The organism is Psychroflexus curvus, assembly GCF_020164585.1.
Taxonomy (GTDB): domain Bacteria; phylum Bacteroidota; class Bacteroidia; order Flavobacteriales; family Flavobacteriaceae; genus Psychroflexus; species Psychroflexus curvus.
On sequence record NZ_JAIQZF010000006.1, the window covers coordinates 1 to 115,343 of the forward strand.

Genomic DNA, 115,343 nt, shown 5'->3' on the forward strand with positions numbered 1-115,343 from the left:
CCATTCCGAACAGAGCAGTTAAGCCCGTTAGCGCCGATGGTACTACATACCGTGGAAGAGTAGGTCGCCGCCTTCTTTATAGAAAAACCCTGACTTTTTAGTCAGGGTTTTTTTTGTTTAAAAAAATCCCCTTGGCTTAGTAAATGAGCCAAGATGACTCTCATATAAACGATCATCAGCGTGGAAGAGCTTGCCCGAACACCAGCCTGTTTCAATTCCGGCAGGTCACCTTCAGTTGCGGGCGGGTAGGTCGCCGCCTTCTTTATAGAAAAACCCTGACTTTTTAGTCGGTTTTTTTGTTTGATAAAAGCCCTTTGCTTAGTTAATGACCTAGCACGGCCTCCATTTTGAATTCAACAAAAAAAATCTGCAAAAACTCAATTATGCAGATCCTTTTTTTATTGTTACATCTCTAATCTGTTATTAATCCTGCTCTCTTGAGCAAAGCTCTGGGGTCTGGTTCTTTACCTCTGAACTTTTTATAAAGCTTCATAGGTTCTATAGTTCCTCCTTTTTGAAGAATATTTTCTTTGTATTTCAAAGCTGTAGATTTATCAAATATGCCTTTTTCCTTGAACAGTTCAAAAGCATCTGCATCCAATACTTCAGCCCATTTGTAGGAGTAGTACCCAGAACTATAGCCGCCTTGGAAGATGTGACCAAATGCTGTACTCATGCAATTTTCATTAACTTCTGGTAGCAGTTCTGTCGATTTAAAAGCTTTACTTTCATGTGCTTTAACATCATCAATGCTTTCAGTGTTTTTTATAGCATGCCAGGCCATATCTAGTTTTCCGAAACTCACCTGTCTTGTGGTCTGCAAACCTTCCATAAAATTTGAAGACTTCTTAATTTTTGTAATGAAATCCTGAGGGATAACCTCATTTGTTTCATAGTGTTTTGCAAAAAGCTCTAAAGCTTCTTTTTCATAGCACCAGTTTTCCATGAGCTGACTTGGTAGTTCTACAAAATCCCAATAAACTGACGCTCCTGAAAGCGATGGATAGGTAGTTTTTGCGTTCATGGCATGGAGTGCATGTCCAAACTCATGAAAAAGCGTGGTGACTTCATTAAAAGTCAAAAGTGAAGGTTTCTTTTTAGTAGGTTTTGAAAAATTACAAACAATGGAGACCTGAGGTCTTTCTTCTAGACCATCATGATTAAATTGATCTTTATAGGTTGTCATCCAGGCGCCGTCTCTTTTACCAGCTCTGGGATGAAAATCTGCATAGAGAGTTGCTAAATATTTATCATCTTCAAAAACTTTGTAAGTGATTACATCCTTATGATAGACATCAATAGTTTCATCTTTCTTAAAGCTTAAATTGAATAGCTTAGAGGTAATCTCAAACATTCCATCAATTACCTGATTAAGTTCAAAATAAGGCTTTAACGTCTCTTCATCTAAATCAAATGTTTTCTGTTTAAGCTTTTCAGTATAATAAGCTTTATCCCATTTTTGAAAGTCTCTGATACCATCACATTCTAAAGCAAAGGTTTTAAGCTCCTCAATCTCTTTCTCTGCTGCTGGAAGTGCTTTTTCTAAGATATCATCAAGAAAAATTTCCACGTTGTCTATGCTTTTAGCCATTCGTTCCTGAAGAACAAAGTCAGCATGAGATTCAAAACCTAAGAGTTGGGCTCTTTCCAATCTCAGTTTAACGATGTCTAAGACATTTTCTTCATTATTGAATTCGTTATCCTTAAAAGCCTTAGATCCAAACCCCAAAAACATTTGTTTTCTTAAACCTCTATTTTTTCCAAATTTCATCACAGGAATGAAGGTTGGGAAGTCTAAAGTTAAGATATAGCCCTCTTTACCCTTTTCTTTTGCCAGTTCTTTGGCAGATTCTTTTACCGTATCTGGTATGCCTTCTAATTCACTTTCATCAGAAATATGTAGTTGAAAATTATTCGTTTCAGCTAAAACATTTTCTCCAAATTTTAAAGACGTAAGTGATAACAACTTGTCAATTTCTCTTAATCGAGCTTGTTTTTCTTTATCTAAATTAGCCCCATTCCTGGTGAAGTTTTTATAAATCTTCTCAAGAAGCATAAGTTGCTCTTCAGAATAATCATGGGTAGATTTGTTGTCAAAAACATGTTTGATCTTTTCGAATAAATCAGTATTCAAAAGCAAATCATTATTGAACTCACTTAATAAAGGTGAAATTTCCTGAGCTAATTTTTGAATTTCAGGATTGGTTTCAGCTGAATTTAAATTAAAAAAGATACTAGCTATTCTTCCTAATTGGTTTCCCGAAAACTCTAAGGTTTCGATAGTATTTTTATAAGTAGGTGAATCAGAATTAAGGACTATGGATTCTATTTCTGTTCTAGCCTCTTTTAAACTTTTTTCAAAAGCTGGTTTAAAATGATCTGTTTTTAGTTTTGAAAATGGAGGGTGATCAAATTTTTGTAATAATGGATTTATTTCTGACATAAATTATTTTGATTTAGCTTTTTTCTTCTTTATTGAAGTAAACGAGGTAATAAAACATCTGGCGATCTTCATCCCATCCTTTCTCAATAAACTTCTCGGCACTGTCACCACTCACAAAGTCCATTTTGATTTGAACATTGGTGTCAAGGTTGATAACACTCTTAATTTTCTTTCGAGCAGCAGTCACAGCACTATTTGAAATCGGAAATTCAGAAAGGTCTTCAACTTTATATTTAGGCGCTTTTTCTGTTTTATAATTTTGAAACTCTGGTTCTAAAGCTGGATTTTCAAGGACATCACTTAAGAAATTCTGTTCGTTGAAATTATCATTGGATGCAAAGTGATTCATCGCTTTGTTCATAAAAAGCACTTCCTGTTGTTTGTCTTCAGCAGGTAGGACAACGTCTTTTGCAAAATTCTCACAGAATTTTAAATATTTCTTGGTGTAGAAGTTTTCATCTTCAAAAAAGTCAACTTGAAGAAATTGTTCAAGCCAATATTTTGTATCGTACTTATTGGAATCGACCGAAAGTATTTTATAACCGTTTTCTTTTTCAGTATTGAAAATGAGAGCCCCTTTATCCAATTTATTCAAATAAACTCCCTGTTGAAGAATGAGGTCAAGGTTATTTTGCTTTTCTTCAAACTGAAGAAAATCATGCTTTAATTCAGATTTAAAAATTCCGACTGCAGACACTTTTTCGTTGTCGATGAGCATGTTTTCAAAATAAACCACATAGACTTCACCACCTTTAATGTGCTGATGTTTTGATTCTTCAAAAAGCAGTCTGGTGATTTTTTTTGAAATAGAATGGCTTTCTGATGGATTATTGAAAATATCTGTCGCCAGATTATAAAGCTGGTGAAATTCCAAATCATTCTCATGCACAAAATGATAGTAATTTTCCTCTTTATCTCTAAAGGATTTTAGAAAATATTCTTTGATAAGTGGTTTCAATTCGTCGGACAGGTCGTGAGGTTCTTCAGAAATAAATAAAGATTCATTTCGGCTTTTGTTTCCTACCCGATGAATGGACATGCTCTCAATTTGAGCACTGAATAAGTTGATCATAAAAAAAGTATGTGTTTAACTATTAGTATTGATGGAATTCAATTAATTCCAATTCTCATCAAAATCGAAATCATCTAAGTTTTCAAAGGTTATGTCATCATCACCATTTCCTTCATCATCATCAAGGTCATCCAATTTTTCAGCTTCGAATTTCTTATCAGGTGGAGATTCCGGTAACTGACCTTGTGCAAACATGAGGTTTGGGTAATCCAATCCGTCTTCAGGTTCAGCAATGTCAGCCAATTCTACGTAAAACGTCCATAAATTAAAGAAGTCATAGACATATATCATTTTGGTCTTATCTCTGGAAAACACAGTATCTAGTGAAGTTTCATTCATCATATTCACGCGGTCATCTTCATCACCCATATTGAAGAGCAGATATTCTTCTCCCTGATTCCATTCTTCATCACTTTTATAAAATGAAGCCATTTCGGTTCCATCAAATCCAAAAGCCTGAGCGATTGAGTTGTGAAGGTCTTCCAGGGTTGCATCGTCCCTTATTTCGATATCTCGTATAACATCGTCCAGGGTGTCTAAAACGACTCTATATTTATAAATCATAAATTTTGTTTTTTTGAAATTAATTTTGCTTCAAAACTTTGCATTAAAATATAAAATTGAATTCCAAATAACAAAGCTGCAAAAACTAAATGCAAAGGTTGAGAAAGAAATGGAAAATCCAAGTAATACATGGCAATTCCGCTCAGAATTTCAACTCCTACCAACAACATCATCCAGTTGGTGAGCTTAAAACCTAGATTTCTAGATCTATTCAGCCACCAGATTCCAGCATTTACAAGAAGCACAATAATTGAGAATGAGCGATGCGCATAAAAAACCAATGTCGGGTTTTCCAGCCATGCGCTTTTATTGGCATAACCTACCATATCAACTTGTTCATCTACAAACTGCCTCACCTGAGTACCCATAGCTACCTGAATTAGGCTCAGTATAACCGCAAACACAAGAAGGTTTCTGAAGGTGAATGTACTTCTCAAGGAAGAGTCTTCGTTTGAAGATAATTTTAAGAGATAAATAAGAAGTGCTACCAGTAAGAGAGCAACAAGCATATGAATGGTAATTCTCACAGGAGATAAAACTGAGTAAACAACTGTCGCTCCTAGCCAAGCCTGAAAAAGAAGTAGGACTAAGCATAAAATTGAGAATAGCGTCAATTTTTTATTTTTCTTCCATTGCCCAAAGGAACTTATCGTCATAATAAGTATAGCAATTCCAGATATAGCACCCAAAAGTCTGTTGATATATTCTATCCACGTATGAGCAGCATTAAACTCAGCATAATCGTGCTTTTCATAAGTATTCCAATGCCTTTGCTCAAAGTTTTCTGAAGATGTAAAAGCTTCTTTAGCTACTTTTAGGGACTCACCCACAATGATGACCTGACCTTTGAAATAGTCATGCTCAGGTTCCCATTCCAACTGATTTTCTTCTGTTGGTGGTATATAGTATCCAAAACATTTTGGCCAGTCCGGACAGCCCATTCCACTTCCTGTCATTCTTACTACAGCTCCTGCGATGATGACCAGATAGATAATTATGATAGAAGCCTTTATCGATTTTCTAAACACTATTTATTTTTTTTGTAAAGGTAATTTTTATGTAGCAGTTGACCCATCATTTCCCACTTTTACAAGTCTATTTTGGGAGGTTTTTGAGAAAAATTAAGCCTGTTGCTTAAATCCATAGGCCTCACCCTCTTTCAGCATAAATTTAAAAGCGGCGTCATATTCATTGGGGATGACCCCATCTAAAATAGCTTCTTTAATTTTAGCTTTGATTTCACCAACAGCCTGACAAGGTTCGATATTGAAAGTATTCATAATTTCAATACCAGAAACAGGGGGTTGGAAATTCCGTACCTGATCACGCTCCTCCACTTCTTTAATTCTATCCCTTACGAGTTTGAAATTGTTGTGATATTTCTTGTAGCGTTTAGGGTTTTTGGTGGTGATATCCGCTTCACAAAGCGTCATCAAGTCTTCCAGATGTTCGCCTGCATCGTGGACAAGTCTTCTCACTGCTGAATCAGTCACGTCTTCATCTACGATAGCTATAGGTCTGGAACTCAATAAAACAAGCTTTTGAACAAATTTCATCTTATCATTCAATGGCATTTTGAGTCTTTTGAAAATCTGATAGACCATTTTGGAACCTTTAAATTCATGGCCATGAAAGGTCCAGCCGATTTTCTTATGAAAACGTTTTGTTGGAGCTTTGCCTATATCATGGAGTAAAGCAGCCCATCGCAACCAAACGTCATTTGTTTCATTGGAAATATTGTCTACCACCTCCAGGGTATGCCAGAAATTATCTTTGTGCTTTTGTCCCTCGATTTCATCTATACCTTCAAGATTTGTAAGTTCGGGTAGAATTCGCTGGAGTAATTCAGTATCATGGAGCAATTTTAGTCCAACAGAAGGTTTTTCAGATTCTAAGACTTTATGCAATTCAGTAACGATACGTTCTTTACTAACGATATCTATCCTTGAGGCATTTTCCAGAATGGCCTCAAGGGATTTTGGTTCAATCACAAAATTGAGCTGAGAAGAAAACCTAATGGCTCTAAGCATCCTTAAAGGATCATCAGAGAAAGTAATTTCAGGATCTAAAGGGGTTTTGATGAGCTGAGTTTTTAAATCTTGCAAGCCCTCAAATGGATCTAAAAGTTTACCAAAATGAGCTTTGTTCAATTGCAGTGCAAGGGCATTGATGGTAAAATCTCTGCGGTTCTGGTCATCTTCCAGAGTTCCATGTTCCACTTCAGGATTTCTGCTGTCTTCAGAATAAGATTCTTTTCTGGCACCAACAAATTCAACTTCAAGATCGAAAATCTTCAGCATGGCAGTGCCATAAGTTTTAAAAACTTTTACTGGAGGTTTTCCAGGCAATTTTTCCGAAACCTTTTTAGCCAGTTCTATTCCGTCGCCAACAGCGACGACGTCTATGTCTTTGGCATTGCCGCGTTTTAAAAAGAAATCCCTCACGAAACCACCTATAACGTAGGCATCTAAGTTTAGTTCGTCGGCAGCTTCAGAAAGGAAATTAAATATCTTATGTTGTAAAGCTTCTTGGTAATATAGTTCTGACATTTTATTTGCGGATCACTTCAACCTTTCCATCAAGATCTAATTTGATAATTGTAGAAGGTTTTTTGTTTTTATTGGATTGGTGCAAATTTACGACATAGTCTACGCCTTTTAAAATCTCATCCGAAATTTCAAAGAAGTTGGCAGGTGTTTTTTGTCCACTAATGTTAGCAGATGTGGAAACAATAGGCTTTTTATATTTCTTGACAAGCTCTTTGGCGAAAATGTCGTTGACTACTCTAATGGCCAAAGTGTCATCATCGGCAATGAGGTTGGTTGCTACACGTATGGGGTTTTGATATATAATGGTTGTGGGCTTGTCAGCATATTTAAGAATGTCATAAGCCACTTCAGGAATTTCTTCTACATATTGATTCAGCATTTTAAAGTCAGAAACCAGACATATCAATGACTTGTCGTTGGACCTTTGTTTCAACTTGTAGATTTTGTCTATGGCATCTGCATTGGTGGCATCGCAGCCAATTCCCCAAACCGTATCGGTAGGGTAGAGGATAACCCCACCTCTTTTAAGGGCTTGTATGCAGTCTTGTATGGTTTCTTTTTGATCTTTCATAGTTTTTGATCCTTGATTTAAATTATTTTTCTACAACTGTGGCGTACTGAACATAAAAAATATCTGGAGCTGTGAATAAAAGAAAAAGATTATAAATATAAGGTTTTAAAGATTTTGTTTTATTGATTCCTTTATGTGTGATGATTTTGAAACCTAAATTTTCATACATTCTTTTAATACTTTTTTTGGTAAAAAACCTTAGGTGTGTGTGATCCATTACTCCGCTTTCTTCATATTTCCATTCTTTATTAAGGATGAACATTTTTAACACATTATGGTATCTTATATTCGGTAAAGAACTTATGATTTGGCCGTTTTTCGTTAATTTTTTTTTCATTTTATCTAAAACCATGTAAGGGTCAATTAAATGTTCCATGACATCATTAAAATAAATCACGTCAAAATAATCATTTGGTAAATCATCGATGAATTTTTCACATTCCCCAATGAAGACTTTATCCAAAACTTTTTCTGCTTGTTCACCGTGAGATCTCATATATTCTATTCCCCAGGTCTCTGTATGATACATATCTTTGATTTGTTTCACAAAAGTTCCTTGTCCACAACCTACATCTAAAACAGTCTTTGCATTTTTTGGAAAAAATTCCAACATTTCAGGTCTTTGATTGATATAATATTTCCCTTTTTTATTTTGATAATCCATAAATTCAGTTCAAATTAATTATGAGTTAGTAAGCTTTTTAAGTTCATCAATTTTTTAGAGATTAACCTTTATGAAAATCTGAAGGATTATAGGCCTCAATCAGTTTTTGTAGAACTATTTAAAGAGATAGGGCGAAGTAACTGTTTTATGAGATAAAAATACTTTGGTTTCACAATAACTTTCAATAAATATGAGTTTAATATATAAAAATGGATTAAAAAATAATATAAGTTCCCATAGTGTTTTTTGATTACGTATAATAAAGAGCGCTTCAATTCAGCTTTTATTTTGATTGATTTTGGAGTACTAGCTCCGTGGAAATGAATACATTCTGCTTTTGGTTCACAAACTGCACTTAAATTCATTTTTTCCAGACGTTTACATAAATCTGTTTCTTCATGGTACAGGAAAATATTGGTATCAAAGCCCCCGCTTTTTTTAAAATTCTCATAAGTCAACATCATAAAACTCCCCGATACAAAATCCCCTTTTGTAGGTTTTTCGAGTTTTAAGTTTCTATTTATGAACTCTTTTGGTCTCAAGTATTTATAAATTTTTCTTCCACAGATTACCTTGAGAGGGGAAGTGTAAAAATCTAAAGTAGGTAAAATTTCACCATCACTTGTATATGTTGTTGGTGCACAAACACCTATTTCATGATTCTGTTTTAAGCTATTTGAAAGAATACTCAAACAATCATTTTTAAATAGAATATCATTATTCACAAAGGCTAAATACGATCCCTTGGCCTTTTCAAAACCAAACATATTTCCTCCACCAAAACCACTGTTTTCAGAATTTTGGTATAAGTGTAATTTATCATGATTTAATGACACGCAATAATTTTTAAGAATTTCAAAGTCCTTGGTTTCAGACTTATTATCTACAACTATAATTTCAAAAGCGATGTCTTTACCTGTCTTTTTAAAAATACTATCAATGCATTGAATGGTGTAATTAGATGAATTGAAGTTAATTATAATTACCGAAATTTCTATCATATTCATTTTTATAAAAATTGATCTACACCTTTTTCTGCATAAACCAATTTTTCCTTAGTGGTTTGTTTTTCAATTTCTAGATTGATTTCAATATGAGATTTAGATTGCTCCTTGTGATAAATGTGGTAAGCAATTCCTGCGAATTTCAATCGCTTTCCCTTTATGCCAATATTGTGAAGACGTTGTATCATTTCAGAATCATCAATTCCCCAGCCTACAAGGTTTTCATTAAATCCATTTACTTGAATAAAATCTGCTTTCCAGAACGACATATTACATCCTCTCAATTTTCTTGATCGTTCTTCAATAGGTTTTATAAGCTTTGTAAGAATTGGAAGCCTTAAAGTTCTTCCTCTTTTTTGAATTCCTTCCGAAAAGAAACCAAATTTTAATTTCTGATTTTGAAACAATTTTTTTGAAAATTCTTTTTTTATATTGACTCTAGAACCATAAAGATAAAAGCCTTTCTGTGAAAACTGAAGATGGTCCACAACAAAATATTTATTCATAATAATGTCACCATCTATTTCTATTATATATTCGTATTTTGCTTTGGCGATAGCCTTGTTCATGATTCTGGGCTTTCTGTTACCTTTATCTTTATGTTTTACATGAATAAGGGGGACAGGGAAGTTTTTTTGATACTTTTGGATAAGTTGCTCGGTCTCTAAAGTAGAACCATCATCCGCAATAATAACTTCATCTGGCAAGTGAGATTGGTTTTTCACGCTTTTAAGTAACAACTCTAAAGCTTCAGGCCAATTATAGGTTGGTGTAACAAGACTACACTTAGGTAACACTTTCATTGAATTTATAAGTTTGGTATAATATTTAAAAAAATGAGTTTAAGCTCACTAAAAGCCATTTTTGGTTTTAAATTTGAAATTTAAATAATATCGATGAATTCTAACTATAATCCAGGATATATTCAGCACAAAGAAGCTCTTTTGGAGCTGATTAATTCTTTTGATTCTATTGGAACTGTTTTTGGAGATGGAGATAGAAACCTTATAAAAACGGTTGAACTCGAAGGATTACATCTCAATATCAAATCCTTTAAAGAGCCTAACTATATCAATCAAATTGTTTATCAATATTTTAGAAAATCAAAAGCCAGGCGCTCTTTTGAATACGCTTCTATCTTAAAAGAAAAAGAAATTGGAACGCCAGATCCCATTGCTTTTTTTGAATTTAAAAAAGGTATCGGATTCGGTAAATCTTTTTATATCAGTGAACATCAACTGCCAGACTTAACTTTTAGAGAATTGGTTCAAGACTCTAGTTTTCCAAATCATGAGCAAATTTTAAGAGCTTTTACAAGATTTACGTTTCAACTTCATGAAAAAGGAGTTGAATTTCAAGACCACTCGCCAGGCAACACTTTGATTTTTATAAGAAAAGAAGAAATTTATTTTTCCTTAGTTGATTTGAATAGGATGAAATTTAAACCCTTAGATTTTAGAGAACGAATGTATAATTTCAGAAGACTTACTCCCAAAAAGGAGATGGTAGACATTATGAGCGATGAGTATTCAAAACATATTCAAAAACCAAAAAAGGAGGTGTTTGAATTGATGTGGGAATTCACATTAGAATTTCAGAGAAAATTCCACAGAAAACAAAAGAGAAAGAAATTATTAAAATCTCTTTTCTGAATTTTTATGCATTTCATCTAAGAAAGGATATCGTTTATAAACACTTAAAGCATTAAGGTAGCAGATGGTTAATCCTTTTCTCCCGTCCAGGAACCCTAATCTTAGGATATAAGCATTCACAAATTTATAAACTGGTTTTATGATGTAGTGATAAGTATTAGGCTTCACTCCTTTATTATGCAATTCCTTTGCTTTTAACCTTGCATAGTTTATCATTTTCTTCCTGTAAGATTCGAAGTTAGAGTATGAATGGTGAATTAGTTTATTCTTAAAGGTAGAAACTGTACCCTCCACCCTTAAGATTTCATGGACTAAGCGTTCTTCGGTATACCTTGCCTTGTTTTTTTTAAAAAGTCGAATGTTTTTATCAGTTTGCCATCCGCTGAAATGCAAAGGTTTATCTTCAAACATAAATTTTCTATAGAAGAAATACGCATCAGCAGTTTCTTCCTGCTTAACAGTATCAAGTATTTCTTTTTTTAGGGATAAAGTAACTCTTTCATCTGCATCCAGGAAAAGAATCCATTCATGATTTGCTTTGCTTAAAGCAAGATTTCTTTGCTTGGTGAAATCTTCAAAATGATGCTGAAAGACTTTTACATGCGGATATGTTTTTGCTATGGAAACAGTTTCATCTTCAGAATAGGAATCCACAACAATAATTTCATCGGCAAAACTCAGGTTATCGATAACATGTCCAATGTTCTTTGCTTCATTGAGAGTTATAATGAGTGCCGAAATCTTAGGCATGATGGATTGGGTTGTTAGAGTAGATTGATGATTATAAAGCTAAACTAGTGTACAAGTTTAAATATAATAAATAGATAATTGATTTGTGAAGTTTCAAAATAAATTAGTTTTGTAATAGAACATATTCATATGAGAGCATCTGTTATTATAAGTACTTACAACTCGCCACTATGGTTAGAAAAAGTGCTTTGGGGATACAGCATTCAGACGGTATCAGATTTTGAAGTTATCATAGCAGATGATGGGTCTACACAGGATACCAAGAAGATGATAGAGGCCATTTCAGAGAAAACTCAGCTTTCCATCACGCATGTCTGGCATAAAGATGAAGGTTTCCAAAAAACAATGATTTTGAATAAGGCTATTTTAGCTTCTAAAACAGATTATTGCATCTTTACTGATGGAGATTGTATTCCACGCATGGATTTTGTAAAAACCCATTTGTCTCACAGGTCTTCAGGGTACTTTCTTTCCGGTGGTTATTTTAAATTACCAATTTCAATTTCAAAAAAAATCAGTAAAAACGATATTTTGAATCAAGATTGTTTTGATTTGAAATGGTTGAAAAAAAATGGTTTGGGGAGTTCCATCAAAAACTTAAAACTGGCAAAAAATGATTTGATTCCATTTGCTTTTAATATGCTTACTCCAACCAAGCCAAGTTGGAATGGTCATAATTCTTCAACCTGGAAAAAAGATATAATAAGTGCCAATGGCTTCAATAATGATATGAAATATGGAGGTGAAGACCGTGAATTTGGAGAAAGGTTAATCAATGCAGGAATGAAGGCTAGGCAAATAAGGTTTTATGCTATCTGTGTTCACTTAGAGCATAAAAGGGGCTATGTAAACAAAGACGTTTTAGATAAAAATAAGGATATCAGGCTTAAAACAAAAATTGAAAAACAAACTAAGACTCCAAATGGAATTCAAGAAGTTTAAGCTATTATTTGAGTTATGAATGGAGTCAGTTTTTTTAAAACAAAATCAGTTTTGAATTCTGTATACAAGAGTTTGCTTTTAGCTCTCAAGTCCTTATAAGAATTATTTTTATAGTACTCAGGCTTTACTTCTTCCAGATGTATAGAGGTATGTTTTTTATCATCTTCAAAACTTCCCCAGGCTTTTTTGTCTATCCATGGAGAGTATATTGTAAAAGTGGGTGTCCCAAGCGCCTTCGCCATATTAACAGCACCCCCTTCATTGCCAATCAAAGCATCACAGTGATAAGTAAGAGCCATAAATTCTCTTAATAAAGTGGGAGTTAATTCCAGGTAAATTTTATTTTGAGTAGATTTTTCACAAAAATGATATAGCTCTAAGGCTTCTTCTTTTTGATGTGGTGCAAAGTTAAAAATAAGTTGACCTTTTGCAACTTCAACAATATGATCTAACACTTCAGCCATATAGTTAGAAGGGTAACTTTTACTGGAATTACTGCCTAAAACTCCAATCATAAAAATGGGTTTTAGAAAATCTATCCCCAGATGATTTAATTTGGCCTTAGCTTCCGCTATTTCGACCTCAGTTAGATAAATTTTTGGGGAATCTTTTAGAGGCGTTTTTAAATTAAGTGGCTTTAGTAGTTTTAAGCGGTCTTCTATAGCTAGTCCTGCATTTGTGGTTGATCTTATTTTATTTTTAAATACATCTGAATAAATAAAACGGCTATAAGTCTTCTCCCAACTGATTTTGGTTTTAGCCCCAGAAAATAAAGTAATCAGGTTGCTTTCCAGTTTTCCGTAGGCATCAATAACCATATCATATTTAGCTTTTTTAATACGCTTTAAAAAATGATAAAATTTGAGTTTACTTGATCTATAAGTGTCTTCAAAAACAACAATTTCGTCTATGTAAGGATTGTTTTCAATGACAGGGATTGTAAACCTATTGACTAAATAATGAATTTCAGCCTTTGGGTAATTTAGTTTTAAGTTTTCACAAATAAGACTGGAGACGAGAACGTCTCCAATCATTTTTTGCTGAATGACCAGTATTTTCATTTAAACTTTTAATAACAGATGAATCTAAACCGCTACATTATAAGTCCTTAAAGCATCATTCAAAGATGTCTTTTTATTGGTACTTTCTTTGCGTTTCCCAATAATCAGTGCACATGGCACATTGTATTCTCCAGCTGGAAATTTCTTGGTATAACTACCAGGTATCACGACAGATCTGGAAGGAACAACACCTTTCATTTCTACAGGTTCAGGGCCAGTTACATCTATAATTTTGGTTGAAGCAGTTAAGACGACATTAGCCCCAAGCACAGCTTCCTTTTCTATGCGTATGCCTTCCACTACAATACTTCTAGAGCCTAGGAATGCATTGTCTTCTATGATTACAGGAGCCGCTTGAAGAGGTTCTAAAACACCACCAATGCCAACGCCACCAGATAAGTGTACATTTTTACCAATTTGAGCACAGCTTCCCACCGTTGCCCAGGTATCTACCATCGTGCCTTCATCTACATAAGCACCGATGTTGACGTAACTTGGCATCAGAATGACACCGCTGGATATATAGGCTCCGTGTCTGGCAACAGCATTGGGTACCACACGAATTCCTTTTTCTTTGTAGCCTGTTTTAAGAGGCATTTTATCATGATACTCAAAAATACCAGCTTCCAAAGTTTCCATCTTTTGAATAGGGAAATAAAGTACAACGCCTTTCTTTACCCATTCATTCACCTGCCAGCCTTCCCTGGTTGGTTCTGCACACCGCAATTCACCGCTGTCTAATTTTGCAATCACAGTACGTATAGCATCAATAGTTTCTTGTTCCTGAAGTAAGTCACGGTTATCCCAGGCTTTCAGTATTTTTTGTTTTAAATCTTCCATATCTAAGTTTTTTTGCGAAGATAAGGTTTATCGTTAAATCCAAAATACGCAAGAGTACCTTATATTTGCTGCTAAAATAAGTTGATGAAGACTAAAGTTTTAGCCTTGGATTTTGGAATGAAGCGAACTGGATTGGCCATTTCTGATGAAATGAAGATGATTGCGTCGGGGCTAAAAACTGTAGATTCCAGAATTTTGATGGAAGAACTTAAAATCCTTATACCGGCCGAGTCTGTTGATACACTTGTCGTTGGTGAACCCAAATTCACGGATGGGAAACCCATGCAGCTAGAGCGAAATATTTTATTTTTTATTGAAGACGTTCAGAAGATATTTCCAAGTTTGAAGATTGTAAGAATGGATGAGCGATTCACATCGAAGATGGCTTTTCAAACCATGATAGACTCAGGGCTTAAAAAGAAAAAAAGACAAAACAAAGGTCTTGTTGATGAAATTAGCGCTACGATTTTACTTCAGAATTATTTACATTAAGTCTATTGCTTTAAAGTTTCCGAATGTCAAATTCAATATAAATAAAACCCCTATTTTTGCAAATCTAATTAAACAAGGGTTCATACCCTCTCACTTAAATTTGAGATTATGACATTACCAATTATAGCTTATGGTTCTCCAGTTTTGAAAAAGAAAGCTAAAGAAATCCCCAAAGATTATCCTAAACTGGATGAACTCATAGACAATATGTTTGAAACTATGTATAACGCCAGTGGAGTAGGGCTTGCAGCTCCTCAAATTGGATTATCTATTCGACTTTTTGTTGTGGATGCCAAACCCTTTTCTGAAGATGCTTCTCTAACCGAGGAGGAAATCAAAGAGCTAGAGTCGTTTAAACGTGTGTTTATCAATCCTGAAATTATTGAAGAAAATGGAATTGAGTGGGATTTTAGTGAAGGCTGCCTGAGTATTCCGGATGTTCACGAAGATATCTTTAGAAAACCTGAAATTAAAATCCAGTATTTAGACGAAAACTTTGAGTCACAAACAGAGGTGTTATCTGGACTTTCAGCAAGGGTTGTCCAGCATGAATATGATCACATAGAAGGAGTTTTGTTTACAGATAGAATTTCCAACTTAAAGAAAAGATTAATAAAAAGTAAATTGAGCAATATCACCAAAGGCAAAATAGATGTGGGTTATAAAATGAAATATCCATTGGCAAAAAAGAATCGCTAAAGTTATTACAGAACATAAACAAATTGCATATTTGCCAGCCAAAAAAATAAGAAATGAAATTAGACAAAGTATTATCTATATCAGGGAAGCCAGGGCTTTACGAACTTAAAGCTCAAACTAGGGGCGGCTTTCTTGCCGAATCCTTTAGTGACGGTAAAAAGATACCTGTGAGCATGAGGAATAACGTAAGTATTCTTAGTGAAATAGCCATCTATACGTATACTGAAGAAATTCCTCTCAGAGAGGTCTTTCAAAAAATATTTGAAAAAGAAGAGGGTAAGCCTTCCATAGACCACAAGTCTTCCAAGAATGAACTGACAGATTATTTCAGCGAAATTCTTCCTGAATATGATGAGGACAGAGTTTACCCCTCTGATATTAAAAAAGTTATCCAGTGGTATAACCTTCTGATTTCAAAAAATGTAACTGATTTTTCAGATCCTAAAGATGAGGAAGATTCAGCTAAGGATAAAAAAGAAAGCTAATTACCGAAATACTTTAAACCCTCTAAATTTTCTTTTAGAGGGTTTTTTGATTGGTATAACCCTTACCTTTAAAATTAAAACGATGAACACTAGACAAAAACAGCTGGATGCTTTTGAAAGGCTATTAGACATCATGGACGATTTAAGAGAAAAATGTCCGTGGGATCGCAAGCAGACTATGGAATCTTTGAGAAACCTCACCGTTGAAGAAGTTTATGAATTGGGCGATGCCATCTTAGAAAACGATTCAGAAGAAATAAAAAAAGAGCTTGGAGATGTGTTGTTGCACATCGTTTTTTATTCTAAAATAGGTAGCGAAACCAATGATTTTGATATTGCTGATGTCATTAACTCACTCTGTAAAAAACTTATAGACAGGCATCCACATATTTATGGAGATGTGGAAGCAAACGATGAAAAGCAAGTCAAAGAAAACTGGGAAAAACTTAAACTGAAAGAAGGAAATACAAGCGTTCTGCAAGGTGTGCCCAAATCTTTACCGGCACTTATAAAAGCTAGTAGAATTCAGGATAAGGTAGCTGGAGTAGGCTTTGACTGGGAAGAGCCAGCTCAAGTTTTTGAGAAGGTGAAAGAAGAGTTAGCAGAGCTACAAGAAGAGGTAAATCAAAATCAGCAGGATAAAATTGAAGATGAATTTGGAGATGTATTGTTTTCGATGATCAATTATGCTCGATTTTTAAAAGTTGATCCTGAAACCGCCTTAGAACGAACCAATAAGAAGTTTATTTTCAGATTTCAGTATCTCGAGCAAAAGGCTAAAGAACTCAATTTAGACTTGTCAGAAATGTCTCTGACTGAAATGGATAAATTCTGGAACGAAGCCAAAACCTTAAAAATTTGATAAAAATCAATCGGCAGAGTTAAACTCTCAGTAAATAATACTGATATTTTTTTGACACCTATATAAATTCCATATTATTGTCATTTGCAACTTAAAAATAAAAACCATGAAAAAAGTAATTTCAACAGCAGGCATTTTCTTATTTACCCTCTTTGCCGCTACAGCACAAACTGACGATTCTAAGATAACTGATGCAGAACTTGAGAAATTTGCACAAGCTTATCAGAGTGTACAGCAATTGAATCAATCCGTTCAACAGGAAATGGTTATGGCTATCGAAAAAGAAGGCATGACCCCTCAGCGCTTTAATGAAATTTATGAAGCAGAAATGAACCCTGAAGTAGAAGTGGATGCTACAGAGGAAGAACTTGAGCAAAAAAGTGCAGTGATGGTTGTTATCCAGGAAATCCAGACAAGTTCTAAAGAGAAAATGGAAAACAAGATTAAGGAGAATGGACTTACCATGCCACAATTCCAAAGTATTGCTACTCAACTACAACAAAGTCCAGAATTACAACAAAAGCTTCAGGCTATTATGATGAAGCAACAAACTGGCAAGAATCCAATGAATGAGAATTAAGGAAGTATTCAAATTATTTAAAAAAGCTGCCTAAAAAGGCAGCTTTTTTAGTTTAAAATAAGCCGTTTTACTAGCGTAGCACCGTATTGCTCTACTCTTACAAAATAAGTTCCATCAGGAAGATGACCAAGGTTTTCCAAATACTTTTTTTGATGCGTTCTTCTCGTCAAAAGCTTTTTACCAGAGACACTATAAATTTCTATGGTTTTAAGTCCGGTCTTATTGAAGTCTATATGGATTTTGGAATTTTTCAGAGGATTTGGATATAAGACAACCTCTAGATTGTTTTTAAAAGAATAATTTGATAAGAGTTGTTCACCTGTTATTAAGAAATTATCTACCGTCCATCTCGTTGCACTTTCACCATCAGTAGTATCGTATCTAAAAGCGATATATACATCCCCGGCAATTTCTGAAATGTCAATTTCATTTGCTTCGTAAACGAATAACGAACTGCTGGATTGAGGGTGCAGAGGAATATCGACATTTGGAACTTCCTGCCATTGAAAATTTGATGGCTGGCCCTGACCGTCATACGTTGAAGAGTACAAGAGTTCTAGTTTGGTATTCCCATAGCTTGCCGAAGTCCAGAAACTCAATTTCTCCACCTCATATTTTTCAAAGTTTATTTGGTCTGATGTAATCAACCAGTCCAAACTTGGAACTTGTTGTCCACTCTGGAAAGCATTCATTTGGTAGGCCTGAGAGTTATTTTCGCCAAAATCAGTGCATTCCCATGTGATGTTACTCACCTCACTTACGCTTCTAAAATCAGTCTGATTTGTGTTGCAGTTTTCGAAATCCTCAAATACTAAAAGATTAGATTCAGCCAGAGTTGTCACTTCTAAATTTTCGCTAGGATCAGAGATATTCCCACTTCTATCAACAGCGTAAATTCTAAAGTTATACAAGGTTTCAGGTGAAAGTCCTGTGACCACATGACTTGTATTTGTTGATAACACCTGTTCAATATTTTTATTGTCTTGTTCAATGATATACTCATCAACACCAATATTATCCTGAGAAGGTTCCCAGCTGAGTTTTACACTGGAATCTGTAATGGCGCTTGCTTGTAAATTAAGTGGTTTTGTAGGAGATTCGTCATCTGAAGAATTCTCCCAGATTTCAGTAGCATATTCAGGATGATCTATCAGAGGATTTCTGTTCCCCTGAAATTGGAACCCATTATTATTTCTATCAATTTCTCTTTGACTCACCGGGTCATTGTTGTGCCATGATAACAAGAGATCGATATACCAGCCTACGAAAAAATCTTGCGGATTACCCGCCAAAACCTCGTTGGTTCTCCAATTACTATTGAATTCATCTTCATAGCGAATAGCAAAATAAAGAACAGACCTGGCAATGTCTCCTTTAAATTCATCAATTGGTTCAAAAACGGTTCCTGAGTACCCAGGAAATGTATTTGGTCCACGTTTGGACCCATTGCTTGACGTATAGTCTGGATCGCTTACTTCACCAAAAGGATAACTTCCACGAGCGCCATTAACATAACCGTCTGAGGGTACCACATGAAAATAATCGTTTTTCATGGGAGAATCACTGTTAAACGTAGATTGAGGGACTAAATGTTCACGGTTATAACATTCTCCTTCACCGCTGAAACTACTACCGCATTGATCTTGGAAATGATCGTAATTATAAGCATCATCAGCGGCAACCCTTTCAGAATACATGTCTAAAACAGTTCCATCTTCCTCAAAATAATTATCGGTATCGCCACTGTTTTGTGAATTGTAAGCCTCGTATAAAGCCCCATAACCCTGATCCTGATGAAAAGACTGACCATTGTTGTCGTCTTCATCATCAATAATCGTTTTTAAAGCTGTTTTGAGCTCGTACCCATTAAGTCCTTCAGCGCTGCTATAATAGCCTGACGGAGTCTGTGCAAAGCTGATACTGCTAACCAAAAAAAGCAGTGACAGGATGTGATGTTTCATTTTAAATAGAGTTTGATTTAACTAGATTTTTGAAGGACAGCATAATAAAAACCATCAAAGCCTGACTTGTGAGCCAGAATCTTTTCATCTTGACTAAGCTTAAATGAGTTTCCTGCTTCAGAATTTAAAAATTCCTGAATTTGCATTTGATTTTCAGAAGGTAAAATAGAACAGGTAGCATAAACCAGAATTCCACCAGCTTTCACCATTTTGCTATAGTCCTGAAGTAAGCCCTGTTGTTTTTCTCTAATTTCAACTAAAAATTCTGGAGTCAATTTCCATTTGGCATCTGGATTTCGACGCAACACTCCCAGCCCTGTACACGGGGCATCTATAAGAACGCGATCTGCAGAATCATGTAGTTTTTTGATGACTTTAGTAGAATCTATAACGCGTGTCTCTAAGTTGTGAGCACCAGCTCTTTTAGCTCTTCGTTTTAATTCTTTCAACTTGTTGGCATAGATGTCCATAGCGATAATCTGCCCTTTGTTTTCCATCAGTGCTGCAATGTGAAGAGACTTCCCTCCAGCACCAGCACAGGCGTCAACCACTCGCATTCCTGGTTCAAGTTTGAGTGCATGCGCTACTTTTTGAGAAGATCCATCCTGAACTTCAAAATAACCTTTTTTGAAGGCATCGGTCTTGAAAACATCTGCTCGCTCATAAAGTTCCAAAGCTTCCGGATAGCCATTCACCAACTTAGTGGGAATAAATTCCTCATCCAAAATAAGTTGAAGCTTCTTAGGTGTGGTTTTTAAGGTATTGGTTCTTAGAATGACTTTTGCCTGCTCATTTAAAGCTTTAATTTCTTCTTCCCAAAGCTTACCCAGTTCTTTTCGACCTAGTTCATCAAGCCAGTCTGGTATAGATTCAGCATATTTTGTGATATTAGATAACTCATCAAATCTGCCTTTAATTCGGCGGGTGGGTGTGTCTTCAAATTGTTTCCAGTCTGGAATCTCAATTCCCTTTAAAGTTGCCCATACTGTAAATAAGCGAAATAAATTTGGCCTGGAATAAGGAGGATTGACGTCGGCAATTTCAGAATACAGTCTTTTCCACCTCACGATGTCATAGGTTGTTTCTGCTATAAAGCCTCTGTCTCTGGATCCCCAGCGTTTATCGCGTTTTAAAGTGTTTGATATTTCCTTATCGGCGTATTTACCTTCGTTAAAAATAAGGTGTAAAGTGTCTATGACGGCGAAAACTAAATTTCTATGTAAGCGCATGATTTTGATTTAATCTGCAAAAATAGATATTTACTCTTTAGAAGACTTATCAGATTGGTATTGTTTCAAAAGTTTTTTATGAAAATCATATTCAGCTTTTTTAAGCATCATGATTTGTTTTGGCGAAATGACTTCTTTCAAGTTATTTACAAAATCTTCTCTGTATTCCACCCGGGTTCTTTTGTAAGCCAAGTAATCATTCAGAAGTTGATTTGACTCTTCCTGACTCAAATTCTTAATATTATTTAGTCCAGATTTTATATCTGACCATTCTGTTGACCTGAGTTTTTCATATTTATTGTTGTGTTTGGTGTAAACAGGCCAAAATCGCTTGGCTTCACTTGCAGTCAGGTTAAGTTCTTCAGTAAAGAAAGCAATTTTTAACTGTTCAATTTTATCACTTTCAGTGTCCTGAGCATTTCCGTTAAAACCGAAAATCAAAGTGAATACAATAAGAAGTATACTTTTTTTAATCATTGTTAAAGTCTTGATCCTCAATAGTATCATTGAGGTATTCTAAAATATCTTTATCTTTTAACGAAATAATATTTTGATCAACTATATCTATTACAGATGTATTGTCGTAATCAATAAATTCTTCAGGCGTTTCCAGGTGATCGTCCAAATACCTTTCTATCATATCGTTGTCCAAATCAGAAAACTGAATATTTCCATCTGAACTTATAGAGTCAATATAAAGGGCACCAATAACAGCACATGCCACTATCGAGGCTGCTGCCATCCATTTTGTCCACTCTTTTAGTGGTATTACTTTAATTGTTTTTTCTTCTGAAGGTGTTTCAAGTTTGAAATCTCTAAAATAATCTTTTGGTGTTTGAAAGCCGGATTTTTCTGAATATGAATTTGATTTTAATTTGGTCAATACAGAATTTTCCAAAGTGTTGAAGTAAGCTTCAGGGACTTTGAATCCAGGTTTTTTTCCGTGTATGTTTCTCTTTTGTGCCATTGTTTTTTAGACTCTATTTCTATGTGAAGGTTTAATCTTCTTTCAAAAACTTTTCTACTTTCTTTCTGGCGTGATGGTAGTTAGATTTCAAAGCACCGACACTAGAATTCAATATTTCAGACATTTCTTCATAGGGGACTTCTTCGAAGTAACGCATATTAAAAACTATCTTTTGTTGTTGTGGTAAAGTTTCAATGGCTTTTTGCAATTGAAGCTGAATTTCATCCCCCTCAAAATAAACATCACTTTCTAATGAATCTATGAGATAATCATTTAATTCCTGATCTGAAAGTTTCATTTTCTTCGCTTTCTTATTCAAAAATGTGATCGATTCATTTGTAGCAATTCTGTACATCCAGCTAAAAAGTTTACTGTCTCTTTTGAAAGATTTGATATTTCTAAAGACTTTTATAAAGGTGTTTTGCAAAACATCATCAGCATCTTCATGTAATTTTACAATGGTTCTTATATGCCAATAGAGTCTTACTTTATGTTCAGTTATAAGAGCTTGAAAGGCTTCATCGGTTTTGATGCCTTTTTGCAAATTTTCAATGATCTCTTCTTCTTTCAATGCTTTTTTATTCGAAGGATTGCATATTGACAAGCTTTTTGTATACACCGTCGCTAGTCATCAATTCATCATGTTTCCCTTGTTCTACAATTTCACCCTGGTGTAAAACAAGAATAGTATCCGCATTTTTTATTGTGGATAGTCGATGAGCGATGACAATTGACGTCCTGTTCTGCATCATATTTTCCAAAGCTTTTTGGACGAGTTGTTCGCTTTCTGTATCCAATGCCGATGTAGCTTCGTCCAGAATCATAATCGGTGGATTTTTTAAAACTGCACGCGCTATAGAAATCCGTTGCTTTTGGCCGCCACTCAATTTGCCTCCGCTATCTCCAATGTTGGTATCTATACCTTTTGGGAAGGCCTTAACAAAATCATAAGCATTAGCAATTTTAAGAGCGCTGAACAATTCCTCTTCACTAGCATTTGGTTTTCCAATTTTCAGATTTTCTTTGATACTGTCGTTGAATAATATAGAATCCTGTGTTACAAGCCCCATCAGATTCCTTAATGAGGTCTGCGTCATGTTTTTGATGTTGACGCCGTCTATTTTAATCTCTCCTTCATCGATGTCATAAAACCGAGTCACTAAGTTGGCGATAGTCGATTTTCCACTCCCGGACTGCCCGACTAAAGCTATAGTTTTTCCTTTACTCAGGCTGGCATTGAAGTTCTTAAGAACATATTCTTTTTCATATTTAAAGGAAACGTTTTCTAAAGTTAATTCTGAACTAAATTCTTCTTTGGTCATTGCGTTTCTTTCATCCTTAATGCTGTTGTCAGTTTCAAGAATTTCTAAAACGCGTTCCGCAGCAGCATTCCCTTTTTTTACATTGTAAGAAGCTTTAGAAATTCCTTTTGCTGGCGTTAAGATATTATAAGCTAAACCCATATAAGCTATAAATGTACTCCCGTCCAAAGTTCCATCAATCAAAACCATTCTACCACCGTACCATAATAAAACTGCAATCACACTGATTCCTAAAAACTCACTGGCAGGAGAGGCTAGGTTTTGACGATTTAATAATTTGTTTGAAAAATCAAAAAAGTTTTGAGTAGAGTCTTTAAATCTTTTGTAGAAAATAGATTCAGCATTAAAACCCTTTATGATTTTTAAACCTCCTAGTGTTTCTTCCAAAATCGATAAAAACTGACCTTGCTCTTCCTGGACTCGATCTGATTTTCTCTTTAGTGATTTTCCTATCAGAGAGATAATAAAGCCTGAAATAGGAATAAAAATGAAGACGAAAATGGTCAATTCCCAACTGATGACAAGCATGGCGCCAATGGTGAATAAGATGGTAAGTGGTTCTCTTACAATTAATTCTAATATGGATAAAAACGAGTGCTGTATTTCTAAAACATCACTGGTGATTCTGGCAATGGTATCGCCTTTTCGCTTTTCAGAATAATGAGAAAGCGGTAATTCTATGGTTTTTTTATAAAGCGCATTTCTTAAATCCTTTAAAACACCATTTCTTAAAAACGTGATGAAATACATCGCTATATAATTGGAGATGTTTTTTAGAAAAAATAAGATAATAACCAAGCTGATGACCAAAACCAAGGCTATAGATGCATCATCCTGAGCAATTTCGTTGACCTGAAAGGACAGGTAATCTTTAAAGTAATCTTTTGCTTTTCCAATTCCTTCGTAGACAGGTGCTTTAGTCACCCTCTCTGCGTCTTTGCCTTTAAAAAGCACATCCAGCATAGGGATTAGCGCTATAAAGGATAAGGCACTGAATAAGGCATAGAAAATATTGGCGATAATATTGAGTATCGCATATTTTTTATAAGGTTTCGCAAAGCGAAGAATTTTTTTAAAATATGTCATAAAGTCGTTTACTCTGTAAGACCTAAATCAGATTTGATAGCATTGATTTTTGAATCTAATTCCTTGTCAACAGTTTCAAATTCTGAAACATCTTTCAGCGTTGAATTTACACTGATATAAAATTTAATTTTAGGTTCAGTTCCACTGGGTCTTGCAGCGACTTTAGTACCGTTTTCTGTATAATAAATAAGAACATTAGATTTTGGAATATCTATCTCGAGAGATTCATGAGATTGCATGTTTTTAGCAACAGAGGTTAAGTAATCTTCGATTAAAACTACCTGCTCACCAGCAATTTCTTTCAATGGATGCTCTCTTAAATCTTTCATTTTTTGTTTGATTTCTTCAGCACCCTCAATCCCGCGTTTTACCAGCGAAACTAAATTTTCTTTAAAAAACCCATGCTCTTTGTAAATTCTGATGAGCTGCTCATAAACTGAGATTCCCTGAGATTTCAAATCTGCAGCCATTTCACAGACCAATAAAATTGCTGTATTGGCATCTTTGTCTCTTACGAAATCACCTACCATATACCCAAAGCTTTCTTCGCCGCCACCAATATAATCAAGGTTTGGATGATCTTTAATTAATTTTGCAATCCATTTAAAGCCTGTTAGACTTTCCATGTATTTCACCCCATAAGCTTCGGTAAGTACTTTCATAAGTGGAGTAGACACAATTGTAGAGGCTACAAAATGAGAATCTTTCAAATTTCCACTTTGTTTCATATTGGTCAGTAAATACCAGGTCATCAGCACCATGGTCTGATTGCCATTGAGTAAAGTCAGGTCACCCCGCTTATCTCTTACTGCAATGCCAAGTCTGTCTCCATCTGGATCTGTACCTATAGCAAGGTCGCTTTGTTGTTTGTTGGCAAGCTCAATAGCCATTTTAAGAGCTGCAGGCTCTTCCGGGTTAGGTGATTTCACCGTTGAGAAATCTGGGTCTGGCTCAGACTGGGCTTCTACCAACTGAAGATTTTTATACCCTGCTTTTTCCAAAAGTTGGGGAACTGTAGTAATTGAAGTTCCGTGTAAAGCCGTAAACGTGATATTCAGGTTTTTTTTGACTTCAGCAGAAAGATTGAAATCTACATTTTCAACAGCTTTTTCTAAATAGGTGTTTTCAACTGACTCATCAAGTACCTCGATTAATTCTGAATTACTATCAAAATTAATATCGGTAAATTTCAAGGCATTTATTTCTGATATAATTTCTTTGTCTTGTGGCGGAACCAACTGTCCTCCATCTTTCCAATAGACTTTATACCCGTTATATTCCGGGGGATTATGACTTGCTGTCAACATGATTCCACATTGGCAATCCAGGTGTCGAACAGAGTAGGATAGAAGAGGAGTAGGTCTTAATTCTGGAAAAATATAGACCTGAATTCCGTTGGCAGAAAACACATCAGCAACATGATGAGCAAATGCTTTGCTGTTTCGCCTGCAGTCATAAGCAATGACGACTTTAAGTTTCTCATCAGGGAAGACAGACTTCATATAATTAGAAATCCCCTGGGTGTTTTTACCAAGAGTATATTTGTTTATTCTGTTAGTACCTACTCCCATGATTCCCCGCATACCGCCTGTTCCAAAATCTAGATTTTGGAAAAAACTCTCTTCCAAAAGTTTTTGGTCAGTATCCATAAGATGCTTCACATCTTTTATGGTATCTCTATCAAATGTATCTGTAAGCCAGTTTTTTGCTTTATCTAAAAAGTTACTCATAATCTGTTGATTTATATTTTTTCTGAAATTAAATACCGTTTTTGTTGATGTTTAGTTTTTAATAATAATTCACCCAAGAACCCTGCTAAAAACATTTGAACACCAATAATCATTGCCGACAAAGCTATATAAAACCATGGGTTATCTACAACTAAGATATTGGGTAATCCATTCCAAAGTTTATAAAGTTTGGAAGCCCCAATCCAAATGGCCGAAAGGAATCCTACAAAAAACATCAAAACACCTATGGCTCCAAAAAAATGCATAGGTCGTTTTCCGAATTTTGAAAAAAACCACAAAGTTACTAAATCAAGGAATCCATTGATAAACCGCTCTGCACCAAATTTGGTTTTGCCATATTTCCGAGCTTGATGTTTGACTACCTTTTCGCTGATTTTAGTAAATCCAGCTTGTTTAGCGAGGACAGGGATGTAGCGATGCATTTCCCCATTTACATCTATAGTTTTTACGACTTCAAGTTTATAAGCTTTAAGTCCGCAATTAAAATCATGAAGTTTTAAACCAGAGGTCCAACGCGCTGCTTTGTTGAAAAGTTTTGAAGGTAGGTTTTTAAAAATAACAGAATCGTATCGTTTCTTTTTCCAGCCAGAAATGAGATCGTAATCTTCTTTTATGATTAAGTTATACAACTCGGGAATTTCTTCAGGGTTATCCTGAAGGTCAGCATCCATTGTAATGACAACGTCTCCCTGTGCTTCTATGAAACCTGCATGCAGCGCTTGAGATTTTCCGTAATTGGTCTTGAAATTTATTCCTTTAACGGCATCTGAATCAGAAGAAAGTGTTTTTATAATTTCCCAGGAATCATCGGAGCTTCCATCGTTGATAAAGATTATTTCGTAACTAAAACCATGTTGTTGCATTACGCCTTTAATCCAAAGATGAAGCTCTTTCAGGGATTCAGATTCATTGAGAAGTGGAATTACAATTGACAAGTCCATATACTATCAATTATTTCTTTTTATCAATCCTACGATGAGCCCTATTAAGAATGTTTTGAAAATAATAGAAAGAAGTCCTAATGTAGCTAATACAAACGGAGAGGCAAATACGCTAGACAAACCTTTGGTCATTTCTGCATCTCCTTCGCTCATTTGCTGTCGCTGAATCTCTTTTTCCATTTCAGCTTTCATACTAGACTTTATTTCTGCAATATATTCTGGTTGGATAAATTCATAATGAATATAAGTATAGGCAGCATAGAGTAACCCACCAATAACTCCAATGGCTAAGCCAAGCTTGATAGAAGTTGTAAGGTCTAACAATCCATTATTGTCTATTTTATAAAGATGAATGGCATACCATACTATGGCTACATTTATTATAAAATTCATTATGGAAATGCCGGCATTAGTCTGATAGCTGAATGCATAAAGCAAAACTAGAATCAGTATTGAATAAGCACCAAAAATGACTCCGAAATTGGTAGCATAAGGTTTAACTGGAAGATCTTCTTGTTGCATGTTGCTGTTTTGTAATTCGCAAATATAAGCAATAGCCTATATTCTGACATCTCTAACTCTTTCTCTTATTTTACTTTTGACTCAAAATTGCTTTGGAAAGAATTTCTTTTAAGTTTTCAGTAATTTTGACTGGTAAATCCTCTTCAAAATTTTCTCCATGCAGTTCTGCTGTAAAGGATACATCTTGGAAATGAACCAAAATCTCTTCATCATTATTTTCTTCAACAAGAACTTTTAGAGGGAGATCGATAGAAAAATTTGGATTTTGTTGCATCAGTTGTGTCCCAGCTTTTGGGTTCCCAAATATAAACAGATGCAGTGGCTTCAATTCACTTCCAATTTCTTCTGCATCTTTTGAAAAGTTTTTAGATTCAAAAAGAGATAAATCGCCATTGTTTTCAATCATTTCATCGATAGAGTCTACTGTTTCTTTAAAGTTTTTCGAACTCTTTAAAGTTACTATTCCAGTATTATCCAATGAATCTATAGCAGAGGTTTGTGTATAAGCTGCTTTAGAACTTTGTTTTAAAAAAGTTTCAGAAAGAGCACCAATACTTCTTAAAGCAGCACTTTTAGGTAAGTTATAGCGTTTCAGGAAGTAATCTTCACTTCTTGCTACAACAAATTTTTTACCATCAACATCGTAAAAACCTATTCTAATGGGGAATTCTAAAGCCATCAGTGGGTTTTCGTTAATCAAAGGAACGCTATACCTTGGGCTATCTACGAAAAATACCTGATTAAAATTCAGCTTCAAATCAATGTTTTTAGCATTTTGAGTGTGATTTATTTCCGTGGTAATTTCTAAAGTCCTGTCGGTGTTGACATAGGATTTAAAATTTTCTGTTGCCTCTTGTAAGTCCTCTGTTATAGTAAAGATTAATCCAGGTGAAATTTGTTCATCAATTTTGGATATGTCCTTTTTTTCTGAATTGTTTTTACAGGAAATAATCAGACCTAAAAGTAGTATTGGAAGTATGATTTTGAATTTGTTGTTCATTGCTTTGATTTTAAGCAAATCTACCAAAATAGAAACTATTCATCTTCGATTTGAATAATAATATAAAGCATAAGCTTCTAAAATCTTTTATATTTACAAACAAACTTTATAAAACATGAAACATTTGCTCAAAGCTAAAGTAAATGAGGTGCATGAGTTTGAATTTGAACAGGGTCAAATTCAAAACTTAGACATTCAGAAAACCTCTTCAGGAGCACATCATTTACTTGTTAACGATAAGTCTGTGACTTCAGAACTAGTCGCTTCCGATTTTTTGAATAGAACTTACACGGTAAAAATCAATTCTAATTTGTATCAAGTTCAGATTTCAAATAAACTTGATGTGCTTATTAAGGATATGGGCCTTTCTTTATCTGCCAACCAGGTCATCAATGAAATAAAGGCTCCGATGCCAGGGATGATTTTGGATGTCTCTGTCGAAGCGGGTCAGGAAGTGAAAGAAGGCGATAGCTTGTTGGTTTTGGAAGCTATGAAAATGGAAAATACCATAATGGCTCCAAGAGATGCAGTTATCAAATCTATAACTGTTGAAAAGGGGAAAACTGTAAGTAAGAATGAGGTTTTAATCGAAATGGAATAAATTGATCATAATGAAAAAAATATTAGTTGCAAACCGAGGGGAGATAGCCCTGAGAGTGATGAAAACCATTAAACAAATGGGAATCAAAACCGTCGCTATTTTTTCTGAAGCCGATAGGAATGCACCTCACGTCAGATTTGCTGATGAAGCGATTTGCGTAGGGCCACCACCTTCCAATCAATCCTATTTATTGGGAGATAAAATTATAGAAATTGCTAAGTCTCACGATGTAGATGGAATTCATCCTGGTTATGGATTCTTAAGCGAAAATGCTGATTTTGCAGAAAAAGTAGAAAAAAATGGTTTAACATTCATTGGACCAAAATCTCATGCGATTCGAATTATGGGAGATAAGCTTTCTGCTAAAGAAACTGTGAAAACCTATAATATTCCTATGGTTCCTGGAATAGATGAAGCTATTACAGATACAGATAAAGCTAAAAAAATCGCTAAAGAAATAGGTTACCCTATACTTATTAAAGCTTCTGCTGGTGGTGGTGGTAAAGGAATGCGTGTAGTTGAAGAAGAGAGCAAACTCGAGGAACAAATGAAACGTGCCATAAGTGAAGCAGAATCTGCTTTTGGAAATGGTGCGGTTTTTATTGAAAAATATGTGGGGTCACCTAGACACATTGAAATTCAGGTTTTGGCAGATACGCACGGAAACGTTTTACATTTGTTTGAGCGTGAATGTTCAGTCCAAAGAAGGCATCAAAAAGTTGTGGAAGAGGCACCATCAACGATCTTAACACCAGAATTGAGAGAAAAAATGGGACAGGCTGCTATCGATGTGGCTAAATCCTGTGATTATGTAGGTGCGGGTACAGTTGAATTCTTGATGGATGAAAAAAAGAACTTCTACTTTTTGGAAATGAATACCCGTCTCCAGGTGGAACACCCTGTCACTGAATTGATTTCAGGAGTAGATTTAGTTGAGCAGCAAATCCGGATTGCAAGGGGAGAGGTTTTGCAACTAGTGCAAAAAGATTTGAAGATTAAAGGTCATGCCTTAGAACTAAGGGTATATGCTGAAGATCCTACAGATGATTTTTTACCGAGTGTAGGAACCTTGGAGCGTTACAGAAAACCAAGTGGCGAAGGAATACGTGTGGACGACGGGTTTGAAGAAGGTATGGAAATTCCAATCTACTACGATCCGATGTTGTCAAAATTGGTCACTTACGGAGCCAATCGTGAAGCAGCTATTCAGCTTATGCTGGAAGCTATAAAACTGTATGAAGTGAAAGGTGTGGCAACGACTTTACCATTTGGAAAATTTGTATTCAATCATGAAGCCTTCCGTTCTGGAAATTTTGACACACATTTTGTCAAAAACTTTTATACGCCAGAAATTCTTGAAGAAGAGGTAAAGGAGGAAGCTTATTTAGCCGCGTTGATGGCTATGAAACAGTATCAGGCAGATCAAAAACAAATACGTTTACCAGAGGTAACATCAGAAACTAAAACCAATGAGTAAAAACATAAAAATACTACAAGACAAACTCGATGAGGCTAAACTTGGCGGAGGCCAAAAACGAATTGATAAACAACACGAAAAGAAAAAACTTACGGCAAGAGAACGAGTCGACTACCTGCTGGATGAGGGTTCCTTCGAAGAAATAGGGGCACTCGTTACTCACAGAACAACTGATTTTGGGATGCAGGACCAGATTTTTTACGGTGATGGCGTCGTAACTGGTTACGGTACTGTAAATAATAAATTGGTATACGTCTACGCTCAGGATTTTACGGTATTTGGTGGGGCTTTATCAGAAACCCATGCGGAGAAAATATGTAAACTGATGGATCACGCTCTTAAGGTAGGTGCGCCTATCATTGGACTTAACGATTCAGGAGGAGCTAGAATTCAGGAAGGTGTAAGATCACTTGGAGGCTATGCTGATATTTTTTACAGGAATGTTCAAGCTTCAGGAGTGATTCCACAAATTTCTGCCATCATGGGACCTTGTGCAGGTGGTGCAGTATATTCACCAGCAATGACCGATTTTACTTTTATGGTAGAAAACACAAGTTATATGTTTGTGACTGGGCCTAATGTCGTGAAAACAGTAACCAATGAGGAAGTCACTTCTGAAGAACTTGGTGGAGCAAGTACACATTCTACTAAATCTGGTGTAACACATTTCACCTCTGTTAATGATGTAGAGTGTTTGGAGCATATCAAAGTTCTACTCAGCTATATCCCACAAAATAATACGGAAACCGCAGAGCACTATACAGTGAACTTAGAAGATGAAGTTCGAGAGAATTTGGATTCTTTGATTCCGGATAGTCCAAACAAACCTTATGATATGCATGAGGTTATCAAAGGGATTATCGACGAAGATTCCTTTTTTGAAGTGCATAAAAATTACGCGGATAATATTCTTGTTGGTTTTTCCAGAATAGGCGGGAGAAGTGTTGGAGTAGTTGCCAATCAGCCTATGAGTCTGGCGGGCGTTCTTGATGTGGATGCTTCCAAAAAAGCAGCCAGGTTTGTGAGGTTCTGCGACGCCTTTAATATTCCCTTGCTTGTTTTGGTGGATGTTCCAGGATTTTTGCCAGGGACAGATCAAGAATGGAATGGTATTATCTTACATGGTGCTAAACTGCTTTATGCCTTGAGTGAAGCGACTGTTCCAAGAGTCACGGTTATTACCCGGAAAGCTTATGGTGGCGCTTATGATGTAATGAATTCTAAACACATTGGAGCTGACCTTAACTTTGCCTGGCCTACTGCTGAAATCGCAGTGATGGGTGCTAAGGGAGCTTCAGAGATTATTTTCAGAAAGGAAATTCAGGAAGCTGAAGATTCTGAGTTGAAATTGTCTGAAAAAGAAGCTGAATATGCTGAAGCCTTTGCCAACCCCTTTAAAGCAGCCCAGAGAGGCTTTATCGATGAGGTGATTATGCCTAGAGAAACTCGTAGAAAATTAATTAAGGCTTTTGCCATGCTTGAAAAGAAAGACGTTCAGCGTCCAAAACGAAAACATGGAAATATTCCGTTATAGATAGTGCTTGAGTTTGTGAGTTAATGAGTTGAAAATACAAGTAGAAACAGTCTGTTTCTACTTGTATTTTCATTTTGAAATAAGTAAATTTTTAAAGCTTGAGCGAACCTGCCTTAGTCGGTAGACAGGCACCGATTGTATGTAATTCTAGGTACGAGCGAGACGCTCGCACCAGCTATGGAGAGCATGCCTTAGTCGGTAGACAGGCGTCCCGCTCGTGCATTTTTCAAGCAAAGAATTACATGCGCTGTGGTACTGAAATCCCAAGGACTTTAAAACTTTTCTTGATGACTTCACCAACGAGTCTGGCGAGTTCTACTCTGAATTCGATTTGCTGAGGTTCGTCTGCTCCCAAAATGGAGACGTTTTGATAAAATGAATTAAATTCTTTGACCAAGTCATAAACAAAATTGGCAACAAGTGCTGGGCTATACTGTTCAGCTGCTTGTTGAATGATATCTGGAAACTGATTCAAAATTTTGATTAATGCCTTCTCTTTGACGTCGAATTGATAATTGGACAAGACTAAAGATGCCGAATCCTGCTCAGCTTTTCTCAATATGGATTGAATTCTTGCGTAAGTATATTGAATGAAAGGCCCCGTGTTTCCCTGGAAGTCTACAGATTCTTCGGGGTCAAATAAGATGCGTTTTTTGGGATCAACTTTTAAGATGTAATACTTCAAAGCTCCCAAACCTATCATAGTGTATAATTCGTTTCTTTCTTCTTCGTCGTAGCCTTCGAGCTTGCCGAGTTCCTGTGAAATGGTTTTGGCTGTAGAAATCATTTCTTCTATCAAATCATCTGCATCTACCACATTGCCTTCTCGACTTTTCATTTTCCCGCTTGGTAAATCGACCATTCCATAACTCAAATGAAAGAGATGATCTGCCCACTCAAAGCCTAACTTTTTCAAAATCAGAAACAAAACTTTGAAATGGTAATCCTGTTCGTTTCCAACGGTAAACACCATCTCGTCGATGTCGTAATCAGCAACCCTCTGGATAGCGGTTCCAATATCCTGCGTCATATAAACAGCTGTACCGTCTGATCTCAATACGATTTTTTCGTCCAAGCCTTCCTTAGATAAGTCTATCCAAACGCTGCCATCTTCTTTTTTGAAGAAAACGCCACTCTCAAGACCAGCTTTGATGTGGTCCTTGCCAAGAAGATAAGTTTCACTTTCGTAATAATTTTTATCGAAATCCACTCCCAGGTTATCATAAGTGATGTCGAAACCATCGTAAACCCATTGGTTCATGGTTTTCCAAAGCTCGACTACTTCCGCATCTCCGGCTTCCCACTTTTTAAGCATGTTCTGAGCTTCAACAAAAATAGGTGCTTCTTTTTTGGCTTCTTCTTCAGTTTTGTCTTTTTGAGTAAGTTCTTTGATTTCAGCTTTATAAGCTTTATCAAATTCAACGTAATATTTGCCAACCAGATGATCGCCTTTTACACCCGATGTTTTAGGCGTTTCTCCGTCTCCGAATTTTTGCCAGGCCACCATACTTTTACAAATGTGAATGCCCCGGTCGTTGATGATTTGGGTTTTATATACCTGTTTACCTGCAGCTTTCTGAATTTCAGCAACAGAGAATCCTAATAAATTATTTCTGACATGACCAAGATGTAGTGGTTTGTTGGTGTTTGGCGAAGAATATTCTACCATCACCTTTTGGCTTTCAGGGCTCACCTTTTTAAAACCAAAATCTTTGTCTCTACTCATCGTTTGAATCAAACCCGAAAAGTAAGATTCTGCCAGCGACAAATTCAGAAACCCTTTTACAACATTGAATTTCGAAACTTCGTCTGCTGATTTTGAAAGGTATTCGCCAATTTGTTCACCTAACTGGACCGGGTTGGTTTTAATGTATTTTAAAAGTGGAAAAACGACAAGAGTGATATCGCCTTCAAATTCCTTTCTAGTGAGTTGAAATTCAAAGGAGTCGGCATCAACTTGATGAGTTTCTTGTAGAAATTTTGTTATGTGTTTAGAAAGTTTTGTTTCTAGGGTCATTGTAATAGTGTTTCAGTTGCAAAGATAATCTAAAAATTAGAGGGTATTCCCAGATGAGAGAATGGAATTAAGTATATTTCCAAGAAAAACATGCTTTTAAATGTATCTTATAATCGTCCAAAAATAAAAGAGCAAGTCAACGATGAGGTAGGTAAGCCTTTTACTTTGATGGATAGAATTAAAATGGGCGGCATTGGTTCTGGAAAGTTAAACATACATTCGTCAAGTATTCAGATCTATAATCTTCTCATTTTAGACAATAATTTGAATGTTTGTGGTGTGGAGATGAGGCCCAAAGGAATTATTGTGACGTTTCGGTCATTGCTGGAGACTTATGCTTTGGTTATCCCTTACTATAAACTCAAGCTTTATAAAGGACAAGCTAAAGTATACTCGATTTATATGGATAATTATTTTGTTAAAGTGGAAGCCAAAGAGAAACGAAATCACGAATTTTTGAAGAAAATTTTAAAATATAAATCGGATAATTTTTCCAACGGTTTTGAAAATTATTAACTCATGAAAATACTTTTAACAGGCGCCAATGGATATATAGGAATGCGGGTTTTACCACTGCTTTTGGATGAAGGGCACGATGTGGTTTGCGCCGTTAGGAGTGCTGATCGGCTTTCTGTCGACAAAGAAATAAAAGAACAAATTGAAATTATAGAAGTGGATTTGTTGGATGAAGTTAAACCTAACCTTTTCCCAAAAGATATAGACGCCGCTTACTATCTCGTACATTCTATGACGAGTTCGAATTCAAATTTCTCTAAAAAAGAGCAAACGACCGCAGAGAACTTCAACGCTTACATGAAAGGCACCAATGTAAAGCAGGTTATATTTTTAAGTGGAATTGTAAATGAAGATAACCTTTCTGAACACCTGGAGTCAAGGAAAAACGTAGAAAGTATTTTATATAATGGAGGCTATAATCTTACCGTGATTAGGGCAGGAATTATTGTCGGTTCTGGAAGTGCTTCTTTTGAAATTATCAGGGATTTATGCGAAAAGCTTCCTGTCATGATTACTCCCAAATGGGTAAATACGAAATGCCAGCCCATTGGAATTCGGGATGTTTTAAAATTTCTCACTGGTGTTTTAGGGAAACCTGAAACCTATAACGATTCATTTGATATTGGAGGTCCAAATGTGATATCCTATAAAGGCATGATGAAAGGCTATGCCAAAGTGAGAGGCTTAAATCTTACCATTATCAATGTTCCTATAATGACTCCAAAACTTTCCTCTTACTGGTTGTATTTTGTGACGTCAACCTCCTATAAGTTGGCTGCGAACCTGGTCGATAGCATGCGGGTGAATGTAATTGCAAAGGACCATAGATTGCAGGATATTCTGGCGATTGAACCTCATACTTATGAAGAAGCTATTGAAATGGCTTTTGTGAAAATTGAACAGAACCAGGTGATTTCCAGTTGGAAGGATTCAAAGGTGAGTAGCCGTTATTCTCAAAAGGACCTAAATAAATACATTAAAGTACCTAAATATGGTTGTTTACATGACAATCAATCCATGAAAGCTGACGATCCTGAAAAAGCTTTGAATAAAATATGGGCTATTGGTGGAAAAAACGGATGGTATTATGCCGATACATTGTGGAAAATAAGAGGTTATATAGATAAGCTTTCTGGTGGTGTTGGTTTGAGAAGAGGAAGGACCAGTCTGGATAAAATCAATAGTGGTGATTCTTTAGATTTTTGGCGTGTACTTATGGCAGATAAGGAAGAACGAAGATTATTGTTATTTGCAGAAATGAGAATTCCAGGAGAGGCTTGGTTAGAATTTTATATTGATGATGATGGAGTTGTCCATCAAAATGCAACGTTTAGACCCAAAGGTTTGAAAGGTAGATTATACTGGTATTCAATGCTGCCTTTTCACTACTTCATCTTCAATGGAATGTTGACACAAATCTGTAAAGCCTGACTTACCTGAAGCTCAAAATCTCATTACTTGTTGATATAGTAAAGACACCAAAACCTTGAGAATTTAGTCGGATAGTTTTTTCTGAAGCTGTATTTTTAAGTGTAATATTATTGAACACCACAGTAATATTGAAACGTCTTGAAACTATGTTATCCCTAAAATAATCTACCGTTAACGATTCTGAAATTGTAGCATCCAAATAATTTGGAATCCCATCTTGATTACTATCATCATCTCTAGGGTTTAAATCTGTTTGAATTGGGGGAGTGCCATTATCCAGAGCATTAAGATCTTCATAGCGAGTGATAACACCATCGCCATCGTCGTCTGGATCTAAATAGTTTGGAATCCCATCTCCATCAGTGTCCAGGTTCTTATCCGATGCGCTTTGTCCACCTATTTCAGTCAGAGTTGGAATATTATCATTGTCGTCATCAATATCCAGGAAATTTGGAATCCCGTCGCCATCTGTATCCAGATTGAAAACAGTTCCTGTGAAATCTCCGTTTTCATTTACCTGTCTTTCTTCCAAATCAATTATTCCATCGCCATCGGTATCTACGTTAGTTCCAGAAGCACGAGTGATTGTAAATTCCACACTACCTCCGGTAGTACTCACGTATTCTTCGAGGACATTTGGCCGACTTGGAGGGATTTCTTTGCAGAAATAATCATTACTGTCTTCATTAGCATCTAATCTTCTGAAGTTGATACGATTAGAATTATTTATGGGTACCGAAAAACGGCTTGGGCTTATAACATTTATAACATTTTCAGCGATGTTTTGTTGAAAAGTGAAGGCTATAGCTTCGTTGGATTCAGTAATAATATGAAGTACTTTTCTATTGTTTTCGAATTCACAAAGATTCAATTTTGATTCTTCATTAAAATTGAAATCACTTACGATGATATCTCCGTCATCACAACTCAGGAAAATTAAAGTAACAGCTAGAAGTAATAGATATCTTGTCATAGTCTTAAATTCGAGTTCAAATATAAAACACTTAAAGGATACCAATTAAATTTGAATTATTTTTGTGAAAGAATTTTAAGCAATGGATACAGTTTACCTAGATAATGCCGCAACTACTCAAATGGATCCTGAAGTGATTTCAGCGATGCATCAAAGTATGAGATCGAATTTCGGAAATCCTTCTTCGACCCATGCTTTTGGAAGAAAAGCCAAGGCAGCAGTGGAAACAGCCAGAAAGTCTATCGCGTCTTTACTTAATGTTTCTTCTGCTAATATTGTTTTCACTTCTGGCGGTACTGAAGCCGACAATATGGCTATTTCCTGTGCGGTAAGAGATCTAGGAGTGACCAGAATTATTTCTTCTAAAATTGAGCATCACGCCGTTTTAAACTGTGTTGAATTTTTGGATACCGAAAACAAAATAGACCTTCAATTTGTAAATTTAGATCAGGATGGTTCTGTAGATTTAACCCATTTAGAAAGTCTTTTAGCTGAAGCACCTGATTCTAAAACCCTTGTTTCTTTAATGCATATCAATAATGAGATTGGTAATATCCTCGATTTAAAAGCGGTAGGTGAATTGTGTCAAAAGTACTCTGCTTATTTTCATAGCGATACCGTGCAATCTGTAGGTCATTATGAAATGGATTTAGCAGATCTGCCCGTTGATTTTATCGCCGTGAGTGCTCATAAATTTCATGGCCCCAAAGGCGTGGGGTTCTTATATGTGAAAAGTAGAAATCATCTCAAGCCCTTAATTCATGGAGGGTCTCAAGAGCGTGAATTGAGAGCAGGAACTGAAAGCGTTCATAATATTATTGGTTTACAGAAAGCGATTGAAATAGCCTATACAAACTTAGAAGAAGACTCAGCTTACATCAAGTCTTTAAAAAATCACTTTATGGATTCTTTAAAATCTGAAATACCTGGCGTGAGATTCAATGGACTTTCTGGAGATTTAGATAAAAGCACCTATACTTTAGTAAATGTGAGTATTCCGCTTTCTGCTTCAGAATCTGATATGATGTTGTTTCAGCTGGATCTTAAAGGAATTGCCTGTTCCAAAGGAAGTGCTTGCCAAAGCGGAGCTCAGCTTGGTTCTTTTGTTCTTAATGAAGTTTATGGTGAAAAGTTAGATTACCCAGGCATTCGGTTTTCGTTTTCTAAATTCACCACAAAAAAAGAACTGGATTACGTCATATCTACTTTGAAAAGTTTAGCCCTTTCAAAAGCGAACTGAGAATTTTAAGTTGAAAACTCTTGGACTTAAAAAGTTAGGAATAGCAAATTGATTTTTTGAAGAGGCATCTCTCACAAAAGTGTTGGTTATGGAATTAAGCTTGTCGAACATATTGAAAATCTCAAAGCCTACATCTACACTTTCAAAAACACTTAGCCAGTTATTTTTACTGAAATTATCATTGGGTTCTTTTAAAGCATAAAAAAAACCTACATCCACTCTTTGATAATCCGGCAATCTACTTTGGAAATCGTAAGGATCTACAAATTGTGGTGAACCTCCTGGTAAACCGGTATTATAAACGAGATTGAGGTATAATTTTAATTTTGGCATTTTGGGGACGTAATCCTGAAATAAAGCAGCAAACTTCAGTCGCTGGTCTGTTGGTCTGGAAATGTATTCCCGGTTGCCTTGGCGCTCTTCAGTTTTTAAATACCCAAAGCTGAACCAGCTTTCTGTGCCAGGAACAAATTCGCCGTTAAGTCTCATGTCTAAACCATAAGCATAAGCTTCGGCATCGTTTCTGGCTCGGTATCGAATTCTTACATTTTCTATGGTGTAAGGATTCACATCCTCTAGTTTTTTATAATAAGCTTCGGTGATAAGTTTGAAAGGCCTATCCCAAACCCTGAAACTATAATCGTTACCAGCTACAATATGAATGGATTTTTGAGCCTTTACTGTAGGAATAACTGTTCCTGTGGAATCCCTGAGTGCCCTGTAAAAAGGAGGCTGATGGTAAAATCCTCCGGAAAGCCGAAATAGCATATCCTTGTCCCAATTTGGTTTTAAAGAAATTTGAGCTCTTGGACTCCAAATGTGTTGGGTATTGGATTCAATATCTTTTCCGGAAACCCTCCAGGCCTGAGTTCTTATACCGGCATTCATCCATAATCTAGAATCTCCAAGACTCGTTCTGTAACTCCATTGCAAAAAAGCAGTAAGCCTATCAATTTTTGTAGAATTGAGTGCTCTTATGCTTTGGTAAACTTCCAGGGGAGCTTCAAAAGGATTGTAAGGCTGGTCGTTGGCAAAATCGGGAAGAGGAGGGCGTATGCTAAAACCAGCAGAATCTATAACTTCATATTCCTGTAAGCGATCCCTTATGTCTTCGTGAGTGTATTTTGCACCGTATTCCAGAAGGTGCTCATCGATGTGGTAGCTTCCCAAATGCTGAAGATTAAAAATCAAGGCGTCCAGATTATTTCTTGCATGCGTAAATTGTGACCCAGCTCCTTCTGTAAATTCAACTTCACCTAGATTTTCATCTCCAAAATCTGAACTTACACTTCCTAATCTGTAATTGGCGAGAATGTCAAAATGTTCTTGTTCTTTGGTATGATAAGCGGATGCAATAAGTTTACCTGTATAGTTTTCGTCAGGTTTGTAGGTGGCTTTAAAAGCTCCAAAATAAGTTTCATACCTGTCTTCTTCTTCACCTTCATAAAACACTAAAAGCGCCTTGGGGTCATTTATAGTTCCAAAATTGGTTTGTCTGGTAAAAGGTTCATAATTGTAACTATTGACGGCAATATTCCCTAAAAAACTCAATTCAAATTGAGAGTTGAACTGGTAAGTAAAAAAAGTTTGAATGTCTGCAAATCTAGGCTTAAAGTTGGCTTCAATATCTTTAGCATTGACGAAAAGTGAGTTGTCTCTGTATCTTAGACCAACTATAGCAGATAGTTTTTTATCTTCCGATACACCCTCCACAGAAGCACTTCCACCGAGAAAACTAGCTTCGAAACTCCCGCCAAAACTCACAGGTCTTCGGTATTCAATATCTAAAACAGATGACATTTTATCTCCATATCTGGCTTTGAATCCACCAGCTGAAAATTGAATATTTCTTACCAGATCAGTATTTACAAAACTTAAGCCTTCTTGTTGACCACTTCGTATTAAAAAAGGTCTGTAAATTTGAATATCATTCACATAAACTAAATTTTCATCATAATTCCCGCCTCTTACAGAATATTGAGTGCTTAATTCGTTGTTGGAGTTAACTCCAGGCAAAGTTTTAAGAAGATTTTCTACACCAGCATTAGCACCTGGAATTTTCCGAACGGTTTCTGGAGATAGGGTTGTCACTCCTTCGATTCTTGCTCTTTCTTCATTCTGTAAAACTACCTCACCAATTTGTTCAACAGTGGTTTTTAAAACGAAATTAAGTTCTTCTACTTGGTCTGGTTTTAAATTTAGTTTAAGCGTAATAGGCTTAAAACCAACGTAAGATATTTTCAATTCTATAGCTCGGTTTGCAGGTATGCTAAGGCTATAAAATCCGTTGGCATTGGACACGGTACCGGTGGTTGCCGAACTAATGTTTGCAAATGGAACAGGTGTAATACTTTCGTCAAAAATGATTCCTTGTACAGTAGCGGTTTGAGAAAAAACAGCAGTAGAGCCAAAAACAATAAGGAATGCGTAAAGATATTTCAAGCTTGATGGAATTAATTTTTTCTGAGAAATTCTGCCTCAAATATAGCAGTATTTCCAACCTTATCTGTAACAACGACTTTTAATTCATTTTTAGTATCAGAAATTTTTCCATCGTTGAAGTCATAGGTGAGTGTTTTGGTTTTATAATCATATTCCATAAGGATAAACTCTCCGTTTACCGTTGCCCGGTAGCTTTCAATCCCTGTGTCTTCATCGTCGATTTCTAATTTTAGGAACCTGAAATTGGAAACCCATTGTTTGTCTCTGAAGTTTTTAGGCGTTATCGTTGGTGCTTTGTTATCTTCAAATAATTGATAAGTTCCGAATTCATTGACTTTAGTAGTTAATCTATCTTTTTTTTTATAGGTACTTACATAATATTTACTTCCCCAGGAGGTAACCGAAGCGATATATAGCTTGTCTTGATCTTCCAGAGAATATTGACTAACATCAAAACCTATCGTCATCGATTTATGAAGTGGAGTTGTAGGTTCATGTAATTTAACACTTAAGCCTTCTATGTCGATATCCAAAAATATGTCCTCGTAAAGCGCATTTTTTGGAATATAGATGTCGATTTTGCCTTCTTCAAAAACAGAAGCTGAATTTGCTTTGGCAAAATACTCGGTTTCTTTTATTTCCTTCTGAATTAGATTTTCATCAAAATCAGTAGTAAGAGGAATTAAAATAGATCGCGTATTTCCCATAAAATCTGAAACTAAAATCTCAAAGCTTTGATCGAGATTATCTTTTTGAATGGTCACAGTTCCATCGTTATAAACGTCTTTATAAAGACTTAGGGGATTATTTGGCTCCAAGAAAAGTTTTTGGATTCTCCTTTTTTCAGTTGCGTAATATTCAAAATCGATAAGACGATTGATATAACGTGATTCGTAGAATGAAAATTTATCGAAAGTGGTTTCAAAAACAGGCTTTCCATTCAGTTTTGTAACTACAGAATAGACGCCATTTTTATTGTAAGTTAAGTCCAGAATATCGTAAGCATCTATACCAAAACCTATAGTTCCAAATGCTTTTATAGGTTCGGTTCTATAATTACCATCTTGACGCTGAATTAATTTGAGCTGAACACGATCTGTACTGCCATTCACATGAGAATCTGGTCCCAGGGAGTAGGCATGCAAAGCAAAAATTTGTGGCTTCCGTGAATCTTTTACCTCATCAAACCCAAATAAAAATGGATTCATAGGCTTAGACTTAAAATCCCTGATTTCAAAATGTAAGTGAGGTCCTCCACTCGAGCCCGAATTACCACTGTATCCAATCACCTCTCCCTGCTTAACCTTCAATTCTAAAGCCGAAGGAAAGAGCTCTATCTCATAAGATTCTTTTTTATACTGCGCTTTTCTAACTAAAGCCTCAATTTTTGGTGAAAAATTATCCAGATGCGCATAAACACTTTGATAACCATTTGGATGGTAGACATAAAGGGCTTTGCCGTAACCACCATGCTGAATTTTAATCCTACCCACATAACCTTTGGCAGATGCTGAAACAGCTAAACCGGTAACGCCATTAGTTTTAATATCCATCCCTGCATGAAAATGATTGGATCTCAATTCACCAAAAGTTCCAGAAAGCAAAAGAGGAATTTCCAACGGTGATTCAAAATAATTTCTTGGAATCTCATCTTGCGCGTAAGTAAGGTGATTGCAAAATAGTAATGTAAAGATTAAGAATTTGAGCTGCATATAAATTAAAAAATTAAACGCTTAAACGTTGCCTCTTTGCTTCAAAAATAAGAATTGCAGCAGAGACTGAAACATTGAGAGAATCTACTTTCCCATCCATTGGGATTTTTACAATTTTATGAGCCTGAACTCTCCAGTTTTCAGACAAGCCTTCATGTTCTGTACCCACGACGATGGCAGTTGGTACCGTAAAATTTTCCTCTAGATAAGAGTTTGAATCCTGAAGTGCAGCTGCAAAAATGTGGATATTATTCGTCTTAAGATAATCAATTATTTCAGAAGTTGTTCCAGTCGCTATAGAATTTGTGAAGATTGTCCCGACGCTAGATCTGATAATATTTGGATTATAGAGATCCGTTTTAGGGTTTGCAATAATGACTGCATCTAGATGGGCAGCATCACAAGTTCTTAAAAGGGCACCAATATTTCCGGGTTTTTCTGGAGCTTCAGCTACCAGAATGAGAGGCGAATTAGTGTCAAATTTTAACTTATCAAGAGTCAGTTTTTTCGAAAAAGCAATAGCTATAACTCCTCCGGTTGAGGATCGGTAAGCTATTTTTTCGAAAACAACTTTAGAAATCTCCAGAACTTCACAGCTTAAGGCGTCGAGTTGAATATCGTCTTCAAAAATATCGGGACAGACCAACACCTGTTTTAATGTGTATTCAGCCTCATTAGCATATTTGAGTTCCTGAACGCCTTCAATGACAAATTCATTACAGCTTTTTCTAAGCTTGGATTTCTTCTGAAGTAAAAGCAAATGTTTGATCAACGGATTGCTGATACTTGTAATGTGTTTTCTCATAATTCAGAACTAAAAAAAGCTTCTGAAATTTGACTCTCAGAAGCTTCAAATGTAATCAAATCTTAAGCACTATAAGTGAATTACTTCGTCATATGCCGCTGCTGTAGCTTCCATCACAGCCTCACTCATAGTAGGGTGTGGGTGAACAGTTTTTAAGACTTCATGACCTGTAGTTTCAAGTTTTCTGCCCAAAACAGCTTCAGCAATCATATCAGTCACTCCAGCTCCAATCATATGGCAACCTAACCATTCTCCGTATTTAGCATCAAAAATAACTTTTACAAAACCATCTTTAGCACCAGAAGCACTTGCTTTACCAGAAGCTGAAAATGGAAATTTGCCAACTTTTATTTCATAACCTGCTTCTTTAGCTTGTTTTTCTGTCATACCGACACTAGCAATTTCAGGATCAGAATAAGTACATCCCGGGATGTTGCTATAATCCAAAGCTTTCACTTTTTCTCCAGCTATTTTTTCTACACAGAGAATACCCTCAGCAGAAGCAACATGCGCAAGAGCTGGGCCGGGAGTAACATCTCCAATGGCATAGTAGCCGGGAACGTTGGTTTGGTAGAAATCATTGACCGTAATTTTATCTTTATCGGTTTTTATACCGACATCTTCTAAGCCAATGTTTTCAATATGGGTTTTGATACCCACAGCAGATAAAACGATATCGGCTTCGATGGTTTCTTCTCCTTTTTTGGTTTTTACTTTAGCTTTTACTTTTTTACCAGAAGTGTCCACACTTTCTACCGAGGAGTTGGTCATCACATTGATACCTTTCTTCTTGTATATTTTTTCAAATTGTTTAGAAACTTCTTCATCTTCCAAAGGAACAATATTTGGTAAAAATTCTACCAAAGTGACTTTAGTTCCCATGTCGTTATAAAAACTAGCAAATTCAGATCCAATAGCTCCAGATCCTACGACAATCATAGACTCTGGTTGTTTATCCAATGTCATTGCTTCTCTATACCCAATCACTTTTTTACCATCTTGTGGAAGGCTAGGAAGCTCTCTTGAGTGAGCTCCGGTGGCTATAATGATATGGTCTGCTTCATATTCGGTTGTTTTATCTTTATCATCTTTTACAGAAACTTTCTTTCCCTTTTTGAGAGTTCCATGTCCCATGATGACATCGATCTTGTTCTTTTTCATCAGAAATTGAACACCCTTGCTCATTCCTTCAGCTACGTTTCTACTGCGTTTTACAACTTTAGTAAAATCTTTATCTGGGTTATCAACCTTAAGTCCGTAATCTTCAGCATGATTTAAATATTGAAAAACCTGTGCGCTTTTAAGTAAAGCTTTTGTAGGAATGCAACCCCAGTTAAGACAAACTCCACCCAAACTTTCTTTTTCAATAACAGCTGTTTTAAGACCAAGCTGTGAAGCTCTAATTGCTGCCACATATCCTCCCGGACCACTTCCTAAAACTATAACATCGTATTTACTCATAACATTTTATTTGCTAAGATTTCTAAAAGCGCTAAATTAAGAATAATCCATATATTTTGCACTGAAATGGAGAGTCTTATTTAAAGGACTAACGCCAAAACAATCCCCAGGACGATGATGCCGAACTTGTAAATGTTGAATTTGTGATCTTTGGAGGATTCAAATAAAATGGTGGTGGAGACGTGAAGAAAGATACCAATAACTATGGCATCGAGATAAATGCTGATTTCATCGAGCAAACTTGTGTTGTTTTGGACGAAACTACCAAGAGGCGTCATCAGTCCAAAAACAACAAGGAAGATGATGATTTTGAATTTAGATAAATTTGTGTTGAACAGAAAAGAGGCTATGATGATGGCAATAGGTACTTTGTGGACTATTACTGCATAAAGCAAATGCTCATTGCCATGAAGGGGAATCCCTTCCAAAAATGCATGGATACATAAACTAATGAAGAGTACGAAGGGAAAGGTTTTCTTTTCTTTTGAAAGGTGAAAATGCCCGTGTTCTGCACCTCCGGACAAATATTCTAAGATGATTTGAAGTAAAATCCCACCTAAAATATAGATGCCTATTGAATTTACTCTAGAATTATAAATGTCTGGAAGAAATTCTAAAACAGTAACCGATAATAAAAAAGATCCGCTAAAAGCCAAAAGCAGATTGATTGTTTTTGAATTTTGATGAAGAAAATATGAGATTCCAAACCCTAAAAGTACAGCAACAATGGGTAATAATAAATTCATATGGATGATTTAGTTCAATTTTGAAAACTTAAAATCACGTTCTCAAAAATAAAGGTGCAAAATTAATGTATTTTTGCACTCCAAAATATGTTCTTTATGGAAAATAATTTCAAAATGATTGCCAAGTGTCTCTATGAATTCGAAGACGAACTTGTAAAAGAATTAAGAGAGCTCGGAGCTATGGATATCCAAAAAGGGGTAAGACACGTTTCCTTTGTTGGTGATCTTGGGTTTATGTATAAAGCCAATCTTAGCTTAAGAACTGCTATAAGCATTTTGAAACCTGTTTTCAGCTTTAAAATTTACAATGAAGATGATTTTTATAATAAGGTCAATGCGTTTGCCTGGGAAAATCTAATTGACAAAAATGGAACATTTGCCGTAGAATCTACCGTAAATTCTGAAATTTTCACGCATTCCAGATATGTTGTTTTTAGAACTAAAGACGCGATTGTAGATAGATTTAGAGACAAATTTGAAACTAGGCCCAATATCGATACGGATAGACCAGATTGTCAGGTAAGTGTTCACATCGATAGAGGAAACTGCGAAATCAGCTTGAATACGTCGGGAGAACCGCTTTTTAAAAGAGGTTATAAAACGGCTACCAATATAGCGCCTATCAATGAAGTTTTAGCGGCTGGGTTACTTTTAAAATCAGGATGGTCTGGACAATGTGATTTTCTCGATCCCATGTGTGGAAGTGGAACTTTGTTAATCGAAGCGGCGATGATAGCCTGTCATATCCCTCCAAACATTAACCGTGAGCATTTTGCTTTTCAGAAATGGGAAGACTTTGATGAAGCCTTATTTGAAATCATTAAAGATTCAACTTTAAAGAAAGTAAGGTCTTTTGATTTTGAGCTTAAAGGTTACGACAAAGCGCCATCAGCCATAGAAAAAGCAACCCAAAATATTGAAAATGCAAATCTTTCTGAATTTATTAAGGTAGAGCGTCAAGATTTTTTCGAAAGCTTTAAAACTTCAGAACGTCATCTGCACATGGTGTTTAATCCTCCTTATGGTGTAAGACTTGATGTGGATATTCCTGAATTTTATTCTAAAATAGGGGATACATTAAAGCGAAATTATCCAGGTACATCAGCCTGGTTTATAGTTGCAGATCTTGAGGCTATAAAACACGTAGGTTTGAGACCATCACGAAAAATTAAATTATTCAATGCAAAATTAGAATCCAGATTATTGAATTATAAAATCTATGAGGGCTCTAAAAAAGCAGCAAAACAATAAGTTAATTTCTTACGGCCTGTCTTTTTGTTTTGGAATATATAGGAATGAGATAACTAATAGAATAACCCCAGCCTACACCAATACTTGAATAATCGAATGTTCTATGAAATCCGGGGACGTATAAATTATCGAAATTGGGAATAGCTGTAGAAGTAATCATATTTTTTAATTGAACATGAGCACCAAGGTAAACATTACCAAACATATTCACCCTTACCCCAGCCTGTAACTCTATCCAATTGGCAGTGAGGTTACTAAAGGTTTTATCAGTTTCTCTAATGTCTGGTGGAAAGTAGTTATCTGTAGTGTAAATCCTATAACTTTTCAAATTTTGAGAATAGGCAGCAAATCCATAACGAATACCTGCATAAATCAAATTTCTCATTCCTATCCAGTTATCATAAATATTATAATTAACTCCTAATTTTATGTAACTGCCATTTGCCTCGTTTAAAATGTTGTCTTCATTATAAATGGAGTTTTCGTTTCCCAGTTCTCCAGCGATATAAAGGTCTTCCGAAAATCTATAGTCAGCTCCAATTTCAATGCCCTGATATTCTGAATCCCACAGACTATTTCCAATTCTACTTAAATCCAAACTCACTGTAAGCCCGTATTTATCTTTAAAAAAGATAGAATCGGTGACTTGTTCGTATTCCACATTTCCATCTCCCTGAGCAATAATATCGCCTGTGAAAATCCAGAAAAAAGAACTAATAAAAAATATATAAGTGAGTCTCAAGTTCATTTTCAATATTATTTTCTTGTACCTGGATATCCCTTATCCAACTTTCAGTGTTATTTTCTTGATTTTCCAGCTCAACTCTGAAATCTGTAAAGTTAACTTTAAAGCCACAGGCTCTGTTTAAATATAGCTCGTTTGTGGCATAAGAAAAGGTGAGTGTATCGGTTAGTCCACCAGATTCTGCTAAAGCATTTAAATTAAAAACATAGCTAGTTTCAATAGCGTCAGTTTTAAGAGGTATGGCTATTGTTGAGGTTGAATTAAAAAGCAAACTATCCTTAGCATCTTTTTCTATATCTCTTGTTGTGAGATTCCTTACATTTCTGGGATTCCCAGGATTGTTCACATCGAAAAATTCAATGAGCAGTTTTGGTGTGGTTTCCGTAGCTTCAGCACAGATGTCATCCCTTTCACATGAGGTGAAAAGTGGAAGTATGACTGCAATCATGAAACAGGTAAACACTGCTTTTTTCATTCTCTTAATCTTAAGCAAACTACATTTTCTACATGGTGAGTTTGTGGAAACATGTCCACCGCCTGACTTTTGTCAACCTGATAAAACGCATCCATCAATTGCAAGTCCCTGGCTTGAGTTGCGGAATTACAGCTTACATAGACTATGCGTTTAGGTTTTACACTAAGTATTTGCTCAACCACTTCCTTGTGCATGCCTTCTCTTGGAGGGTCTGTGATGATCACATCAGGCTGACCGTGTTCTGCTATGAATCCAGATGTAAAAATCTTTTTCATATCACCAGCAAAAAAGGAAGTGTTTTCAATCCCATTTAATTTCGCATTGGCTTTAGCATCTTCGATGGCTTCTGGTACAGCTTCAATTCCCACCACATGCTTTGCTTTTTTAGCGACAAACTGAGCTATAGTTCCTGTTCCAGTATATAGATCATAAACCAGCTCATCGCCGGTTAAGCCGGCAAATTCTCTGGTGATTTTATAAAGTTCGTAGGCTTGTTCTGAATTGGTTTGATAAAAAGACTTGGCATTGATCTTAAACTTTAAGCCTTCCATTTCCTCATAAATGAAGTCCTGACCAAAATAGTTAATGACTTCCTGATCGTAAATAGTGTCGTTTCCTTTCTCGTTGATGACATATTGAAGAGAGGTGACATCAGGAAATTCCTGAATGATATAATCCAGTAAAAGCTCACGTTTAGCCTTGTTTTCCTGATAAAACTGAATTAATATCATATATTCTCCGGTAGAACTTGTTCTGATCATCAAGGTTCTAAGCAATCCGATCTGTTCTCTGGGGTTGAAGAACTCGAGATTATTTTTTGTAGCAAAATCTCTTATTTTATTTCTGATGTCATTGCTTGGATCTTCTTGCAAATGACATTTTTCGAGATTTAATATTTTATCCCACATGCCAGGAATATGGAAGCCTAATGCATTTTTATCCTGAATATCGGTACCGCTGGAAATTTCAGATTCTGTAAGCCATCGACTGTTACTAAAAGAAAATTCCATTTTATTCCTGTAGAAATAAATTTTCTCGCTACCAAGTATGGGCTTGGTTTCAGCGACGTCAATTTTTCCTATCCGCTTTAGATTTTCAAGAACTTCTTTTTCTTTGTAATAAAGCTGATGTTCGTAGGCCATATTCTGCCACTTACAACCGCCGCAAACTCCAAAATGCTGGCATACAGGTTCGGTTCGTTTTGGTGACAACTCCACGAACCTAAGCGGTTTTGCCTGGTAGTAAGATTTTCTCTTCTTGTAAGTGGTAACATCTACAACATCGCCAGGGACAACCTGGTCGATGATTAAAACTCTGCCATCACTAGCTTTTCCTATTCCTTTGCCTTTACTGCCTGCATCGAGGACTTCAATATTTTCAAAGGTTTTTTTTGTGTTTTTCCGTCTTGCCATGCGGCAAAAATAAAGCAATGTTTTAAATACTGCTTTATTCAGTTAGATTTCTTTTGGTATCGAAGTTATCCTATAAATAGTAAACTAAACTGACCCATAGACTAACTAAAACAGGGCCTAGAATTCCTATTATAATTCCTCCATATCTAAAATCAGCCTGATCTATTTTACCTGTACTGTAGGCGATAGCATTGGGAGGGGTAGACACTGGTAAAAGCAAAGCGCAGGATGCACTTAAGGCGATAATGAGCGGTATTATTTTAGGAGATTCCTCAGGTAAGAGTATGGTGAACGAAATGGCAAGCGGCACCATAATCGTGGTAGTTGCTGTATTGCTCATTATATTTGAAAAAATAACACTGAGTAAGGCAAACATGAAGGCTAATAAGTAAAAATTAAAATACTGAACATCAATAAAACTGATAAAATAATCAGTTAAGCCTTGTTGCTGAACAGCAAGTCCTAAGGCAAGCCCGCCAGCTACAAGCATCAGAGTATCCCAGGGTAACTTACGCATATCGTCGGCATCTAGAATTCCAAACATCGTGAACCCAACTATAGGTATGCCTGATACAGCTGATACTGGAATGCCTGTCCATTGGGATGTCAGCCAAAACAATAAACTGGCAAGAATAATAATCAGTGTCAAGCGTATTTGTGTTGATGAAATAGTATCATCTATATGTTGTTTAGTTTTTTGTAAGAAGCTTAAATCCAAAGACTTGCGTTCTATTTGATATTTCTTGAGCAGGGCTCCCCAAAAAATAAAAATAAGCACGAATGCTAGAGGAATACCGATAATCATCCATTCCAAAAAGCTAATGCGAATACCAATACCTTCCAGAGCACCTACGGCTATGGCATTTGGTGCTGAACCAATAATGGTGCCCATACCGCCAATAGCAGCTGCTGTTGGAATCCCTATTAAAAGGGCTTTGGTGATTGGAGCCTCTTTACCCAGGCTGTAGGTGATTGGGGTAATGCTGGCAATCATCATGGCTGTAGTGGCTGTATTGCTCATCAACATGGATAAAAAGGCAGTAATAAGCATCAGACCCAGCAGAATGTACTTTGGTTGTTCTCCCAATTTAGCAACTATTAGTTTAAGTAGAGACTGGTCTAAGGCAGTTTTTTTCATGGCTTCCGCAATAAAAAAACCACCTAAAAACAGCCAGATTACAGAATCAGACCAGGTGTGTAAATACTGGGTTACATTTTCGGTTTCCAGATTACTCATTGTAAATACCAAGTAGCCAATGATTAAAACCCCAACAGCAAAGGGAGGTATTGCTTCAGTGACCCATAAGCCAATAGCAAACAGTAAAATAAATAACACGGAAGTCTGACCTTCGGTAAAACCTGGGTCTTTGATTAAATAGGTTAAGCCAAGTGCTGCTAGAAAACTAATCACAAATTGAAGAGTACGGCTTTGCCATCTGAGTTTCTCAGATATCTTTTGATTGATTTTTCCAATTATTTTTTTAGAATATCGCCTGGAGTCCTGGTACATAGGCCTAAATTTAATCTACTAATATATCAAATAGAAATTTTTAAAAATATGACTATTGTTACTTTTCTACTTATTATTTAAAACAAAAATAAATAAGCTTTAAAGTATAGTTTTGGATTTTCTTTACGATAAATTGATAATGAGATGTTTAAATTTGTAAATAATTACTAAAATTCAAAAATATACCATATGAAAGTTCAAGATGTCAAATCATCACAACAAGCTATAGATTTAGAAGACAAATATGGAGCTCATAATTACCATCCCTTACCTGCAGTTCTCAAAAAAGGGGAAGGTGTTCATGTTTGGGATGTAGAAGGTAAGAAGTATTATGATTTTCTTTCGGCTTATTCAGCTGTAAATCAAGGTCATTGCCATCCAAGAATTGTTGAGGCTATGCATAAACAATCTCAGACCATCTCATTAACTTCAAGAGCTTTTCATAATAATGTTTTGGGAGTCTATGAAAAATATGCGACCGAGTATTTTAAGTTTGATAAACTTCTGCCAATGAATAGTGGTGCTGAAGCAGTTGAAACGGCAATTAAGATTTGTAGAAAATGGGCTTACGAACAAAAAGGAATCCCTGAAACTGAAGCTCAAATCGTAGTTTTTGAAAATAATTTTCACGGAAGAACCACTACAATCATATCATTTAGTAACGATGAGGGGGCTAGAAAAAACTTTGGACCTTATACGCCTGGCTTTATAAAAGTACCTTATAATGATGCTGAAGCTTTGGAAAAAGTATTGAAAGAAAATAAAAATATCGCTGGAGCTTTAATAGAGCCAATTCAAGGTGAAGCTGGTGTATTCACACCTGATGACGATTTTATACCAAATGTAAAATCACTTTGCAACGAGCACAATGTGCTTTTTATGGCCGATGAAATTCAAACAGGTATTGCAAGAACAGGTGCTTTATTAGCGGTTTGTGGAAAATGCGATTGCCAGGGACACTGCGAAAGACAAGCTACTTATTCCAGACCAGATGTACTTATCTTGGGTAAGGCGCTTTCTGGAGGGGCGTACCCAGTATCTGCAGTTCTAGCTGATGATGCCATTATGAATGTGATTCAGCCAGGACAGCATGGTTCTACTTTTGGAGGAAATCCGGTTGCCGCAGCTGTGGCAATGGAAGCTTTGGAAGTGGTCAAAGACGAGAAACTAGCTCAAAATGCAAGACGTCTTGGTGATTTGTTCAGAAGTGAATTAAATAAGTATATAGAGAATCATAACATTGTTAATCTCGTAAGAGGTAGAGGATTGCTTAATGCCATCGTCATCAACGATTCTGAAGACAGTTCAACTGCCTGGGATATTTGTGTGGCGTTAAAGGAAAACGGACTCCTGGCAAAACCAACGCATGGCAATATTATTCGTTTTGCCCCTCCATTGGTAATTACAGAAGAAGAATTGATGGATTGTGTTGATATAATCACCAAGACTTTAAAGAAGTTTGAAAAATAACTATTTTAAGAAAGTCCAATAAACTTAAAGCCTCAGTCGAAAGATTGAGGCTTTTTAGTTTAGGTTATAATTTCAATTAAGGAATGTCTACTTAGAGGTTCTTTCTTTGTCTGGTAATTCCTTTTACTCAGCGTCTTTAATAATATATTCATCGGTATGCATATCAAATCTATAAGAAGCTCCAATTCCAGCTCTCCATCGTTCCGGGGAGTCTTTAAAATTGATAAGCCCAGAAATATCTACTTGTAAATTTTTATTCACCAAAAGAGCAGCTCCTGCACGTATGATTTCATCACTATATAAATCATTTATATAAGTTTGAAATTCTAAAAAAACTCCAGTTCTAGTGTATATCGAATGTGTTAACGTGAAAATTCCTGCGTAAGTGGGAAAATCTGTTGTGGGTTTATCAACAATTAAGTTGGACACTAATACCCAGTTTCTCCCTATATTATTTTGAGTTATCAGTGCTGCTTTAATCGAACTTTGTGGCTCTTCAGGAAATCTAAATGGATTATCGCCAAATAACAGATTAGCTCCGGCAAATACAGAAACCGCAGGTATAAAATCATCCCATTGTATCAAGTTGTTTTTCTTCCAGCTGTATAAGTTTGGTCCTTCTTTTGCTTTTTTAATATTCGGGTCATAGATCAAATATTTAGCTCCCAGGGTGTTGCTCTTGAAATTACTAAACCGACTAGTGGTAACAGTGCCACCTCTAAGTAACGTTTCCTCGGCACTTACGAAAGTGCCATCCAGAATCACCTCAAGCCTTTCCCGGAATAAGCCATACCTTATTTGATATTGGTAATCTATATGTGTGCGATCGGGTATAAGTGAAAACACATGATTATCTTCTCCGTAAGCTATCCCGGTTTCAATTTGAAGAACATTTGTTCCCACACTATAAGCTCCAAAGGACTCGCCAGGTCTGTTGGAATTAATCATTTCTGTATATTGAGCCTGTATACCTAAGGTGATAAACAGAAAAAAGCAACTGAATTTAAATTTCATAAGTCAAATTTAGATTCAAATATAAATTAAAATCTGATTTTTTTTGCCTTCCTAGCTTAATGCTATAAAGTATTGGTATTTTTGCACATCAAATAGTATGTATGGTATTTCTAAAGACAATTTTAATTATACTGCTGGTTTATTTTGGAGTGAAGCTACTAGCCAAGTATTTCGGTCCTTTACTTTTGAAATATATTTTCAAAAAAGTTCAAAAAAACATGGAGAAACAGTTCAATCCTCCTCAGCAAGAGCCCAGAAAAAACTCGCACAAATCCAGTAAAACTTCCAAAAGAAAGTCGAAAGAGACCAAAGTTGGTGAGTATATAGATTATGAAGAAATTGACTAACTTTCTCGTTTTTCAAACCAAAACTTATTCATGAAATCCATATTCAAAAACTCCTGGAAACACCTTCTCGTTTTACTCCTTTTTATAATTGCCTCCTTAGCTTTTTTCTATCCAGTCCTAAAAGGTAAAACCATTTACCAAAGTGACATTGTTCAGTACACCGGGATGGCAAAAGCTCAAAATGAGTTTAGAGCTAATGAAGGTGAAGAGCCCTATTGGACAAATTCAGCTTTTGGAGGGATGCCTACTTATCAACTTGGGGCCAATTACCCTTACAATTTTATAAAAGAGATAGACAGAAAACTTCGATTTTTGCCAAGACCCGCCGATTATTTATTTCTCTATTTTGTCGGGATGTATATTTTGTTTTTGTGCCTAAAAGTCAATTACAAACTGGCCTTTTTAGGAGCTTTAGCTTTTGGTTTTTCTACCTACCTCATTATCATTCTCGGAGTGGGTCACAATGCCAAAGCACATGCTATAGCTTATTTTCCCTTGGTGATTGGGGGAATGGTACTTGTCTACAGGCAAAAACTGTTCTGGGGGAATGTTTTGTTTTGCGTAGGGCTCGCTTTTGAATTGATGTCGAATCATTTTCAGATGACTTACTACTTGATGTTGCTTAGTCTTGTAGTTGTTGTAGTAAATGCAGTTCATGCCTATAAAGCCAAAACTTTAAAACCTTACCTGAGAGCGTCTTTAAGCTTTATTCCGGCAATTGTTCTGGCTGTTTTGCTAAATATCACTAATTTGCTAGCTACCCAAGAATATGCAGCTTACAGTACAAGGGGCGATACAGGACTTACCATCGAACCTAGCGGAACAGAAAAGGTGAAATCTGGCTTGGATTACGATTACATCACTGAATACAGCTACGGGGTTTTAGAAACCTTCAATTTGTTTATCCCTAGATTTATGGGTGGTTCTAGCAGCGAATCCCTAGGCAAAGATTCTGAAGTTTATAAAGAAATCATTCAGATGGGAGCTTCTCCGGTTCAAGCCTTAGAGTTTAGCAAGAATTTACCGACCTACTGGGGAGACCAGACTTTTATAGGTGCACCAGCCTATATAGGCGCATCTGTCATCTTCCTATTTGTTTTAGCTTTATTTCTAACTAAAGGTAGAACCAAATGGTGGCTTGTTGCTGGTTCAATTTTGGCTTTACTACTATCCTGGGGTGATAACTTTTCCTTGCTCACCAAGTTTTTCGTGGATTATATTCCATTTTATGACAAATTCAGAGCTGTTTCTTCCATTCAGGTTATTATCGAATTTTGCCTGCCAATTTTAGGTATTTTAGGAATTTCTAAGCTAGTCGATAGTGAAATTTCTAGTCAGGAAAAATGGAATGCACTTAAGAAAACGACCATTATTTTAGGTGGGCTCAGTGTTTTATTTCTACTTCTTAAGTCGGCTTTGTTTGATTTTAGTAGTTCGAATGATGCCATGTTCTTAAAGCAATATGGAGCTAAATTTGTAAGAGCACTCAAGGAAGACAGGAAATCCATGTTTATGGCGGATACCACTCGTTCCTTGATTTTTGTCTTACTTTTAGCAGGTGCAGTTTATTTATACCTCAAAGAAAAAGTCAAAAAGCCAGTTTTTATTGGGCTTATCGGTGTTTTTATATTGATAGATTTAATTGGTGTTAACACACGTTACGTCAATGAAGATGATTTTGTGGCAGCTTCAGTGATGGAAAGACCTTTTCAGGCGAATCAAGCCGATCTTGAAATTCAGGAGGACAACTCTCACTTTAGAGTTTATGATTTAACCTCAAATCCGCTGAATTCTGCGAGAGCTTCCTATTTTCACAAGTCAATTGGGGGGTACCACGCAGCGAAACCAGGAAGAATACAGGAATTGTTTGACTTCTACATTTATGAAGGCAAGCAAAGCATCCTGAATATGCTCAATGTCAAGTATTTTATTTTTGATAACGAAGGTCAGCCTGTTGCGCAGGAAAACCCGGATCATTTAGGCAACGCCTGGTTCGTAAATGAATTGATAAGTGTAGAGAATGCCAATGCAGCTATTTTGGCTTTGGATACACTCAATCCTAATACCACGGCGGTTTTTGAAAACAATCAGTTTGACCTTTCAGACCAAACATACGATGTGAATTTTTCAGATCACATTGAATTAAAATCTTACAAAGAAAACAAGTTGGTTTATAGCTATGAAGCTGAGAGCGAAAGCCTTGCTTTGTTTTCAGAACTCTACTATCCAAAAGGATGGAAAGTGACTATAGATGGCGAGGATGCCACTCATTTTAGAGCCAACTATGTATTGAGAGCCATGGAGTTACCAGCTGGAAGCCATCAGGTTACCTTTTCATTTCAACCTGATGTGGTGAGCTATGGTGGAAAAATAACCCTGGCAAGTTTCATAATTTTATTACTTATTATCCTGGGTGGATTAGGTTATACCATAAAGCGAAAGCAAACATAGAAGATGAAAAAAGTTTTAATAATCACATACTACTGGCCACCAGCCGGAGGTCCTGGAGTGCAACGCTGGCTCCAATTTTCTAAACATCTTCCGAAGTTTGGTTTGCAACCTATAGTTTATAAGCCCCAAAACCCAAGTTATCCCATAAAGGATGCTTCTCTCGATGCAAGTCAAAAAGTCAGAGTAATTGAGAAATCTATTTTTGAACCTTATGCATTAGCTGAAGTATTGTCAAAATCCAATTCTAAAACCATCAGCAGCGGGATTATAAAATCCAAGAAAAAGCAATCCTGGAAAGAGCGAATGATGCTTTATATTAGAGGCAATTTCTTCATTCCCGATGCGAGGATGCTATGGGTGAAGCCTTCCATTTCATTTTTGAAAGATTATATTCAAAATCATGAAATTGAAACCATCATCACTACAGGCCCTCCGCATAGCTTGCACCTTATTGGTTCAGGCTTGAAAGAAATTTATCCTGAACTTCAATGGATTGCAGACTTTAGAGATCCCTGGACGACAATTGGTTATCATTCAGCCTTAAAACTTACCGAAAAGTCTAAGCAAAAACATCTTTCATTAGAGAGCTACGTATTAAATTCAGCAGACCAACTGGTAGTTACCAGTTTTCAAACCAAAGCTGAATTTGAGCAAAAAACCAAAACTCCTATAGAAGTCATCACCAATGGCTATGAGGAAATTTCGGTAGATGCTGAGTTAAGCGAAAATTTCACCGTTTCCCATATTGGCTCCTTATTAAATGATAGAGACCCAAAGATTTTATGGGAAGTCTTTTCAGAATTGATTGAAGAGAGTCTTGTTTTTAAAGATTTTTTTGAGCTTAAACTGATAGGAAAAATAAGTGAAAGTGTATTGAAGTCAGCTCACGAAGCCGGACTTAAAAACTTTGTGAGTGTGGTTGGCTATCTCAATCATAAGGATGCGGTCGAAAGTCAACGAACCTCTCAAATGCTCCTCCTTATCGAAATCGATAAACCAGAAACTCGCGGAATTATTCCAGGTAAACTTTTTGAATATTTAGCCTCTAAACGGCCTATTCTGGCCATAGGACCTGAGGGTTGGGACGTTGGGAAAATTATTTCTGAAACCCATTCTGGCGATTGCTTTACCTATGATGAAAAAAAGCGATTAAAGTCTTATATAGAAAAGTCTTTTAAAGCTTTTCTAAATGGAAAATTAAAAGCCGGTACCAAAAATATAGAACACTATAGCCGTAGAAATTTAACTCAAAAGTTGACTCAACTTATCAAGTAACCCAATGGGAATCGTCGCCAAGCAATCCTTCAACAACCTCATTTCCACCTATTTAGGTTTTGGAATTGGCGCCCTCAATGTCTTGCTTTTATACCCGAAATTCCTCACCACAGAGTATTACGGTTTGGTCACGTTTCTATTGTCGGCAGGAAACTTATTCTGGCCATTCATGGCGCTCGGTGTCCATAACACGATTGTTAAATTTTACACCAGCTATACTACCAAAATCGATACAGATAGGCTGCTCAATTTTGCATTGTTTTTGCCTTTAGCTCTTGGACTTCTAATAGGAATCGTCGGTTTCGTTTTTTACGATACTTTGCTGCAGTATTTCGAAGGTGATAACGATTTGGTACAACCCTACATTTGGGGAATTTTCGTGATCGCCATGACAACCGCTTATTTCGAAGTCTTTTTTGCCTGGGCAAAAGTCCAGTTCAAAAGCGTTTTTGGAACTATCATGCGGGAAGTTTTTCACAGACTCGCCATTAGCATCTTACTTCTTTTTCTTTATGCTGAATTTATTAGCGTTCACCTTTTCATTTACCTACTCATCGGCGTTTTTATTTTAAGAACTCTAGTGATGCTTGGGTATGCGTTTAAACTTTATCTGCCGAAATTCAGCTTTCAGCTGCCAGCCAGACTGAAGGATTTGATGAATTATTCTCTGCTTATTTTCATTGCAGGCACTGTTGCGGTGGCCTTGTTTGATCTGGATAAAGTAATGATAGAATACTTCATGCCTATAGAAAATGTGTCCATTTACGGAATTGCCATTTATATAGCTACGGTGATTGCCGTGCCTTCCAAAGCTATGCACCAAATCACCAATCCTATAACTGCCAAATACCTCAATCATGGTGATAATGAATTGCTGAAAGACCTTTATGTGAGGAGTTCCAACACGCTATTTGTGATCAGTGGATTTGTTTTCATACTTATTATCACGAATGTTCATCAACTTTATGAAATTATTCCAGAACCTTATAGAGTGGGGGTGAGCATTGTTTTTTTAATCAGTTTGGTGAAGTTGAGCGATAATGTATTAGGTAATAACAACAGCATTATTTTCAATTCAAAATATTATAAAACCGTTCTTGTTGCTGGAGTTGTCTTGGTTGGTGTTGCTTTTTTACTGAATGTTTGGTTGATTCCCTTGCATGGTATTTATGGAGCAGCTTACGCTACATTCGTTTCTTTTTTAGTGTATAATATCTTCAAACTTCTGTTTGTGAGAACGACTTTTGGAATTCATCCATTCAATAGAAGAAGTCTGTATATCTTTTTAGTAATTTCAGTCTTAACTGCAAGTTTTTATTTCTGGGATTTTACTACTGATTATGCCCTTCTCAATATTATATTTAAATCTATACTGATTAGTATTCTCTATCTCTTCATCAGCCTGAAAGGAAGACTCTCTGAAGATTTGACCAATTTTTATCTAAAAGTCCTTCAAAAGAAAACCCCGTAGCTACACAAAGATATCAGGGCTAACGCCTTTACAAAGATGTCAGGGCTAAGTCCCTTACGAAGATATCAGAGCTAATGCTCCTTACGAAGATGTCAGGGCTACGCCCCTTAAGAAAATGTCAGGGCCAACGCTCCTTCATATTCTCCTGGGCTTTCAAATTAAAATTATCAGTTATGACTTTGGGGGCATCGCCCTCAAATCTTATTAACACTTACAGAATTAGACTTTAGGCTTTAAATACTGTCCTGTAAATGAGGACTTTACTTTAGATACTTCTTCGGGTGTACCTTCAGCAACAAGTTGTCCGCCGTTTATGCCGCCTTCAGGTCCTAAATCCATCACATGATCGGCGCATTTGATGAGGTCGATGTTATGTTCGATAACAATCACACTATGGCCGTTTTCGATTAAAGCTTCAAAAGATTTCAATAATTTACGGATATCGTGAAAATGGAGTCCTGTTGTAGGTTCATCAAAAATGAATAAAGTTTTATCTGCGTTTTTACCTTTGGTTAAAAAAGAAGCTAACTTGATACGCTGAGCTTCGCCACCAGAAAGTGTTGAGGAACTCTGACCTAAAGTCACATATCCAAGTCCAACGCTATGAAGAGCTTCCAGCTTATTGGAGATTTTAGATTCATTGTGAGAAGAAAAGAAATCCATAGCATCATCGATAGTCATCGTAAGAATATCATCTATGTTTTTACCTTCAAATTCCACATCCAAAACCTGCTGCTTAAAACGTTTTCCTTTACAGGCTTCGCATTCCAAGTGCACATCTGCCATAAACTGCATTTCGATAGTTACTTCACCCTCACCTTCGCAAGTGTCGCAACGCCCGCCTTCCACATTAAAACTAAAATGCTTAGGCTTAAAATTTCTTATTTTGGAAAGCTTTTGCTTGGCAAAAAGATTTCGGATGTCATCGTAAGCTTTGATGTAAGTTACTGGATTGGATCTCGAAGATCTTCCAATAGGATTCTGATCAACATATTCTATTTGCCTGATGTGTTTAAAATTCCCATCAATGCCATCAAACTGACCTGCTTTGGTACCATAGCCGCCATTTTGTTTAATCATAGCCGGATAAAGAATATTTTTCACCAGTGTACTTTTGCCACTTCCAGAAACTCCTGTAATGGCTACAAAACAGTCTAGAGGAACTTTTACTGTAATATTTTTAAGGTTGTGTTCGCGAGCGCCCTTTAGTTCAACATAAGATTTAGAAGTTCGTCTTTTCTTTGGAACTTCAATTTCCATCTTACCATTGAGGTATTGCGAGGTGAGTGAATTTGCCCTCAGAATTTGCTTATAAGTTCCTTCAGCTACAAGATCACCCCCATGGGTACCAGCTTCAGGGCCAATATCGATGATATAATCTGCAGCTTTCATGATGTCTTCATCGTGCTCCACAACGATGACTGTGTTGCCAAGATCTCTAAGGTCTTTCAAAACTTCAATAAGTCGTTCGTTGTCTTTGGAATGCAATCCTATGGAAGGTTCATCCAGAATATACATCGAGCCCACTAAGCTACTTCCTAGTGAAGTCGCCAGATTAATTCGCTGTGACTCTCCTCCAGAAAGGGTGTTGGATTTTCTATTTAAAGTTAAATAAGTCAGACCAACATCCAATAAAAACTTGAGCCTGCTATTGACTTCTTTTAATAGGCGTTTTCCAATATTCTCATCATGCTCGCTGAGTTTCAGGTCTTTGAAAAATGAACTGACTTGATCGATGGGTAAATCCACGAGCTGAGTGATATCAATAGCATTGATTTTCACGTAAGTCGCTTCTTTCTTTAATCGTCGTCCTTTACATTCGGGACACCGCGTTCTCCCTCGATATCTGGATAACAAAACTCTATTCTGAATTTTGTAAGCTTTAGATTTAACAGCTTCAAAGAATTCATTGATCCCGGTAACATATTGATTTCCATTCCAAATGATGTTTTTCTGGTCTTCAGTCAATTCGAAATATGGGGTGTGAACAGGAAAATCAAAATTGTGGGCGTGTTTTATAAATTCTTTTTTATACCAGCCTAGGGTCTCACCTTTCCAGGGTGCGATAGCACCTTCGTAAACACTAAGTCCCGTGTTTGGAATCACCAATGCTTCATCGATATCAACAATATCGCCATAGCCTTCACATTTTGGACATGCACCAATAGGATTATTAAAACTGAAAAGATGTGCATTTGGTTCGGTGAACAGCATGCCATCCAATTCAAATTTGTTGTTGAAATTGGTGATTTCATTTGTAGAAACATCTTCAATATTGAGTTCTCCTTTTCCCTCAAAAAAAGCATTCTGAATAGAATCTGCCAATCGGTTATAAAAATCTTCATCGTCTTTTACCACAATTCTATCTACAACAATGGAAAGTTGACTCGTTTTTGAAATCTTTTGACTTTGAGCTTCACTTATTTTCAGAACCTTGTTATCCACTTTTATCCTACTAAACCCCTGTTGCTGAAGAATATTTATTTTCTCTTCAACCGTGCGTTTATTTTCTAAAGTAATAGGAGCGAGGAGAAGTAGTTTTTTGTTTTCTTCCTGTGACTTGATAAAATCAACCACATCGGTCACCGTATGTTTTTTGACTTGCTTACCTGAAATAGGAGAAATGGTTTTGCCTATTCGGGCATAAAGCAATTTTAAGTAATCATAAATTTCGGTAGAGGTTCCAACTGTTGAACGCGGGTTGGTTGAATTTACCTTTTGTTCTATGGCGATGGCTGGGGCAATGCCTTTGATGTAATCTACTTTTGGTTTGTCCAGACGTCCTAGAAATTGTCTGGCATACGCAGAAAGACTTTCTACATAGCGTCTTTGGCCTTCAGCATAAAGTGTATCAAAGGCGAGACTCGATTTTCCGGAACCTGAAAGCCCTGTGATGACGACGAGTTTATTTCTTGGGATAACAACATCAATATTTTTTAAATTGTGAAGCTTTGCTCCTTTGATAATGATGAATTCTTTGGGGTCTATTTTATCTAAGTCTGAATGTTTCATATATGTGCGGAATGTCGCAAATATAAAGATTTGTCCACCCAAAACAGACTTATACACTGATTCATAATATGTTAAAATTATTAACGGGTTATAGTGGCTTAAGTTATATTTATATATTAGCCACTTAAAATAAAGCCTATATAACACTTTTACTTAAACTCATTTAATAACAAAAGCCGCTTTTCGAAGCTGGTTTTATTTAAGTAAAAGACTTATGAATAGGACTTCAATATCTTCCGAAGCTTTTCTAGTAAAGCAGTACATTGAAGGTGATGAGCAATCACTTTCGATATTAATCAACAGACACCAGCAAAAGATTTTTGGTTTTATATTTTCTAAGGTATACGATAAGGACCTTGCAGAAGATATTTTTCAGGACACCTTTATTAAAGTTATACGAACGCTGAAACGTGGAAAGTATAACGAAGAAGGAAAGTTTTTACCATGGGTCATGAGGATAGCACATAACCTTGTTATCGATCATTTTCGAAAAAGCAACAGAATGCCAAAATTTGAAGGAAAAGGAGATTTTGATATTCTTGACTTTATGACTGATGGTGATCTTAACGCAGAGCGAAAAATCATCAAAGATCAAATAGACACAGACCTCCATGAACTTATTCAGGAATTACCACAGGATCAGCTTGAAGTCTTAGAAATGCGAATATTTAAGGAAATGAGTTTTAAAGATATTGCCTTAAAAACCGACGTAAGTATTAATACGGCTTTAGGAAGAATGAGGTATGCCTTAATCAATTTGAGAAAGATCATTGAAAAGCACCAGGTGGTTTTAACGAATTAGTACATGCAATAATTCATTTTTATCTGCGTTTTCGTTATATAAAATCAAAAATATGGCGAAAATTTACTCAAATGAAGTTTCTGAACTGTCTTCTAAACCGGTGAAACCTTCAGCAAAAACCATCAAGAGTATTTTGGATTTTTCCAAGGCTCTAAGCATTGTTCGGTATAAAGATTTACAGTTCGACAGCATTCAGAATTAACTTATTAATTTTTAAAAAAAACAAATAAGCTTCCTTATTTAGATTTGGAAGCTTTTTTCTTGTCGTAGGCTTTGATCACAGATTTCCGGCCAATCGTTTTGGTGATGATGTCTTTATCCAAATCCCAGCCTCTGGCTGGAGAGTACTCCCTGCCATACCAGATGATTTGTAAGTGCAAATCGTTCCAGACGTCTTCAGGAAATAGCCGCTTGGCATCTTTTTCGGTTTGTTGTACATTTTTACCAGTACTAAGATTCCAGCGGTACATTAACCTGTGAATATGCGTGTCTACAGGAAATGTAGGTACTCCAAAGGCCTGTGCCAGTACAACAGAAGCTGTTTTGTGACCTACCGCAGGAAATTCTTCTAAAGCTTCCATGTCGTTGGGTACTTTACCCTTATATTTTTCTATAAGGATTTTGGAGAGGCCATGGATTCCTTTGGATTTCATCGGAGATAAGCCCACAGGCTTGATGATTTCTCGTATTTGATCTGGACTCATTTTGACCATATCCCAGGGATTATCGGCCTGTTCGAAAAGAAGTGGCGTAATTTGATTCACTTTGACGTCAGTGCTTTGCGCTGAAAGTAAAACCGCAATCAATAATGTGTAAGGATCTTTGTGGTCTAAGGGGATTGGAATGGTAGGGTATAAGTCCTTTAACGTATTTATAACGAAATCTACTTTTTCAGATTTTTTCATTGCTTTACTTTTAAACAAAAATAGGAATTATGACAACACTTAAAGCTGGAGATAAAGCTCCGAATTTTGAAGCTAAAGACCAAGACGGAAATGTGCACACGCTTAAAGATTATGAAGGAAAAAAATTACTCGTTTTCTTTTATCCAAAAGCGAGCACCCCTGGATGCACTGCCGAAGCCTGTAACCTGAGAGATAACTGGGAAACTTTTCAGGCCAAAGGTTATGACATAATTGGGGTGAGTGCAGATTCTGCCAAGCGCCAGCAAAACTTTAAAAATAAATATGAGCTACCATTTCCATTGCTTGCAGATGAAGACAAAGAAGTCATCGAAGCTTTCGGCGTGTGGGGTCCAAAGAAATTTATGGGAAAAGAATACGATGGAATCCACAGAACTACCTTTGTTATCAATGAAGAAGGCGTGCTTGAAGACGTTATCTCCAAAGTGAAAACCAAAGCGCACTCCGAACAAATTCTTTAATCCCTCAACGAGAGTTTAGTTAGTGGACTATACAGATAAAGTTCCTAGGGTGCTTTCTTTTGGATGCTTATCTCGATGAGGTTGATAAACCAAGAAATAATGTAATTTGGTGTCATGAAATGGGAGCAGGCAATTCAGGATTTTACATATTACCTTAAGATAGAAAGAGGTCTGGCCGATAATACCATTCAGAATTATCGGCTGGACATTTTAAAACTGGTCAATTACCTCTCTGAATTTGACCTGAATGTTTCTCCTGAAGATATTACTGAAGAAGATATTCAAGGGTTTATTTATACTATTTCGAAACTCTTGAATGAACGGTCGCAAGCCAGATTAATTTCAGGCTTGAAAAGTTTTTTTGATTATTTGATTTTCGAAAATTATAGAAAATCTAATCCATTAGAACTTATAGAATCTCCACGTCTGGGTAGAAAACTCCCGGATACCCTATCTACCAAAGAAATTGATAAGCTTATCAATGCTATTGACTTATCCCATCCTCAGGGACAGCGTAACAAAGCTATCATAGAAACGCTTTATGGGTGTGGACTTCGCGTTAGCGAACTCACTGGTTTGAAGATTTCACATCTTCATTTTGAAGAAGGATTTATAAAAGTTGTTGGTAAGGGAAATAAGGAACGATTAGTGCCGATTAATTCCTACACCCAAAAGTTTATTGAGCTATATAAAGATGAAGTAAGAATTCATCAGGATCCAAAGCCAGAGTTTAAGGATATTTTATTTTTAAACAGACGTGGTGCTCAGTTAACGAGAGCCATGATTTTTACTATCGTAAAACAATTAGCTGTAGAGGCTCATATTCAGAAGAAAATAAGCCCGCATACCTTTAGACACTCATTTGCGACCCATCTTTTAGAAAATGGAGCTAACTTGAGAGTTATACAACAAATGCTGGGTCACGAAAGCATTACGACCACAGAAATCTACATGCATCTGGATAAAACACATCTAAGGTCTGTCTTGGAACAATTCCATCCAAGGGCTTGATTTATACCTCCATTTTGGTTAAAATCTTATAATTTTTGTAAAGTCGTTTGGTTAAGATACCGTAGAGGAGTTTATAAAAAAGGATTAATAAACCAATAATGATAAGGAGTATAAACATCATGATGCCTGCAACTATCCAGAACTCGAGAGTATTGAAGGTGGTTTGAATCAAAATAGCCCTGGCACCACTTATGATGAAAATGATGATAAACAAAGCAATATTATAGCGCACATAATATTTGACAGCCTGTCTTGTCTTGATGATCTGTCGCATCAGTTTTTTGGCCGAATCGGTCACCTTAATGCGAAGGTAATTTCTACAAAACAAATAGATAAAACCAAAGAGGACAATATAATTGACAATGGTGGTTACTTTCAAAAACCACATAAACACCTTACTTTCGATAGTTTCTAAGTAATTTTCTGAAGATATTAATATATCAAGGGCTAACCAGAATACAAACTCTAAGATGCTGATGATAAATATCCACTTTACGCTCGAAGATGATTTCTTATGTAACATAGGCATAAGTTCATCTTGCGTATATTTTGGCAAATTTTCGGAGCGTTTTTGCCAGTCTTTTTTAATAAGGTCTAATTCATCCATAATCAAGGATTCAAAATAGTTTTAAGTTTAGTCTTCACTCTATTCATTTTCACTCTTGCATTGACTTCTGAAATTCCCAGGGTTTCAGAGATTTCTGTATAGGGTTTCTCTTCCAGGTAGAGAAGGACCAAGGCTTTATCAATATCATTAAGTTCTCTTATTGCAGCGTACATTAATTTTAAATTATCATCCAGCGTGCTGTCATAACCTTCAGCAGAGATTTTGAAATCGAAATTTTCCCAGGGCAGGGTTTGAATTCCTCTTTTTTTCTTTCTAAATAAGGTAATGGCTGTATTCAAAGCCACACGATACATCCAGGTACTAAATTTCGACTCTTCTCTAAATTTCGGGTAAGCCTTCCATAACTGGACGGTTATTTCTTGAAAAAGGTTTTTATGAGCATCGGCATCGTAGGTGTACATCCTACAAATCTTATGAGCGATGTTTTGGTGTTCCTCAAGGAGATTTATAAATTTTTTTTCTAAGTCTGTTTTCAAAATTTACTTGGTCTGTATGTAAGTCGTTAAAATTATCAAAAGTTACAGTCTTGGCCTTAATTTAAATTAATTTAGACATAAAATTGTTAAGATGAATGTTCCAATTATAGATTTGCCACGAGTTGTTATTATTGGCTGTGGTTTTGGTGGTGTAAGTTTGGTAAGAAAACTTGAAAAGAAACCTTTTCAGGTGGTCATGTTGGACAAAAGGAATTACCACACGTTTCAACCGTTATTATACCAGGTTTCAACATCGGGTTTAGAGCCAGATTCTATTGCTTACCCCATTCGTAAAATCCTTAAAAGGAACAGAGACGCTTACTTCAGAATGGCGGATGTTCAGCATATTGATGATAAGAGGCAAGTGATAAAAACCAATATAGGCGAAATCACCTATGATTATTTAGTTATCGCCACAGGTTCCAAAACCAATTTCTTTGGAAATAAAAGTGTGGAGGAAAACGCCATCTGGATGAAGACTGTACCTCAGGCTTTAAACTTAAGAAGTTTGATTTTAGAAAATTTTGAGGAAGCCACTATAACAGAAGATCCTGAAAGAAGAAAGGCTCTGTTGAATTTTGTAATTGCTGGTGCAGGACCTACTGGGGTTGAGCTTAGTGGTGCTTTAGCAGAATTAAGGAGAAATGTGATCCCAAAAGATTACCAAGATATAGATCCTGAAGATATTCATATTCATTTGATTGAGGGCTTAGAAAAAGTCCTGCCGCCGATGAGTGACAAATCTTCTGCCAATGCTCAAAAATATCTTGAGGAGCTAGGTGTAGAAATTCATCTCAATACGTTTGTGGATTCGTACGAAGATCAGGTTGTGAAAACCAATAATGAAGATTTGACATTCCATACAGAAACTTTTATCTGGAGTGCCGGGGTAACTGGTGCAGCGATAGAAGGTCTTAAGAATGAGGCTTTAATGGAAAAAGCAAACCGCTATAATGTGAATACCTTTAACCAGATAGATGGTTATGACAATGTTTTTGCTATTGGGGATATCGCCTTAATGACGAGTGAGGACTATCCTAAGGGGCATCCTATGGTTGCTCAACCCGCTATCCAACAGGGCAAACATTTAGCCAAAAACTTAGTGCGAATCATCAACAAAAAAGACCTTTTACCTTTTGAATATTTCGATAAGGGGACAATGGCAACAGTTGGAAGAAACAAAGCTGTGGTTGATCTAGATAAATTTAAATTTGGAGGAGCCTTCGCCTGGTTTGTATGGATGTTTGTTCATTTGTGGTTCCTGGTGGGCTTCAGGAATAGAATAGTAACCTTTTTCAACTGGACCTATAGTTATATCAATTATGATAGAGCAGCGAGACTTATAGTGAGACCCTTTAAAGCTAATAAACTAAAATCTCCAGATTAAAGTGTTTATTTGAGGTCAAAAAAAAGCGGGGGAGTCCTATTGATGAATCCCCCGCTTTTTTTTATAGCTTTAAATGTTATTCTCCTAAAACCTCTTTTACTTTTTCTCTAAGATCATCACCTCTCAGATCTTTTCCTATGATTATTCCGTTTTCATCAATCAGGAAGGCTGCAGGAATAGCCCTTACGCCATATTTCTTGGCAATAGGTTCTTGCCAGTATTCCAGATTCGAGATGTGATTCCAGTTGAGTTGATCGTCCTTAATGGCTCTTACCCAGGCATCTTTATTGTTGGGTTTATCCAAAGAAACACCTACAACTGCAAATCCTTTGTCTTTATAGTCCTTATAAATGCTTACAATATTCGGATTTTCTATTCGACATGGTTTACACCAAGAAGCCCAAAAATCAATTAATGTAACTTTTCCCATGACATCTTCAAGCGCTAATTCTTCTCCATCTGGAGTAGGACCTGAAAATTTTGGAGCCTCGGCACCAATATCCGTAGCACCGATTTCGGCTATATTTTGCCCTAGTTTTTTTCCGAGCGGCGTATCTTTTACTTCATCATCAAATTTTTCGTAAAGTGTTTTCATTTGGTTGAGTGGAATAGCTTTAGAATTCATTACATCAGACAAAGCCATCATACCAACTATAGAATGTGTATTGTTTTGGATAAATTCCAAGCTATTTTCCTGGGCTTCTTTTTCTAAATTTTTTATATCTAATTGCATGTCCAGGTAAGCTACTTCATCACCCCTTTGTGCAGCTTTTTGATACTCAGCTCTGATTGAATCTCTGTCTTTTGTGTAGCTAGAAATGATATCAATATAATCTTTCAAAAGTTCGTTATGCTCTCCTCCTTCAATTTTCGCATCTCTTAAATTAGCTTTATTAGCATCAATTTTAATTTGTTTAGCATCATTAATAAAAATGATATTTCCGTTAACTCCTTCAATCTGAATAAGATTTATGTCTTGTTTGCCAGGGTTTAAGTCAAATGTGAAAGAATTATTTTGAACTTGTACTGTATCTAAAGGAATGGGTATATTCTGAGGGCCAAGTTGATTAAGATATACATTTGCTCCATCAGATACATCTTCTACAGAACCTTTTAGCTGATTTGATGAATCGCATCCAACAAGTGTTACTGTAAACAAAAGGCTAACTAATATTCTCATCTTTTTAATTTTTAATTTTTCAAAAATAACCATCTCTAGTTGAGTATAGTCATAACATTAGAATAAAAAAATGAAAATTAAATTAAATTTATTTTTATTGGTTTGATTCTGATTTAGAGACGAGACATAAGTTTAAAAAATATTAACTTTCAGGAGTAGTTAAATAAATTCTCAAATAATCTTACATTTAAACAATTAACAAAAAGGAAACTCATGTGTAAAAAAATATTTTGCCTTTTACTCTTATTAGGCACAGCCTTACATTCTCAAAATTACTTTTATGAAAATTACCAACCTTTCGATAAAGGGATACCATCACCAGAAGATTTTCTAGGATATGGTATTGGAGAGCACCATACTCGGCATGATTTGATTGTTGCTTATATGGAAAAGTTGGCAGAACTATCTGAAAAAGCTACGCTGACTGAATATGGTCGTACACATGAAGGTAGAAAATTAGTAATGCTTACAGTGACGACACCCAAGAATTTCTCAAATATGGAGAGCATCAAAAGTCAGCACCTTGCTTTTACTGATCCCTCTAAGTCTCCAACTAATTATGATGAAGTTCCTGTTTTTATAAATCTGGGTTATAATGTTCATGGCAATGAGCCCAGCAGTTCTGAAGCTGCTTTACTTATGGCGTACACACTTGTAGCTTCTCAAACACCTGAGGTATTAAATTACCTGGAAAACGCAGTTATTTTTATAGATCCTACCATAAATCCAGATGGTAGAGATCGTCATACACAATGGGCAAATACTTATCAAGGAAGTCCGGAAGTAGCAGACCCTCAAGATGCAGAACACAATGAATATTGGCCAGGGGGAAGAACGAATCATTATTGGTTTGATTTAAACAGAGACTGGTTGCTAGCAGTAAATCCTGAAAGTCGTGGTAAGTTAAAATGGTTTCATAACTGGTATCCTAATGTAGTAACAGACTTTCATGAAATGGGAACTCAAAGCACCTATTTTTTTGAACCTATGAAACCCAATGCATCTCAGGACCCTATTATGCCAAAAGAAAACTATGAAGATTTGAATACCCTTTTTGGTAATGCTTTTGCAAAGTCTTTGGACAGCATTGGCTCTTTGTACTTTACTAAAGAAGTATTTGATGGTACTTATCCTGGTTATGGTTCGTCCTATCCAGACTTACAAGGTGGACTCGCTTTGCTATTTGAACAAGCCAGTTCTAGGGGACATAGACAAACTACAGCTTTTGGTGAAATCACCTTTGCTTTTACCATTAGAAATCAATATGTATCTAGTATAGCCACAGTAGAAACAGCAGTATCTAACAAAGCCTACTTGCGTAAGTACCAACAAAATTTTTTCAAGTCAGCTTTGACCAATGCCTCAAATAGTAAAATTAGAGGCTATAGTTTTGGAGATCCAAAAGATGTAAATAGAACTAAAGCCTTCATAGATAAATTATTATTGCATCAAATTGAGGTTTACGAAGACGGTGATAGGTTTGTGGTTCCTACAGATCAGCCCCAATACAGAATGGTACAGACGATGTTTGAAACTTATGATAAATATCGTGATAGCGTATATTACGACGCTTCGGCATGGTCGCTTACTAATTTTTATAATATGAAATCTAAACCAGTTAATAAGGTTTCATTGACCAATGAAATTACTTCTACAGATGGACTTATTAACATCACTCCAATTAATAAAACTGCATATGCTTATATTTTAGACTGGGATGATTATAATGCACCCGCAGCATTAAGATATATGCAGGACAAGGGTCTTGTAGCCTCTATCTCTTCAAAACCATTTACTGTAGAATATAGAGCGGAGAAGAAGTTGTTTAACTATGGAGCAGTTATGATTCCTGTTAGTCTTCAAGATCAATCAAGTGATGAAGTTTTTGAAATTGTAAAAAAAGCTCAAGAAAAATATGAGGTGCCCGTGGTTGATGTAACTACGGGTCTTAACCTTGATGGTGTTGACTTAGGCAGTAGAAACATTTCTCCTATTAAAGAAACAAAAGCAGCTATGCTAATAGGTGAAGGAGTACGCTCTTATGATGCTGGAGAAGTATGGCATCTTTTGGATACACGTGTACATATGCCAATTACAAAAATTCCAATGCGCAATTTGAATAAAGCTGATTTGAATAAGTATACTACATTGGTTATGGTTTCTGGGAAATATAATCTTAATGATAAACAATTACAGAAAATAAAAGACTGGGTCTATGGAGGTAATACCCTCATTACATTAGGAACTGCCAGTGAATGGGCTATTAAAGAGGAGTTGGTAAAGGAAGAACTAACCACTTATCCTAAAGATTCAACAGCAGTAGTCTCAAGAAAACCTTATGTCGATTCTCCAGAGAACCTGGGTAAAGAAAATATTGGAGGAATTATTGTAAAGGCCGACATAGATCGCACACATCCTCTTGGCTTTGGTTTTGTAGATGATCAGATCCCGGTTTATAAAAATAATACCGTGTGGTTGAAGCCAAGCAAAAACGCATACTCTACAGTAGTTAAGTATGCTGAAAATCCACATATTGATGGATTTATTACTGAAAAAAATATGGAAAAATATTTAAAGCCATCAGCCTCCTTAATCGTTAGCAAAGTTGGAAGTGGAAGAGTTGTTATGTTCGCAGATAATCCAAATTTTAGAGGGTCATGGTATGGAACAAACCGCCTGTTTTTAAATGCTTTATTTTTAGGAGATAAAATTAATGTTCCCGAATGAAAATTATAAAAAAACGATGAAAATTAACTGAGATGACAATTTACCTATATTCCTCTCAGTTGTTTTTATCAATTTATATTATCACTTTTCATTTGTATTGCATCTAATTTCAGGATATTAATCTTTAGTATTTTTACCTAAGTCTCGGTGTTTCATTCTGCATGGCTTATAATTTATTGATTTCAGTACAAGATGAAATAGGTATTATATAAAAACTGAAGTAGATATTATAACATCAAACTTATCTTTATCAAATCATCTTCACTATTTTTGTTATTTATTTTATGTTTCTTACAATAAACTATGGATCGTTACAAAGACATATATCCTTTTCAAATCAAATTGAGCTTTCAGAAAATACGAGATAACTTTCAAAAGCGATTAAAAGAAGAAAGTAATCCTATTTCCAGAACATATATACAGGGTATTTTAGATTATTCTAAATCTTATCCCGAACTTTTTGAGGGAATCGATGATTATGAAAATTTGGAACCTTACGAGGAGCAAATCAAAATAATGCTGGATGATCTTTTTCCAGATGTATTGACTTACAATGAAATAAAAGTAGCCACAGTTCCTTTTCGAAATAAAATGTTTCGAAAAACCAGACGTTTTGAATCTATTCTGAATTCGGTGCCAGATAAGGATTTTGAGTTTCTTCCTAGAAATTTTAACATTGAGAAAGACTATATTTTAGCGTGTATCATTATTTTAAATACATATTATAAGTATAATATTGATTTTTTCAGACCTGAATATTACGATGTTCCTGATGCCAACGGAAACCTTAGAAATTATAGGTTGTTTGTCAATGCCGATTTCATTGAACTTATTCCGACTGAAACAGCTCCAAAAATTACAGATAAAGATGTAGACGAACTGTTGAATCGTCATGATGACATTGATTTTTGGAAAGAAAAATTTCCGCCAAATTCCTGGACTTTTAAAGGCTTTGCTATCTTAAGTCTTACCGATGTTACCGTGGATAATAGCATTTCTGAAATTAAAACCCTACTTCTGAACAGCAATATTTTTTCTGAATCTAAAGCGGTATCGATCAAGTTAGCGACTATTTTGAAATCCATTTTTAATCTTCCAAAGTTGGAATTTGGATTTGCGCTCTTCAATGAAGAAACAGAAAAATTTCAGCAAAGTCATTCAAATTATATCGATAGTTTTATATTAAATTCTATATCAGATAATGGGTGTAAAGAGGCGTTTTGCCATGGTGCTTACACAGCAATTGTGAATCAACACAAATACTTTAGCATTACCGATATGGATGCTTATGCAGAAAAAAATCCGTCGAATAAATTTGCAAAATTCCTTCAAGCTAAAGGGATAAAATCTGCAATACTTGCTCCTGTTACTAAAAACAACAAACTACTTGCTATCTTAGAGTTGGTAAGTTATTCTAAAAATGATTTAAATAATATCAATGCTACAAAGTTGGATGATATTGTTCCTTACGTAGCCGAAACCGTTGAAAGTTTTAAACAGGAAAGAAAAAATAGGATTAAAGCTATTATCCAAAGCGAATATACGTCTATACATCCAAGTGTAGAATGGAAATTTGAAGAAGAAGCAGAGAAACTTCTTGCGGAGTCTTCCTCAGGTGAGGATAATAAGTTAAATGAAATTGCCTTTCGTAAAGTACACCCTTTATTCGGTCAGATTGACATAGCAGACTCTTCTACGCAAAGAAATTCTGCAATTCAAAACGACTTGACCTATCAGTTAAATCAAGTTCTTAATATCGTTAATTCTGCACTTGAAGTTAGATCATTGCCTGTATATGAGCAATTAGGCTATAGGATTTCAGATACACTTTCTCAGTTAACGGAAGGAATTACGGCTTCGTCTGAAGAAAAAACAGATAAATTATTAAAACAAGATATTCTTCCTGTTTTAAAATATATCAAACAAAATGTTCCTTCATGTCACTCTATGGTAGAGCAGTACTTTGAAAAATCTAAGTCCGGAGCTAAAGCATTTCATAGAAACAGAGATGTCTTTGATGAAACTGTCTCGAGTATAAATACCTGTTTGGCCACTTTTATTGACTTAAAGCAAGTGGAGGCTCAAAAGTTGTTTCCGCATTATTTTGATAGGTACAAAACCGATGGGGTTGAGCATAACATGTACATAGGTCAGTCTATTGTGAAAGATCTTACTTTTAGTGAAGTCGTCTTAGAAAATTTAAGATTATGGCAGCTTTCAGTCATGTGTGAGATGGAGAATAAATTCTATAAGATACAGGAAGCCAAACATATTAAATTAAGTGCCAGATCGCTTGTTCTCGCCTTCAATAATACGTTGACCATTCACTACAGAATGGATGAAAAACATTTTGATGTAGATGGTTCCTACAATGCGCGTTATGAAATCATCAAAAAAAGAATTGATAAAGCCTATATTAAAAATTCTGAAGAACGAATTACTTCCAAAGGAAAATTGACGATTGTCTATTCTCAGTTGGAAACTCAGGAAGAATACTTGAAGTATATCCATTACCTGCAGAGGAAAAAATACCTGGATGAAGAGGTAGAACTTCTAGATGTAGAAGATTTACAGGGTGTTTCCGGACTTAAGGCTATTCGCGTTGGAATTTTATACCATAACGGGAGCACACCAGAGAAAGGTATTACTTACGAGGACTTGTTTGAATCTTTAGGTTCTCAAAATGGAGTCTGAAACATTTAAATTTTATGTGTAGTCAATCAACACTGATGACATTTCTATACCAGGAGAAAAAGGGCACTATCCAACCCGCCACTTTTATGATGTGAGTTTCACCAAGCTCCAGTTCATTTTGAACATCTGCACTATTAAATTTAAAATAGAGCGAACTGTCCGTATTTTCAAAGACCTCATCTTCAGCATAGACCAAAAACTTACTTTCGATATCACCGTCCTCGCTCGTTGTGATTCTCTCCTTATCACTCACTTTAGTTTCTATGGTTTCTGAACTCAGGTAATAACTTACCGGATAACCGAAAATGAGAATGAGGACAGTGACTAAAATTAATTTTTTCATGAGATTTTTTCAGTTTTTGATTTAATACTTAAAGCTGCTTTTAAATCATATAAAAAGCTATAAAAAAGCTAATGACAGAAATGATAATGCCTGCCATAAAAATGGTATAGGTTAACCTTAAAAGCCGATATTTTCTTTCCAGGACTTTCCCCAGCAGATAAAGGTCTTTAACGAGCGCTTCGTACACGTAATCCTTGTCTTTCATGATCTCTTTGACTCCCCACAAATAATTGTCGAAACTCATTTTATGAAAATTGCCAAAAAACAGGATATTAACATCTCTGTTTTCAACCTGATCTTTGGTGAACTCACCAGAAGTCACATTGGGTCTGGTAGAGAGGATAGAAAGAATAATGGCCGCTACACTAAAACAAATCAAAACCAAAGTTGGAATCATCAGGTGTTCATTGCTGGGATTGTCTAGCTTAGGAATGATATTCGCCAAAGCCAAAGAAATAATGATAGCATTGACAGACAATAAAATATTAGCTTTTGTATCTGCGATATCACTCAGTTTGAGATGATTTCTTAAGGTCACCCGGAAAAGTGTCTGAATGCTTCGCTCTGGATTATCATTTTTGTACTGGGCTTTGTACCTGGCTTTTAATTTTTCTTTTTCCCTTTTTCTCTTCTTTTTTTCTTTGTCTTCAATTAGATTGATAAGATTTTTTTGCTTCAGAGGATTCCAGTTTTTCACTGCATAATCTGTATAAAACTGGTGTCTGAATGTGAGCATTTCCATATTCAAATTCATCCACTCATCGGCATCGTAATCTTGCCCGCGTAAGCTTAACTCCTGTCTTAAAAGCTCACTCACTTCTTTAAAATTGTCTTTAGCAAAATGAGAACAATCGGAATCTTTTAAGATTCTCTCAACTTCAGTAGATGGTTGAACACCTAGTTGAGTTGAATTTATAGCATCTTCAACAGAAGAAATTAGTTTCTCTGAGACATTTTGCTCGCTTAAAAACGCTCTTGCTATCCGTTGACTTTCTTTTTCATGTTGTTTTTCAGAAACGGTATAGCCCGTATCGTGCAACCAGGCAGAGAGAAGAAGTATGAGTTCCTCATCTTCGGTCAGATTCTTTTGTTCTGCTAAATATGTAGCACTTTCAACAACCCTCTTGGTGTGATTGAAATTATGATATACATAAGTATTAGATAACTTATCTTTGAACAACTGCAAGACAAAAGATTCAGTTTTTGAAATAAGTTCTGTCATATTCTTTTAGTTTTGATAACTCCCTTTAAAATTACTTTCTTTAGAATGAAAAATATCCTATTAATCGTATCAAGTCTTCTATTGGTTTCCTGTGCAACATACGAAGTTAACTATAAAAATCAAGAACAATTCCAATCGATATCTTATCCTAAAGACAAAAATGTTTCTCAGCGTTTTTATCTTATTGGAGATACCGGTTATGAGAAAATGGAAGATGCTCCTCCTGGCATTTTAGCTTTTAAATCTTTTGCTGAATCATTGAACACCAAAAATGATAAAGTGATTATTTTAGGAGATAATATTTATCCAGCAGGACTTCCAAGCAAAGGGGAGAATAATCGTGAACAAGCAAAACGAATCATAGATCAACAAACTTCAAACCTTCAATTTTTTGAGGGGGATGTGCATTTTATTCCAGGAAATCACGATTGGTATTCTGAAGGAATTAAAGCTCTGGAAAATCAAAAAAAACAAATCGATAAGGCTTTAAAAAATCAGGACCAGTCCTGGTTGCCAACACCTGGCTGCGGAATGGCTTTTGTAGATATTTCAGATGAGGTGCATCTCATTATTTTGGATTCTCAATGGATTCTGGCCAATTGGGATAAACATCCACTCATCAATAGGAATTGTGATGAAATCAAAACCCTGGATCAATTTTATGAAGAGCTTGAAAGTGAATTAAAGAAAAATCAGAATAAAACTACATTAGTGGCTCTACATCACCCTCTTTATACCAATGGAGTACATGGTGGAACGTATGAGTTTTCCAAGCATTTATTCCCTTCTGACAAAAAAATCCCATTACCCGGCTTGGCAAGTTTAGCTAACCTTATTCGCGTGTCGGGTGGTATTTCCGTCCAGGACACTCAGAATAATCAGTATCAATCTATGGTCGATAAGATTTCTTCAATCGCAAGCCGCTGGAATCGTGTGATTTTTGCATCAGGGCATGAGCACAGCTTGCAGTACATCGAACATGACTTAATCAAGCAAATTGTTTCAGGCTCTGGATCAAAAAAATCATATGCGAAATTGGGTGCCGATGGAGAATTCGCTTATCCAGGTTATGGGTTTGCCCTCTTGGATATTTTTGATGATGGTTCTTCCTGGGTACAGTTTTATTCAGCAGATAAAGATAATCCTAAACTCCTTTTTCAAAAGGAAATTTACGAAGGCGAAAGAACGTTTGATTTGAATCAACTTTCGGGAAATTTACCTTCTGAGTTTACTGCTTCCATTTATGAAGAATTCGATTCGGACCGAACTGATTTTTATGAAAGTGTTTGGGGTGAACATTACCGTGATTTATATACTCGAAAAATTAAGATTCCCGTTTTGGATATTGATACTGCTTTTGGTGGTTTGACGCCAATGCGAGTTGGAGGGGGAATGCAAACCAATTCGTTAAGGCTTGAAGATAGTTTGGGCAGACAGTATAATATAAGACAATTACGAAAGGACCCTATTCGACTTTTGCAACAGATTGTTTATCCTGATAAAAATTTATCAGATGAATTTGATGATACAATCATAGAAGAAGTCATTTTAGATTTTTTGACGGCAGCACATCCATTTGGCTTTATGGTAGTTCCAGATTTATCTGAAGCTATTGGTGTCTATCACACCAATCCTAAATTGGTTTATATCCCAAAACAAAAAGGACTCGGAAAGTTTAATCAGGTTCATGGCGATGAAATCTACATGATCGAAGAACGACCAGAAGACAACTGGATGGGAACAAAAGGAATATTCGGTAATCCCAATCATGATATTGTAAGTACGGCAGATATGATTGAACGTTTGCGCAGAGACGAAAAATATAAGCTGGATGAATCCAACTACCTGAGAGCAAGACTTTTTGATATGTTGCTGGGAGATTGGGACAGACATGAAGACCAGTGGCGATGGTCTGAGTTTGAAGATGAAAATGGGGATAGATATTTTAGGCCAATTCCAAGAGATAGAGACCAGGTGTTTGCCAATTTTGATGGCGGCTTCTTTGATGTTTTGAGTACGATGACTTCTTTTCCTAAAATATACCATCCCTACCAGGAAAATATTGAGTATTTGAAATGGTTCAATAATTCCGGTTTGAGTTTGGACAGAATGATCATTAGAAATGCAACCAAAGAAGATTGGTTAAGAGAAGCTGCTTATATCCAGAAGAATTTGACGGATGAAGTGATTGAAAAGGCTTTTGCTCAACTACCCTCAGAAATTGATCAGGAAAAAACTAAAAAACTCATTTCAACTTTCAAAAGGAGGTTAACTAATATGGATGATTTTGCAGATGAATATTATAAAATCCTAAATGAACTACCTGTATTAATTGCCACAGATAAAGATGATTTTATAGATGTTATCAGACAGGAGGATGAGAAAACCCGAGTGCAAATATTCCGTAACATCAAAGGTGAACGTGGTAGTAAAATAGTAGATAAAGTTTTTAGTGACGATAATACAGATGAAATTTGGATTTATGGATTGGATGACGAGGACAGCTTTACAACTTCAGGTGATTATCCAACACATATAAAAGTGAGACTCATCGGAGGTCATGATGACGACAAGTACTACATTAGATCTGGAAAAAAAGTTATTGTTTATGATCATAACTCTTTAGAGAATTCAATTAAGGAAAAGAAAGGGGGAAGGGTAGTCAGAACTGATGATTATATAGTCAATACATTTAACAAAGACAGAAAAGTAAGTCAGATCAGGACTTTTTTACCTCGTATTGGTTTCAACCCCGATGATGGTTTGCTTTTTGGTGTACAGGCTTCTTATGCTTATAAAGGCTTTCGCTTAAATCCTTTTACCTACAGGCACAAGATTGAAGCAGGGCTTTATACTTCAACAGGGGGTTACGATTTTGGTTATGAGGGAGAATTTGCGAATGTGTTGGGCAATTATAATTTGTTCACTGCTTTAACTTATACAAGTCCAAATTATGCCAGAAACTTTTACGGTATTGGAAATGGTACTGAGTATTTTGATAATGATGAGGTTAAAAGTTTCAACAGAGTTAAGATAAGAAAATTAGGATTTGAGTTAGGACTCAGGAGCACATCCAAATATGGAAGTGTTTTTGAACACAAATTGTCATATCAGAATTACAAGGTAGAAAGAACTGACGGTAGATTCATCGATGTGATTGGAGATGAATTACTTAGCAATGATCCAGACTTTTTTGAACAAAAGAACTACGTTTCATATCAATCGTTTTATAGGTATAAAAGCTTTGATGATAACCTAAATCCTACTCGGGGTATGGATTTTAAAGTTGAGTTGGGTGGAACAGTAAATACTTCAGATGTAGATCAACATTTTGTTTTTTTTAATCCTCATTTAGAATTTCACAACGCACTTTCTCAAAATAAAAAATGGGTATTACGAACTAAGGCAGCTTCGCAAATCATCTTTAATGATAAGTATGAATTTTATCAGGGGGCTATTCTTGGAGCAAGAAATGGATTGAGAGGTTACAGAAGAGATCGGTTTATTGGACGAGAAAGCTTAGTGAGTAGTATCGATTTAAGGTATAGCTTCAATCCTATAAATACACGTGTTATTCCGCTTCAGTTTGGTGTTTTTGGAGGTTTTGACGTAGGCAGGGTCTGGTCCAATGCAACAGAGTCCGGCACGTGGCATAATGACTATGGGCTAGGGTTTTGGGTTAATGGCGCTGACTTATTATCTGGCACCTTCAATTTTTTCCATAGCGAGGACGGGTTTTGGTTTTCTTTTGGGTTTGGCGCTAAGTTTTAAACAATCTTTTTAATCACTCTCAAGTTATGAGAATAACGACCAGTTTCTGTATTGAATATTCCAGAATGATCTATTCTATCTATTCTCACATGGCCATGGGCATGAATGATGTAATTGTCTTTCATCATAATCCCCACGTGAATAATTTTGCCTTCTTCATTATCAAAAAAAGCAAGGTCACCTGGTTCACTTTCTTCAATAAAAGAAAGGGCCTGACCCTGCTTAGCCTGTTCTGAGGAATCTCTAAAGAGTTTGACACCACTTATCTTATACACCATTTGAGTAAAACCACTACAATCTATGCCAAAGGGTGATTTGCCACCCCATAAGTACGGAGAATTGAGGTAAAGCATAGCTGTTTCGACCAAATGATTTTTTGAAAAATCTTTGTTGGTTGCCCCATCAAACTGATGTTTCAAAATTTTAGAGGCAGGCAGAAATGAACCTATACAAACAGGCATCAATTGGCCTGAAGCTGTTGTCATTAAACTCAGTAAATCCGTAGAGTATGTAGTCTCATTAGTGAGATTATTGAAGATGACTTCATCAATTTCAAAAGCTTGCTTTTTATCTAACCAACCTTCGTATCCATCAAAAGCTATACGAATCTTAATCCATTTGGATTGGGTTTCAATAATTTCAAAATGGTCACCATAAAGTAGTTGAGTGACCATTTCCGAAGCATCGCTAGCTTCTGCTCTCACAGGCACGACACTCAGGGGGCAAATTCCGTATAGCATTTCCACAGATATAAAAATTAGCGTTCTATAACCATAGAAGAAGCTCCACCACCACCATTACAAATAGTTGCAGCACCAAGTTTTGCATTGTTCTGCTTCATTATATGAATGAGTGTAATCAGTATTCTTACTCCCGAGCAACCTAAGGGATGACCAAGAGAAACAGCACCTCCATGTACATTTACTTTTTTGCTATCCAACCCAAGAAGTCTTGTATTTGCTATACCAACGACCGAGAAAGCTTCGTTAAATTCGAAGAAATCAATATCTTCTTTGGTCACATTTGCTTTTTTTAGCGCAAGTGGCAAAGCTTTAGCTGGAGCAATTGTAAAGCGTTTTGGCTCTCGGGCAGCATCAGCATAACCTCTAATAGTTGCCAGAACTTCAAGTCCAAGCTCTTCAGCTTTTTCCTTTGTCATTAATATCACAGCGCCGGCACCATCATTTATCGTAGATGAATTCGCAGCGGTTGCCGTGCCCTCTTTACCAAAAGCAGGTCTTAACTCATGAATTTTGTCAATTTTAATATTCTTAAACTCTTCATCCTCTTTCATTAGGATAGGCTCACCCCGTCTTTGTGGAATTTCCACGGGGACCACTTCGTCATCAAACTTCCCTGCTTTCCAGGCTGCGGCACTTCTTCTGTAAGATTCTTTAGCAAACTCATCTTGCTCCTCTCTGGTGATGTCATGTTCTGTAGCACAAAGGTCGGCACAAACGCCCATCGCATTGTGGTCATAAGCGTCGACTAGGCCATCGCGTTGTAAACCATCTACCATTTGGGCTGGGCCAAATTTTTGTCCCTTTCTAAGATGGAGGTAATGTGGAATCATGCTCATGTTTTCCATTCCGCCAGCAACCATAATTTCAGCATCGCCCAGAGCTATAGCCTGAGCAGCCTGCATCACGGCTTTCATTCCACTAGAGCATACTTTATTTATAGTTGTGCACGGCACTGTATCTGGAATTCCCGCACCCATAGCAGCTTGTCTGGCAGGAGCCTGACCATTATTGGCTTGTACTACATTTCCCATGAGGACTTCATCAACCAACTCTGGATTCAAATTGATTTTTGAAAGGGCTCCTTTTATGGCGATTTCCCCCAATTTTGTAGCTGGAATGTTGGATAAACTTCCAAGAAAGCTTCCAATTGGTGTTCGTGCAGTACTTACTATTACGATATCTCTAGACATATAAAATGAAATTTTATTTTTTGCGAATTTAATAATTTTAACCTAATCGAGTTTATTTTATGCAGACCTTAAACTATTTTTGTGATGTTACCCCCTTATTTTTCCTTTATACTTACTTTTCAAGCAACTCAATGAGATTTGATAGCCTTAAAACTATTGACTACAGATAGAGACTTAGACCATATAATTTTATAAATTTGAGCAATCTTTAGTCATGAAGAACCTTTTAGACAACTTATACAGAAATCAATCTATCATCTTTAAGTTTTTTCTTTTAGCATTTAGTGTATTTCTTATCGTTTATTTTTTTCCCACAGGTGGTCAGTTTAAATATGAAATCGTAAAAGGAAAACCATGGCAATATGAAAATCTTTACGCGCCATTCGATTTTGCAATTTTAAAATCAGATCAGGAAATTGCTGCTGAAAAGTCTAAAATCAGAAAAACTCATATTCCTTATTACCAGTTTGATGTGGCTGTTGCCAAAGAGGTCAAAAACAACTGGGAAAGTCAGCTTGACCCTTCGCAGGATTCTTTAGTAGAAAACAACCAGGATGTTTCTAAATTCATTTCTGAAACCATCGATGAAATCTATCAAAACGGAATTCGGATTCAAGATGATGGAGAAAATAACTACAGCATTGTTTTTCTGATTAAAGACAAACAGGTTGAAGAGGTTCTTTATAAAGATTTACTTACTCAGGAAGATTTAAAAACGTACCTCATTGATGAACTTGAAAAATCTGAATTATCAGAATATAGAAACACTTTACTGGAAATCTTCTTTGAGGTTCTGGAAGTAAACGTCAAATATGATGAGGAGCTTAACCAAAAACAAATTCAGACCAAATTTGATCAGATATCTTACACAAGAGGTCGAGTAACCAAGGGTAGTAAGATCATTGCCAAAGGAGAAATTACGGAAGGTGAAAAGTTAAGAATGTTGAGATCTCTGAAGCATGAGTACGAATCTCAAAGCCTGGAATCTTCTGCTTATGTGGTTGTGATAACAGGATATACCTGCCTTGTTGGACTCTCACTCTTAATGCTGTTGTTATTTATAAGACAGTACCGACCAGATATTTTTGATAATAACAACAAGATCAGCTTTATCTTTTTCAATATCCTGTTTCTGGTGTTCCTTACCTTACTGGTGTTAAGACTTGATAATGATTACATTTATGTAGTCCCACTCTGTATTTTACCACTTACACTCAAAGCCTTTTTTGATGCAAGACTAGGGCTGTTTACACACATGATCACAGTTTTGATACTTGGTCTTATTGTTCCAGATAGTTATGAGTATATGTTTCTACAGCTAATTGCTGGAATTGTAACTATTTTGACAGTTTCAGAGCTTTACAAGCGCGCAAATCTGTTTCTTTCTGTAGTCCAAATTACCTTGGTCTATATTTTTGCTTACTTCGCCTTCAATATGATAAAAGAGGGGAGTATCTCAGAAATCAACTATAATAATTTTATCTATTTCCTACTCAGTGGCGTTGGATTGCTTTTCGTGCAACCCTTGATTTATGCCTACGAAAAAATCTTTGGACTTATCTCTGACTTGTCACTCCTTGAATTGTCAGATACCAATTCAAAATTGCTAAAAGAACTGGCGAATATTGCCCCAGGTACCTTTCACCATTCCTTGAATGTAGCTAATCTCGCAGAAGCAGCAGCCAATGAAATTGGGGCAAATTCATTACTGATCCGAGTTGGAGCTTTGTATCATGACATCGGTAAAATGAAAAATCCTATTTATTTTACAGAAAATCAGTCTACATCAGTTTCTCCTCATGATGAGTTGTCTCCGACAGAAAGTGCCGAGATTATCATTAATCATAGGCTTGAAGGAATTGAAATCGCCAAGAAAAGAAATCTACCAGATCGTATTATAGACTTTATAAGAACGCACCACGGAACATCAACGGTCTATTATTTCTATGCTAAGCAAAAAGAAGAGGAGGAAGGCGAAGTCAATGAGAAAGACTTTAGATATCCTGGCCCAATTCCTTTCAGCAAAGAAACCGCTATTCTTATGATGTGTGATGCGGTGGAAGCAGCCAGTAAATCATTGAAAGAACCTAACTCAAAATTAATTGATGATTTTGTGGAAAAAATTATCAACAAGCAAATTCAAGAAGACCAGTTCATCAACGCGAATATCACCTTCAAAGAAATTCAATCTATCAAGAAGATCTTGAAGTCAAAATTGAATAATATCTACCATCTCAGAATTGAATATCCAGATTAATATGAAACCCATTGTTATTGCCATAGACGGCCATTCTTCAACAGGAAAAAGTACGGTTGCTAAAAAGCTTGCCAAAGAACTTGAATATAAATTTGTAGATACTGGCGCTATGTACAGAGCGGTAACGCTTTTTGCTATGAGAAATAACTGGCTTCAAAAGGGGGAAGTGGATGAGCAGAAACTTATAGAAAACCTACCTTCAGTAACTATCAATTTTGAATATAACTTACAATCAGGAAGCAATGATGTTATTCTGAATGGAGAAAATGTGGAGCAGGAAATCAGAGCCATGGAGGTTTCTGAAAATGTAAGTTCTGTAGCCAGGATCGATGAAGTTAGAACAAAACTGGTGCAAATTCAAAAGCAACTCGGCGAAGAAAAAGGTGTCGTTATGGATGGTCGGGATATTGGCAGTGTCGTGTTTCCAGAAGCTGAACTTAAAATATTTATGACAGCTAGTGCAGACATTAGAGCTCAGCGGCGTTATAAAGAACTCAAAGAGAAAGGGGAGAAGATCTCTTTTGAAGACGTTTTAAAAAATGTTAAACACCGAGACGATATAGATACCAACCGCAAAAACTCACCGCTTATCCAAGCGGACGACGCTATCAAAATCGACAACAGCAATATGTCTCAGGAAGAACAGTTTGAAAAGATTTTGAACTTGGCGAAGGAGAGCATTGAAGCTTGATTCATCTCGAAGAGTTAAGGAATTTTTACCTGGTCAAGTGCGGGGATTCTTCTATTCGCATTTATTTTTCACGCAAAAACCGCTAAGCTTTTCCCCCTGCTAGCGCGATCGTCTCGCTCGTGCAGGGATTCTTTTATTCGCATATATTTTTCACGCAAAGACCGCTAAGCTTTTCGCAAAGGAGCGAATTTATATATTTATGATTATCAAAAATTTGCATGTCTTTGCGTTTTTACTTTGCGAACTTGGCGTGAAATAAAACTCTGATTTTCAATTTTATAGCACAAGCCTGCCTTTGTCAGCAGACAGGCGTCTAGCTCGTGCACGAAAGTTTTTTTCGCCTCTGCTAGAGCGAGCCTGCCTTTGTCAGCAGACAGGCGTCCCGCTCGTGCAGGGATTACATCTTTATAGATATTAAAGTTGTGTTTGTTCGAGCTAGCTCGAGCCTGCCTTTGTCAGCAGACAGGCGTCTAGCTCGTGCACGAAAGCTTTTTTCGCCTCTGCTAGAGCGAGCCTGCCTTTGTCAGCAGACAGGCGTCTAGCTCGTGCACGAAAGTTTTTTTCGCCTCTGCTAGCGCGAGCCTGCCTTTGTCAGCCCCCCTGCTAGCGCGAGCGTCTCGCTCGTGCATAGCTAGTTATTTGAATCCTCTAAATTCTTCTATTCAATAAAGTTAAAACCTCAGTTCATCTTCAAAATCAAATCGATCAAGCGATTACTATAACCTCTTTCGTTATCGTACCAGCCAATCAGCTTGATCAAATTCCCTCCAATCACTGAGGTCATTTCTGCATCAAAGACGCAGGAATAAGGATTGCCAACAATATCAATGCTCACTAAGGGCACTTCAGAATACTGCAAAATACCTTTTAAGTGCGTTTCAGAAGCTTTTTTAAATAAGGCATTTACCTCTTCAATACTAGTTGATTTTTTGACGTTAAGTGTCATATCTGTTAAGGACCCGTTGGGAACAGGAACTCTTATACCACAGCCACCAATGACATTGCTCAAATCTGGAAATATTTTGGTCAGTGCCTTTGCTGCACCTGTTGTGGTGGGAATGATAGACTGTGAAGCCGCTCTTGCCCGTCGCAAATCGCGATGAGGTTTGTCGTGCAAGCTTTGGTCGGAGGTGTAGGAATGAACCGTCGTGATATAAGCCTGTTCCACTTCAAGCGCCTCATGAATCACTTTCAGCATAGGAGCGGCGTTATTGGTCGTGCAGGAGGCATTGGAGATCATCAAATCATCGTCTTCCAATACCCAGTCGTTAACACCCAAAACTATCATTTTTACCGAATCATCGCTTGGAGGTACGCTCAAAATCATCTTTTGGGCTCCAGCCTGCAGATGTTTATGGAGCTCAGTTTTAGTCTTGAACTTACCTGTACATTCTACAAGCGTATCTACATCAAATTTAGCCCAATTTAAATCTTCAAGTTTTGGAATATTGACCAACGGAAATGATTCATCTTCCACTACAATTCCTTTTTCGTTGTAAGATACTTCAAAAGGAAACTGACCATGAACACTATCGTATTTCAGTAAATGCGACAAAGTTCTTGCATCAGCTAAGTCGTTGATGGCAACCACTTCAATATGAGGATGCTCGTATAACAAACGAAAAAGGCTTCGACCGATACGACCAAAGCCATTTATTCCTACTCTAATAGTTTTATTCATTCTTATTCAAGATGTTTATGAGCCTTGTAAGAAGATCTTACCAGTGCAGAACTTTCCACATGTCTGAAACCAAGCTTTTTTCCAATGGTTTCATATGTTTTGAATTGCTCTGGAGTAATAAATTCTTGCACAGGAAGATGCTGTTTACTAGGCTGTAAATATTGACCAATGGTCACCACATCCACATCTACGCTTCTCAAATCTTTCAAAGTTTCAATCACTTCTTCTTCTCTTTCTCCAAGACCCAGCATAATACCAGATTTTGTTCGTCTTATGCCCTGAGCTTTTAAGTATCTCAAAACCTCGAGACTTCTATCGTATTTAGCCTGGATTCTTACTTCTCGGGTGAGACGCCTTACCGTTTCCATATTGTGAGAAACCACTTCAGGAGAAACTTCTATAATTCTATCTATATTTCTTGTGTTTCCTTGAAAATCTGGAATTAAGGTTTCCAAAGTTGTTGTAGGATTCATTCGTCTGATGGCGTTTACGGTCTCGGCCCAGATGATGGATCCCATATCTTTCAAATCATCCCTATCTACAGAGGTCACAACAGCATGTTTTACCCCCATAATCTTGATGGATCTTGCCACTTTTTCTGGCTCATCCCATTCAATATCTTCTGGTCTTCCGGTTTTAACACCGCAAAATCCACAGGAACGCGTACACACATTACCTAAAATCATGAAGGTAGCTGTACCTTCTCCCCAGCATTCTCCCATATTAGGGCAGCTTCCGGAGGTACAAATGGTATGCAAATCATACTTATCTACAAGCTTCCTTAAATTTCTATATTTCTTACCCGTAGGCAGTTTGACACGCAACCATTTAGGCTTCCCGGTTCTTGTTGTGGTTTTATTTTCGGTTGTCGTTTTATCTTTTTCTAATACTGCAGTCTCCATATATTGCAATTTTATACAAATGTAAGAAATAATGAATAGTTAAGCCTCGGTTTGCATCTCACTTGCCTTCAAATTTAAAAACTCTAAGACAAATTTAACCTAGGTTGATTTTTTTAATAGATAGTATCTTTTCTTCTTTTGAAATTGATTTCGTTTCGTTACCTGTTCAGAATAAATTAGCTTGTCACTTTAGATTAGACTTCAAGTTCTCGCTACTGAAAAATAGATCATTAAAAAATGGCTTAAGCTACCAAGCATTACGAACACATGCCAAATCACATGATTAAAAACAATTGTAGTCTTCACATAAAAGTAAATGCCTATGGTATAAAACAGTCCGCCAAGAGCAAGCATGGTGAGTTCCAGACTTGAAAAATTTTCAACAACGGCTACACTATCAAAAGCAATAAGCCAGCCCATAACGAGATAGAGTAGAAGTGAGAGTTTTTCAAACTTTCCAGTAAAAAAAAGTTTTAGGATAGTGCCCAAAAGAGCAATTCCCCAAACGGCATAGAAAAGCAATTCACCATGGCTATCTTTTAGAAGCGTCAGCACGACTGGGCTGTAGGTTCCGGCGATAAGGAAGTAAATGCTAATGTGATCGAGAACTCTCAATCGTCGTTTAAGCCTGCCTTCTGAAACATAATGATAACTGGTAGATGCTGCATAAAGTAAAACTAAAGATAAGGCATATAGTATCACGCCAAGTGTAAGATAGTTGTCATTAAATTCAGCAGTAAAAAATAATAGAACAACCCCGATACAGGCAAATAACAACCCTACACCGTGTGTGAGCGTATTCCAAAATTCTTCCTGTTTGGTTTTTATGTATTTCATAAGATTTTTAAAATCTAAAAAATCTTAATTAAAGCAGATTACCATTCTTCTTGGTCATTCTTTATAAAATTGTAAAGCGCAAGATTTAAGTCTTTAAAAAAAGAAGATAAAGTGGAGCGACTATCAAGCAAATCTCTTTTTATGATTTCATCATTGATGAGGTTGACGTTTGCTATAGGTCTAAACTCCGTGTAATAGGAATAACTAATTGACAAAACTTTAAATCTGTATTTGTTATCTCGCAAGGATATTTTTAGTTGATACTGTAAGTCAGACGTTAGATTTTTGACTTCTAAAAGTCTGTTTTCTAACCCAGTTATCGTAAAAGTCTGATCTGAAAACTTACAATTTAGTAATGTTGATTCAGTATAATAATCGTCTAACCAATTCTGAATTTTTGCTTTGAGTTGAGGTAGGCTTTTGCCTTGTACATCAACAACAATAGATTTTGGAAAATCATACGTATCAAAACTCAATTCTGGTAAATCTTTATCCTGACTCATTGAATTTACAGATATGAAGACAGTTAATAGTAGGAAAATAAATTTTGACATATAATTACTTTTAGTAAGCTATAAAATTAAACATATAAACTTAAAAAGTAACTACAATTGGATATAAGATAACTATTTAACGCCTGTGAAGCGAGTAACAAATCCTTTTCCTTGGTGATGTTTTCCTTCTGTTAAATCAATTTCCAGTTCTTCTCCGTGACTTTCTGTTAAGCCTTTAAAATCAGTTTTGAGCATTTCCAGTGAGTACAGCATTTCTGAACTTTTAGGTCCGCCAGAGGAATAACTCTCTTTTAACTGTTTAGGATGAAACGCTTCTAAAATAAGTTTTCCTTTGGGCTTCAAGGATTTTACCACATCTTGGTGAAATTGGGTTCTGAGTTCAGGGTTTAAATGGGCGTAAATTAACACAACCAAATCGTAGGTATTATCCTCAAAATGAAAATCTTCTGCTTTACAGATGTTGTAATCAATTGAAACTCCATGAGAGTCGCATAATCTTATAGCTTTATCTTTACCAGCTACAGAAAAATCAAAAGTTTTTACATCCCAGCCTTGTCTGGCAGCGTAGCAGGCATTTCGTCCTTCACCTTCCAAAGGGAAAAGGGCCATGCCTTTTTCATCTATTTTATCCAATTCAGTTTTAAAAAAGGAATTAGGCTCTTTGCCGTATATAAATTCATCTTTAGCAAATCTTTCGTTCCAGAACTCTTTCATAGTAAAAAACCCGAAGCCTTTGCTTCGGGTGAATTTAGTTTATTTAAAATTTTTCATGCTTTGTTTGAGGTCATCCTGTCCTGATATCATTTCGAAAGAGGTATTTTTTGTACGTTCAAGTTCTAAGGCATAAACCAAAGCCTGCGCAACGTCCTCTCTGGAAATTTGGCCCATTTTTTTTAGGCTTTTAGAAATTTCTACTTTCTGATTGCCTTTTTCATTTGTCAGCCCACCTGGTTGAACAATCGTATACACCATTTTGGATTCCCTTAAAAAGTCATCAGCGGCTTTTTTTGCCTTCAAATAATTTTCCAGACCTTCTACTCGATTTGGGGCGTCGGTTCCCATAGAACTCAACATGACGAACTTTTGAAGTTTATGAGCTTTAGCGAATTCTACAGCTCTTATGGCTCCTTGCTGGTCTATTGCCACTGTTTTTTCATCACTGGTGTTACCACCAGACCCCGCGGCAAAAATAACTTTATCTATACCTTTAAAGGCATCAGAAAAGTCTTCTTCCAAATCTCCTAATCGTGTTTCAATACCAAGATTTTTAAAAAAAGGCTTTTGGATATCTTTTCGTATCATGGCATAAGGTTTAAACTCCATGGAATCTCTCAATACTTTTGAAATAATTCTACCTGTCTTTCCATTGGCACCTATAACTAATATATTTTGCATTTTTTTTGGTTTAAGAATTTACTCAAATCTATTTAATACATTCTTATATTTAATTAAAATCAAATTAAATATTAACGAGATTACGTTAAATACTATTAATAGTTGAATTGAGTGTAAGGTATAATACCGTTAACCACTTAAAATAAATTAGATTTAAGTTTGTTTGACGTCATAAAAAAATCATGGTAAGACTGCTTCGGAGCTTTACTTTATCTAAACGTCTGACTCCTATTATTCACCATAAAGAGGGCATTGACAAAAAATAGTTTTCCATTTTCCCAGAAGGAGCGAAACATCACATCATCTACCATATAAATAATACTTCCACGTCCCAGTCGCTGTTCTCCAAATACAAGAGAATTAGAAATCTTCTCTAAAGCTTCTTCTCCAGCAAAACCGCTCAAACGCTTAGCTGAATCTTTGAGGTAAGCGACATTGTATCCTTTTTTAAGATATTGATAGGCTGCAGAACTTGTCTTTAAGCTTGCATAAGAATCCTCATAGCCAAAAGCTAGAGGATGAGTATTGTCTACTTTCACTTCGAAAATAGCTCCAGTAATATTGTCTTTGGTTCGTTCTCTTTCGCGTTCAGCATAAGGTGTAAGATTCACTTCTGTGCTATCTTTCTCATTTTTTAGTTTTTTCAGGCCAAAACCTTTTTTACCTTCAAATGTTGACAAGGCATTTGCCATGGCAATTACTTTTCCTCCACTTTTTATCCAGCTGGACAAGGCTTCTAAGGTTTCATCCTTGAAAAGTGAGGAATAATTTCCACTAGGGAGAACTAACGCATCATAATCTTCTAAGTCTATACTGCCGAAATCATCTGTAGAAACAGAGATAATCGGATAATTCAATTCCTGCTCAAAGAAATACCAAATTGAGCCATAACTTAGCGAGGATGTTCCTTCTCCTCTCAAAACGGCTATGCGCTGTGGGTGAATTTTTTTAATGTCTGGAGAGCCGAAATCTGTACCAGAGTTAGAAAAACCAGTTTTTGTAGAGGTTAGCTCAACTTGAAATTGACTGGCAGTGGCAACAACCAAAGAGTCAAAATCAGCTTGTTGATTATTGGTTTTGGTGATGACCAAACTTCCTCTTTGGTAAGACTTATTTTCAATCTTAAAAGGTTTTGTAGTTGCTCTTACGTTGATTTCGTGCTCAAGAAGCTTGGCAAGAAATTTACCATGCGCCATACTGTTCCAAGGAGAAATATACCCTACAGTTTCATCTTCTAGGTTAAGTTTTGAAAATTCGCCTGTTGAAGCTTTTGTATCGATTTCTCCACTTACAGTATAAACATTTACGCCGTATGCTAAGGCAACATTCCAGGAGGTGATGTCGTAGGTGAGAGGAGTACTCAATTCAGGGTCTGCTTCAAATAAAACCTTTAGCATTTTTGCTCTTGGCTGATTGGCTGGTAATACCAGAGCATTTTCTGCTTCAAACGAAGTCCTTGGATCGCCATAAATTTGAGTTCCTCTTAAAGACTTGCTTGTTGAGTATTCGTATTTGTAATCGTGCTTATCAAAAAGCTTACTTAACACCTTCAGTTTTTGCTCATCTCCAGCCAGCACGTAATAGTCAAAGTCAGGTGAATGTTTAAAATAAGATTTAAATTCAGAACTGAGTTCCGCAGCATTTTCAGAAGAGACTTCAATTGTAGATAAACCGCTCATGACATGGTGTTGAACACGATCTATAAGCGTCAATTCATAATCTTCATCGGTATTGACTCCAAGTCCAGCTTGTCCACTACCTGCTTGCTCGTAGGTCATCCCAATAGCGCCATTGTAGGTAGGGTAGGTATCGCCGTAACTCGGATAGAACAAGTCAAAGCGTTCTCTAGTAAAATATGTCCACGATTTTTCATCAAAAGCTTCGGCATTGTGTTTACCGATTTTGGTTTGGAATTCTTTTTGGAAATCTGTGATGACCTTATGAAAAGGCTCTGCAGCTGGGGCAAAATAATACGGCGAATTGATGCCCTGCTCATGAAAATCCACGTGTACATGCGGCATCCATTGGTTGTAAAGCTTCAGGCGTTGTTGTGTTTCTACTTGCGTTGCCCACATCCAGTCTCTGTTCAAATCAAAAAGATAGTGATTGGGTCTTCCTCCTGGCCATGGCTCGTTATGTTCTACAGCATCCTGATATGGAGAGTAAGGGGTAGCTTTTACCTGGTTATACCAGTTCACATAGCGATCCCGGCCATCTGGATTAACACTCGGATCTATAATTACAACTGTGTTTTGTAGGAGGTCCCCACGTTTGGTCACCAGCTCATGGGCGGTCACCATGGCGGCCTCGGTACTGGAAGCCTCGTTACCATGAACATTATAACTCAGCCAAACGACAGCGATATCAGAAGTAGCATCACCATTTGAGATTCCTGTCTGTTTAAGATGATTGATTCTGATTTCATCAAGCTTGTTTAGATTTTCTTCGGAAGAAACCACTGCATAACTTAAAGTTCTGCGTTCGTTGGTTTTACCATAGGATGAAAAATTAAGGTTCGGACTATTCTTTGCTAAATGAGTAAAATAATCGATGACTTGATGGTGCCTCGTAAATTCTGTACCAATGGTATAGCCTAGAAATTCTTCTGGAGATTGAATGGAATTCTGGGCTTGATGATAACCGAAGAAACAAAATAATAAGAAAAGTGTAAAATTGAATTTCATGAGATTATAGTTTAGCGTAAATTTAAAATAAAACGCTTAACATCTCTCACTTATTCTATTGAACTTATTTCCTTTTCAAAACTTTATCTTGAAGCCTAACTTCTTTTTCCAATTCAGATTTATGATAATCTACCGGACTACCAAAAGCCATTTGAAAAGCATTCTTCACGGACTTGGCTTTTGTTAAGTCTTTAAAAAGCGCTATCCATTCATGAAACACCAGAGTAAAAGGATTGTAACTTTTTATAGGCTTGGTTATTCCATATACAGGTTTTTCTACTTCAGGCTCGAAAGTTCCAAAAATCCTGTCCCAAATAATAAGCGTCGACCCATAATTTTTATCTAGATATTGTTCGTTTTTAGAATGATGTACTCTGTGGTGAGAAGGAGTAGTAAAAATATATTCGATAGGTTTTGGAAGTTTTTTGATGTATTCTGTATGTATCCAAAACTGGTATAGCACTTCGATTTGATGAACTACTAAAAACACAAACGGATGAAATCCCATCAAAATCACCGGTAAAAAGAATATGATTTTAAGGTTTTGAGTCCATGACAATCTAAAAGAGGTAGATAGATTATAATACTCAGAGTTATGATGAACCACATGCGTGGACCACCAGAAACGTTGTTCATGAGCAATTCTGTGAGACCAGTACCTCACGAAATCAAGAGCAAAAAAGCAAAGTACAAATGACCACCAGGTCATAGGTATTTCAAAAGGAGTAAGGTTGTAGAAAAACAGGAAAAAAGCAAATACGCCAAGTTTCATCACACCATTAAGCAGAATATTGACTACCCCAATAAAGGTGGAAGCCATAAAATCTTTTCCTTCATAAAGTTTTTTATTCTGTCTGTAACTAAAATAGGATTCTAAAGCCACCAAAGTAAACATCACAGGAGCTGCTATCCAAATAATGGTTGTAAAATCTAAATTTGCAACATCTTCTAAACTTATTTTCACTTTATCCATTAAACTCTTTTTTTTGCAAACATAAAGAATGAGAAACTTTATTATTCGATTTTGTATTTATTTTACTGCTTTAGGCAAAAATTTAAACATAATTCACCTCTTCCAAAATTTAGGTGAGTGTCGAAATTGAGTCGATAAGCTGTTCAATCTCGTCTTTAAGCTTAAGTTTTTGTTTTTCCATTTCTTTTTTGGTACTGCCCTTTGATTTTTCAATTTTTAAAGCACAATCCGATAAGCGCTTGGCTCCAAGATTTAAAGCAGTTCCTTTTATTTTATGTGCCAGTTTTTTCAGCTGTTCCTTATTTTCAATCTCTTTTAAATCTTTCAAAGCTTGGGTTAGGGTTTTATTTGCCAATTTAATAAGTTCTTTATAAAAATCTTCGTCATGGCCTATCATTTCCATTAAATGAGATTTCTCAAAAACCTGAGTTTCAGTTTCTCCTGTTTTCATGTGTTGTGGTGAGAATTTTAGAACTGTATTTTTAATGGATTCCTGAAGAATAGGCTTAGATATGTAGTCATTCATTCCAGATTCGAGGCATTTTTCTTTTGTTCCTTTTATTGTACCTGCAGTAATAGCAATGATAGGAATAGTTTTTCCAGTCTTTTCTTTTCTGATTGATTTTGCAAGTTCATACCCATTCATGTTCGGCATCTGTATATCAGAAAATACCATATCTGGAGTATGTTTTTTGAATAACTTAAAGGCTTTTAGACCATCTTCTGCTTCATAAATCGTCACTTTGTCGTAAATATTGGTTAAGTAAGATTTGATTAACTCCATGTTGATAAGATTGTCTTCAGCGATCAAAAATTTAAGGCCTTCCTTTTCTTCTATGGCTTTTGTTTTTATCTCATCTTTATGAATTTCATCTTTATTTTCTGGTTTTGTTACAATACCTAAAAGATCACTTTTCTTGATAGGTTTTGTTAGTATCTGATCAAAATAGCTCCTAAAATTTGAATTTTCATAATGTTCTGTTGAGTTCGACTGGCTAAGTAATACAAAACGAATATGTTTTGACTTGGTATGTGTTTTTAATTTTGACACCAATTTATAGTAATGTTCAATAGAGTATTCTTGATTGATAAAAATAATCTGTGGGGAAAATTCAATCATTTTTTGAGATGCGGTTTCCAGATCTTTTGCATGACTAGTTTTGAGGTCATAGGTATTTAAATGATTTTTTATGGTTTCAAAATATTCATTCATTGAGGAGATTACCAAAACATTTTTAAAGCCCTCTATGCATTGTTTCTTGCGACCTTGATCATATTCTGATTGTAAAGACACCTCAAAATAAAACTTAGTTCCTTGTCCTATTTTGCTTTTTAGCCTCAATTTGCTTTTCATCAAATTCAATATCTTATCAGATATGGCTAAACCTAAACCTGTACCCCCGTATTTTTTGGTCACCGAAGTATCTTCCTGGATAAAGGCTTTGAATATTTTCTTTTGATTTTCTTTAGCGATTCCAATACCTGTGTCTTCTACAGAAAACACCAAACTCGAAAGAGGATCGGATTTACTTTTAAGTGAAATCCTTAATTTGACAGTGCCTTTATCGGTAAATTTAATAGCGTTATTTAAAAGGTTCATCAAAATCTGCTTGATTCTCACGCCGTCCACCCAAACGTAATCTGGCGCATCATCACTAACTATGAGTATCAATTCCAAGCCTTTTTTATGAGCTTGATATTTGGTAAGATCTATTACTTCTTCGGCAATAGTGAGTAGATTTGTTTTTGCTGTATCCAGTTGTAACTTTCCAGATTCAATTTTAGAAAAATCTAAAACATCGTTTATCAAATCTAGAAGAATGTTAGCCGATTGAAAGACAGTCTTCATGTATTGATACTGAACTTCATTTAATGGTGTTTTCATCAATAAATCGGAGAAACCAATAACCCCATTAAGAGGGGTTCTGATTTCGTGACTCATATTTGCTACAAACTCCGACTTAGCCTGACTTGCCTTAATGGCTACCGTCTTAGAGTCTTTTAATTTCTTTTCTGTCAATTTTTGCTGTGTCACATCCTGTAAAGTAGAAATGACAATCCTCCTACCATCTTTATCCAAATGGATTAGTCCATTTATGACTATGGTAAGTAACTCTCCAGTCTTAGTCTTAATAACTTTTTCAAATGGTCCTATTTTATTATTATTTTTCAAGTCTTGAACCACCTGACTATCTCTAAGTGTAGTTTCTTTTTCTGGAGTTATAGTCCAAATACTCTTTCCGAGAATTTCTTCCTCAGTATAGCCAATCATATCCTGCATAGCCTTGTTGACGTCAATAAATTGACCAGAGCTAAAATCTGTAATAACAATACCTACGGGTGAAAGCTCGAATATATTTTTAAATTGTAATACGTTTTGCTTGAGCTCCTTTTCAAGAGCTTTTTTATCTGAAATATCCTGGTGAGTTCCAAACATCCACTCAGGTTTGCCATCTTCTGTCCAGGATATGACTTTACCCTTATCAAGTACCCAAATCCAGTGACCAAATTTATGCTTGATGCGTAATTCCATTTGGTAGAAATCTGATTCCCCTTCAAAGTGTTCGTTTAATAATTGATTGCTTTTTTTGAGGTCTTCCGGATGTGTTGTGTTGTTCCAGACCTCTATGGAGTTGTGCAAAGGAATTTCATATGGAGCATATCCCATCATTTCTACAAACCTTGGATTAAAAAGCGACTCTCCAGTCTGCACATTCCATTCCCAGGTTCCTAAGTTTGTTGCATTTATAATATTGTTTAACCTCTCTCTTTCCTGCTTTAGTTTTTCTTTGGTTTTTTTAGCTTCAGTGATATCCTGAAAAGATCCATAAACCCCAACACATTCCCCATCAACCATTTCTGGTTTGATATTTACCAGAGCCCAAATGGATCTATTTTTTGCATTTATAACTTCAAATTCGCCAGTGTATGAGGTGTTGAATTTGATACTTTCAATCATTTTTTCAGTCATCAAATCTTTATTCTCACCTCCTTTAAAAAAAGATAAGGCTTCGTCAATTGTTGGCTGAATACTACTGTCTATTCCTGCAATATCCTTCAAAATTGGAGTCCAGAATAATTCTTTCTTTTTAACCTCATAATGCCATCCCCCCACACTAGCTAAACTTTCAGCCTCGTTTAGTAGGGTGTTGGTAAGCTTTAATTTTTCTTCTGTTTTTTTACGATCTGTAATATCTCTTATCACACAAAGTATTTCAGACTTATAGCTATCCCTTTCAACTACAGTAACATTTGTGCTAAACCATTTCAGCATATCATTTTTAGTGAAATTGTATTCAATAGGTATACTAGAATTGTAGAGTTTACTGGCTTTAATAGCTAATTTAATCTGAGCAGAAAGTTTTTCATCGAGATTTATTTCGTCAATGTTTTTACCGATGAGGTTTCCTTTATCAATAAGCAAATTATCCTCTTTTCCATAAAATTCGATTAAATTCAAATCAGAATTCAAAACAAAAACAATGTCACCGGTATTGTTGAGTAAGGTTTGAAAGCGGGTCTTGCTGTCAGAAATAGTTTTATTGAGTTTTTTTAGCTCTATTTTTTCTTTATGGGAAGTGATTTTGCCCATAGCTTCCTGAGAAAGCTGCTTTAAGATGTGTTGTTGACTTGGAGTTAGGATTTTAGTTTCAGGATCTAACACGCACAAGGTTCCAATAGAATACCCGTCTGGATCTACAATAGATTTACCAGCATAAAAATTGATGTTATGTTCTTTAAGATATTTGATTCTTCTATCCTTGGGATTCAATTTTGAAGCATCTTGAATGATTTCTACTTTTGAAGGGTTTTTAATAGCGATGTCACAAAAAGAATCTTCTTTTGAAATCTCATCTTGATTAAAGTTAAAACTTGACTTTACCCAAAATCTATCTTTATCCAAAATGCTCAACACAGCTTGAGAACAATTACAAACTTTGGCCGCCATTTCGACTAATCTATCAAAACCCTGGTCTCGATTAGAATCCAAGATATTATAGTTGTCTATTGCATTATGTTGACTTTTATCCATATAAAAATTAAACCGCCATAAAGTTAATATTTTGAACGGGGAAATGGTAAGATTGATTAAAAAAAGGCAATTAAAGTTAATTAACTGCCTTTTCTATTACTTTTTTTATTTTTAGATTAAAGTAAGGTTCTCACTTAAAGTGGTAATAAATTTTTTAATAGGATTTTTTATCATCATGGCCATCATGCTGTTGAATTCTCCTTCAAACACCAGTTGTACTTCAGACTCATTTTCACTTATAGCAGTGATATTTCCTTTGAGGGTAAATGGAAGTTTATCGCTGGCAGCAGCCAATACTACAAGGTGATGAGATTCTACCCTGTCGAGTTTAAGTTTGATAGCAGGCATCCCTTTGAGTTGAAAAAGAAAACTTTCCTCAGAAAGCAATTCAAATTTTTCAATACTTTCAGGCATTAATTTTTCAAAATTCTTTATGTTTTTTAAAAATTCAAAAGTTTCTTTTTGACTTTTAGCTACAATCTTTTTTTCGCTTTCTATATGCATAGTTAGTTGTTCCAGTTGGCAGGATCTTTTCGCCAGGTTTTTAGTAATTCAAATTCAGTTTCATTGAGATAATTGGTCTCGTAAGCTTTTTTTAGTAGAATTTCATAATTAGAAAGAGTGTACACATCCAAAAATTCATCTTTAAATAAAGCCTCAGATTCATCGAAGCCGTAAGTAAAAATAGCCATCATGCCTTTCACATGAGCCTGACCTTCTTCTTTCAAAGCTTTAACAGCGTTCATACTGCTTTTTCCGGTGCTGATGAGGTCTTCTATCACTACCACATTGGCATAAGGATTTAGCTTTCCTTCTATTTGGTTTTTACGACCGTGCTTTTTAGGCTCAGGTCTTACATAAACAAAGGGCAAACCCAAATAGTCAGCTATAATAGCTCCTATACCGATAGCTCCCGTAGCAACACCAGCGATGGCATCTGGTTTCCCGTATAGGCTCTCGATAGGTTTTGCGAGTTCAGAAACAATATAATTTCTAATTGTAGGATAGGAGAGTACAATTCTGTTATCGCAGTAAATGGGAGATTTTATACCACTGGCCCAGGTAAAAGGCTCTTGTGGGTTTAATTTTATTGCGTTAATTTGCAACAGAAGCTCTGCTGTTTTATGGGCTGTGTTTTTATCTAAAATCATAATTACAAATGTATAAAGTTTTCGTGAATGATGTGCCAATTATATTGTCTACACAAGAAAATATAGGTTCTAATTACACTAATATACCCATAAAAAAGGCGAAACTCAAAAAACTCATACGTCAAATTGAGTCAGGTGATCTTATTTATCTCAACCTTTACCATAAGAAAGAGCATAAGCTTTTAAAACACCTTAAACGAAAGCTAAAAGTGATTGTTGCCGGCGGTGGTTTAGTTTACAATTCCAAAAATGAAATTCTATTTATTTACCGCAACAAAAAATGGGATTTGCCTAAAGGTAAAGCCGAAAAAAATGAAAATATAGAGGAAACAGCTCTTCGTGAGGTCGAAGAAGAAACCCATGTGCGGGGTTTAGAAATTGTTTCCTTTCTCCAGACTACTTACCATATCATCAATCGCAATGATAAATATAAGCTCAAGGAAACCCACTGGTATGAAATGAAAACCGATTTTGAGGGTGAGCTCATTCCAGAACTTTCTGAAGGTATAAAAAAAGCTAAGTGGAAAAACTTTGAGAAAGCCCAAAAAGCTCTCATTAAATCCTATGCCAACATTAAACTTTTGTTTCCCAAGGAATACCTAGTTCAACACCCTAACGATAGGGTAAGTTAGGTGAGCTGTTTCATAATGCTTAGAACGCTTGTGAATCCAGTCTAGTTGTGCGTACCAATCTTTTGCAAATTGTGAATCATTTTTTTGTTTCTCTTCAAATTCAGCTTTTAATTCTGAATTGTTTTCAAGAATATCCAAAGCTAAATCCTCAAACACATAAGGTGAAAAATTTTCCTTTTGCTGTAAAATACTATCAAAAAAATTCCAGTTAAAAAATGAATCTACTGCCACTGGTTCCAAAGTTTCTAAGAGATAGCGCACCCCCGGCTGATTCACTTTTACCATAACATCCCCCTGAGAATATTTTCGTTTTACTTTTTTAGAACTCACTTTAGTATTGGAATGTAAATAATGGCCTTCATAGGCAGAGGCTCTTGTTTTGAAATCCTCAATTTTATATTCTTCAACTTCAATCACCGTATCACTCCCAAAGCGATTATACATTATGTTATTCCATTTCAATAAATCCACAACTTTAGACCACTGTTTTGGGATAATATAAGCTTTTGGGACAGTGATAGAATCTGTAGGTTTAAATTCATTATAATAACTCACTTCCCTTTCAAAAGGCTGGTCTCTTCTGAATTTGATTCTCGGTAGCTTCGTGATTTTGCTGGTTAAGCTTTCAAGCTCGTAGCCTATAAAATCAAAGCGTCTATAGCTGGAAGAATCTACCTGAAAATTGAACGGATACACTCTAGCATCAGAAAATGACTGAAAATTTTGTTCTCTGGCTTCCTGGATTTTGGTTTTCTGTTCATGAGAGACATTAACCAGATTTTTTAGCATTTCTAAAGTTCCTTTCACACGCTTTGGATAAGGTTTGAGCATGTGTGTTTCTATCATTAAGCCCAGGGTATTCCACAAAGAGGTATAGCCAGTAGAATACCTAGGTGAATCGTTAAACTGGGTAAAACCCTTTTCAGGGCTTTCATTATTGACGTTTACATAGGGGGTGATTTCCCAATCTTTTTCACTCAAATGATCTTCAACTGCAGGGATAAATTCATTTTCCAAATGCTTGCTCAACTCACCGCCGAGTTTATTATGCTGAGTAAAAAGATGAGTTAGGGTATATTGATAATCGGCACCATTACTCACGTGAGTATCTACAAACACATCTGGGTTCACCTGATGATAAATACTGTAAAAGGCTTTGCTGTTTTTGGTGTCAGATTTTATGAAATCTCTATTTAAATCAAAATTCCTGGCATTTCCTCGAAAACCATAAGCTGCAGGACCGTTTTGATTGGTTCTGGAAGTAGAGTTCCTGTTCAAGGCACCCCCAACATTATAAATAGGAATGGCATAGAGCACAACATCATTGGGTAAGTCCCATTCATTAGCGGACAAAGCTTTAAAGAGAAGCATTGTCGCGTCAATTCCATCTGACTCTCCGGGATGAATACCATTGTTGATCAAAACTTTTAAGGGTTTGGCTTTGGGTTCAGCTGGAGTAAACTTCACGAGGTGAAGAGGTTCTCCATGATCTGTTTCGTAGACTTCTTTCAAAGATATTCTATCATCTTTATCAGATAAGAATTTGTAAAATTGAATTACTTCCTGATATGTGGACGTCGAATCTCCATTGGAACGTTCGAAGGCGATTTCAAATTTTTCGAGTGCCACTTCAGAAGTTTCTTTTTTTGAAGAAGGTTCACAAGCAAGGAAGAGAACTGAAACTGGAATTAGAAACAAGTATCTTAACATTAGTATATTTTTAGAATTATCTTTTCTTTATTCGTTTACATTTGAAGTTTAAAAATAAGCACTTGAAACAGTTTAGCATCATAATCTTTTTTATTTCCGGAATAATATTTTCTCAAACTCAAAAAGACACTACAGATTTAGAAGAAATAAAACTTAAAACCTCGCTTGATATTGAAAAAGCCTATCAGGTAGACTCCAACGTTTCTTTTCTGAAACAGGAAGACTTATTACAGTCCAATCAAACAAGTATAGCTCCATTTCTGAATAAAATTCCTGGGGTTTATATGCAACAGGGAGGGGTTAATACGGCTAAAATAAATATCCGAGGAATAGGAGCCAGGGCTCAGTATGAAACGAATAGACTTAAATTGTACTACAATAATATCCCGCTGAGTACAGCTAATGGAACTTCCATTTTACATGACATCGACCTGACTACAATTTCTGAAGTGAAAGTGGTAAAAGGCCCTCAGGCTACAGAGTTTGGTGCTGGACTTGGTGGAGTCATTCAGTTGACTTCTGTACTAAGAGATCAAAACTATGCAGAATCTGAGTTGCTTTTTGGAAGTTTTGACCTTTTGAAGCAAAATTATTCTCTAAATGTTTCAGAAAGGGATAAAAAAATAAACCTTACTTATAACAATCTAAGCTCTGGTGGATTTAGAGATAATTCCAACTATCAGAGGGAGTCTTATTTTCTTAATTCAGAATGGAAATTATCAGAAACTTCTAAGTTACAGTTGGTTGGGCAAGTTGTGCAACTCAAAGGTTACATACCAAGCTCTCTGAGTAGAACCGATCTAGAGGAGAATCCCTCAAAAGCAGCCTTTACATGGGGACAGGCTAAAGGTTACGAATCTTATACACGTGGAGTGGTCGGATTGAATTATTCCAATCAAATAGGATCAGACATTCGACAAAACACAGCTGTCTTTACCAATATCAGAGATGCCTATGAACCTAGACCATTTGATATATTAGAAAATGAAAATGTAGGAATAGGGCTAAGACATACTTCAGAAATTGATTTTGAATTATTCGGATTTTCGTCAAAATTAGGACTTGGAGGTGAATTTTTAAGGGATGATTACGATGTTTCTAATTATGAAAATCTATATGAGGAGAATAACGGTCAAGGTTACTTGCAAGGCGATTTGCGTTCAGACTTAACTCAAACCCGACAATATATCGAAGGTTTTGCAACACTTGATGCTTCTTTATCAAAAAACTTAAGGGTTAAACTTGGATTAGCTACCAACAAAACGAGTTACGACATACAGGATGTATTTTCTAGTCCAGAAAATTCCCAGACTGGAGATTATAATTATGACCAGGTGTGGTTACCAAATTTAGTAGGAACTTATTCATTTAATGATACCCACAAAATATCAGCTTCAGTTAGCAAGGGGTTTTCGGTACCCACTGTAGAACAAAGCCTCACCGAAGAGGGCGTTTTTAATACCGATCTTCAGCCAGAAAAAGGCTGGAATTATGAGGTAGGTTATAAGGCGAAATGGTTTGGCGATAAGTTGTTTACAGAAGTAAGTGCTTATTATATGGATGTAGAAAATTTACTAGTCGCAAGACGTGTTGCTGAAGATCGCTTTGTTGGTATTAATGCGGGTTCAACCTCTCATCCCGGTCTTGAATTTTCTTTAAAATCAAATTTGAATTATAAGTCCTGGCTTAGAATTCAACCTTACATCTCTGGAAGTATGAATTTTTATGAATTTGATGAGTTTGTAGATCAAGGCGAGTCTTTTTCCGGAAATGACTTAACAGGCGTACCATCAAGTCAATTTACTTTTGGATTGGATGCTCAAGTGGCTGATAAGGTTTTCTTTTACTTCCAGACCAATGCTGTTTCAGAAATCCCCGTAAATGATGCAAATACAGTATTTGCTGATTCCTATGCGTTTTCAAACTTAAAAGTGGAGTACAGACTTCCTCTTTTTAATGAGTTATCAGCAAGAATAAATTTAAGTGTAAACAATGTATTCAATGAAAAATATGCCTCAAGCATAGTCACTAATGCCATTGGGTTTGGAGGAAGTGAACCGAGGTATTTCTACCCTGGTGAACCTAGAAATTACTTTGGAAGCTTTGCGTTGAATTTTGCTTTCTGAAAATCATATGGCGTACCTAACGGCACGCTGGATAAGGAGATGTATATAGTTTTTACCTATGTATAGTCCCTAGCGGGACAGAACTCAAAAACTACAGAATACTGAAAATCGAATACGGAACACCGAATGTTGAATTAAACTCACAAACTATTCCCTGCCACCTAAAGCCTACTCCCTAAAAGCTCAACGACCCACAGACTACAGAATACTGAAAATCGAATACGGAGGACCGAATGTTGAATTTCAAATCTAGAATTTTAAATTATTTGGCTCCTGGCTCTTTTTTAAATAATACTTTTTACGTAGTACCTAATACTGAAAGTTATCGCTCCTACAACCTAATCCCTACCACCTAAATCTTCAACGACTCACAAACTACAGAATACTAAAAATCGAATACGGAATACCGAATTTTGAATTTCAAATCTAGTATTTTAAATTATTTGGCTCCTGGCTCTTTTTTAAATAATACTTTTTACGTAGTAGCTAATACTGAAAGTTATCGCTCCTACATCCTAATCCCTACCACCTAAATCTTCAACGACTCACAGACTACAGAATACTGAAAATCGAATACTGAGGACCGAATGTTGAATTAAACTCACAAACTATTGCCTAAAACCAACAACCTCTCAATACCGTCTTGGCTTTTGATTCTTTGTTTTATATCACCATATCACCACACCGCCAGTTCATCAGTGATTCTTTTTTCATTTCTCTTTGTTCTATTTTGCCCTTCTTACTTTTAATATCCAATATCCAATATCCAGTATCTGAAATCTAATATCTGAAATCTAGAAGTCTAATTATTCAGATAATCAATAGCGAGTTGAGATAAGCTTTTTACGCCCAACAGCATTCCATCATCATCAATCATAAAATCTGGGGTATGATGAGGATATGGGGTGGTATTTCCTGGAGTCATCCCTCCAAGAAAAAAATAAAATCCCGGGACTTCTTCCTGAAAAAATGAAAAGTCTTCACCTCCAGTTGTAGCTTTGACGAGTTCTACGTTATCGGTACCAGCAATATTTTGAAGTGTAGGTAACATTTCTGCAGTGAGTTCCAAATCATTGAAGGTGATAGCCGTATTGTTTTGAAAAACAATCTCGGCATTTCCCCCATAAGCTTTGGCAATAGCAGGAACCATCTCCTTCATGCGTCTGATTACCATTTCTCTCATGTCTGGGTCTAGCGTTCTCACTGTACCTATCATTTCTGAAGATTCTGGTATGATGTTGAAGCGGGTTCCAGCTGTTATTTTTCCAACAGTAATCACAGCTGGTTCTTCAACCAATTTGGCTTCTCTGCTTATAATGGTTTGTAATCCGTCTATGATTTTAGCAGAAATAAGAATAGGATCTACTCCAGTCCATGGTGCGGAGCCGTGAGTTCCTTTTCCCTTCACGGTAATCACGAATCGCTCTACAGCAGCCATGGTACCTCCTGGCTTATATCTTATAGTTCCGATAGGCGTTGACGAATTGATGTGCAGACCAAAAATCGCATCTACATCTGGATTTTTTAGCACGCCTTCTGTGATCATTAGGCCTGCGCCACCTTTTTCACCTGGTGGAGGGCCTTCTTCTGCAGGTTGAAAAATGAATTTTACAGTTCCATTTAGCAAGTCTTTATTTTTGGTGAGAACTTCTGCAACACCCATCAAAATAGCGGTATGTGTATCGTGGCCACAGGCGTGCATCACCCCTGTTTCTGTTCCAAGAAACTCTGTAACCACCTCACTTTTGAAGGGTAAATCGTTGCGTTCTGTGACGGGTAAAGCGTCTATATCAGCTCTCAGAGCAACCACCTTTCCAGTCTCCTTTCCTCTTAAAATGCCTATCACTCCAGTATGAGCGACTCCAGTTTCTACTTCTAAACCTAAGCTTTTAAGATGTTCTGCGATTTTTTCAGCGGTTTCGTATTCTCTGTTGGATAATTCAGGGTTTTCATGAAAATAATGCCTCCAGTTGATGACTTTATTTTCAATAGATGCTATGTCTTTCTTCAGTTGAGCATCCGTTTGTGAAAATAAATTCACGGCACACAAAAGAGTTAATGATGTTAGTAGTATTTTCATTGTTTAAGTTTTAAAATTGAATTAGTGCGTAACCTTCATTTTGAAGACGACTAAGTGCTGTCATTGCCGATAATTCTATTTTGACATCGGGATGTAATTTGCTTCTGTCAATGGACCTGTGTGCTGCAGTTTGTCCGCATAAAATGATGTCTACATTATGTTCAGAAAGAATGCTTAGCAGTTCATAATTAGGATTTTGAGAATTCTTTTCTTCATGATAAATCGCATATTCTTTATGATTGAGTAAATCAAATATAGCGGAGCCATGTACAACTAATGTTGCCTTAACTGAATTGTTTTCCAATTCTGCAGCCTGGTGAAGCCTTAAAAAGCGAGCTATAGTGACAAATTTCCGATTAGGCTGATCTTCATAATCTGATATGCTGGCAACGTCGAAAACCGCCTTAAATTCTTGATTTAAGTTTGTTTTGTAATCTGCATTTTCAATGTCGTAAACAGGGCCATAAGATTCTAAGCTTTTTGGAGTTTGTGAAAACCCTAAAAAACACATCAGTAATAAAAAAGGAGTAAGTAGTAACTTCATGAGTTTATCATTTTACAATAACAGATTCAGGGACAAGGCTGGAATAATCACCGTTATGACGAATAACATCTCTAACGATGGATGAAGATATGTAACTTTTTCCACTGGAAGTGAGTAAAAACACAGTTTCTATTTTTTCTAGTTTTCTGTTGGTGTGAGCAATGGCTTTTTCAAATTCAAAATCGGCAGGATTTCTTAACCCCCTCAATATAAATTCAGCATTGTTTTCTTTACAGTAGTTAACGGTGAGACCCTGGTAAGTGTCAACTTTAATTTTCGGTTCGTTCTTAAACGTTTTTTCAAGAAAAGATTTTCTTTCTTCTAAAGTAAACATGTATTTCTTCTCTGAATTTACTCCAATTGCCAAAATGATTTCATCAAAAAGGGTAAGACCTCTCATTATGATATCGTAGTGACCTATTGTGATAGGATCGAAAGATCCAGGAAAAACTGCTCGTTTCATAAATTTAAATTTGTTCAAGATAATTAAAAGTCATCTAGCTTTCAAAATTTTTGAGAGCTACATCTACAGCACTCGTAAACAAGTGCTGAAGTGAAATCCCGGCGGCTTTGGCTTGTTGAGGTAAAATGCTAGCTTCAGTTAACCCAGGACAGGCATTACATTCCAAAAAATGTGGCTGATTATTGTGAAAAATAAATTCCGATCTTGTTAATCCCTTTAGCTTCAGTAGCTTGAATATTTTTACGGCTAAATTTTGAACCTCTTCTGTTTGCTCAGTGCTTAAATCGGCTGGTGTGATCTCCTGAGACTTTCCAAGGTATTTAGCTTCAAAATCAAAGAATTCATTTTCAGAAATAATTTCTGTGACCGGTAAAGCCTGGATTTTACCATCGATATTAATGACTCCAACACTCATTTCTCTTCCATCCAGAAAGGACTCAATGATGACTTCATCATCTTCCTTAAAAGAATGTTTCAAAGCCGATAACATATCATCTTTATGTTTCACTTTTGAAATCCCATAACTGCTTCCAGCTCTGTTGGCTTTTACAAAACAAGGCAGGCCTACATGGTCTACGATAGCTTGTGGATCTACGTCATCTCCTTTATTGACGTAAACATTTTTGGCTGTTTGTATGCCGTGAGCTTTAAGTACAGAGATACAGTCTCTTTTATTGAAAGTAAGCGCAGCTTGGTAATAATCACATGCTGTCTGAGGAATTTGCAGGGTTTGTAAATAGCCTTGAAAAAGACCATCCTCACCAGGGGTTCCATGAATGGTGTTGAAAACACAGTCAAAGCGAATAAGCTCATCTTCGATCTCAACAGAGAAATTAGACTTATCGATTAGAAATTCTTCTTCAGAATCTGCCTTCACAAACCACTTGCTTTTCAGGATGTGAGCTCTATATACTTTGAATTTGGGATTAGCCGACAAGTGCTTATAGACGACCTCCCCACTTTTAAGTGAAATATCTACTTCGCTGGAATAACCGCCCATGGCTACGGCTATAGTTTTAATCATTATTTTAAATTTTGTTCAAATATAACTTTTCAAATTCGAATCAGGATAAACAACTGTTCCATATCACATCTTCAGGGGGAGCAGCTTCAAAAGTGATCTTTTCCTTGCGGACGGGGTGAGTTATGGTGAGTTTTCTAGCATGAAGGTGAATGCTTGCATCTTTGTTACTTCTGTCAAATCCGTATTTAAGATCGCCTTTTATCGGTGAACCAATAGCAGACAACTGACTTCTGATTTGATGATGTCTTCCAGTTTCTAATCCAATTTCCAAGAGGTGGTAATTATCCAGAGATTTGATGAGCTGATAGGAAAGTATAGCTTCTTTAGATTCAGGAACGGGCTTAATGTGTGCGTAAGATTTGTTCTGCTTAGGATTTCTCTTAAGGTAATGAACAAGTCTCGCAGACTCTTGTTTAGGTTTATTTTTTACTACAGCCCAATACAATTTTTGAGTATCTCGATTGGCAAAGGCTTTGTTTAATCGAGATAAAGCTTTGGATGTTTTAGAAAAAATGACCACGCCGCTTGTGGGTCTGTCCAGTCTATGTACGACACCCAAATAAGCCTCCCCAGGCTTGTTGTATTTTTCTTTTAAGTAAAGTTTTACCACTTCACTTAGAGGTAAATCCCCGGTTTTATCACCTTGTACGATATCACCTGAGCGCTTATTGATGACGATGAGATGATTGTCTTCAAAAATGATTTGAAGGTTTTTTGGTGTAGAGTGCATGTGTTTAAAATATTACCTATTTAGCGCTTAAGAGTGAATAGGTGTCTTGATTTATAACTTTTGAATTAAGGTTTTTTTTAAGAATTAAAATTCTACAAACCTCGAAAAATGAATTGAATTGAGCACCTTACTATTATTGTTTTTTTTTGTATTCGGCATTTGTGTTTTTAATCTACTTTACCAGCTTTGCTTTATTGTACTCATAGTTCATTTGAGCAATGTTAAGTACCGAAATATCCTGAGGACATTCTACCTGACAGGCTTCTGTATTGGTACAGTGACCAAAGCCCAAGTCTTCCATACGGTTCACCATATCGACAGTCCTTTTGTTACTTTCTTTTTTTCCTTGGGGAAGCTTTGCAAGCTGACTGATTTTTGATGAAGTAAAAAGAGCAGCACTGGCGTTTTTACAGGTAGCTACACAGGCTCCGCATCCAATACAGGCGGCAGAATCGAATGCAGACTCTGCTTCTTCATGAGAAACCAAAATACTATTAGCTTCAGGAGCTTGCCCTGTACTCACAGAAATATATCCTCCAGCTGCAATGATTTCATCTAAAGCGCTGCGATTGACTTTTAAATCTCGAATAACAGGAAAGGCTTTTGCCTTAAAAGGCTCAACAAAAATAGTATCGCCGTCTTTAAAAGAGCGCATATGTAGCTGGCAGGTGGTTGTATTTTTAAGTGGTCCATGCGCTATTCCATTTATCATCACTCCACATTGTCCACAAATACCTTCTCTGCAGTCATGGTCGAATTCTACCGGGCGTTCACCTTGTTTTGCTAACTTCAAATTGAGCATATCCAGCATTTCAAGGAAAGACATTTCTGCATCAACATCATCCAAGGTGTAAGTCTCTAATTGACCTTTTGTATTTTGATTTTTCTGCCGCCAGATTTTTAGATGTATTTTCATTACAATTCTGTTATTTATAGCTTCGCTGAGTAGGCTGAACGAATTCAAATTTTAATACTTCTTTGTTTAGAATAGGTGAAGAGACTTCGCCGCTCCATTCCCATGCGGCACTATAAGCAAAATCTTTATCATCTCTTTTGGCTTCACCATCTTCTGTTTGAAATTCTTCTCTAAAATGCGCTCCACAGGATTCATTTCGATTGAGAGCATCAATGCACATCAATTCTGAAAGTTCCAGATAGTCGCTTACTCTTCCTGCTTTTTCCAGCTCGCTGTTGATGTCTTCCACATCACCAGGTACCAGTAAATTGGTCTTAAAGTCTTCTCTCAAGTTTTGAATTTGTGAAATGGCAATTTTCAAACCGTCTTCAGATCGAGACAGGCCACATTTATCGTATAAAATTTTGCCTAGTTCGCGATGAAACTCCTCTGCTGTTTTAGTGCCTTTTTGATTTATAAAATGATGTAATTGCTTTTGAACTTTTTCTTCAGCTTCAGTAAAAGCCGGGTGATTTACATCTGTTTTTTTTACTTGTATTTGGTCGGCTAAATAATTCTGTAAAGTGTAAGGCGCAATATAGTAACCATCTACACAAGCCTGAAGTAAGGAATTAGCGCCAAGTCGGTTTGCCCCATGATCAGAAAAATTGGCTTCTCCAATAGCAAAAAGCCCTGGAATACTTGTCATTAAATCATAATCCACCCATAAACCACCCATCGAAAAGTGGGCAGATGGTGAAATTTTCATGGGTTCTTTATAAGCATCGATTCCAGTGATTTTTTGATACATAGTGAATAAATTACCGTATCGCTCAGCAATTAATTCTTGTCCGTATTCTTTGATAGCGTCAGAAAAGTCAAGATAAACCGCATTCTTTAAAGCGCCAACGCCTTTGCCTGCATCTATTTGTTCTTTGGCTGCTCTGGAAGCAATATCTCGAGGGGCTAAATTCCCAAAAGAAGGATATTTACGCTCAAGGTAATAGTCACGCTCTTCTTCTGGAATCTCGCCAGGAAGTCTTTGTTCTTCTTTAGACTTAGGAACCCAGATCCTGCCATCATTTCTCAAGGATTCCGACATCAAAGTCAGTTTGGATTGGTAAGGACCGCTTTGCGGTAAACTGGTAGGATGTACCTGAGTCCAGCTCGGGTTTGCCATGAGCGCTCCTTTTTTGTAAGCCCGCCATATGGCCGAAGCATTACAGCCCATGGCCAGAGTAGATAAATAATAAATTTTACCAAACCCACCAGTGGCTAAAATAACAGCATGAGCACCATGACGCTCAATTTCTCCCGTATCCAAATTTCTAGCTATGATTCCTTTTGCTTTTCCATCAATAATGACAAGGTCGAGCATTTCATGGCGTGTATAAAGTTGAACATTTCCCTGTTCCTTTTGCCTCATCAAGGCCTGATAAGCTCCTAAAAGCAATTGCTGTCCGGTTTGACCACGGGCATAAAAAGTTCTGGAAACCTGAACACCTCCAAAGGACCTGTTCTTAAGGTAACCACTGTATTCTCGTCCAAAGGGAACCCCCTGGGCCACAGCCTGATCAATCAAGCTAGCTGAACATTCTGCCAGTCTGTAGGTGTTAGCTTCCCGGGACCTGAAGTCCCCGCCTTTAAGAGTATCATAAAACATACGGTAAACACTATCACCATCGTTTTGGTAATTTTTCATGGCGTTGACCCCGCCTTGAGCAGCAACTGAATGAGCTCGTCTAGGTGAATCTTGAAAACAAAAACTTTTGATTTTATATCCCATTTCAGCTAATGAGGCTGCTGCCGAAGCTCCAGCCAAACCCGTTCCAACAACAATGACTTCAAGTTTTTTTCGGTTATTAGGACTTACCAGCTTGGCATGAGCTTTATAATTACTCCACTTATCCTTTAAGTCTCCTTCCGGAATAGTTGCATGAATTTCTTTAGCCATAGCTCAAGCGTTTAAATAAATATAAAGGGGAATAACAAAATAGCCTAAGGTTATGGCAACTGCAAAAACAACACCTACCGACTTAACTATACGGTTGTATGTGGGGTTGTATAAACCAATGCTCCTGATGGCACTAAAAAAACCATGCAGCAGATGAAATCCTAAAGCTAAAATCGCAACAGCGTATAAAATCACATACCATAATTTCTGAAACGAAACAATCACAAGGGTGTATAAATCTTTATTTCCATTGATGTCACTACTTAAGTCACCAAATTTATAGGGAAACCAGAAATCTTTAAAGTGTATGACTAAAAAGGCGAAAACAATAGTTCCTAAAAGCATCATTTGCCTTGAGTACCATTTGCTGGCTCTATTTCGCTTATCCTTCACGTAAGAAGAGCCCTTTGCCTTTTTTGCTTTTATACTTAAATAAATCGCATCTAGAGTATGAACCAAAATACTTGCGTATAGAACATAAGAGATGATTTTTACCACTAGATTATTAGATAAAAAATCACTGTATAAATTATATTGAAGTTGTGCTTCTTCTGGAGGTAACAACAGCTGAAAATTGCCGAGTAAATGAATGATCAAGAAAAAACATAAAAAAAGACCTGTCAAAGCCATTAAGTTTTTTCTGGTTATTGAGTTTTTTATGAACCACACAAGTATTACATGTTTTGAACTTCTAATTTACAATTTTTTAAGATTCATTCAATAACCAATTCAGCTTTCACCATAACATCTACGAGATTTAACATGTTTAAACTAAGGAATTCGTTGATTTTCAAATTTAAATTATAGATTTGTTATCTAACTAAACTTTAAATTATGAAATCACTAAAATCATTAATGCTATTTTTGATAGCTTCTCCGTTGTTGTTATCAGCACAACAGATCAACTATTCAGATCCAATCCCTATGGATGCTGATGTAAGAAAAGGTACACTGGATAATGGGCTAACCTACTATATCAAGCAAAACGAAAAACCTGAAGATAAAGTAGACCTGAGGTTAGTTATCAATGCGGGCTCAATTCTAGAAACTGAAAAACAACGCGGCTTAGCTCATTTTATGGAGCACATGTGTTTTAATGGAACTGAGCGATTTCCCAAAAATGAACTTGTAGATTACCTGCAAAGCATAGGTGTTAAATTTGGACAACACCTGAATGCTTACACAAGTTTTGATGAAACGGTTTACTTTTTACCCATCCCATCTGATGATGATGAAAAACTGAAGAAAGGCTTTGAAATTTTGGAAGATTGGGCATTCAATGCTACTTTAAGCCCAGAAGAAATCGATAAGGAACGCGGTGTGGTTTTAGAAGAATATAGACTTGGTCTGGGGGCAAATAAACGTATGATGGCCAATTATATCGATAAACTGATGTACGGTTCCAGGTATGCAGAACGACTGCCCATTGGTGAAAAAGAAGTGTTAGAAAACTTTGGCCATGAAGACCTAATCCAATTTTATGAAGATTGGTACCGCCCAGAGTTGATGAGTGTGATTGCCGTTGGAGATATTGATGTGGATCAAATCGAAAAAATGATTCAAATGCATTTTTCAAAGTATAAGAATCCCAAAAATCCAAAGCCAAGAAAAACCTACGGGGTTCCAAATCATGAAGAAACTTTCGTGGCTGTAGAAACTGATGAGGAAGCTCCTTTTTCTCAGGTTGAAGTCTATTACAAAGACTACAAAGAGACAGAACCAAATACCACTATAGGTGATTATAAAACACAGTTGGAAATTTCTTTGTTTTCTACCATGATCAATAACCGTTTGGATGAAATCAGAAATAGCAATAATCCACCCTTTAACTACGGGTTTTCTTATTATGGTGGCACCTGGTCTAGAGATAAAAAAGCATATCAGTCTTCAGCTATGGTGGGTGAAGGCAAGCAATTGGAAGCATTGAAAGTGTTGGTAGAAGAAAATCAGCGGGTGAAGATGCACGGTTTCACCGATAGTGAGTTGGAGCGTGCAAAAACAGAAATGCTGACTAGAATTGAAAGACAGTATAAGGAAAGAGATAAAACAGAATCTTCCAGATACGTACAGCAACTCCAAAATCAGTTTTTGCGAGGAAGTGTGATGACTAACATAGAATGGGATTATGAAATGACAGAAAAGCTTTTTCCAGAAATCTCAGTGGATGACATCAATGGTCAAATCGACGATTACATAAAAAAAGACAACCGTGTGGTCATTCTGACGGGTCCAGAAAAAGAAGGACTCGAAAAACCATCTAAAGAAGAAGTTTTGGAAGTCATTAATATAGAGTCTAAGGATTTAGCTCCTTATCAAGACGAAGCTATTGCTGAAAGCCTCATCAGAAAAACCTTATCCAAAGGAAATATTACAGCTTCTGAAATTAATGAAACCACAGATTCTAAAACTCTGACTTTATCCAATGGAGCTAAAGTGACCTATAAGCAAACAGACTTCAAAAACGATCAAATTTTATTTGAAGCTATAAGTTTTGGAGGATCAAATTTAATCGATAATGCAACGTACAAAGAAGTGCAGTGGGCGATGGGTGGTCTTACTGAAGCTGGTTTTTCTGGAATGGACAAAAATGCGATCAGTAAATTCATGAGTGGTAAAACAGCTAGTGTTACTCCTTATGTTAGTAGTGCTTCCGAAGGAATGAGAGGAAGTTCAACGCCAAAAGATCTGGAATATTTAATGCAGATGATTCAGGCTTATTTCACAGATTTAAACTACGATGAAGAAGCTTTTGAAAGTTTTAAAACCAAGCAAAACGCTTTCATGTCCAACTTAACATCGATGCCAAATTTTTACTTTCAGGAGCAATTTTACACCTTTCTAAGTAAAGATAACCCAAGATTCAATGGTATTTTACCCGATGAAGAAGCCTGGAATCAAACCGATTACAAAAAGGCTTATGAAATTTATCAAGAGCGTTTCGAAAATGCTGGAGATTTTCACTTCTACTTCGTTGGAAATATAAATGAAGATGAGTTCAAGTCTTATTTAGAAACCTATATAGCTTCTTTGCCAGCAACTGAAACCTCAGAAGAAGCAGTAGATTTAGGCTACAGAATGCTTGAAGGCGATCATAAAAAAGTGGTCAAGAAAGGAAAGGATCCTAAAAGCCAGGTGACCATTCTTTTCTATGGTGAAACTGAGTACAGCCCAAAAGAAGCTCTAGCCATGAATGCTGTGGGAGAGGTGCTCACTATAAAACTTATTGAAGAACTGAGAGAAGGTAAAAGCGGAGTTTATGGTGCAGGTGCAAGCGGTAGAATAAGCAAAGTGCCTTATGGAAGTTATAATTTCAGTATTAGTTTTCCTTGTGGTCCTGAAAATGCAGAGAACTTAACTGAATCTGCTTTGGCTGAACTTGACAAAATTATACAAAACGGTCCTGATGCTGAAGATTTAAATAAATTTAAGGAGTCTGAAAAGCTCGAGTATAAAGAAAAAATGAAAGAGAATAAATTCTGGTTAGACCAGTTTACTCAGGCTTACACTTACGATACTTCATTGGATAGAATAATGACTTATAAAGATAGAATTGAAAGCTTAACCGCTGAAGATATTCAAAATGTTGCTAAGAAATACTTATCTAAAGATAAAGTTATCGGGATGCTAATGCCTGAAGAAGACTAGTGCTTGAGGCATGAATAACTCAAAAAAAGCCTGAGAAATTTGATTTCTCAGGCTTTTTATTTTGAATAAATCAAGAGGGTTAAGTCTGTATCACGCCCAAGTTAAAATCTTTGGTAATAGGGGCATGGTTAGCGACGTCAATTCCGTTAGAAATCCATTTTCTGGTATCCAGTGGTTCAATCACGGCATCTGTCCACAACCTTGCAGCAGCAAAATAAGGGCTGGTCTGCTCGTCGTAGTTATTTTTGATTTTATCGTAAAGCTCTTTTTCTTTCTCTTCCGTTATTTTTTCTCCTTTGGCTTTAAGCCTGGAGGTTTCAATGGACAGCAACACTTTTGCTGCTGAGTTTCCACTCATCACTGCCAATTCTGCACTAGGCCAGGCAAAAATCAATCTAGGGTCGTAAGCTTTTCCACACATGGCATAATTACCAGCTCCATAAGAGTTACCGATAATCACTGTGAACTTTGGAACAACCGAATTACTTACAGCATTCACCATTTTGGCTCCATCTTTAATGATGCCTCCATGTTCGCTTTTGCTGCCCACCATAAAACCGGTGACATCCTGAACGAACACCAATGGAATTTTTTTCTGATTACAATTGGCGATAAAACGCGTCGCTTTATCTGCAGAGTCGCTGTAAATCACACCACCAAACTGCATTTCACCTTTTTTAGTTTTGACAATTTTCCGTTGGTTGGCTACAATCCCAACAGCCCAGCCATCGATTCTTGCATAACCAGTAATAATGGTCTGGCCAAAGCCTTTTTTGTACTCTTCAAATTCCGAACCATCCACAAGACGCTCTAGGATTGGCATCATGTCATATTGGTCACTTCGTTTAGCAGGAAGTAACCCATAAATTTCTTTGGGGTCTAATTTTGGTTTTACAGGTTTCTTTCGATTAAATCCAGCCTTATCAAAATCGCCGATTTTATCAACAATGCTTTTGATTTTGCTCAAAGCATCTTTATCATCATCGGCTTTATAATCGGTCACACCACTTATTTCACAATGCGTAGTGGCTCCGCCAAGGGTTTCGTTATCCACATTTTCACCAATGGCAGCCTTTACAAGATAACTACCGGCAAGAAAAATACTCCCTGTTTTATCCACAATCATGGCCTCGTCGCTCATAATTGGTAAATAAGCACCACCAGCTACGCAACTGCCCATAATAGCAGAAATCTGTGTGATTCCCATGCTACTCATAACCGCATTGTTTCTAAAAATTCTGCCAAAATGTTCTTTATCTGGGAATATTTCATCCTGCATTGGCAAATAAACGCCGGCACTGTCTACAAGATAAATTATAGGCAGTCTATTTTCAATTGAGATTTCCTGAGCTCTCAGATTTTTCTTGCCCGTTATCGGAAACCAGGCGCCAGCTTTAACGGTGGCATCGTTGGCTACAACTATTACTTTTTTTCCAGAAACTTTTCCAATTTTCACAACTACGCCA

Annotated in this window: 96 protein-coding genes and 1 rRNA gene (1 of these 97 running past the window's edge); 33 read left to right on the top strand and 64 right to left on the bottom strand. The window is 36.3% G+C overall.

Annotated features, from left to right (window positions below; translation table 11 throughout):
- A 5S ribosomal RNA gene (rrf, locus tag LB450_RS13975) occupies window positions 1-76 on the top strand; the annotation flags it as partial.
- A gap of 336 nt (window positions 77-412) precedes the next feature.
- Here the strand turns inward: rrf and LB450_RS09860 are convergent.
- From LB450_RS09860 to LB450_RS09900, 9 genes are all read right to left on the bottom strand, one after another.
- Window positions 413-2,443 carry a M3 family metallopeptidase gene (locus tag LB450_RS09860; protein ID WP_224487912.1) on the bottom strand — a complete coding sequence of 677 codons (2,031 nt, stop codon included), beginning with the start codon at window positions 2,441-2,443 and terminating at the stop codon, window positions 413-415.
- Window positions 2,444-2,456: 13 nt separating this feature from the next.
- Complete coding sequence (locus LB450_RS09865; RefSeq protein WP_224487914.1) at window positions 2,457-3,515, bottom strand: nucleoid-associated protein; 1,059 nt, start codon at window positions 3,513-3,515, stop codon at window positions 2,457-2,459.
- Between the two features lie 42 nt (window positions 3,516-3,557).
- Window positions 3,558-4,079 carry a plasmid pRiA4b ORF-3 family protein gene (locus LB450_RS09870; RefSeq protein WP_224487916.1) on the bottom strand — a complete coding sequence of 174 codons (522 nt, stop codon included), beginning with the start codon at window positions 4,077-4,079 and terminating at the stop codon, window positions 3,558-3,560.
- Window positions 4,076-5,107: a COX15/CtaA family protein gene (locus LB450_RS09875; RefSeq protein WP_224487918.1), complete on the bottom strand. Its 1,032-nt coding sequence runs from the start codon at window positions 5,105-5,107 to the stop codon at window positions 4,076-4,078. Before LB450_RS09875 ends, LB450_RS09870 begins: the two co-directional genes overlap by 4 nt.
- Window positions 5,108-5,200: 93 nt before the next feature.
- On the bottom strand, window positions 5,201-6,628 hold the full coding sequence (locus LB450_RS09880) for a CCA tRNA nucleotidyltransferase (RefSeq protein ID WP_224487919.1): 1,428 nt from the start codon (window positions 6,626-6,628) through the stop codon (window positions 5,201-5,203).
- 1 nt (window position 6,629) lies between these two features.
- Window positions 6,630-7,199 (bottom strand): L-threonylcarbamoyladenylate synthase, encoded by a 570-nt coding sequence (locus LB450_RS09885; protein WP_224487931.1) that lies wholly within the window; start codon window positions 7,197-7,199, stop codon window positions 6,630-6,632.
- 22 nt (window positions 7,200-7,221) lie between these two features.
- Window positions 7,222-7,863: a class I SAM-dependent methyltransferase gene (locus LB450_RS09890; RefSeq protein ID WP_224487933.1), complete on the bottom strand. Its 642-nt coding sequence runs from the start codon at window positions 7,861-7,863 to the stop codon at window positions 7,222-7,224.
- 95 nt (window positions 7,864-7,958) lie between these two features.
- Window positions 7,959-8,870, bottom strand: a complete 912-nt coding sequence (locus tag LB450_RS09895; RefSeq protein ID WP_224487935.1) for a glycosyltransferase — start codon at window positions 8,868-8,870, stop codon at window positions 7,959-7,961.
- Window positions 8,871-8,872: 2 nt separating this feature from the next.
- Window positions 8,873-9,670 (bottom strand): glycosyltransferase family 2 protein, encoded by a 798-nt coding sequence (locus tag LB450_RS09900; RefSeq protein ID WP_224487937.1) that lies wholly within the window; start codon window positions 9,668-9,670, stop codon window positions 8,873-8,875.
- A gap of 93 nt (window positions 9,671-9,763) precedes the next feature.
- Between LB450_RS09900 and LB450_RS09905 the strand changes: the two genes are divergently transcribed.
- Complete coding sequence (locus LB450_RS09905) at window positions 9,764-10,519, top strand: lipopolysaccharide kinase InaA family protein (protein WP_224487939.1); 756 nt, start codon at window positions 9,764-9,766, stop codon at window positions 10,517-10,519.
- Here LB450_RS09905 and LB450_RS09910 read toward each other — a convergent pair.
- Window positions 10,502-11,269, bottom strand: a complete 768-nt coding sequence (locus LB450_RS09910) for a glycosyltransferase family 2 protein (protein WP_224487948.1) — start codon at window positions 11,267-11,269, stop codon at window positions 10,502-10,504. The two genes, LB450_RS09905 and LB450_RS09910, sit on opposite strands and share 18 nt — an antisense overlap.
- A gap of 129 nt (window positions 11,270-11,398) precedes the next feature.
- Here LB450_RS09910 and LB450_RS09915 point away from each other — a divergent pair, with 129 nt between their 5' ends.
- The gene (locus LB450_RS09915) at window positions 11,399-12,211 is read left to right on the top strand and encodes a glycosyltransferase family 2 protein (protein ID WP_224487950.1); all 813 of its coding nucleotides are present in this window, start codon (window positions 11,399-11,401) and stop codon (window positions 12,209-12,211) included.
- On the opposite strand, the gene LB450_RS09920 is transcribed toward LB450_RS09915, so the two are convergent.
- Together LB450_RS09920 and LB450_RS09925 are read right to left on the bottom strand one after the other, a co-directional pair.
- Entirely contained in the window at window positions 12,208-13,272 is a 1,065-nt protein-coding gene (locus LB450_RS09920; RefSeq protein ID WP_224487952.1) for a glycosyltransferase family 9 protein, read from the bottom strand. The genes LB450_RS09915 and LB450_RS09920 overlap by 4 nt on opposite strands.
- 24 nt (window positions 13,273-13,296) lie before the next feature.
- Entirely contained in the window at window positions 13,297-14,112 is an 816-nt protein-coding gene (locus tag LB450_RS09925; protein WP_224487962.1) for a 2,3,4,5-tetrahydropyridine-2,6-dicarboxylate N-succinyltransferase, read from the bottom strand.
- An 84-nt stretch (window positions 14,113-14,196) separates the two neighbouring features.
- Here LB450_RS09925 and ruvX point away from each other — a divergent pair, with 84 nt between their 5' ends.
- The 5 genes from ruvX to LB450_RS09950 all read left to right on the top strand — a co-directional run bounded on the left by ruvX (window position 14,197) and on the right by LB450_RS09950 (window position 17,230).
- Complete coding sequence (gene ruvX, locus LB450_RS09930; RefSeq protein WP_224487971.1) at window positions 14,197-14,604, top strand: Holliday junction resolvase RuvX; 408 nt, start codon at window positions 14,197-14,199, stop codon at window positions 14,602-14,604.
- A gap of 108 nt (window positions 14,605-14,712) precedes the next feature.
- Window positions 14,713-15,303, top strand: coding sequence for a peptide deformylase (gene def, locus LB450_RS09935; protein ID WP_224487973.1), 591 nt, complete (start codon window positions 14,713-14,715; stop codon window positions 15,301-15,303).
- 53 nt (window positions 15,304-15,356) lie between these two features.
- Entirely contained in the window at window positions 15,357-15,788 is a 432-nt protein-coding gene (locus LB450_RS09940) for a DUF5606 family protein (protein ID WP_224487975.1), read from the top strand.
- An 82-nt stretch (window positions 15,789-15,870) separates the two neighbouring features.
- The gene (gene mazG, locus LB450_RS09945; RefSeq protein WP_224487977.1) at window positions 15,871-16,650 is read left to right on the top strand and encodes a nucleoside triphosphate pyrophosphohydrolase; all 780 of its coding nucleotides are present in this window, start codon (window positions 15,871-15,873) and stop codon (window positions 16,648-16,650) included.
- A 106-nt stretch (window positions 16,651-16,756) separates the two neighbouring features.
- Window positions 16,757-17,230 carry a DUF4168 domain-containing protein gene (locus LB450_RS09950; RefSeq protein WP_224487979.1) on the top strand — a complete coding sequence of 158 codons (474 nt, stop codon included), beginning with the start codon at window positions 16,757-16,759 and terminating at the stop codon, window positions 17,228-17,230.
- A gap of 47 nt (window positions 17,231-17,277) precedes the next feature.
- On the opposite strand, the gene LB450_RS09955 is transcribed toward LB450_RS09950, so the two are convergent.
- The 10 genes from LB450_RS09955 to LB450_RS10000 all read right to left on the bottom strand — a co-directional run bounded on the left by LB450_RS09955 (window position 17,278) and on the right by LB450_RS10000 (window position 28,009).
- Window positions 17,278-19,191 carry an endonuclease gene (locus LB450_RS09955; protein WP_224487999.1) on the bottom strand — a complete coding sequence of 638 codons (1,914 nt, stop codon included), beginning with the start codon at window positions 19,189-19,191 and terminating at the stop codon, window positions 17,278-17,280.
- A gap of 17 nt (window positions 19,192-19,208) precedes the next feature.
- On the bottom strand, window positions 19,209-20,420 hold the full coding sequence (locus LB450_RS09960) for an RsmB/NOP family class I SAM-dependent RNA methyltransferase (protein ID WP_224488002.1): 1,212 nt from the start codon (window positions 20,418-20,420) through the stop codon (window positions 19,209-19,211).
- A 30-nt stretch (window positions 20,421-20,450) separates the two neighbouring features.
- Entirely contained in the window at window positions 20,451-20,897 is a 447-nt protein-coding gene (locus tag LB450_RS09965; RefSeq protein ID WP_224488004.1) for a hypothetical protein, read from the bottom strand.
- The gene (locus tag LB450_RS09970; protein ID WP_224488006.1) at window positions 20,890-21,387 is read right to left on the bottom strand and encodes a hypothetical protein; all 498 of its coding nucleotides are present in this window, start codon (window positions 21,385-21,387) and stop codon (window positions 20,890-20,892) included. The genes LB450_RS09965 and LB450_RS09970 overlap by 8 nt, the downstream gene beginning before the upstream one ends.
- A gap of 31 nt (window positions 21,388-21,418) precedes the next feature.
- Window positions 21,419-21,958 (bottom strand): RNA polymerase sigma factor, encoded by a 540-nt coding sequence (locus LB450_RS09975; protein ID WP_224488007.1) that lies wholly within the window; start codon window positions 21,956-21,958, stop codon window positions 21,419-21,421.
- Window positions 21,959-21,965: 7 nt separating this feature from the next.
- Entirely contained in the window at window positions 21,966-23,795 is a 1,830-nt protein-coding gene (locus tag LB450_RS09980; RefSeq protein ID WP_224488009.1) for an ABC transporter ATP-binding protein, read from the bottom strand.
- Between the two features lie 8 nt (window positions 23,796-23,803).
- Entirely contained in the window at window positions 23,804-25,525 is a 1,722-nt protein-coding gene (locus LB450_RS09985; RefSeq protein ID WP_224488011.1) for a phospho-sugar mutase, read from the bottom strand.
- A gap of 11 nt (window positions 25,526-25,536) precedes the next feature.
- Window positions 25,537-26,487, bottom strand: coding sequence for a glycosyltransferase family 2 protein (locus LB450_RS09990; protein WP_224488013.1), 951 nt, complete (start codon window positions 26,485-26,487; stop codon window positions 25,537-25,539).
- Between the two features lie 6 nt (window positions 26,488-26,493).
- Window positions 26,494-27,009, bottom strand: coding sequence for a DUF4199 domain-containing protein (locus tag LB450_RS09995; protein WP_224488015.1), 516 nt, complete (start codon window positions 27,007-27,009; stop codon window positions 26,494-26,496).
- Between the two features lie 70 nt (window positions 27,010-27,079).
- Window positions 27,080-28,009, bottom strand: coding sequence for a DUF302 domain-containing protein (locus tag LB450_RS10000; RefSeq protein ID WP_224488017.1), 930 nt, complete (start codon window positions 28,007-28,009; stop codon window positions 27,080-27,082).
- Window positions 28,010-28,124: 115 nt separating this feature from the next.
- Between LB450_RS10000 and LB450_RS10005 the strand changes: the two genes are divergently transcribed.
- The 3 genes from LB450_RS10005 to LB450_RS10015 are packed head-to-tail and all read left to right on the top strand — an operon-like array spanning window position 28,125 to window position 31,621.
- Entirely contained in the window at window positions 28,125-28,610 is a 486-nt protein-coding gene (locus LB450_RS10005) for a biotin/lipoyl-containing protein (protein WP_224488019.1), read from the top strand.
- 10 nt (window positions 28,611-28,620) lie between these two features.
- Window positions 28,621-30,087 (top strand): acetyl-CoA carboxylase biotin carboxylase subunit, encoded by a 1,467-nt coding sequence (gene accC, locus LB450_RS10010; RefSeq protein ID WP_224488021.1) that lies wholly within the window; start codon window positions 28,621-28,623, stop codon window positions 30,085-30,087.
- Entirely contained in the window at window positions 30,080-31,621 is a 1,542-nt protein-coding gene (locus LB450_RS10015; RefSeq protein WP_224488023.1) for an acyl-CoA carboxylase subunit beta, read from the top strand. The genes accC and LB450_RS10015 overlap by 8 nt, the downstream gene beginning before the upstream one ends.
- A gap of 238 nt (window positions 31,622-31,859) precedes the next feature.
- On the opposite strand, the gene argS is transcribed toward LB450_RS10015, so the two are convergent.
- Window positions 31,860-33,638, bottom strand: coding sequence for an arginine--tRNA ligase (argS, locus tag LB450_RS10020; protein ID WP_224488032.1), 1,779 nt, complete (start codon window positions 33,636-33,638; stop codon window positions 31,860-31,862).
- A 90-nt stretch (window positions 33,639-33,728) separates the two neighbouring features.
- Here argS and LB450_RS10025 point away from each other — a divergent pair, with 90 nt between their 5' ends.
- Both LB450_RS10025 and LB450_RS10030 read left to right on the top strand, forming a co-directional pair.
- Window positions 33,729-34,154 (top strand): hypothetical protein, encoded by a 426-nt coding sequence (locus LB450_RS10025; protein WP_224488034.1) that lies wholly within the window; start codon window positions 33,729-33,731, stop codon window positions 34,152-34,154.
- A 3-nt stretch (window positions 34,155-34,157) separates the two neighbouring features.
- On the top strand, window positions 34,158-35,585 hold the full coding sequence (locus LB450_RS10030; protein ID WP_224488036.1) for an SDR family oxidoreductase: 1,428 nt from the start codon (window positions 34,158-34,160) through the stop codon (window positions 35,583-35,585).
- Between the two features lies 1 nt (window position 35,586).
- Here LB450_RS10030 and LB450_RS10035 read toward each other — a convergent pair whose 3' ends face one another.
- Entirely contained in the window at window positions 35,587-36,558 is a 972-nt protein-coding gene (locus LB450_RS10035; RefSeq protein WP_224488037.1) for a hypothetical protein, read from the bottom strand.
- A gap of 82 nt (window positions 36,559-36,640) precedes the next feature.
- On the opposite strand from LB450_RS10035, the gene LB450_RS10040 reads away from it, so the two are divergent.
- Window positions 36,641-37,798, top strand: coding sequence for a cysteine desulfurase family protein (locus LB450_RS10040; RefSeq protein WP_224488039.1), 1,158 nt, complete (start codon window positions 36,641-36,643; stop codon window positions 37,796-37,798).
- On the opposite strand, the gene LB450_RS10045 is transcribed toward LB450_RS10040, so the two are convergent.
- From LB450_RS10045 to LB450_RS10065, 5 genes are all read right to left on the bottom strand, one after another.
- Window positions 37,784-40,240 (bottom strand): TonB-dependent receptor, encoded by a 2,457-nt coding sequence (locus LB450_RS10045; RefSeq protein ID WP_224488041.1) that lies wholly within the window; start codon window positions 40,238-40,240, stop codon window positions 37,784-37,786. The genes LB450_RS10040 and LB450_RS10045 overlap by 15 nt on opposite strands.
- 11 nt (window positions 40,241-40,251) lie before the next feature.
- The gene (locus LB450_RS10050) at window positions 40,252-41,952 is read right to left on the bottom strand and encodes a M23 family metallopeptidase (RefSeq protein ID WP_224488043.1); all 1,701 of its coding nucleotides are present in this window, start codon (window positions 41,950-41,952) and stop codon (window positions 40,252-40,254) included.
- Between the two features lie 13 nt (window positions 41,953-41,965).
- Window positions 41,966-42,757 (bottom strand): RNA methyltransferase, encoded by a 792-nt coding sequence (locus LB450_RS10055; RefSeq protein ID WP_224488045.1) that lies wholly within the window; start codon window positions 42,755-42,757, stop codon window positions 41,966-41,968.
- 69 nt (window positions 42,758-42,826) lie between these two features.
- Complete coding sequence (lpdA, locus tag LB450_RS10060) at window positions 42,827-44,218, bottom strand: dihydrolipoyl dehydrogenase (RefSeq protein ID WP_224488047.1); 1,392 nt, start codon at window positions 44,216-44,218, stop codon at window positions 42,827-42,829.
- 80 nt (window positions 44,219-44,298) lie between these two features.
- Window positions 44,299-44,964, bottom strand: a complete 666-nt coding sequence (locus LB450_RS10065; protein ID WP_224488050.1) for a ZIP family metal transporter — start codon at window positions 44,962-44,964, stop codon at window positions 44,299-44,301.
- A 96-nt stretch (window positions 44,965-45,060) separates the two neighbouring features.
- On the opposite strand from LB450_RS10065, the gene LB450_RS10070 reads away from it, so the two are divergent.
- Window positions 45,061-46,215 (top strand): THUMP domain-containing class I SAM-dependent RNA methyltransferase, encoded by a 1,155-nt coding sequence (locus LB450_RS10070; protein ID WP_224488052.1) that lies wholly within the window; start codon window positions 45,061-45,063, stop codon window positions 46,213-46,215.
- Between the two features lies 1 nt (window position 46,216).
- On the opposite strand, the gene LB450_RS10075 is transcribed toward LB450_RS10070, so the two are convergent.
- From LB450_RS10075 to LB450_RS10090, 4 genes are all read right to left on the bottom strand, one after another.
- The gene (locus LB450_RS10075; protein WP_224488054.1) at window positions 46,217-46,963 is read right to left on the bottom strand and encodes a DUF6048 family protein; all 747 of its coding nucleotides are present in this window, start codon (window positions 46,961-46,963) and stop codon (window positions 46,217-46,219) included.
- Complete coding sequence (locus LB450_RS10080) at window positions 46,929-47,435, bottom strand: DUF6452 family protein (RefSeq protein WP_224488056.1); 507 nt, start codon at window positions 47,433-47,435, stop codon at window positions 46,929-46,931. Before LB450_RS10080 ends, LB450_RS10075 begins: the two co-directional genes overlap by 35 nt.
- A complete protein-coding gene (rlmD, locus tag LB450_RS10085; RefSeq protein WP_224488063.1) occupies window positions 47,432-48,847 on the bottom strand; it encodes a 23S rRNA (uracil(1939)-C(5))-methyltransferase RlmD in 1,416 nt (471 codons plus the stop codon). Before rlmD ends, LB450_RS10080 begins: the two co-directional genes overlap by 4 nt.
- A 70-nt stretch (window positions 48,848-48,917) precedes the next feature.
- Window positions 48,918-50,357 carry an SLC13 family permease gene (locus tag LB450_RS10090; RefSeq protein WP_224488065.1) on the bottom strand — a complete coding sequence of 480 codons (1,440 nt, stop codon included), beginning with the start codon at window positions 50,355-50,357 and terminating at the stop codon, window positions 48,918-48,920.
- A gap of 189 nt (window positions 50,358-50,546) precedes the next feature.
- Here LB450_RS10090 and rocD point away from each other — a divergent pair, with 189 nt between their 5' ends.
- Complete coding sequence (gene rocD / locus LB450_RS10095; RefSeq protein WP_224488067.1) at window positions 50,547-51,827, top strand: ornithine--oxo-acid transaminase; 1,281 nt, start codon at window positions 50,547-50,549, stop codon at window positions 51,825-51,827.
- A gap of 123 nt (window positions 51,828-51,950) precedes the next feature.
- Here the strand turns inward: rocD and LB450_RS10100 are convergent, their stop codons facing one another.
- Window positions 51,951-52,841: a transporter gene (locus tag LB450_RS10100; protein ID WP_224488069.1), complete on the bottom strand. Its 891-nt coding sequence runs from the start codon at window positions 52,839-52,841 to the stop codon at window positions 51,951-51,953.
- 101 nt (window positions 52,842-52,942) lie between these two features.
- Between LB450_RS10100 and LB450_RS10105 the strand changes: the two genes are divergently transcribed.
- The 4 genes from LB450_RS10105 to LB450_RS10120 are packed head-to-tail and all read left to right on the top strand — an operon-like array spanning window position 52,943 to window position 58,385.
- Entirely contained in the window at window positions 52,943-53,188 is a 246-nt protein-coding gene (locus tag LB450_RS10105) for a DUF4834 domain-containing protein (protein ID WP_224488071.1), read from the top strand.
- A 30-nt stretch (window positions 53,189-53,218) separates the two neighbouring features.
- On the top strand, window positions 53,219-55,639 hold the full coding sequence (locus LB450_RS10110) for a YfhO family protein (RefSeq protein ID WP_224488073.1): 2,421 nt from the start codon (window positions 53,219-53,221) through the stop codon (window positions 55,637-55,639).
- 3 nt (window positions 55,640-55,642) lie between these two features.
- Complete coding sequence (locus tag LB450_RS10115) at window positions 55,643-56,914, top strand: glycosyltransferase family protein (RefSeq protein WP_224488080.1); 1,272 nt, start codon at window positions 55,643-55,645, stop codon at window positions 56,912-56,914.
- A 4-nt stretch (window positions 56,915-56,918) separates the two neighbouring features.
- Window positions 56,919-58,385, top strand: a complete 1,467-nt coding sequence (locus tag LB450_RS10120) for a lipopolysaccharide biosynthesis protein (RefSeq protein WP_224488082.1) — start codon at window positions 56,919-56,921, stop codon at window positions 58,383-58,385.
- Window positions 58,386-58,604: 219 nt separating this feature from the next.
- On the opposite strand, the gene uvrA is transcribed toward LB450_RS10120, so the two are convergent.
- Entirely contained in the window at window positions 58,605-61,397 is a 2,793-nt protein-coding gene (gene uvrA, locus LB450_RS10125) for an excinuclease ABC subunit UvrA (protein WP_224488091.1), read from the bottom strand.
- A 214-nt stretch (window positions 61,398-61,611) separates the two neighbouring features.
- Between uvrA and LB450_RS10130 the strand changes: the two genes are divergently transcribed.
- Together LB450_RS10130 and LB450_RS10135 are read left to right on the top strand one after the other, a co-directional pair.
- Complete coding sequence (locus tag LB450_RS10130) at window positions 61,612-62,199, top strand: RNA polymerase sigma factor (protein ID WP_224488093.1); 588 nt, start codon at window positions 61,612-61,614, stop codon at window positions 62,197-62,199.
- Between the two features lie 52 nt (window positions 62,200-62,251).
- Entirely contained in the window at window positions 62,252-62,401 is a 150-nt protein-coding gene (locus LB450_RS10135; RefSeq protein ID WP_224488095.1) for a hypothetical protein, read from the top strand.
- A gap of 34 nt (window positions 62,402-62,435) precedes the next feature.
- On the opposite strand, the gene LB450_RS10140 is transcribed toward LB450_RS10135, so the two are convergent.
- Window positions 62,436-63,104 carry an endonuclease III domain-containing protein gene (locus LB450_RS10140; protein WP_224488103.1) on the bottom strand — a complete coding sequence of 223 codons (669 nt, stop codon included), beginning with the start codon at window positions 63,102-63,104 and terminating at the stop codon, window positions 62,436-62,438.
- 29 nt (window positions 63,105-63,133) lie between these two features.
- On the opposite strand from LB450_RS10140, the gene bcp reads away from it, so the two are divergent.
- Window positions 63,134-63,583: a thioredoxin-dependent thiol peroxidase gene (gene bcp / locus LB450_RS10145; protein ID WP_224488105.1), complete on the top strand. Its 450-nt coding sequence runs from the start codon at window positions 63,134-63,136 to the stop codon at window positions 63,581-63,583.
- A gap of 114 nt (window positions 63,584-63,697) precedes the next feature.
- On the top strand, window positions 63,698-64,594 hold the full coding sequence (gene xerD, locus LB450_RS10150; RefSeq protein WP_224488106.1) for a site-specific tyrosine recombinase XerD: 897 nt from the start codon (window positions 63,698-63,700) through the stop codon (window positions 64,592-64,594).
- Window position 64,595: 1 nt separating this feature from the next.
- Here the strand turns inward: xerD and LB450_RS10155 are convergent, their stop codons facing one another.
- A complete protein-coding gene (locus tag LB450_RS10155) occupies window positions 64,596-65,201 on the bottom strand; it encodes a hypothetical protein (RefSeq protein WP_224488108.1) in 606 nt (201 codons plus the stop codon).
- 2 nt (window positions 65,202-65,203) lie between these two features.
- Window positions 65,204-65,698, bottom strand: coding sequence for an RNA polymerase sigma factor (locus LB450_RS10160; RefSeq protein ID WP_224488109.1), 495 nt, complete (start codon window positions 65,696-65,698; stop codon window positions 65,204-65,206).
- A 91-nt stretch (window positions 65,699-65,789) separates the two neighbouring features.
- Between LB450_RS10160 and LB450_RS10165 the strand changes: the two genes are divergently transcribed.
- A complete protein-coding gene (locus LB450_RS10165; RefSeq protein WP_224488116.1) occupies window positions 65,790-67,085 on the top strand; it encodes an NAD(P)/FAD-dependent oxidoreductase in 1,296 nt (431 codons plus the stop codon).
- A gap of 76 nt (window positions 67,086-67,161) precedes the next feature.
- On the opposite strand, the gene LB450_RS10170 is transcribed toward LB450_RS10165, so the two are convergent.
- On the bottom strand, window positions 67,162-68,265 hold the full coding sequence (locus LB450_RS10170) for a TlpA disulfide reductase family protein (RefSeq protein WP_224488126.1): 1,104 nt from the start codon (window positions 68,263-68,265) through the stop codon (window positions 67,162-67,164).
- Between the two features lie 213 nt (window positions 68,266-68,478).
- On the opposite strand from LB450_RS10170, the gene LB450_RS10175 reads away from it, so the two are divergent.
- Window positions 68,479-70,992, top strand: a complete 2,514-nt coding sequence (locus tag LB450_RS10175) for a M14 metallopeptidase family protein (protein ID WP_224488128.1) — start codon at window positions 68,479-68,481, stop codon at window positions 70,990-70,992.
- Between the two features lie 303 nt (window positions 70,993-71,295).
- Window positions 71,296-73,686: a GAF domain-containing protein gene (locus LB450_RS10180; RefSeq protein WP_224488130.1), complete on the top strand. Its 2,391-nt coding sequence runs from the start codon at window positions 71,296-71,298 to the stop codon at window positions 73,684-73,686.
- A 22-nt stretch (window positions 73,687-73,708) separates the two neighbouring features.
- On the opposite strand, the gene LB450_RS10185 is transcribed toward LB450_RS10180, so the two are convergent.
- Both LB450_RS10185 and LB450_RS10190 read right to left on the bottom strand, forming a co-directional pair.
- A complete protein-coding gene (locus tag LB450_RS10185; RefSeq protein ID WP_224488138.1) occupies window positions 73,709-74,029 on the bottom strand; it encodes a DUF1523 family protein in 321 nt (106 codons plus the stop codon).
- 40 nt (window positions 74,030-74,069) lie between these two features.
- A complete protein-coding gene (locus LB450_RS10190; protein ID WP_224488139.1) occupies window positions 74,070-75,251 on the bottom strand; it encodes a Pycsar system effector family protein in 1,182 nt (393 codons plus the stop codon).
- A 45-nt stretch (window positions 75,252-75,296) separates the two neighbouring features.
- Here LB450_RS10190 and LB450_RS10195 point away from each other — a divergent pair, with 45 nt between their 5' ends.
- Entirely contained in the window at window positions 75,297-79,022 is a 3,726-nt protein-coding gene (locus LB450_RS10195; protein WP_224488141.1) for a metallophosphoesterase, read from the top strand.
- On the opposite strand, the gene LB450_RS10200 is transcribed toward LB450_RS10195, so the two are convergent.
- Window positions 79,019-79,762: a C40 family peptidase gene (locus tag LB450_RS10200; protein WP_224488143.1), complete on the bottom strand. Its 744-nt coding sequence runs from the start codon at window positions 79,760-79,762 to the stop codon at window positions 79,019-79,021. The two genes, LB450_RS10195 and LB450_RS10200, sit on opposite strands and share 4 nt — an antisense overlap.
- Before the next feature lie 17 nt (window positions 79,763-79,779).
- A complete protein-coding gene (locus LB450_RS10205; protein ID WP_224488145.1) occupies window positions 79,780-80,955 on the bottom strand; it encodes an acetyl-CoA C-acyltransferase in 1,176 nt (391 codons plus the stop codon).
- 214 nt (window positions 80,956-81,169) lie between these two features.
- On the opposite strand from LB450_RS10205, the gene LB450_RS10210 reads away from it, so the two are divergent.
- The gene (locus tag LB450_RS10210; protein ID WP_224488147.1) at window positions 81,170-83,212 is read left to right on the top strand and encodes an HD family phosphohydrolase; all 2,043 of its coding nucleotides are present in this window, start codon (window positions 81,170-81,172) and stop codon (window positions 83,210-83,212) included.
- Between the two features lies 1 nt (window position 83,213).
- The gene (cmk, locus tag LB450_RS10215) at window positions 83,214-83,903 is read left to right on the top strand and encodes a (d)CMP kinase (RefSeq protein ID WP_224488149.1); all 690 of its coding nucleotides are present in this window, start codon (window positions 83,214-83,216) and stop codon (window positions 83,901-83,903) included.
- Between the two features lie 679 nt (window positions 83,904-84,582).
- Here cmk and gap read toward each other — a convergent pair.
- The 11 genes from gap to pyrE form a co-directional block, all read right to left on the bottom strand.
- The gene (gap, locus tag LB450_RS10220; RefSeq protein ID WP_224488151.1) at window positions 84,583-85,584 is read right to left on the bottom strand and encodes a type I glyceraldehyde-3-phosphate dehydrogenase; all 1,002 of its coding nucleotides are present in this window, start codon (window positions 85,582-85,584) and stop codon (window positions 84,583-84,585) included.
- Between the two features lie 2 nt (window positions 85,585-85,586).
- Window positions 85,587-86,486, bottom strand: a complete 900-nt coding sequence (gene lipA / locus LB450_RS10225) for a lipoyl synthase (RefSeq protein ID WP_224488153.1) — start codon at window positions 86,484-86,486, stop codon at window positions 85,587-85,589.
- Between the two features lie 201 nt (window positions 86,487-86,687).
- Window positions 86,688-87,323 (bottom strand): PAQR family membrane homeostasis protein TrhA, encoded by a 636-nt coding sequence (gene trhA, locus LB450_RS10230; protein WP_224488155.1) that lies wholly within the window; start codon window positions 87,321-87,323, stop codon window positions 86,688-86,690.
- Between the two features lie 38 nt (window positions 87,324-87,361).
- Window positions 87,362-87,877: a hypothetical protein gene (locus LB450_RS10235; RefSeq protein WP_224488164.1), complete on the bottom strand. Its 516-nt coding sequence runs from the start codon at window positions 87,875-87,877 to the stop codon at window positions 87,362-87,364.
- 72 nt (window positions 87,878-87,949) lie between these two features.
- Entirely contained in the window at window positions 87,950-88,552 is a 603-nt protein-coding gene (locus LB450_RS10240; protein WP_224488166.1) for a class I SAM-dependent methyltransferase, read from the bottom strand.
- A 39-nt stretch (window positions 88,553-88,591) separates the two neighbouring features.
- Window positions 88,592-89,233 (bottom strand): SDR family oxidoreductase, encoded by a 642-nt coding sequence (locus tag LB450_RS10245; protein ID WP_224488168.1) that lies wholly within the window; start codon window positions 89,231-89,233, stop codon window positions 88,592-88,594.
- Window positions 89,234-89,442: 209 nt separating this feature from the next.
- Window positions 89,443-91,917: a M14 family metallopeptidase gene (locus tag LB450_RS10250; protein ID WP_224488170.1), complete on the bottom strand. Its 2,475-nt coding sequence runs from the start codon at window positions 91,915-91,917 to the stop codon at window positions 89,443-89,445.
- A gap of 64 nt (window positions 91,918-91,981) precedes the next feature.
- Entirely contained in the window at window positions 91,982-92,890 is a 909-nt protein-coding gene (locus LB450_RS10255; protein WP_224488171.1) for a sterol desaturase family protein, read from the bottom strand.
- A gap of 109 nt (window positions 92,891-92,999) precedes the next feature.
- The gene (locus tag LB450_RS10260) at window positions 93,000-96,923 is read right to left on the bottom strand and encodes a PAS domain S-box protein (RefSeq protein ID WP_224488173.1); all 3,924 of its coding nucleotides are present in this window, start codon (window positions 96,921-96,923) and stop codon (window positions 93,000-93,002) included.
- Between the two features lie 111 nt (window positions 96,924-97,034).
- The gene (locus LB450_RS10265; RefSeq protein WP_224488175.1) at window positions 97,035-97,427 is read right to left on the bottom strand and encodes an SRPBCC family protein; all 393 of its coding nucleotides are present in this window, start codon (window positions 97,425-97,427) and stop codon (window positions 97,035-97,037) included.
- Between the two features lie 2 nt (window positions 97,428-97,429).
- Window positions 97,430-98,074, bottom strand: coding sequence for an orotate phosphoribosyltransferase (gene pyrE / locus LB450_RS10270; RefSeq protein WP_224488177.1), 645 nt, complete (start codon window positions 98,072-98,074; stop codon window positions 97,430-97,432).
- A gap of 8 nt (window positions 98,075-98,082) precedes the next feature.
- Here pyrE and LB450_RS10275 point away from each other — a divergent pair, with 8 nt between their 5' ends.
- The gene (locus LB450_RS10275; protein WP_224488179.1) at window positions 98,083-98,706 is read left to right on the top strand and encodes an NUDIX hydrolase; all 624 of its coding nucleotides are present in this window, start codon (window positions 98,083-98,085) and stop codon (window positions 98,704-98,706) included.
- Here the strand turns inward: LB450_RS10275 and LB450_RS10280 are convergent.
- Window positions 98,674-100,416: a M14 family metallopeptidase gene (locus LB450_RS10280; protein ID WP_224488181.1), complete on the bottom strand. Its 1,743-nt coding sequence runs from the start codon at window positions 100,414-100,416 to the stop codon at window positions 98,674-98,676. The genes LB450_RS10275 and LB450_RS10280 overlap by 33 nt on opposite strands.
- A 62-nt stretch (window positions 100,417-100,478) precedes the next feature.
- Between LB450_RS10280 and LB450_RS10285 the strand changes: the two genes are divergently transcribed.
- Window positions 100,479-102,542, top strand: coding sequence for a TonB-dependent receptor (locus tag LB450_RS10285; RefSeq protein ID WP_224488183.1), 2,064 nt, complete (start codon window positions 100,479-100,481; stop codon window positions 102,540-102,542).
- A gap of 802 nt (window positions 102,543-103,344) precedes the next feature.
- Here LB450_RS10285 and LB450_RS10290 read toward each other — a convergent pair.
- The 8 genes from LB450_RS10290 to LB450_RS10325 all read right to left on the bottom strand — a co-directional run bounded on the left by LB450_RS10290 (window position 103,345) and on the right by LB450_RS10325 (window position 110,892).
- On the bottom strand, window positions 103,345-104,622 hold the full coding sequence (locus LB450_RS10290; protein WP_224488185.1) for an amidohydrolase: 1,278 nt from the start codon (window positions 104,620-104,622) through the stop codon (window positions 103,345-103,347).
- A gap of 10 nt (window positions 104,623-104,632) precedes the next feature.
- Entirely contained in the window at window positions 104,633-105,166 is a 534-nt protein-coding gene (locus LB450_RS10295) for a DsrE family protein (protein WP_224488187.1), read from the bottom strand.
- Window positions 105,167-105,173: 7 nt separating this feature from the next.
- Window positions 105,174-105,629, bottom strand: coding sequence for a pantetheine-phosphate adenylyltransferase (gene coaD / locus LB450_RS10300; protein ID WP_224488188.1), 456 nt, complete (start codon window positions 105,627-105,629; stop codon window positions 105,174-105,176).
- A gap of 34 nt (window positions 105,630-105,663) precedes the next feature.
- Window positions 105,664-106,653, bottom strand: a complete 990-nt coding sequence (locus LB450_RS10305) for a D-alanine--D-alanine ligase (protein WP_224488190.1) — start codon at window positions 106,651-106,653, stop codon at window positions 105,664-105,666.
- 40 nt (window positions 106,654-106,693) lie between these two features.
- Window positions 106,694-107,383, bottom strand: coding sequence for an RluA family pseudouridine synthase (locus tag LB450_RS10310; protein WP_224488192.1), 690 nt, complete (start codon window positions 107,381-107,383; stop codon window positions 106,694-106,696).
- 172 nt (window positions 107,384-107,555) lie between these two features.
- Entirely contained in the window at window positions 107,556-108,299 is a 744-nt protein-coding gene (locus LB450_RS10315; RefSeq protein WP_224488194.1) for a succinate dehydrogenase/fumarate reductase iron-sulfur subunit, read from the bottom strand.
- 10 nt (window positions 108,300-108,309) lie between these two features.
- Window positions 108,310-110,232: a fumarate reductase/succinate dehydrogenase flavoprotein subunit gene (locus LB450_RS10320; RefSeq protein ID WP_224488196.1), complete on the bottom strand. Its 1,923-nt coding sequence runs from the start codon at window positions 110,230-110,232 to the stop codon at window positions 108,310-108,312.
- Window positions 110,233-110,235: 3 nt separating this feature from the next.
- On the bottom strand, window positions 110,236-110,892 hold the full coding sequence (locus LB450_RS10325) for a succinate dehydrogenase cytochrome b subunit (RefSeq protein ID WP_224488680.1): 657 nt from the start codon (window positions 110,890-110,892) through the stop codon (window positions 110,236-110,238).
- A 174-nt stretch (window positions 110,893-111,066) separates the two neighbouring features.
- On the opposite strand from LB450_RS10325, the gene LB450_RS10330 reads away from it, so the two are divergent.
- Entirely contained in the window at window positions 111,067-113,877 is a 2,811-nt protein-coding gene (locus LB450_RS10330; RefSeq protein ID WP_224488198.1) for a M16 family metallopeptidase, read from the top strand.
- Window positions 113,878-113,956: 79 nt separating this feature from the next.
- Here LB450_RS10330 and LB450_RS10335 read toward each other — a convergent pair whose 3' ends face one another.
- On the bottom strand, window positions 113,957-115,343 hold the 3' portion of the coding sequence (locus tag LB450_RS10335) for an acyl-CoA carboxylase subunit beta (protein WP_224488201.1). 242 nt of this gene lie beyond the right edge of the window; only the last 1,387 of its 1,629 coding nucleotides appear in the window; its start codon lies beyond the right edge, outside the window — the gene reads right to left on this strand; its stop codon occupies window positions 113,957-113,959.

Coding starts and splice junctions, on each gene's coding strand:
- LB450_RS09860 (WP_224487912.1), bottom strand. CDS start 2,443: ATGTCAGAAATAAATCCATTATTACAAAAATTTGATCACCCTCCATTT.
- LB450_RS09865 (WP_224487914.1), bottom strand. CDS start 3,515: ATGATCAACTTATTCAGTGCTCAAATTGAGAGCATGTCCATTCATCGG.
- LB450_RS09870 (WP_224487916.1), bottom strand. CDS start 4,079: ATGATTTATAAATATAGAGTCGTTTTAGACACCCTGGACGATGTTATA.
- LB450_RS09880 (WP_224487919.1), bottom strand. CDS start 6,628: ATGTCAGAACTATATTACCAAGAAGCTTTACAACATAAGATATTTAAT.
- LB450_RS09885 (WP_224487931.1), bottom strand. CDS start 7,199: ATGAAAGATCAAAAAGAAACCATACAAGACTGCATACAAGCCCTTAAA.
- LB450_RS09890 (WP_224487933.1), bottom strand. CDS start 7,863: ATGGATTATCAAAATAAAAAAGGGAAATATTATATCAATCAAAGACCT.
- LB450_RS09895 (WP_224487935.1), bottom strand. CDS start 8,870: ATGAATATGATAGAAATTTCGGTAATTATAATTAACTTCAATTCATCT.
- LB450_RS09900 (WP_224487937.1), bottom strand. CDS start 9,670: ATGAAAGTGTTACCTAAGTGTAGTCTTGTTACACCAACCTATAATTGG.
- LB450_RS09905 (WP_224487939.1), top strand. CDS start 9,764: ATGAATTCTAACTATAATCCAGGATATATTCAGCACAAAGAAGCTCTT.
- LB450_RS09910 (WP_224487948.1), bottom strand. CDS start 11,269: ATGCCTAAGATTTCGGCACTCATTATAACTCTCAATGAAGCAAAGAAC.
- LB450_RS09915 (WP_224487950.1), top strand. CDS start 11,399: ATGAGAGCATCTGTTATTATAAGTACTTACAACTCGCCACTATGGTTA.
- LB450_RS09920 (WP_224487952.1), bottom strand. CDS start 13,272: ATGAAAATACTGGTCATTCAGCAAAAAATGATTGGAGACGTTCTCGTC.
- LB450_RS09925 (WP_224487962.1), bottom strand. CDS start 14,112: ATGGAAGATTTAAAACAAAAAATACTGAAAGCCTGGGATAACCGTGAC.
- ruvX (WP_224487971.1), top strand. CDS start 14,197: ATGAAGACTAAAGTTTTAGCCTTGGATTTTGGAATGAAGCGAACTGGA.
- def (WP_224487973.1), top strand. CDS start 14,713: ATGACATTACCAATTATAGCTTATGGTTCTCCAGTTTTGAAAAAGAAA.
- LB450_RS09940 (WP_224487975.1), top strand. CDS start 15,357: ATGAAATTAGACAAAGTATTATCTATATCAGGGAAGCCAGGGCTTTAC.
- mazG (WP_224487977.1), top strand. CDS start 15,871: ATGAACACTAGACAAAAACAGCTGGATGCTTTTGAAAGGCTATTAGAC.
- LB450_RS09950 (WP_224487979.1), top strand. CDS start 16,757: ATGAAAAAAGTAATTTCAACAGCAGGCATTTTCTTATTTACCCTCTTT.
- LB450_RS09955 (WP_224487999.1), bottom strand. CDS start 19,191: ATGAAACATCACATCCTGTCACTGCTTTTTTTGGTTAGCAGTATCAGC.
- LB450_RS09960 (WP_224488002.1), bottom strand. CDS start 20,420: ATGCGCTTACATAGAAATTTAGTTTTCGCCGTCATAGACACTTTACAC.
- LB450_RS09965 (WP_224488004.1), bottom strand. CDS start 20,897: ATGATTAAAAAAAGTATACTTCTTATTGTATTCACTTTGATTTTCGGT.
- LB450_RS09970 (WP_224488006.1), bottom strand. CDS start 21,387: ATGGCACAAAAGAGAAACATACACGGAAAAAAACCTGGATTCAAAGTC.
- LB450_RS09980 (WP_224488009.1), bottom strand. CDS start 23,795: ATGACATATTTTAAAAAAATTCTTCGCTTTGCGAAACCTTATAAAAAA.
- LB450_RS09985 (WP_224488011.1), bottom strand. CDS start 25,525: ATGAGTAACTTTTTAGATAAAGCAAAAAACTGGCTTACAGATACATTT.
- LB450_RS09990 (WP_224488013.1), bottom strand. CDS start 26,487: ATGGACTTGTCAATTGTAATTCCACTTCTCAATGAATCTGAATCCCTG.
- LB450_RS09995 (WP_224488015.1), bottom strand. CDS start 27,009: ATGCAACAAGAAGATCTTCCAGTTAAACCTTATGCTACCAATTTCGGA.
- LB450_RS10000 (WP_224488017.1), bottom strand. CDS start 28,009: ATGAACAACAAATTCAAAATCATACTTCCAATACTACTTTTAGGTCTG.
- LB450_RS10005 (WP_224488019.1), top strand. CDS start 28,125: ATGAAACATTTGCTCAAAGCTAAAGTAAATGAGGTGCATGAGTTTGAA.
- accC (WP_224488021.1), top strand. CDS start 28,621: ATGAAAAAAATATTAGTTGCAAACCGAGGGGAGATAGCCCTGAGAGTG.
- LB450_RS10015 (WP_224488023.1), top strand. CDS start 30,080: ATGAGTAAAAACATAAAAATACTACAAGACAAACTCGATGAGGCTAAA.
- argS (WP_224488032.1), bottom strand. CDS start 33,638: ATGACCCTAGAAACAAAACTTTCTAAACACATAACAAAATTTCTACAA.
- LB450_RS10025 (WP_224488034.1), top strand. CDS start 33,729: ATGCTTTTAAATGTATCTTATAATCGTCCAAAAATAAAAGAGCAAGTC.
- LB450_RS10030 (WP_224488036.1), top strand. CDS start 34,158: ATGAAAATACTTTTAACAGGCGCCAATGGATATATAGGAATGCGGGTT.
- LB450_RS10035 (WP_224488037.1), bottom strand. CDS start 36,558: ATGACAAGATATCTATTACTTCTAGCTGTTACTTTAATTTTCCTGAGT.
- LB450_RS10040 (WP_224488039.1), top strand. CDS start 36,641: ATGGATACAGTTTACCTAGATAATGCCGCAACTACTCAAATGGATCCT.
- LB450_RS10050 (WP_224488043.1), bottom strand. CDS start 41,952: ATGCAGCTCAAATTCTTAATCTTTACATTACTATTTTGCAATCACCTT.
- LB450_RS10055 (WP_224488045.1), bottom strand. CDS start 42,757: ATGAGAAAACACATTACAAGTATCAGCAATCCGTTGATCAAACATTTG.
- lpdA (WP_224488047.1), bottom strand. CDS start 44,218: ATGAGTAAATACGATGTTATAGTTTTAGGAAGTGGTCCGGGAGGATAT.
- LB450_RS10065 (WP_224488050.1), bottom strand. CDS start 44,964: ATGAATTTATTATTACCCATTGTTGCTGTACTTTTAGGGTTTGGAATC.
- LB450_RS10070 (WP_224488052.1), top strand. CDS start 45,061: ATGGAAAATAATTTCAAAATGATTGCCAAGTGTCTCTATGAATTCGAA.
- LB450_RS10075 (WP_224488054.1), bottom strand. CDS start 46,963: ATGAACTTGAGACTCACTTATATATTTTTTATTAGTTCTTTTTTCTGG.
- LB450_RS10080 (WP_224488056.1), bottom strand. CDS start 47,435: ATGAAAAAAGCAGTGTTTACCTGTTTCATGATTGCAGTCATACTTCCA.
- rlmD (WP_224488063.1), bottom strand. CDS start 48,847: ATGGCAAGACGGAAAAACACAAAAAAAACCTTTGAAAATATTGAAGTC.
- LB450_RS10090 (WP_224488065.1), bottom strand. CDS start 50,357: ATGTACCAGGACTCCAGGCGATATTCTAAAAAAATAATTGGAAAAATC.
- rocD (WP_224488067.1), top strand. CDS start 50,547: ATGAAAGTTCAAGATGTCAAATCATCACAACAAGCTATAGATTTAGAA.
- LB450_RS10100 (WP_224488069.1), bottom strand. CDS start 52,841: ATGAAATTTAAATTCAGTTGCTTTTTTCTGTTTATCACCTTAGGTATA.
- LB450_RS10105 (WP_224488071.1), top strand. CDS start 52,943: ATGGTATTTCTAAAGACAATTTTAATTATACTGCTGGTTTATTTTGGA.
- LB450_RS10110 (WP_224488073.1), top strand. CDS start 53,219: ATGAAATCCATATTCAAAAACTCCTGGAAACACCTTCTCGTTTTACTC.
- LB450_RS10115 (WP_224488080.1), top strand. CDS start 55,643: ATGAAAAAAGTTTTAATAATCACATACTACTGGCCACCAGCCGGAGGT.
- LB450_RS10120 (WP_224488082.1), top strand. CDS start 56,919: ATGGGAATCGTCGCCAAGCAATCCTTCAACAACCTCATTTCCACCTAT.
- uvrA (WP_224488091.1), bottom strand. CDS start 61,397: ATGAAACATTCAGACTTAGATAAAATAGACCCCAAAGAATTCATCATT.
- LB450_RS10130 (WP_224488093.1), top strand. CDS start 61,612: ATGAATAGGACTTCAATATCTTCCGAAGCTTTTCTAGTAAAGCAGTAC.
- LB450_RS10135 (WP_224488095.1), top strand. CDS start 62,252: ATGGCGAAAATTTACTCAAATGAAGTTTCTGAACTGTCTTCTAAACCG.
- LB450_RS10140 (WP_224488103.1), bottom strand. CDS start 63,104: ATGAAAAAATCTGAAAAAGTAGATTTCGTTATAAATACGTTAAAGGAC.
- bcp (WP_224488105.1), top strand. CDS start 63,134: ATGACAACACTTAAAGCTGGAGATAAAGCTCCGAATTTTGAAGCTAAA.
- xerD (WP_224488106.1), top strand. CDS start 63,698: ATGAAATGGGAGCAGGCAATTCAGGATTTTACATATTACCTTAAGATA.
- LB450_RS10155 (WP_224488108.1), bottom strand. CDS start 65,201: ATGGATGAATTAGACCTTATTAAAAAAGACTGGCAAAAACGCTCCGAA.
- LB450_RS10165 (WP_224488116.1), top strand. CDS start 65,790: ATGAATGTTCCAATTATAGATTTGCCACGAGTTGTTATTATTGGCTGT.
- LB450_RS10170 (WP_224488126.1), bottom strand. CDS start 68,265: ATGAGAATATTAGTTAGCCTTTTGTTTACAGTAACACTTGTTGGATGC.
- LB450_RS10175 (WP_224488128.1), top strand. CDS start 68,479: ATGTGTAAAAAAATATTTTGCCTTTTACTCTTATTAGGCACAGCCTTA.
- LB450_RS10180 (WP_224488130.1), top strand. CDS start 71,296: ATGGATCGTTACAAAGACATATATCCTTTTCAAATCAAATTGAGCTTT.
- LB450_RS10185 (WP_224488138.1), bottom strand. CDS start 74,029: ATGAAAAAATTAATTTTAGTCACTGTCCTCATTCTCATTTTCGGTTAT.
- LB450_RS10190 (WP_224488139.1), bottom strand. CDS start 75,251: ATGACAGAACTTATTTCAAAAACTGAATCTTTTGTCTTGCAGTTGTTC.
- LB450_RS10195 (WP_224488141.1), top strand. CDS start 75,297: ATGAAAAATATCCTATTAATCGTATCAAGTCTTCTATTGGTTTCCTGT.
- LB450_RS10200 (WP_224488143.1), bottom strand. CDS start 79,762: ATGCTATACGGAATTTGCCCCCTGAGTGTCGTGCCTGTGAGAGCAGAA.
- LB450_RS10205 (WP_224488145.1), bottom strand. CDS start 80,955: ATGTCTAGAGATATCGTAATAGTAAGTACTGCACGAACACCAATTGGA.
- LB450_RS10210 (WP_224488147.1), top strand. CDS start 81,170: ATGAAGAACCTTTTAGACAACTTATACAGAAATCAATCTATCATCTTT.
- cmk (WP_224488149.1), top strand. CDS start 83,214: ATGAAACCCATTGTTATTGCCATAGACGGCCATTCTTCAACAGGAAAA.
- gap (WP_224488151.1), bottom strand. CDS start 85,584: ATGAATAAAACTATTAGAGTAGGAATAAATGGCTTTGGTCGTATCGGT.
- lipA (WP_224488153.1), bottom strand. CDS start 86,486: ATGGAGACTGCAGTATTAGAAAAAGATAAAACGACAACCGAAAATAAA.
- trhA (WP_224488155.1), bottom strand. CDS start 87,323: ATGAAATACATAAAAACCAAACAGGAAGAATTTTGGAATACGCTCACA.
- LB450_RS10235 (WP_224488164.1), bottom strand. CDS start 87,877: ATGTCAAAATTTATTTTCCTACTATTAACTGTCTTCATATCTGTAAAT.
- LB450_RS10240 (WP_224488166.1), bottom strand. CDS start 88,552: ATGAAAGAGTTCTGGAACGAAAGATTTGCTAAAGATGAATTTATATAC.
- LB450_RS10245 (WP_224488168.1), bottom strand. CDS start 89,233: ATGCAAAATATATTAGTTATAGGTGCCAATGGAAAGACAGGTAGAATT.
- LB450_RS10250 (WP_224488170.1), bottom strand. CDS start 91,917: ATGAAATTCAATTTTACACTTTTCTTATTATTTTGTTTCTTCGGTTAT.
- LB450_RS10255 (WP_224488171.1), bottom strand. CDS start 92,890: ATGGATAAAGTGAAAATAAGTTTAGAAGATGTTGCAAATTTAGATTTT.
- LB450_RS10260 (WP_224488173.1), bottom strand. CDS start 96,923: ATGGATAAAAGTCAACATAATGCAATAGACAACTATAATATCTTGGAT.
- LB450_RS10265 (WP_224488175.1), bottom strand. CDS start 97,427: ATGCATATAGAAAGCGAAAAAAAGATTGTAGCTAAAAGTCAAAAAGAA.
- pyrE (WP_224488177.1), bottom strand. CDS start 98,074: ATGATTTTAGATAAAAACACAGCCCATAAAACAGCAGAGCTTCTGTTG.
- LB450_RS10275 (WP_224488179.1), top strand. CDS start 98,083: ATGTATAAAGTTTTCGTGAATGATGTGCCAATTATATTGTCTACACAA.
- LB450_RS10280 (WP_224488181.1), bottom strand. CDS start 100,416: ATGTTAAGATACTTGTTTCTAATTCCAGTTTCAGTTCTCTTCCTTGCT.
- LB450_RS10290 (WP_224488185.1), bottom strand. CDS start 104,622: ATGAAAATACTACTAACATCATTAACTCTTTTGTGTGCCGTGAATTTA.
- LB450_RS10295 (WP_224488187.1), bottom strand. CDS start 105,166: ATGAAGTTACTACTTACTCCTTTTTTATTACTGATGTGTTTTTTAGGG.
- coaD (WP_224488188.1), bottom strand. CDS start 105,629: ATGAAACGAGCAGTTTTTCCTGGATCTTTCGATCCTATCACAATAGGT.
- LB450_RS10305 (WP_224488190.1), bottom strand. CDS start 106,653: ATGATTAAAACTATAGCCGTAGCCATGGGCGGTTATTCCAGCGAAGTA.
- LB450_RS10310 (WP_224488192.1), bottom strand. CDS start 107,383: ATGCACTCTACACCAAAAAACCTTCAAATCATTTTTGAAGACAATCAT.
- LB450_RS10315 (WP_224488194.1), bottom strand. CDS start 108,299: ATGAAAATACATCTAAAAATCTGGCGGCAGAAAAATCAAAATACAAAA.
- LB450_RS10320 (WP_224488196.1), bottom strand. CDS start 110,232: ATGGCTAAAGAAATTCATGCAACTATTCCGGAAGGAGACTTAAAGGAT.
- LB450_RS10330 (WP_224488198.1), top strand. CDS start 111,067: ATGAAATCACTAAAATCATTAATGCTATTTTTGATAGCTTCTCCGTTG.